This is a genomic window from Nocardioides panacisoli (assembly GCF_039537325.1).
GTDB lineage: Bacteria > Actinomycetota > Actinomycetes > Propionibacteriales > Nocardioidaceae > Nocardioides > Nocardioides panacisoli.
On sequence record NZ_BAABAH010000001.1, the window covers coordinates 484,181 to 578,167 of the forward strand.

Here is a 93,987-nt window from a genome sequence, read left to right on the forward strand (position 1 = left end):
GGGTCCGGGTGCACGGAGACGCGGCCGACCTCCTGGCCGTCGTCGGTGAGCGCGCGGACGGTGCAGGTCGCGTCGACGGGGCCGTCGCCGTACTTGATCCGGAACGAGATCCGCGCCTGGTGCTCGCCCAGCGGCTCCTTGGTGAGCTCCTGGGAGGAGACGGCCGGGTTGGCCGTGCCCCAGATCGCCCAGCCCAGCCAGCCCAGGAACAGCGCGGCCACGATGACGGCGACGCCGAGCACGATCCAGCGGCGGGCGCGCGGCGGGGCGCCGTACCGCTGCTCGAGGGAATGGTCGGTCATGCTCACGGGTTCATGCTCGCATGTCGGCCAGCCCTACCATCGTGCCCATGCCCGACCAGTCACCCGACCGCGCCGGACTGCGGTTGATGCACGTGCACGCGCACCCCGACGACGAGTCGAGCAAGGGTGCGGCGTCCACGGCTCGGTACGTCGCCGAGGGCGTCGACGTGCACGTGGCGACCTGCACCGGCGGCGAGCGCGGCTCGATCCTCAACCCGAAGATGGACCGGCCCGGCATCCTCGAGAACATCCACGAGATCCGCCGGCAGGAGATGGAGCGCGCCCGCGACATCCTCGGCGTGACCCAGGACTGGCTCGGCTTCGTCGACTCCGGCTGGCCGGAGGGCGACCCCAAGCCACCGCTGCCCGAGGGCTGCTTCGGGCTGGTGCCGCTGGAGGAGGCGGCGCGGCCGCTCATCCGGCTGGTCCGGTCCTTCCGGCCGCACGTGATGACGACCTACGACGAGCGCGGCGGCTACCCGCACCCGGACCACATCAAGTGCCACGAGGTGTCGGTCTATGCCTTCGAGAAGGCCGCGGACCCGACCTACGAGCCCGAGCTCGGCGAGGCGTGGCAGACGCTGAAGCTCTACTACCACCACTCGTTCAACCGGCAGCGGATCGAGGCGCTGCACGAGGCGATGCTCGCGCACGGGCTGGAGTCCCCGTGGGAGGAGCGGCTCAAGGACTGGAAGCCGGACCCCGAGTGGGACAACCGGGTGACGACGCGGGTCCCGTGCGCGGACTACTTCGGCGTGCGCGACCAGGCGCTGCTGGCGCACGCCACGCAGATCGACCCGGACGGCTTCTGGTTCGCGATCCCGCGCGAGCTGCAGACCGAGGTGTGGCCCTACGAGGACTACGAGCTGGTGACCAGCCACGTGCCCTCCGAGCTCCCCGAGGACGACCTGTTCGCGGGCATCACGGTGGCAGTGGGAGAATGAGCCCATGCTGGCCGCACTGATCACGCTCGAGGACGCCGTACCCGACGACAACGACGTCGTGGCGGGGTGGACGGCGTTCTGGATCTTTCTCGCGCTGATCGCCGCCACCGCGTTCCTCCTCTGGAACTTCACCAAGCAGCTGCGCAAGACGCGCGCCGCCGCCGACCGCGGCGTCTTCGGTCCGACCGACGAGCCGGAGGCCGAGACCACCGAGCCGGCCACCGACGTCGCGGCCGACACCCCCGACTCCGCCGACGACGAGCACCCGGCCACCAACGGCGGCTGACGTGGGCGTCGGGCTCGACCAGGTCCTCGGCTTCGGCCTGGCCGCGCTCGTCCTGATCGTCATTCCCGGCCCCAGCGTCGTCTTCACCGTGGGTCGCGCGGTGAGCTACGGCCAGCGCGTCGCGCTCGCGACGGTCGCCGGCAACACCACCGGCTTGTTCCTCGTCATGTGCCTGGTCTCGGTCGGGCTCGGCGCCGTCGTCGCCGACTCGATCGCGGTGTTCACCGCGATCAAGCTGGCCGGGGCGGCCTACCTCGTCTGGCTCGGTGTCCAGGCGCTGCGCCACCGCCGGGAGCTCCGGCTCACCGCCGACGCGCGGACCCCGCTCGGCTGGCGCCGGGCGGCGCGGCAGGGCTTCGTCGTCGGCGTCAGCAACCCGAAGGCGTTCATGATCTTCGCGGCGCTGCTGCCGCCGTTCGTCGACCGCGACCACGGTTCGGTGCCGGCGCAGATGTTCGTGCTCGGGTCGATCGCCGTCGTCGTCGGCCTGGTGTGCGACTCGGCGTGGGCGTTCGCCGCCGGCCGGGCCCGGGACTGGTTCGCCGGATCACCCCGGCGCGTGAGCTCGCTCGGCGCGATCGGCGGTACGTCGATGATCGGCCTCGGTGTGGGGATGGCCCTCACCGGGAACCGGTCGTGACCGACGCGCTCAGCAGGTAGCCGCCGACCAGCGCGACGATCTCGTCGAGCAGCTGGTCGCGCGTGACCGCCGGACCGTCGAGCACCCAGCGGGTCGCGAGGTTCTCGATCGCCAGCACGATCACCCAGGCGGCGACCGCCGGCTGGGGGCGGTGCCCCGTCCCGGGACGGGCGGCGAGGTAGGCCGCCACCAGGTCGCGGACCCGCCGCTCCAGGGCCTCGAGCCGGGCGTGGTTCCGGGACAGCGGGAGCTCCCGCGCGACGACGCGGAGCAGCGCCGGGTCGGCCTCGAGCGCGGTGACGAGCGCGTCGGCGGTGTCGCGGACCATGGCCGGGCCGAACTCGGCGATCCGGTCGGCCAGCGAGGCGGCGACCTGCTCGGCCACCTCCTCCCAGTAGCGGTCGACGACCACGTCGACGATCGCCGACTTGTCCGGGAAGTACTGGTAGAGCGAGCCCGGGCTCACGCCGGCGGCGCCGGCGACCCGGTTGGTCGAGAAGGCGTCGTAGCCGTCGCTCACGAGCACCGACCGGCCGGCCGCGACGATCCGCTCGACCATCTGCCGGGACCGCTCCTGGCGGGGCTGCTTCCGCATGACGCGAATTGTATGCGAGCGATGACTCGCGTCAGGATGGGGCATGACCACGGAGCAGGCAGTGCCCGCGTCGACCGGCTCGTTCCCGTCCCGCTACCGCGAGGCCGAGGCGCGCGGCGCCCGCCTCGGGCGGCCGTTGAAGGTGATGGGCCGGGTCTCCGGCGTCGACGAGGCGCTGATGGAGCGGATCGGCCGGGCGTTCGGGGAGCGGGACGAGCTCGGCGCGCGGCTCGCGGACGCGATCCGGATGCGAGCAAGCGATCCCGGACGCGTGTCGATGGCGCAGCTCCGGACCGCGCTGGAGTGCGGCATCGACGCCGTACCGGACCCGCCGCCGGCGCTGGCCGACTTCTTCGCCGCCGTCATGGACACCCCGGACTGGGTCGACTGGGACCTGCTCGACGAGGGCGCAAAGGTGTCCCGGCGGCTTGGTCAGAACGCCGCCGACGTGCTCACCCAGCTGTCGCTGATCGGTGGCTACCGGTTCGGCGGGCCGTCGGACCTGCTCGTCGCCACCGGCGGGCTCGTCGGCGACAGCACCCGGCGGCGGCTCGGCGAGACCCAGAAGTGGACCGTCGAGCTCAGCCGGCCGCAGTCGCTCCGCCCGCCGGTGGGCGGCGGCCCCGGCGGCGAGGCCTGGCGGTTGACGGTGCACGTGCGGGCGATGCACGCGCTGGTGAACGCGGCCTTCGAGCCGCGCTGGGACGCGGCGCGCTGGGGTCTGCCCATCAACATGGCCGACCAGGCGTCCACGCTCTTCCTGTTCGACGGCGTGCTGATCATCGGGTGCCGCGGGCTCGGCGTCCGGGTGACCGGGCGGGAGTCTCGGGCGCTGATGCACCTGTGGAAGTACGTCGGCTGGCTGCTCGGCGTGGACGCGGAGTTCCTGGTCGACGACGAGTGGGAGCGGCACCGGCAGAGCTACCACGTGCTGCTCGCCCAGGCCGACATCTCCGAGGCCGGCCCCCGGCTCGCCCAGGCGATCCTCGAGGCGCAGAAGGGCCGGCGCTACGCCGGCTGGCCGGGATGGCTGCAGGGCGTCCGGGCGCGGTTCGAGCGCGAGCGGCTGCTGAGCATGCTCACCGTGTTCCTCGGGCCGGCCAGCATGCGCGAGCTCGGCCTGCCGCTGCGGCCCCCGTGGGCGCACGCCTACGTGCTGGCGCTGAACACCTGGCGCTACCGCGTCCTGGCCCGGACGTCCTGGGGTCGCGAGCGGCTGCTCGCATGGGGCGACCGGGTCAGCCAGCGGATTCTGGACAGCCACTTCGACGACGAGGAGGCCAAGGTCGGCGAGCTCCCGGTCTGAGTGCCGGTGTCGGCGCGGTCCGGCAGACTCGCGCCGTGGCCGATCGTCCGGACGTGCCGCTCGCATGGGTCGAGCGGCTGCGCGAGATCGTGGCGAGGTTCCCCGAGTGCGAGGAGTACGCCGCCTGGACCGGCGTCGCCTGGCGGGTGCGGCAGGCGACGGTGGCGCACGTCTTCGGCGGTGAGGACCAGCTCTTCCGGATCCGGTTCTTCGCCGAGCCCGACGAGGTCCTCGCGTTCGAGCACCTCGGCGCCCCCTACTACCGCAGCGACTGGGGCGTGAACGCCGTCGGGATCCTGCTCGACGACGGCACCGACTGGGAGGAGCTGGCCGAGCTGCTCACCGACTCCTACTGCCTGCAGGCGCCGCGTTCGCTGGCCGAGCAGGTCCCGCGCCCCGCTCAGGCGTAGGTGTAGAACCCGCGCCCGGTCTTGCGTCCGAGCAGGCCGGCCGACACCATCCGCTGCAGCAGCGGCGGGGGAGCGTAGAGCGGCTCCTTGAACTCCTCGTAGAGCGACTCCGCGACGGCCTTGGTGGTGTCGAGGCCGATGAGGTCGGCCAGCGCGAGCGGACCCTGCGGGTGTGCGGCGCCGAGCACGAGACCGTGGTCGATGTCCTCGGCGGTCGCGAAGCCGGACTCCATCATGCGGATCGCGGAGAGGATGAACGGGATCAGCAGCGCGTTGACCACGAACCCCGCGCGGTCCTGGCAGAGGATCGCCTGCTTCCCGAGGCCCTGCTCGACGAAGGCGCGCGACCGCGCGGTCGTCTCCTCCGAGGTCATCAGGCTCGGCACCAGCTCGACGAGCTTGAGCACCGGGACCGGGTTGAAGAAGTGGATGCCGAGCACCTGCTGCGGCCGCTGCGTCGCGACGGCGAGCTTCATGATCGGGATGGAGGAGGTGTTCGACGCGAGGATCGTGTCGGGACCGACGATCTTGTCGAGCTGGGCGAAGAGCTCGACCTTGGCGTCCTCGGCCTCGATGATCGCCTCGATCACCAGCTCGCGATCGGCAAGGGCGTCCAGGTCGGTGGTCACCCGCACCCGCGCGAGCACCGCGTCCGGGTCGTCGAGCTTGCCGCGCTCGGCGGCCCGCCGTACGGACTTCTCGATCCGCGCCCCCGCCGCGTCGGCGGCCGGCGCGCTCGACTCCACGACGACGACGTCGCGGCCCGCGCGGGCGCACACCTCCGCGATGCCCGAACCCATCAGCCCGCCGCCCACGACGCCGACGCGCCCCATGCCGCCGGCCTGCCCGCTGTCTGCCATCGGTCCTCCCTAGCTCCGTTTCCTGCACGCTATTCGCTACCGGCGGGTACGCCGAACGCGCGCGAGAGCCGTCAGCCGGTGCGCTGGTGCTTGACCCTGCGGCGCAGCTGGAGGATCCGCAGCGCGCCTGCGGTCGCGACCACGAGCGCGCCGCCGGCAGCGGCGATGAGCAGCGTCGCGGCGAGCGGAGCCCGGCCGTTCCAGCCGAGGAGCGAGACCTCCACCCGCTGCGTGTTCTGGAGGATGAAGACCGCGAGCAGGACCAGCACCAGGGACAGCGCGACGGCGGCGATCCAGGTCCCGCTGGTCCGCGATCCCCGCAGCGGGTCGCGCCCGGGTGCGGGCGCCTCGGTGCCGTCCTCGGGCGCGCCGCGGTCATGGGTGGGCTCCGTGGCGTTCGGGTTCCCGGGCTGGTCGGTGCTCACGATGGCTCCTTGTCGAGGGCGGCTTGATCGCCCGGTACCCACAATGACGCAGTTTGCTCCTCGCATCGCGACCCGGTCGCTACGCTGGGAGCAGAACTGTTCTCGCCAGGTCCGCCGGGCACGACCACGACGTGGTCCCCGACCGGTCACGGGCACTGACGACGCAGCCAGCACAGTCGGGAGCAACCGACCATCTCGATCGTGGCCGCCATCGCGGCCGGGCCCAGCATCGACTCCGTCACCGCGTTTCCCGGGGTGCGGGACGTCGTGGCGCGCACGGCCCTCAGCCTGGCGACGGCCGTCCTCGCGCCGGCCCTGCTCTTCGCGTCGACGTTCGCCTGGCTGGGGCTCTCGGCGGCGGTCCTCGTCGCCCTCGCGTGGATGACGGGCGCCATCGGGTGGCGCCGCGCCCGTGGTCACCCGGTCTCCGGTCTGCTCCTCCTGACGCTGGGGATCATGACCGTCCGCTCGACCTTCACGCTGGCGACCGGCAACGCGTTCGTCTACTTCGTCCAGCCGGTCTTCTCCGACGCGTGCGTCGCGGCGATCTTCCTGGGGTCGCTGCTGACGCAACGGCCCCTGGTCGCCCGGCTCGCACCCGACTTCTACCCCATGGACGAGCACCTGGCCGCGCGCCCGGGGATCCAGCTGCTGCTGAGGCGACTGACCCTGATGTGGGGCATCGTGGTCGTCGTCAAGGGCAGCCTGACCCTCTGGCTGCTGGTGTCCCTGTCGACCGTGCACTTCGTCCTCTTCAAGGGTGCCGCGATCTTCGGGCTGACCCTGCTCGCGGCCGCGGCGACGATCACGATCGCGTCGCTGGTGGTGCGTCGCGAGCACCGCGCCCTGGTCGCGGTCAGCAGCCGCTGACGCCGTGCAGGATGTGCAGCACCAGCGACAGGAGTCCGCTGGTGACCGGGTGGCCACGCGTGAGGTCCCACGCGCGGATCCAGTCGGCGCCCGCGTAGGTGTGCCGCATCTCCGAGGTCCCGTCGCCGACCAGTGACAGCCGCAGCGTCAGGGGCACCCCGGGGATGGCGTCGGGACTCCGCAGCGTCCCGATCGGCGTACCGTCGAGGAACCAGGTGATGTGCGTCCCGGTCACCTCGGCGCCGTAGGAGTGCGCCTGCTGCTCGATGGCGACGCCGGTCTTCCGCGCCGCCCACGACCGCCGCCCCGCCGACGCCCCGAAGCCGACCTCGTGGCCGTCGGGCGTGAAGTCGGCGACCGTGATCGCCCGGGCGCACGCGCCCTTCACCTGGTTGGCCGGGACCAGCTCCGCCCGCACGTGGTAGTCGTCGCCGGCGTCCGCGAGGTCCCAGGCCCGCATCCGCACCTCCCACCGGCCGAAGGTCGCCGCGTTGCCGGTCAGGGTCGCCGTCGTCGTGCCGAAGTCGCCGCTGCCCGCGTCGCGCGGTCCCACGGTCCCGAAGCTGGACTCGAAGAACATCCCGCCGTTGTGCCGCCCGACGCGACCCGAGCCGGTCGAGGTCTCGCGCCACGAGCCGCGCTCGCGCTTCCCGCGGAACGGGGCGTCGGTGAGGGACTCGCCCCACTCGTAGCCGAAGTCGAAGAGGGGCTCGCCCCAGGTGAACCGCTGGCCGGCCGAGGTCGCCGTGGAGCCGCGCAGCGCCGGTGCCGGCGCGGCCGGCCTCGCGGAGGGGGTGCGGCCGTCGGCCGCGGCCACCTTGGGACTCGGCCCGTGGCCGGACCGGTCGTGCACGTAGACATAGGTCGGGAAGGACGGGTTCCAGCCGATCCGGCTGCCCGCCTTCCGCCACGCGTCGGCGCGAGCGCGGTAGACGACGACCCCTGCGGTGTCGACGGTCTGCCGGAAAGTCACGAGCCCGTTCGCCCCGACGGTGCCGCTGCCGACGCTCTTCCACGTCTTCGCGCTGACCCGTTGCTGCAGCGCGACGGTGCGACCGGCCAGGACCGGGCCGCCGTCGGGACTCGTGTCCACGGTGACCACGAACGGGTCGCCCGCCACCGCTGGATAGGACCGGAAGTCGACGTACCCCGAGCCGCCGACCTGGGCCGACCAGTGGCCGGAGGCGGGCCGGATGCCGACGGTCATCAGCTCGTCGACCGCGTGGAACAGGTGCCCCGGTGTCGGGCCGGACGGCGAGTTCACGCGCAGGCTGATGTTGTACATGGCCGGCGCGGGGTGGCTGAACGAGAAGTGCCCCGATGCGTCGGTGGTGTGCCTCGTCCCCTCGATCTTCGTCCAGGCGTCACCGGGCCGGTTCATGTTGAACTCGAGCCAGACCGCCTGGCGGCCGGTGCGCCCCAACGAGCCGGAGAACCGCAGTCCCTGGCCGGCGTAGTACTTGTCCAGCGAGACGTTGAGGCTCGCGGTCTGCCGCGCCGAACCCAGGTCCGCAGCGACGAGCGTCGCGGCGGCCCAGGTGGCGACCAGGCAGAGCAGGGTCAGCAGACGGAGGCGACGGTGAGCGGTCACGAAATGTCTAGTCGGCTCGCCGGGCACGGAGCTGCGGAGTAGGCGCGGCCCGGGACCCGAACCGTCCGATCGGCGCGGACGGCCTGGTCGATCCGGGCCATCCGGGCTGCCCGGCTAGCGTGGTCGGGTGGCCAACCGTCTCGCGGACGCGACCTCGCCGTACCTCCTGCAGCACGCGGACAACCCGGTGGACTGGTGGGAGTGGGGACCGGACGCGTTCGCCGAGGCCCGCGAGCGGGACGTCCCGGTGCTGCTGAGCGTGGGGTACGCCGCGTGCCACTGGTGCCACGTGATGGCCCACGAGTCGTTCGAGGACGAGGCGACCGCGGCGTACCTGAACGAGCACTTCGTCAACATCAAGGTCGATCGCGAGGAGCGCCCCGACGTCGACGCGGTCTACATGCAGGCGACCACGGCGATGACCGGGCACGGCGGCTGGCCGATGACGTGCGTGCTCGACCACGACGGCAACCCGTTCTTCGCGGGCACCTACTTCCCGGACCGGCCGCGGCACGGCCAGCCGGCATTCACGCAGGTGCTGCAGGCGCTGAGCGAGGCGTGGCGGGACCGGGGCGACGAGGTGCGGGGTGTTGCCGAGAACGTGCGTCAGCACCTGCAACGTGGTCTCGATACGCCGTCGCTCGTTCCTCGCGACGGCTACTCGACCAGCGGGGGGCCGGCGGTCGGCGCGGACGCGCTGGACCACGCGGTCGAGGTGCTGGCGAACGAGTTCGACGCGGCGGCCGGCGGGTTCGGCGGCGCCCCCAAGTTCCCGCCCAGCATGGTGCTGGAGTTCCTCCGCAGGCACGGGGGAGACCAGGCGCGGCACATGCTGGCGCGGACGACGGCCGCGATGGCGGGCAGCGGGATGTACGACCAGGTCGGCGGGGGATTCGCGCGGTACGCCGTCGACCGCGGTTGGGTGGTGCCGCACTTCGAGAAGATGCTCTACGACAACGCCCAGCTGCTCGGTCTCTACGCGCGGCTGGGCAACGAGCAGGGCCAGCGGGTCGCGCGCGAGACCGCCGATTTCATGCTCCGTGAGCTGCGCACGGCGGAGGGCGGCTTCGCGTCCGCGCTGGACGCCGACAGCGCACCGATCGGCGGCGGCAAGGCGGAGGAGGGGCTCTTCTACGTCTGGACCCCGGCCGAGCTGGTCGAGGCGCTCGGCGCGCAGGACGGCCGGTGGGCGGCGGAGCTGTTCGGCGTCACCGAGGAGGGCACCTTCGAGCACGGCACGTCGACGCTCCAGCTCCGTCACTACCCCTCCGACCCCCACGACCGGGCCCGGCTCGCCGCGGTCCGCGAGCGGCTGCTCGCCGTACGTGAGCAGCGGCCGCGGCCGGCGCGCGACGACAAGGTGGTCGCCGCCTGGAACGGGCTCGCCATCGCCGGGCTCTGCGACGCCGGGCTCCTCCTCGACGCACCAGAGTACGTCGACGCGGCCGTCGCGGCCGGCGAGCTGCTGGCCCGCCTGCACCTCGCCGAGGGCTCGCGCCTGCTGCGGGTGTCGAGGGACGGGGTGGCGGGGAAGCATGCGGGTGTGCTGGAGGACTACGGGTGCGTGGCGTCGGGGTTCCTGGCCCTCGTGCAGGCGACGGGCGACGCCCGCTGGCTGCACCTCGCCACCGGGCTGCTCGACGAGGCGCTCGCCGGCTTCCGGGCCGACGACGGCGGGTTCTTCGACACCCACGCCGACGCCGAGGCCCTGGTGGCGCGGCCGCGCGATCCTTCCGACAACGCCTCGCCCAGCGGGCTCAGCTCGATGGTGCACGCCCTCGTCGCCGCGCACGCGCTGACCGGAGAGGGCCGCTACCGCGACGCGGCGGAGGCTGCGCTCGCGACGGTGACCAACCTCGCCGAGAAGGCGCCGCGGTTCGCCGGGTGGTCGCTCGCAGCGGCGCAGGTGATGCTCGACGGCCCGCTCGAGGTCGCCGTGGTCGGACCGGCCGGCGCAGCGCGGGACGCGCTCGCTGCCCGAGCCCGTCGGCTGCCCGGCGCGGTGGTCGTCGTCGCCGACGAGCCGCGCGACGACGTACCCCTGCTCGCGGGGCGTACCGCCGTCGACGGCGCCGCGGCGGCGTACGTCTGCCGCGGCTTCGTCTGCGACCGCCCGGTCACCTCGCCGGACGACCTGGGCTGAGCCGTGGCGCAGGGGCGGGGGCGATGGCCGTGGGGCCTGCTGCTCATGGTCAGCGGCCTGGTGCTGCTCGGGCTGCTCTTCCACGCCCAGGACGAGCACCTGCTCGGCAGCCCGGCCCACGCGGGCGTCGGCGGCCCGCACGCCTTCCTCCAGCACCAGCCGGGCGACCCGGCCGACCCGGTGGCGTGGGACCCGTGCCGCGAGATCCACTACGAGATCAACCCGGACGGCGGCCCCGACGACGCCGCCGGGTTCGTGGCCGAGGCGATCACCGAGGTCCAGCAGATCAGCGGGCTGCAGCTCCACTACGACGGCACCACCGACCGCCGGCCCGACGAGTCCGGCGAAGCCTCCGCGCTGAGCCGGGCGCCGGTGCTGATCGCCTGGGCCGACGAGGACGAGGTGCCGTCGCTGACCGGTGACGTCGTCGGCGTCGGCGGGGCCGCCGCGCTGCGCTTCGGCAGCTGGTGGCGCTACACCACCGGCGGCGTCACGCTCGACACCGATCTGGGCGAGGACCTCGACTCCGGCGAGGCGCACGCCGTGCTGCTGCACGAGCTCGGGCACCTGGTCGGGCTCGATCACGTCAGCGACCCCAGCCAGCTGATGTTCAGCGAGACGACGTTCCAGGACGACTACGGTCCCGGTGACCGGGAGGGCCTCATCGTGCTGGGCGAGGGGCGCTGCGGATGAACGGCCCGCGGGCGCAGGCGCCGCAACCCCACCGGTTCTACGACGGCGGCTCGGACACCGAGCCGCCCGATCCGGCCCGGCCGTTCCAGATCGTCGTCGAGCGCGAGGTCGAGGGCGGCGCCGAGCGGTTCCGAATGCTGCGGCGGATCGCCTATCTCGACGACGAGTACGGCGAGATCCTCGTGCCCGAGGACCTGGCGACCTTCCGCACCGACTTCGCCTCGGTGCCGGACCTGTTCACCTGGCTGGTGCCCAAGACCGGCAACCACCTTCCGCCGGCGCTGGTCCACGACGGGCTGATCAACCCCGGCGGACCGGCGACGTACATCTCCACCGAGGGTCACGTCATCGACCGCGCCGACGCCGACCGCGTCTTCCGCGCGGGGATGCGCGACGCCCACGTGCCGCTGGTGCGGCGTTGGCTGGTCTGGTCGGCGGTCACCCTCGGCACGATCTGGAGCGGCTCGGCGGACTGGAGCCGCGGGACCCACCTGCGCTACCGCCTCGCGATGCTGGGCACGCTCGGCGTCGTCGTGGTCCTCGGCGTGCTGGCGACGCTCGACCTGCTCGACGTCGTCGACTGGGTGCCGTGGATGGGCGACCGGCCCTTCCTCGTCGAGCTCGCCGGCGGTGCCGCGGGCGCCGTCGTGATCCCGCTGCTGCTCGGGCTGACCTGGGGCCGGTTCCGGATCGCCGGCGTCATCGCCGGGATCGCCCTGGCCCTGCTGCTCCACGTCACGGTGGTCCTGGTCGGGATCACCCTGCTCTACAAGGTCGCCGAGCACCTCGCCGTACGCCGACCGCTGGCCCTCCTGGTGGCGACGGGCACCGTGGTGGCGTCGTGCGCCGTCTTCACCGCACTGCTGGTCGGGACCCGCTGGTAGTCCTCGCCCGCTCCTCGCCGGCCTCGATCTCGGCCAGCAGGTCGACGACGTAGCGGGCGAAGTCGATCTGGATCGTGTGCCGCGGACTGGCGTAGTACTGCGCCAGGTGCTCGGCCTCGTCCTTCGCCATGATCCGGACCTGCTCGTCGACCGGCGGGAGCGCGTACCTGCCCGCCAGCAGCCGCGCGAGCAGCTTGGACTGCTGCTCGGCGAGGTTGACGATCGTGGGTGAGGACTGGGCGAGGCCGAGGAAGTAGAGGTGGTCGACGCCCGGCTTGATCATCCGCTTGAACAGGGGGTAGCGGTGGTCGCTCGTCGGGTGCAGCTCGATCTCGTCCTCGTCGAAGAACGGGAACCGCATGTCGTAGCCCGTCGCGCAGACGATGACGTCGGCCTCGACTGTGCTGCCGTCCACGAGGTGCACCGTGCGGCCGTCCAGGCGCTCGATCGCCGGCAGCATGTGGATGTCGCCGGACCCCGCCCGGGTCAGGAAGTCCGCGCTGACCGACGGGTGCGCGGACAGCGGCTCGTGGTCGGGCTCGGGAAGGCCGTAGCTGCTCATGTTGCCGACCAGCTCGCGGATCAGCTGCCGGCTGGCAGCCAGCGCCTGCTCGCGCGGGATGTCCGGCGGCGCCATCACCTTGTCGGCCGCCTGCCCGTTCCGGTACTTCGGCAGCACCCACACGCCGCGCCGCGCCGAGACGTAGAGCGTCTCCGCCATCCAGCGGCTGGAGAGCTCGGAGGCGATGTCCATGGCGGAGTTGCCCATCCCGACGACGATCACCCGCTTGCCGCGCATCTCGACGGGCTCGAACGGGTTGATGTAGGCGTGGCTGTGGATCACCTCGCCGTCGAACGGGTCGCCCGCCCAGTCCGGAAGCCGCGGGCTCCAGTGGTGGCCGTTGGCCACGACCAGGTCCGTGTAGCGGCGGGTCTCCCCGGTCGAGAGGGTGACCTCCCAGCCGTCGTCCGTGCGCGCGGCGCGGTCGACGCCGGTCTCGAAGGTGATCGCGTCGCGCAGGCCGAAGTGGTCGACGTACGCCCGGAAGTAGTCGTGGATCTGGGTGTGGTGCGGGAAGTCCGGGTAGTCCTCGGGCGCGGGGAAGTCCTCGAACTGCAGCCGCTGCGTCGAGGTGTCGATGTGCAGCGACTCATAGACCGACGAGCGGCCGTTGGGGTTCTTGAAGTACCAGTTGCCGCCCACGTCGTCGGACAGCTCGAACTGGTCGTAGTCGATGCCGAACTCCTTGAGCCGCTTGGCCGTGGTGATCCCCGAGCAGCCGGCGCCGATGATGCAGACCTTCACCTCGCTCACGCGCCCGCCTCCACGCACTCGAACGCGGTCCGGACGTAGCCGTCGGTCCGCGGCGAGGCCCAGTAGTGGTCGTGCATCCGGTTCATCGCGTAGGCCACGGTCACCCGGCGCTCCAGGTCGTTGACGACGACGGAGCCGCCCCAGCCGGTCCACCAGCACACCCGTCCCTCCGGCACCGCCGGCGCCGCCGTCACGGGCAGCGCGTACCCGGTGCCCCAGCGCAGCGACACCGGCAGCACCCGGTCCGGTCCGTCGGCCTGGACGTCGAAGATCCGGTCGAGGGTCTCCTGCCCCAGCAGCCGTACGCCGTCGCGCTCGCCGCCGTGGGACACGACCGACTGGACCTGCGCGATCGAGCGCGCGTTGCCGTGCCCGTTGAGGCCTGCGAGCGAGGTGGACCGCCAGGCCGGCGTGAGGAGGACGGCGGGCACGTCCAGCAGGGGGTTGGTCACCGTGGCGAGGAAGAAGCTGTCCTCCGGCAGCGCCGATGCGACGTCCGCCGTCCGCGGCGGCTCCAGCTCGGCGATCCGGCCGTGCTCGGACTCGGGCACGCCGAGGTGGAAGTCGGCGCCGAGCGGCTCCGCGACGAGAGTCCGGAACTGGTCGGCGAGCGGCACACCGGTCGCGCCCCGGACGATGCCGTCGACCAGGTGGCCGTAGCTCATCATGTGGTAGCCGGACGAAGTCCCCGGCTCCCACCAGGGCTCCTGCTCGGCGAGCATCCGCTCCGAGCGCTCGAGGTCGAGCAGCCCGTCGGTGTCGAGCGGCTCGGTCCAGCCGGCGTAGCCGGAGGTGTGCGAGAGCACGTGGCGGACCAGCACCCGCTCGTCCCGGAAGCCGTCCCAGTACGTCGACACGGGCGCGTCCAGGTCGAGGACTCCCCGGTCGGCGAGCACCAGCGCCGTGAACGCGGCCATCGTCTTCGTCACCGACCAGACCTGGACGATCGTGTCCTCCTGCCAGGGCTCGCCCGGCCGGGCCTCCCCGCCCCACAGGTCGACGACCAGCTCGCCGTCCTGGAGCACCGCCAGCGACGCGCCGAGGTCGCTGCCGTCGGCGAGGTTGCTCGCCAGCAGGTCGCGCAGCGGCTCGAAGGCGGAGGCGCAGGTGCCGTGGACAGTGGCGCGGCCCTCGTGGGCGACGTACGTCATGGCGCCACTTTAGGAACACGTTCTAGTTCTGCGGAACCCCGTTGGTCGAGGAGGTCGCGCAGCGACCGTCACGAGACCCGTTGCGGAACCGGTCACAGGGGTACCGCCTCCGCATGGCAGCTGAGGAGGAGCGGCCCGGCGCCGGAGCGTGGGTCCCCGAGCGCCCGACGCCCGCACGTCTGCAGGAGGCCGTCCAGGCGTGCCGGGGTTGCGAGCTCTACCGGGACGCGACCCAGGGCGTGATGGGCACCGGCAACCGGGACGCGCCCGTCGTGCTGCTCGGCGAGCAGCCCGGCGACCAGGAGGACCGCAGAGGCGAGCCGTTCGTCGGCCCCGCCGGCAAGGTGCTCGACCGGGCGCTCGCCGACGCCGGCATCGATCCCGGCGACGTGTGGACGACGAACGTCGTGAAGCACTTCCGCTGGTCAGGCACCCGCGGCAAGCAGCGGATCCACAAGTCGCCCGCCCGCTACCACGTGGAGGCGTGCAGCCCGTGGCTGCGCGCCGAGCTGGAGATGGTGCGCCCGGCCGGGGTGGTGCTCCTCGGCGGGACGGCCGGCAAGGCGCTCTACGGCTCGTCGTTCCGGGTCGGTGAGTCCCGCGGCCGGCTCCTCGACTGGCCGGAGACGCTCCCGCTCGACGCCCCGCCGGAGTGGGTGCTGCCGACGACGCACCCGTCCGCGGTGCTGCGCACCGAGGGCCGCGACGAGGCGTACGCCGCGCTGGTGGCCGACTTCATGGTGGCCGCTGGGAAGTTGTAGCCCGGCGACGGACTCCCTCGAGGCGAGGTTCGGGCGGCCGCAGCATGACCCCCGGGGGCGGCCTTGCTGAATGTGTCCCTTCCCCGGGTTGGCACACCCAGTTAGGTCGAGCACCACCGGCACCAGGTGCCGGCTCTGCGTGACTTAGGCCAGATCGTGGCCTCCAAGCTGGATCAGTCGGCCGGGCGCGCCTCGTTGAGGACCGAGATCTTCTGCCAGATCTTGCGCGACATGCCGGTCGTCAGGGTCTCGATCGTGGAGACCGTGTCGAGCACGATCGCGTCGCGCGACTCCTCCGCGCACAGGGCGGCGACCTTGCCGACCAGGCTGAGCATCTCCGAGCAGTAGTCGAGGTAGTGCTCCAGCTGCCCGGGCCCCAGGTCCATGGCCGGGCTCACGGGCGTCGGGCGGAACGACGACCGCAGGCGCTCGGGATCCTTGGCGAGCTGGTGCATGTCGATGATGTGCGCCAGCGAGCGCAGCTTGTGGAGCAGGGCGAGGGTGTCGGCACGGCGTACGCGCTCCGGCACGCTGTAGAGGAACCAGATCGCGATCGAGGCGAACACCACGTCGTTGACGCCGCTCTCCAGGAGGGACAGCCACTCGACCTCGTGGTCGGGCCCGTCCACGATCGCCGAGTGGAGGACGAAGGCCAGCGCCGTCACGGTCGCCACCAGCACCAGGAGGACGAGAGTGCGCGAGCCCGCGCGCAACGCGCGCAGCCGGCCGCGGTTCACCGCGGCGCTCGCGCTGACCTCCTGCGTCATGGTCACCAGCTCGGTGGCCACCCGCTCCAGCCCCCGGCCGGGGAACCGCGCCGCGACGCGCTCGCGGAGCCGCTCGACGGTGACCAGGACCGGCTCGGCCTCGAGCCGGTGGAGAGCGGTTGCCACGATGCGCAGCCTAGGGCGCCGCGCACCTAACATTGCGGCCATGCTCGCGGTCGGCCGGTCGGTTCTCGACTGCGCGCACTTCGACGCCGACCGCTGCCGGTCGTGCACCTGGCTCGGACGGCCCTACGACGACCAGGTGCTCGCCAAGGAGCAGGCGGCCCGCGACGTGGTGCGCGCGGTGCTGGACGGGCGCCCCGAGCCGGAGTGGCTGCCGCCGGTGCGCAGCCGGCCGGACGGCTTCCGCAGCAAGGCGAAGATGGTCGTCACCGGCACCGCCGACGCGCCGCGCCTGGGCATCTGGGACCCGCGCCGCGGCGGGGTGGACCTGCGGGACTGCGCGCTGCACACCCCGGGCATCGTCGCGGCGCTGCCGGTCCTCGCCGCCTTCGTGACCCGCGCCGGGCTGGCGCCGTACGACGTCCCGGGCCGCAGCGGCGAGCTCAAGCACGTGCTGGTCACCGAGTCGCCCGGGGGCGAGCTGATGGTGCGCTGGGTGCTGCGCTCGACCGAGGCCGAGGCGCGGATCCGCAAGCACCTGCCGGCGCTGCTGGTCGAGCTGCCGTCGCTGCGTGTGGTCACGCTCAACATCCAGCCGGTCCCGGCCGCGGTCATCGAGGGCGACCGCGAGATCGTGCTCACGGACGAGGCGACGCTCCCGATGCTGCTCAACGGCATCACCCTGCACCTCGGGCCGCGCAGCTTCTTCCAGACCAACACCGACGTCGCGGCGGCGCTCTACCGGACCGCGCGGTCGTGGGCCGGAGGCGTGAGCGCGAGCCGGGTCTGGGACCTCTACTGCGGCGTCGGCGGCTTCGCGCTGCACCTGGCCGCGCCCGGTCGCCGGGTGACCGGCATCGAGCTCAGTGCCGACGCGGTGCGCGCGGCGGCGCGGGGCCGCGACGACGCCGGTCTCGGCCGGGAGCGGGTCGGCTTCGCGGCGGGCGACGCGACGTCCTACGCCGCGACCGCCGGTCCTGAGCACCGCCCGCACCTGGTCGTCGTCAACCCTCCGCGGCGCGGCCTCGGCGCGGAGCTGGCCGGATGGCTCGAGGGCTCGGACGTCCCGCACGTGCTCTACTCCAGCTGCAACCCCGAGACGCTGGCCCGCGACCTCGCGGTGATGCCGTCCTACCGCCCGGTGCGCGCCCAGCTGTTCGACATGTTCCCTCAGACCGCGCACGCGGAGGTCCTGGTGCTGATGTCCCGTGACTGACACCGCCGACCCCCTGGTCGAGGTGGCCGTCCGCCGGCCGGCGCTCGCGATCCTCGCGCTCTCCCTGGGCGGCTTCACGATCGGCACCACCGAGTTCGTGACGATGGGCGTGCTGCCGGACGTGGCCGACGGCGTGCACGTGTCCGTGCCGACCGCCGGCTACGTGATCTCGGCCTACGCGCTGGGCGTGGTGGTCGGCGTGCCGATCCTCGCGTTCTTCGGCGCCGCCGTGCCCCGGCGCGGGATGCTCGTCGGCCTGATGACGGCCTATGCCGCCTTCAACCTGCTGAGCGCGGTGGCGCCGGGCTTCCACGTGCTGCTCGCCGCGCGCTTCCTCGACGGGATGCCGCACGGGGCGTACTTCGGCGTCGCCAGCCTGGTCGCCGCGAGCCTGGTGACCCCCGCGCGCAGGGGGCGCGCCGTCGCGAGCGTGATGCTGGGCCTCTCGGTGGCCAACGTCGTCGGCGTGCCCGCTGCCACCTGGCTGGGCCAGCACGCGGGCTGGCGGTCGGCGTACCTCGTCTGCGCGGTGCTCGCTGCCGTCACCGTCATGGCGGTGCTCGCCGTGGTCCCGTCGGTGCCGGGCGACAGCGAGGCGAGCGGCCGACGCGAGGCCCGCGCGTTCTTCACGAGCCTGCAGGTCTGGCTGACGATGGCGGTCGGCGCTGTCGGCTTCGGCGGGATGTTCGCGGTCTACTCCTACATCGCGAAGACCGTGACCGACGTCGGCGGCCTCGACCGCGACGTGGTCCCGGTGTTCGTGCTCGCGCTCGGCCTCGGGATGGTCGTCGGCACCTGGCTCGCCGGCGAGCTCGCGTCGTGGTCGGTGTTCCGCAGCCTGCTGATCGGCTCGGGCGGCGGGATCGTGGTCATGGTGGCCTACTACTTCGTGGCGCCGGCGGGCTGGGCGCTGCTGCCGGTCGCGTTCCTGGTGACCGCGGCGGGCTCGGTCCTCGTGGTCAACCTGCAGCTGCGGCTGATGGACGTCGCCGGTGAGGCGGTCACCCTCGGGGCCGCGATGAACCACGCCGCGCTCAACATCGCCAACGCCCTCGGCGCCTGGCTCGGCGGCCTGGTGATCGCGGGCGGCTGGAGCTACCGCGCGCCGGCGCTCGTCGGAGCCGTGCTCGGAACGCTGGGCCTCGGGCTGCTGCTGTGGTCGGCGGTCGCCCACCACCGGGCGACGCCCGCCCGGTGACTCAGCCGTAGAGGCCGAGGAAGCCCCGGCTCGCGGCCTCGACGAGGTCCTCGGGGGAGACCTCCACGGCGCCCTCCAGCCACGCGGTGACCAGCTCGGCGATGCCGCCGATGAACAGCAGGCCGGCGACGTCGTCCTCGGCCTCGGTGCGCGTGTTCGCGCCGAAGATCTCCCGCGCCTCGACCGCCGTGCGGTGTGCGAAGTGACGGAGCAGCTCGGCGCGGCGGTGGCGCAGGCCGGGCATCGCCGCGGCCTCGACGAGCGCCACCTTGCACTTGCGCGGGTCGTCGCGGAGCAGCGCCACGAACGCCTCGAGGGTCGCCCGCGTGCGGGCGGCCGGGTCGGTCCCTGCCTCCTCCGCGGCGTGCATCGTCGTCTCCTCGATCTCGGTGGCGATGGCATCCATCACCGCCGTCAGCGCGTCGTCGAGGCCGCTGAAGCTCTCGTAGAAGTAGCGCTCGGTCAGCCCGGCCTCGGCGCAGATCGCCGTCATGGTCGTGCGCCGGTCCGGGTCGGCCCAGACGGCGAGGGTCGCCTCCATCAGCTTCGCGCGCCGCTCCGCGACCCGCTCCTCGGCGGGAACTCCGCGGTAGACGCCTGACTGGACGGCCATGCCCGGAAGCCTCTCACAGACCTGGAGGAAGACAAGGTTGACAGGACGCTCTTCCTGAATCACGCTGAGCAGTGACGGGGCCGTGCCGGACCCGGAGGAGGCCGCGATGGCGCAGACCATGATCGAAGCCGCTGAGGCGCCCCCAGCAGCACCGTTGCTGGAGGTTCCCGAGCAGCGACCGGAGGACCGGGGCCTGCCGCTCGTCGGCCGGCTCTTCGAGTTCATCGCCGACCCGCTCGCGCTGATGCGGCGCCAGTGGGAGGCCTACGGTGCGGTGGCGCCCCTGAAGTCCCGGCTCGACGAGGGCGTGATGCTGCTCGGTCCCGACGCCTGCGAGGAGGCGCTGCGCAACAAGGACAAGGCGTTCGCCAACGAGCCCGCCTGGGGAAAGATCGTCGGCCCGTTCTTCCACCGCGGTCTGATGCTGATGGACTTCGACGAGCACCACGGGCACCGCCGGATCATGCAGGAGGCGTTCACCCGCGACCGGCTGTCGGCGTACACCGAGCGGATGCATCCCGCGATCGCCGAGGGCATGGCGGGCTGGGGCACCGACGCGAAGTTCAAGGCCTATCCCGCGCTCAAGCAGCTCACCCTCGACATCGCCGCCGACATCTTCATGGGCGGCGCGGCCGACACCAGCCGCAAGGAGATGGACCGCGTCAACAAGGCCTTCATCGCCTGCGTGCAGGCCGCCGCCGGCATCGTCCGCGCCGACGTGCCGATGACCCGGTGGGGCAAGGCCTACCGCGGCCGGCACGTGCTCGAGGACTTCCTGCGGCACTACCTGCCGGCGAAGCGGGCGACCGCGACCGACGACATCTTCTCCGTGCTGTGCCACATCGAGACCGAGGACGGCGAGCGGTTCAGCGACGACGACGTCGTCAACCACATGATCTTCCTGATGATGGCCGCCCACGACACCTCGACGATCACGACGTCGACCATGATGCAGTTCCTCGGCCAGCACCCCGAGTGGCAGGAGCGCTGCCGCGAGGAGGCCCTCGCGCTCGGTCCGGAGCCGACCATGGCCGAGCTCGAGGCCCTGCAGTCCCTGGACCTGGTCATGAAGGAGTCGCTGCGGCTGCGCGCGCCGGTGCCGCTGCTGGTCCGGCGGGCGGTCAGGGACACCGCGATCCAGGGCCACCGCATCCCGGCCGGCACCGATGTGATGGTCTGCGTCCAGTTCTCCCACGTGATGGAGGAGTACTGGACCAACCCGATGGTCTTCGACCCCGAGCGCTTCTCGCCGGAGCGTCGCGAGGACCGGTCGCACCGCTATGCGTGGGAGCCGTTCGGCGGCGGCGTGCACAAGTGCATCGGGCTCTACTTCGCGGGCCTGGAGGTCAAGTCGATCGTGCACCGGCTGCTGCGCAACTACCACTGGACCGTCGAGCCCGGCTACCGCGCGCCGCTCGACAACCACTCGCTGCCCTTCCCCAAGGACGGCCAGCCCATCAACCTCGTTCGCTCCGGGAGCAACCGATGACCTCCACCACCGTCCGCCAGCCGGAGACGACCACGCCGGAGCCGCCGGCGGCCGGCACCGCCCGACCCGCCTGGGTCACCGACCGCAAGCTCGAGTCGTGGAGCCGCTGGGTGGCCTGCCCGGCCACCGGCGGCGACGGCACGATGACGGCGACGGCGCCGTACGACGCCAGCCCGACGGCCGCCGTACCCGCCGGCACGCCTGCCGACGTCGCCGCGGCCGCCGAGCTCGCGCGGGCCGCGCAGCCGGCCTGGGCGGAGCTGAGCGTCGAGGCGCGCGCCGCGGTGGTGCTGCGCTTCCACGACATGCTCGTCGAGCGGCAGGACGAGGTCATGGACCTGATCCAGTGGGAGATGGGCAAGGCCCGCTTCCACGCCTGGCAGGAGGTGCTGCAGGTCGCGAACCTGGCCCGGCACTACGCCCGGCAGGGGGCGACGTACCTCGCCGACCGCAAGGTGCGCGCCGCGGTCCCGCTCGCGACGACCGCGCGCGAGGTGCGCGTCCCCAAGGGCGTCGTCGGGATCATCTCGCCGTGGAACTACCCGTTCTACCTGGGCGTCGGCGACGCCATCCCGGCGCTGGTCGCCGGCAACGCGGTCATCGGGAAGGCCGACCCGCAGACCCCGCTGACCCTGCTCTGGACCCGGGCGCTGATGGCCGAGGCGGGCCTGCCCGAGCACGTGTGGCAGGTCGTCACCGGCCCGGGCGCCGCGATCGGTGAGGCGGTGGTCGACAACGTCGACTTCATCAGCTTCACCGGGTCGACCGCCACCGGGCGGCTGGTCGCCGAGCGTGCGGCCCGTCGGCTGATCGGCGCCTCGCTCGAGCTCGGCGGCAAGAACCCGCTGATCGTGCGCGCCGACGCCGACCTCGAGCAGGCGGCGCGCGGCACCGCGCTCGCGGCGTTCGCCAACACCGGCCAGATGTGCATCCACATCGAGCGGGTGGTCGTGCACAACGACGTCTACGACGCCTTCAAGGAGGCGCTGCTCGCGCAGACCAGCGCGCAGAAGCTCGGCCGGGCCTTCGACTTCTCCTGCGACGTCGGCTCGCTCGCCTCGCAGGCCCAGCTGGAGAAGGTCTCGGCGCACGTCGCGGACGCGGTCGCCAAGGGCGCGACCGTGCTCGCCGGCGGCACCGCGCGGCCGGAGATCGGGCCCTACTTCTACTCGCCGACGGTGCTCGAGAACGTCACCGAGGACATGGACCTCTGCCTCGGCGAGACCTTCGGCCCGGTCATCGCGCTCTACCGCGCCTCCGACGACGAGGACGCCCTGCGGATCGCGAACCAGGGCAGCGCCGGCCTCTCCGCGAGCATCTTCAGCAAGGACCTCGCCACCGCCGATGCCCTCGCCCGCCGGGTCCGCGCCGGCTCCGTGAACATCAACGACGGCGCCGCCCTCGCCGCCGGCACGATCGAGGCCGGCATGGGCGGGATGGCGGACAGCGGCCTCGGCCGCCGCCACGGTGGCGAGGGGATCCGGAAGTACACCGAGTCCCAGACGATCGTCGCCTCGCGGATCGGCCCGATCGGCCCGCCTCCCGCCTCGCCGCTGGAGAAGTTCGTCAACATGGGCAACAACCAGCTGAAGATCCTGCGGAAGCTGCGGATGCGGTAGGGCGCGGCCCGCCGGCGGCGGGCCGCCGGCACTTCCTCACGCGTCGAGCGGCAACCCGGCGAGCAGCTGGTCCCGGGCCGACGGCCAGGCGCTGCGGACCGAGCGCTCGCTGGCGACGGCACGCAGCATCCGCAGGCCGCGGATGGTGGCGATCGCGGTCCGCATCACGTCGGCGAACTCGGGGCGCTTGACCAGCTCGGGAGCGACCCGGCGGGCGGCGTCGGCGAGGGTGCTCATCACGGCGTGGTCGAACTGCACGAGGTGGCGGCGCAGGTCGGCGTCGGTGCGGGCGGCGGTGAACAGCTCGAGCTGGGCGAAGGAGACCGGGCCGCTGAAGATCTCCCACAGCCGGTTGAGGAGTACGGCGTACTGGGCCTCCGGTCCGTCGGCGACGTTGAGCGGCTTCGACACGAGGTCTTCGACGAGCTGGTCGGTCAGGTGGCTGAGCGCTTGGACGACGAGCTCCTGCTTGGTCGCGAAGTAGTGCGCCTGCGCGCCGCGGGTCACGCCGGCGCGCTCGCAGACGGCCGTCGTGGTCAGCCCGGCGTAGCCGCTGTCGACGAGGACGTCGATGGTGGCGTCCAGCAGCGCGCGCCGGGTGGCGGCCCGGCGCTCGGCCTGGGTGCGGCGGCGGGGCGTGGACTCGGTGGCGCTGCTTGCCGGCATCGGTTCAACCTATCCAGTCAGATCGCGGACAGGGACGAGACGAGCCAGTCGTCGCCGTCCCGCTCGAGGGTGACGACGACGCGGCTCTGGTCGAGCTGCGGCTGGGTGAGCTTGCTGCTGCTGGAGAGCTGGTCGACGAACAGCAGCACTCGGGCGGAGCTGTCGTCGGACTCCAGCACGGTCGAGGCCTTCACGGTCGCGCTGACCACGGCCTTCAGCCTGGGCGCGGACTTCTGCAGGGGCTGCTGGACGTCCTCGTACTGCGCGAGGGCGTCACCGGTCAGCAGCGGCTCGGTGTCGGCCGTGCCCTGCGCGAGCCGGCGGTAGTCGTAGGACAGGATCTGGGTCACCGCGTGGTCGGCGGCGTCGCGGACCTGCGACTCGCGGTCGTCGTCGGCGCGCTGGCCGTGCAGCCAGAGCTGGCCGGTGACGATCACCGCCACCGAGGCGACGAGCAGGAGGGCGGCGACGGCGAGGGCGACGGTCCGGCGGCGGGTGGTCGGCGTACGCATGTCAGGCCACCGGGCTGATGTCGGAGATCAGCCACTCGTCGTCGACGAGGGTGAGCGTGATCTGTAGGCGGTAGCGGCGCAGCGACGGCTTCTGGGTCTCCTTGTTCGTGATCGTCGCGTCGACTGCCGCGATCACCACCGCGGTGGAGTCGCCGCTGCGGATCAGCCCCATCTGGGTGACCTCGCCCTCGGAGACACCGTGGGCCTTCTTGATCGCGCCGGTCAGCGCGCCGAGCGCCTTGGTGAACTGGTCGCGGAAGTCGCCGGTCGACATGTCGCGGACCCGGTCGAGGTCCTCGTCGATGTGCTCGGCGTCGTACGACGTGAACGCCACTGCGGCCTGCCTCGCCACGGACAGCGCCCGGGCCCGGTCGTCGTCCGCCGCGCGCTCCTGCCGGACCTGCCACCCGGTCCACCCCGCGCCGGCGAGGGCGGCGAGCACGACCACCACCACGAGTGCGGTCCGGAGCAGGTCCCGCGAGCGGGACGGCGTGGGGTTCTCGACCCGGTCCGGTGGGATCTCGGTCATCAACGAAGGTCCTCCTTGAGGAGCATGCCGCGCAGGTCGGTGGGGGGCAGGACCCGGGTCGCCGAGGGCGGCACCGAGGAGCCGTCGGGTGGGGCCGGCTGGTCCGGGCCGGCGAACGAGGAGCCGGGGCCGAACCCGCGCGGGTTGGCCCGGGGCACCACCCGGGCGGTTGGGTCGCCGGGAGGCCGGGGCACGTTGGCCGCGCCGCGGACGTCGATGCCGCTACTCGGGGGCAGCGCGCAGTAGGCGTTCAGGTTCGCGCGCATCGGCGGGTTCCCGGGATCGGGGGAGAGCTGGTCGCCCTCAGTGGGCGGCGTCCCCGAGCTCTCGTAGCCGCGGGTGCAGACGGCCTGGGTCGTGTCGAAGACCGCACCCAGGCGGGCGTAGCCGTCGCCGGGCTGGATGTTGAAGGTGCCCTGGATGATCCGCGGCAGCAGCACCAGCTGGGTGACCAGCCCGTTGAGCCGCAGTGGCTGCGCGACGATCTCGCTCGTCGAGAGCAGGTTGCCGAGCAGCACCGCGACGTTCGTCTGGTTCCGCGCGAGCAGCGTCCGCACCTGGCCGAGCGACTGCGGCCCCTCGGCGAGGATCGACGCGATCTCCGGGTCGCTGTCCGCGATCGTCCGCGTCAGCCGGTCGAGGCCGCTGCTCAGCCGGCGCAGGTCGGGGTCGAGGTCGCGCTGCGTGCTCAGCACGCGCTGGCCGTCGCGCAGCAGCGCCGTCGTGCGCGGCTGGATGCGCGCGAAGCTGTTGCTCAGCCGCCGCGCGCTGACCAGGACCGTCGCCAGGTCCTGCCCGCTGCGGGAGAAGGCGTCGCCGAGCTCGTGCACCACGCGGCGCAGCTTGCTCTTCCCGATGCTGGTGGCGAGCCGGTCGAGGTGCACGAGCAGCGAGGTCACCTGCAGCGGCGTGGTGGCCGCGCTCACCGGAAGCGTGTCCCCGTCGGCGAGGTAGGGCCCGTCGTCGCCCGGCGGGACCAGCTCGACGTACTGCTCGCCGACCGCGGAGAGGTGCGCGACGCGGACCATCGTGTCCTCGGGGATGCGGATGTCCTTGTCCAGCTGGAGGTCGGCCCGGACGCCGTCAGGGGTGAGGGTCAGGCTGCGGACCCGGCCGACGGGCACGCCCCGGAGGGTGACCTCGGCGTTGGGGAAGATCCCCCCCGAGTCGGGCAGCACGGCCGAGATCTCGTAGGACTGGCCGAGGTAGCGCTCGGGGATCCCCACGTAGCGGGTCCCGGCGACGATGACGCAGGTGACCGAGACGGCAGCGAAGAGGGCGATCCGGATCCGGTGGGCGGTGCTCATCCGGCACCTCCCGTCCGGGGCGTCAGGAGGTCGAGGAGGCCGCCGACGACGTCGGGTACGCCGAGCTGCGGCAGCAGGCCCTGCGGGTCCGACCCGTCCGCCGAGCCGTCGTCGGGCGGAGCGCCCGGGTTGTCGGGGTTGAACGGCTGGTCGCTGTCCTGCGGCGTCGGTGCGACGGCGAACAGCAGCTCGTTGAGGTCGATGTCGACCGAGCCCTTCACGGCGCCGTAGGCACCCGAGAAGGCCGGCACCGCGGTGTCCGCGAACGGGTAGGTCACCAGCAGGGTGATGTTCTCCGGGATGAGGTCCGCGACCTTGCCCACCTGCCTCGCGACCGGCTCGAGGGCGGCGAGGTCGTCGACCGTCGCGTCGGTGCTCGCCCGGATCACGTGGGTGGCGCGCCGGTCGAGCGACCGCAGACTGACCAGGGCGTCGTGCAGGCTCGAGACCTGCTGCGCGAGCACGCCGGTCGCGGGGTCGAGGTCGTCGACAGCGGAGGTGAGCACGTCCCGCTGCGCGGCGAGGACGGAGTTGAGCCGCGCGGTGCTGCGCAGCGCCGCCAGCAGCGCCGGACGGCCGCGGTCCAGGCCGCCGACGATCGCGTCGAGGTCCTCCAGCAGCGCCCGGGTGTCCTGCTCGTGCCCGCCGAGGGCCTTGGAGAACTCGTCGGTGATCGTCGCGAGCTGCTGGAGCCCACCGCCGTTGAGCAGGGCGCCGAGCGAGCTGAGCAGCTGCTCGACCTCGACGTCCTGGGTCGTGCGCCCGATCGGGATCGTGCCCTCGCTGCGGAGGCTGCCGCTCCCGTGCGCCGGGGCGATCAGCTCGACGTACTTCTCCCCGAGCAGGCTGGTGCTGCGGATCGTGGCCACGGTGCCGGCGGGCAGGTCGACCGAGTCGTCGATCTCCAGCTCGGCGACGGCGACGTAGCCGTGGTCGTCGCGGCCGACGTCGATGCTCGTCACGCGCCCGACGGGCACGTCGGCGACGCGGACGGTCGAGTTCGGGACCAGGTCGAGGGCGTCGCGGAACCGCGCCTCGACCGGGTAGGTGTGGTCACCGCCCGCGGCGCCGGGGAGCCGCGCCGTGGTGACGTCCGGCAGGGCGCCGACGCCGATGACGGCGGCGACGGCGGCGACCACCGCGACGACGATCGTCGCGACGAGCGCGCGGGCGCGGGAGCTGAGCATCACCGATCGCCCCCGTCGGGCGGGTCGGGGACGCCCGCCGGGCACAGCTGGGGGAGGGCGGCGCCCTCGAGCAGCTGGCAGATCGTGGTGTCGGCGTGCGCGAGCAGCGGGGTCAGGTCGACCCGCGCGTCGAGCACGCCGGTCTGCAGGTTGGCGGCACCGAAGATCCCCTCGGTGCCGATCGGGCCGAGGTCGGCGATCTCCATCAGGTCGCGCTGCCGGTCGGCCAGCGTCTGGCTGAGCTTGCGCAGCTGGCGGGCGTCGGCGGTGATCGTGCCGCGGTTGTGCTCCACGAAGGTCCGCACGTCGTGGACCGCGGCGCCGATGTTGGCGATCGTCGTGCGCAGCTGACCGCGCTGGTCGGCCAGCCCGCTGGTCACGGTCCCGAGGTTGCGCTCGAGGGTGCGGATCGCCCGGTCGCTGCCGGCGAGCGACGCGACGAAGGTCTGCAGCTGGTCGATCGTGGCGACGATGTCTCCGCGGCTCTCGCTCATCGTGTCCAGCGCTTGCGCGAGGTTGCCGAGAGTACGACGAAGGGTGCCTCCGTTGCCGGCCAGCGCCGAGTCGGCGGAGTCGACCAGCGCGGACAGCGCGCCGTTCCTGTTCGCGCCGTGCGGCCCGAGTGCCTTGACGAACCGGTCGAGCTGGGCCGTGACGTCGTCGAGCTCGAGCGGCGACGCCGTGCGCGAGGCGTCGATCGTCGCGCCGTCGCCGAGCCGGGGTCCGCTCAGCCACGGCTCGGTGAGCTGGACGTAACGGCTGCTCAGCACGCCCGGCGGCACGATGACCGCGCGGGTGTCCGCCGCGACCGGCGTGCTCTCGTCGAGCTCCATCACGACGTCGACGCCGCCGCCGTGCGGCTCGATGTCGGTGATCGTGCCCATCGGCACGCCGACGACGCGCACGTCGTCGCCGGCGTAGAGCCCGACGGTGCTCGGGAAGGTCGCGGTCACGGTGATCGTCCCGTTGCCGCGCCCCTGCAGCCACACGGCAGCACCGGCGAGCAGGAGGGCGGCGACCACGAGGTAGGTGGCGAGGCGGCGGGTCACCGGAGGTACCCCCTCAGGTCCACCGGCACCAGACCGGCGAACGTGCCGTCGAACCAGCGGCCGTTGCCGGTGAGGTTGACGAAGTAGCGCAGGTACGGCGCCAGCAGCCGCAGCGACTCGTCGAGGTCGTCCTGGTTGTCCCGGAGCACCCCGAGCACCGAGTGCAGGTCGCGCAGGGCGGGCGTGAGGTGCCCGCTGTTCTCCCGGATGACCGCGTCGATCGTGCCGGCGAGGTCGCCGGTCGAGCGCACCAGCGAGCGGATCATCCGCTCGCGGGTCGCGAGCGTGGAGAAGATCAGGTCGCTGTTGTCGATGAGGGTGCTGATGTCTCGACTGCGGTCCGCGAGGGTGCCGGCGATCTGCGACGTCTGCCGGAAGAGCGCGCGGACCTCCCCCTCGCGGCGGGTCACGACCCGGGACAGGGCCGTGAGCCCGGTCGCGGCGGTCCGGACCTCCGGTGCGGCCGGGTCGATCGCGGCGCTCACGGTCCGGATCGCGTGGGTGAGCTGCTTGGTGTCGATGGGCGCGAGCACCTTGCCCGCCTCGAGCAGCGCGTCGGTGACGCCGAACGGCGTGGTCGTGCGGTCGAGCGGGATCGTGGTCCCGTCAGCCAGCTCGCCCTCGCCGCCGGGCCGCAGCACCAGGCTGCTCTGCCCGAGCAGCGTGTCCAGGTTCAGGGTGGCGGTCGTGCGGTCACCGAGCGGGACGTCGGTGTCGACGGTGATGTCGACCAGGGCGTGGTCGCGCTGGACGTGCACCGCGTCGACCGTGCCGACCGCGATCCCGGCGATCCGCACCGGGTCGCCGGGCGAGATGCCCGCGGCGTCGGTGAACTGGGCGTGCAGGGTCTGCCCGCCTCCGGAGAACAGGTCCTGCAGCGTGGAGAGACGGAAGGACACGGTCAGCAGCAGCGCGCAGCACAGGATCGTGACGATGCCGATCGTCCGGGCGTTCCTCGTGGGCGCGATCATGAGCCGCAGATCTCCGTGGCGGGCCCGCTGGGCGGTACGACGAGGGGCGGGGTCTTGCCGAGCAGGTGCACCTCGAGACCCAGCCCGCAGTTGAAGAACTGGAACCACGAGCCGTACTGCGCCGAGCGCATGATCGCGTTGAGCTTGACCGGCAGAAGGTTCAGCTTCTCCTCGAGCACCCCGCGGTGCTCCTTGAGCCGGTGAGCGGCCTGCTGGAGTCCTTGGATGGTGCCGGCGAGGTGCGGACGGGCGCGGCTGAGCAGGGTGTTGGTCGCGGTCGCCAGGTTGTCGATGCCGTCGAGCGCGGACACGATCAGGTGGCGGTCGCCGGCGAGGCCGCCGGTGAGGTCGCGCAGGTGGGTGACCAGCCGGTTGAACGGCCCCGCGTGCTCGTTGAGCGAGGTCAGCACGGTCGTCAGGTCGTCGACGAGCCTGCCGATCGTCGCGTCGCGCTGGGCGATCGAGTGCCCGAGGGACCCGGTGCCGCTGAGCAGCGAGGCGATCGTCCCGCCCTCGCCCTGCAGCGCCTGCACCAGCGACATCGACAGCTCGTTGATCGCCGAGCTGTCCAGGCCGGCGAAGAGCGGCTTGAAGCCGTTGAACACCGCGGTGAGGTCGAGCGCGGGCCGGGTCTGCGAGACCGGGAGCGTGTCGCCCGGCGCGAGCCGTGGGGCGTCGGAGGCCGGGACGGACAGGGCGACGTACCGGTCACCGATCAGGTTCCGGTAGCGGATCACGGCCGAGCTGTCCGTGGTCAGCTCGACCGACCGGTCGACCGAGAACTCCACCTTCGCCTCGGCGTCGGAGGTCAGGGTGACCGACTTGACCCGCCCGACCGGGACGCCGGCGAGGCGTACGTCGTCGCCGGCCGCGAGCTTGGTCGCGTCGGTGAAGAGTGCGGCATAGGTGCGGGCATCGGAGTCCTGGTAGCCCTGGATGGTGCGGATCAGGAAGCCGGTCAGCAGGACGGTGACGAAGGCGAACGCCGCGAGGCGGAACAGGGAGCGGCCGAAGCTCATCCGAGCGCACCTCCGAGCAGCATCTGCAGCAGGTCCGAGGTGCCCTCGCCGCTGCCGCCGGTCGGTGTCCCGGGGATGCCGTCCAGGCTGTTGAGCGGGCTCGCGTTGCCGATGCCGCGGATCCGGTCGAGCTCCTTGGGGATCGGCGGCCACGGAACGGTGCCCTGCCCGTTGCGCGGCGTGATCGGGCAGTAGGGGCCGTAGGCGCTGAGGTCGAGGTCCTTCGGGGCGTCGATGCCGGGCTCGTAGACGCCCCGGCTGACCGACACGAACAGCCGCGCCTTCAGGTAGGGCCCGTCGGCGAAGACCGCCTCGAGCCGGTCCTTCGCCTTGACGACGCCGCGGATGAAGCAGGCGATCTCGGGGGAGTAGCGCGCGAGCGTCTGGAGCACCGGCCGGCTCACGGTGACGACCTTGACCGCGGTGTCGCCGACCATGTCGACGAAGCCGCGTGCGACGTCGGACAAGCCGCGGACCGAGGTCAGGATGTCGTGCAGGTCCTGCTGCTGCCGGGTCAGCGTCCGCGCGGTGGTGCCGGACTGGGTGAGGCTGCGCAGGATCGGGTCGATCGAGCGGTAGTAGGAGTCGCCGACCGCGGCGAGCAGGCCGGCGTCGTCCACGACCTGGGGCACGACCGGCCGGATGCCCTGGGTGAAGCGGCGGCTGTCGTGGATCGTCCTGCCGAGCAGGGCGCCCCGGCCCTGCACGGCGGTCGCGATGGAGCTCAGCGTGCTGTCGAGGTCGGCGGGGGAGACGGCGTCGAGCAGCGGCTGGAGGTTGTTGAGCACGGTGCTGGTCTCGATCGACACCGACGTGCGGTCCGGCTCCAGCACGTCGCCGTCGGCGAGCCGTGCCGCAGAGGGCTCGGCCGGGAGCCCGAGGTCGACGTACTTCTCCCCGAAGATGGTCTTCGGCAGCACCTTGGCGGTCGTGTTCGCCGGGATGAGGTGCAGGTAGCCGCGGTCGATCGCCAGGTCCAGGGTCGCCCCGTTGCCGCCGGGCGCCGTCTCGATCCGGTCCACCCGGCCGACGACGATGCCCTCGACCTTGACGTCGGCGCCCTTGGACAGCTGGGAGCCGGCGCGCTCGACCTCGAGCCGGACGTGGGCCGGGTCGGAGAAGGCGTGGTTGTAGACCAGCACCGACAGGGCGAGCAGCCCGGCGACGCCCGCGATGGCGACCACGCCGAGCACGTTCAGCCAGGTGCGGGTGTAGAGCCGCGCGAGCAGGCCGCCGCCCGGGGCCTCGTCGGTGTACGGCGACGGCCGGGTCATCCGGCGATCCTGACCGTGTCCGAGGCGCCCCAGAACGCCAGCGAGATGAAGAAGTCGCTCACCGTCACGAGCACGATCGCCGCACGTACCGCGCGCCCCACGGCCACCCCGACGCCACCCGGGCCGCCCTTCGCCGTGAACCCGTAGTAGCAGTGCACCAGGATCACGATCACGGCGAAGATCAGCGCCTTCACCAGGGACAGCACCACGTCGAGGGGTGGCAGGAACAGGTGGAAGTAGTGGTCGTAGGTGCCCGCCGACTGGCTGAAGCTCGCCGTGACGATCAGCCGGGTCGCGAAGTAGGAGGAGAAGAGCCCGGCCAGGTAGAGCGGCACCACCGCGATCATGCCTGCCAGGACCCGGGTGGTGACCAGGTAGGGGATGGGCGGGATCGCCATCGCGGAGAGCGCGTCGATCTCCTCGGCGATCCGCATCGCGCCGAGCTGGCCGGTGAAGCCCGCCCCCAGCGTCGCCGAGAGCGAGATGCCGGCGACGATCGGCGCGATCTCGCGGGTGTTGAAGTAGGCGGAGATGAAGCCGGTGAAGATCGACGCGCCGATGTTGTCGAGACCGGTGAAGCCCTGCAGGCCGACCTCGGTGCCGGTGAAGAACGAGAGCAGCAGGATCACGCCGAAGGTGCCGCCGATGACGGCGAGCGCGCCGGACCCGAAGGACGCCTCGCCCAGGAGGCGCCACACCTCCTTGCGGTGCGCGCGGAACGCGCCGGGGGTCGCCACCACCGCGCGGCCGTAGAACAGCAGCTGGTGGCCGACCCCGGAGAGCCGGTCGCTCATCCGGTAGAGGGCGTCCGTGACGCGCGTCGGCCCGCTCACACGGGCTCCGGGACGAGCTGCAGGTAGACCGACGTGATCACGAAGTTCGTGACGAACAGCGCGGCGAACGCGATCACGACCGATTGGTTGACCGCGTCGCCGACGGCCCGCGGACCGCCCTTGACCGTGAGCCCGCGGTAGCAGGCGATCAGCGCAGCGAGCAGCCCGAAGATCGCCGCCTTGACCTCGCCGAGCACCAGGTCGTGCATGGTCGCCAGGGTGCGGAAGGACGTGACGAACGCGCCGGGGGAGCCGCCTTGGACGAGCACGTTGAAGACGTAGCCGCCGGCGACGCCGACCACGCTGACCAGGCCGTTGAGCAGCATCGCGACCACGACGCAGCCGAGGACGCGCGGGACGACGAGGCGCTGGATCGTGGAGATGCCGAGCACCTCGAGCGCGTCGATCTCCTCGCGGATGGTCCGCGAACCCAGGTCGGCGCAGATCGCCGTACCGGCCGCGCCGGCGAGGAGCAGCGCGGTCACGATCGGCGACGCCTCGCGGATCGTCGCGAGCGCCGACGCCGCGCCGGTGAAGCTCTCCGCGCCGAGCTGCTTGGTCAGGTTGCCGAGCTGCAGCGCGATGACCGCGCCGAACGGGATGGACACCAGCATCGCGGGGAGGACCGAGACGAACGCGATGAACTCGGTCTGCTGGACGAACTCGCGGGTCTGGAACGGCCGCTGGGGCACCAGCCGCAGCGTCTTCCCCGAGAACGCGACGAGCCCGCCGACGCCGTCCACCAGCTCGCCCAGCCTGGTGGCGGCGCTCTTCCGCGGCGGCGCCGGTGCCGGAGGGGCGACGGGCAGTGCTGCGACGACCTCCTGCCAGGAGGGCTGTTCGGTGCCGCCGGCCGATTGCGGCCGCGGTGGGCGGAGACCCATGCTTACCCCCGAAGTAACCTCGGTCACACAGCGCAACGACTATGACTTGGATGCGTTACTGCGCGCAAGTGATGAAGAGAACCTGTTCTCGATTTGGACGTTTGTGCAGGTGAGAGGCCAAACACTTTCCCTCATTTACATGCTTGAGTGCAGATAAGTTCCGTGCGACGCTGACCCTCGACGTGTGACCGCGACTCCCAGGAGGACCGCAGATGGACTTCGACGACACCCCTGAGGAAGCAGCCTGGCGCGCCGAGGTGCGCAGCTTCCTGGAGGCGAACCGCGACCGGCTCGGGGAGCGCGGTGACCGCCGCAGCTTCGACGATGTCGTGGCGCGCGAGCGCCAGGCGCTGCTCTACGACGCCGGCTACGTCGGCGTGACCTGGCCGGTCGAGGCCGGCGGGCGCGGCGGCACGCCCATGCAGCAGGCGATCGTCGACCAGGAGATGGACCGGGCCGGCGTCCCGGGGCTCATCAACCTGATCGGCATCGGCATGTGCGGCCCGACCGTGATCTACCACGGGAGCGACGACCAGAAGGAGCGCTACCTCAAGCGGCTGCTCCGCGCCGAGGACGTCTGGTGCCAGCTGTTCAGCGAGCCCGCGTCCGGCAGCGACCTGGCAGCGCTGCGGACCAAGGCCGTCAGGGACACCGACGGCAACTGGCGCGTCTCCGGGCAGAAGGTCTGGACGACGCTTGCCCACCTGTCCGACTACGGCATCCTGCTCACCCGCACCGATCCCGACGTCGCCAAGCACCGCGGCCTGACGATGTTCGTCGTCGACATGAAGGCGCCCGGCGTGACGGTGCGGCCACTGAAGCAGATGAGCGGCACCGCGGAGTTCAACGAGGTGTTCTTCGACGACGTGGTGATCCCGGACAGCGAGCGGCTCGGCGACGTCGGCGACGGGTGGCGGGTCGCGCTCACCACCCTGATGAGCGAGCGGCTCACCCTGGGCGGCGGCGGCACCGAGATCGGCGTCAGCGTCGGCCAGGTCGCCCGCCACGTCGCGGGCCGGGTCGCCGGGCTCCCCGAGGGCCGGCAGGCGCTCGTGCGTCAGGAGCTCGGCAGGGCCTACGTCGCCTCGCTGGGCATCCGCTACACCGGCTACCGGCTGCTGACCGCCCTCAGCCAGGGCAACCTGCCCGGCCCCGAGGCATCGGCGGGGAAGCTCGCCGGCACCAAGGCGGCGCGCGACCTGGCCGACCTCGCCGTACGCCTGCTCGGCGACGACGCCGTCTACGCGGTCGACGCCGAGGGCTCGACCGGCTGGCAGGACCTGCAGGCGGTGCTGCCCGGGATGGCCATCGCCGGCGGCACCAACGAGGTGCTGCGCAACATCATCGGCGAGCGGGTGCTCGGGCTGCCGCCCGAGCCGCGCGCCGACAAGGACGTCACGTTCAAGGACCTCGTCGCCTCCGGCGCGTGAGCTTAGAAGGGCTGCAGCCATGTACTTCGACCTCGACGACGAGCAGCGCGACCTCGCGTCCGCTGCCCGCGACTTCCTCGCCGGCTCCGCGTCGCCCGCGGCCGCGCGCGCCGCGCTCGACTCGGCCACCGCCGACGTACCTCCTGGGCGCCTGGAGCTCGCCAAGAGCGGGTTCGCGGCGATCACCGTTCCCGAACGGGCCGGTGGCGGGGGCGGCACCGTCCTCGACCTGGCGGTCGTCGCGGAGCAGGCCGGCCGCGTGCTCGCCGGGCCCTCACTGGTGACCTACGCGCGTGCGGCGGTGCTCCTCCAGGACGACGAGCAGCGGCTCGGCGCCCTCGCTGACGGCAGCCTGGCCGTCGCGGTGGTCGACGACGGCCCGGTGCTCGACGCCGTCGGCGCGGACACCTTCCTCTGGCTGCGCGGCGACGAGGTCGTGATCGGCGGCGGCACCGTGACGGCGCGCGAGCCGCTCGACCCCACGCGGGGACTCGCCGACGTCGCGCCGGCCGACGGCGAGACCGTCGCGGGCGGTCGCGAGCGCTGGGACCGCGCCCGCCAGGTCGGGCGGACGATCCTCGCGGCCGAGGGTCTCGGCGCAGCGGCGCGCGCGCTGGAGATCGGCGTGGCCTACACCAAGGAGCGGCACGCGTTCGGCCGCCCGATCGGCTCCTACCAGGCGGTCAAGCACGCGCTGGTCGACGTCTACGTGCAGGTCGAGCAGCTGCGGTCGCTGGTGTGGTGGGCCGCCTGGGCGGTCGACAACGCACCCGACGAGCTCCCGCTCGCCTCGGCCGCAGCGAAGGGAGCGGCGGCGACAGCGCTCGAGCAGGCCGCCGAGACGCTGATCCAGGTGCACGGCGGCATCGGCTTCACCTGGGAGCACGACGCGCACCTCTACTGGCGGCGGGCGAAGGTCGACCGGCTGCTGCTCGGCGACGACGTCGACGCGTTCGACGAGGTCGCCACCCTCGCGCTCGCGGCGGCGGAGGAGGCGCGATGAGCGGCGTCGGGGAGCACCACCTCGCCCTGCTCGCCGAGTCGTGGCTCGACCGGGTCGGCGACTACGACATGCTCCACTTCGAGGGTGCCTGGCACAGCTCGGGCCAGATCCTCGACCGCGCCCGCCGGGTGGCGTCGGGGCTCGCCGCGGCCGGCGTCGAGCCCGGCGACCGGGTGATCGTGCTGACCATGAACACCCCGGAGGTGTTCGTGGCCTACCACGCCATCTGGCGCGCGGGCGCCGTCGTGACGCCGGTGATCTTCCTGCAGACCCCGCCGGAGCTGCGCCACATCCTGGAGGACTCCGGGGCGCGGACCGCGATCGTCAGCCCGGAGCTGCTGCCGCTGGTCCAGGGCTCGGCCGAGGGCCTCGGCCTCCAGCTGGTCGTGATCGGCGAGGTGCCCGACGGCGTGGACGCGACGCCGTTCGGCGCGCTCGAGGAGAGCGAGCCCGGCGAGGTCGTCCCGCGCGGCGACCACGACCTGGCGGCGCTGCTCTACACCGGCGGCACCACGGGTCGCGCCAAGGGCGTGATGCTCAGCCACGACGGGCTGTGGGAGGCCGGCAGCGGAATGGCCGGCGTCGCCGAGTCCATGGACATGACGCGCACCCTGCTGCCGCTGCCGCTCTCGCATGCCTACGGCCTCAACGTGCTGGTCGCCGGCCTGCACTCCGAGCGCCAGAACGTCTCGGTCATGCAGCGCTGGTTCGACCCGCAGGGCTGGCTCGAGCTCGTCCAGGAGCACCGGCTCGAGAACAGTGCCGTCGTCCCTTCGATGATGCAGATGCTGCTCGACCTGCCCTACGCCGACTACGACCTCAGCTCGCTGCAGACCTTCGGCTCCGGCGGCGCGCCGCTGCTGCCGCACCTGCGCGAGAAGGTGGAGAAGGCCTTCGGGGTGACGATCCTCGAGGGCTACGGCTGCACCGAGGCGACCGCGATCGTGACCGCGATGACGCAGAGCGACAACCGCGTGGGCACCGTCGGCAAGCCGGCGCCACACGTGAAGGTCGCGATCCTCGACCCGGCCGGCAAGGAGGTCCCGACGGGCGAGGAGGGCGAGATCTGCGTCGGCGGCCCCGGCGTGATGCTCGGCTACTGGAACGAGCCCGAGCTGACCGCGGAGACCATCGTCGACGGCTGGCTGCACACCGGCGACGTCGGCCGCGTCGACGAGGACGGCTACCTGTACGTCGTCGACCGGCTCAAGGACCTCATCATCCGCGGCGGCTTCAACGTGTTCCCCCGGGACGTCGAGGACGCGCTCATCGAGCACGAGGCGGTGGCGGCAGCCGCGGTCGTCGGCCGGCCGGACGAGAAGAGCGGCGAGGAGGTCGTCGCGGTCGTCGCGCTGCACCCCGGCTCGTCCGCCGACCCCGACGAGCTGATGGAGTTCGCGAAGGCCCGGCTCGCCCGCTACAAGTACCCGCGCGAGGTCCGGATCGTCGACGCGGTGCCGCTGACCAGCGTGGGCAAGACCGACCGCAAGGCGGTCCGGGCGATGGTGCGCGAGGAGGCGTAGGCCTCAGCCCAGGCCGATGAGGCCCTCCTGGGCGGCCTCGGCGACCAGCGTGCCGTCGGTGCCGTAGACCTTGGCGCGGACGAACCCGCGGCCGTCGCCCGCCCAGGGGGACTCGCACTGCCAGAGCAGCCAGTCCTCGACCCGGACCGGCCGGTGGAACCACACCGCGTGGTCGATCGTGGCCGGGCGGACGTCGACGCCGTACATCGCGAGGCCGTGCGGGCGGAGCACCGGGTGCAGGATGCGCATGTCGCTCGCGAACGTGAACAGCGCGGCGTGCAGCAGCGGGTCGTCCGGCACCGCGCCCGCAGCCCGCTTCCAGACCAGCGTCGGCTCGCCGGCGGGCACCTTGCTCTCGAACCAGCCCGGGCCGAGCCCGACGGTGCGGAGGTCGAACGCGTCGGGACTGGTGCCGTAGCGGGTCATCCCGACGGGCAGGTCGCGCAGCACCTCGTGGTCGGGGCGGATCGTCTCCGGGTCCGGCGCTGGCGGGGCGCCGGTCTGGTGGGCGATGCCGGCCCGCGGGATCGCCCACGAGCAGGTGAACTCGGCGATCACCCGCCCGTCCTGCACCGCCGAGACGCGCCGGTGGCTGAACGAGCGGCCGTCGCGGGTGCGGTCCACCTCGACGTGCAGCGGGACCGCCGCGTCGCCCGGCCGCAGGAAGTAGCCGTGCAGCGAGTGGATGGCGCGGTCGGCGGGCACGGTGCGACCGGCCGCCATCACCGCCTGCGCGGCGACCAGGCCGCCGAACACGTGACCGGTCGTCACCGACGCGGTGGAGTGGCCGGCCGCGAACCGGTCCTCGCCGTCGGGCGTCAGGTCGAGCAGCGCGATCAGCTCGGGTAGGAGGGTCGTCCACGCGCCGTCGTCGTCGGCGTTCGGCTGGGTCACCACGGGGACACCCTCGGCCACCGCCCGAGGGCCCGTCAATTTCGGCAGTCCTGCCGATAAGTGCCCGCTCTGCGGGCCGGGACCCTTGACACCCGGAGGGTGCGGTCACAAACTGACAGGAGTTCTTGTCAGACGACCCGAGGATGGCCCAGATGGCGCGTCAGATCTCCGGAATGTCCATCATCGTGACCGGCGGCGCCCGGGGCATCGGCCGCGCGACGGTCGAGCGGTTCGCCCGCCAGGGAGCGTCGGTCGCCATCGGCGACCTCGACCCCGACCTGGCCGAGGAGGTCGCCCGGGCGTACGGCGACCGCGTCGTTGCCGCCCAGCTCGACGTCACCGAGCCGGCGTCCTGGCAGGCCTTCCTCGAGGAGGTCGGTCACCTCGGACCCTGGGACGTCCTGGTCAACAACGCCGGCATCATGCCGCTCGGCCCGGTGCTCAAGGAGCCGGACTCGCTCACGGCCGCGATCTTCAACGTCAACGTGCACGGGCCGATCAACGGCATCAAGGCGGTCGCGCCCGGGATGGCCGAGCGCGGCCACGGCCACATCGTCAACGTCGCGTCCGCCGTGGGACGGCTCGCCGTACCGGACGGGGCGACGTACTCCGCCTCGAAGTTCGCCGTCGTCGGCTTCAGCGAGGCGATCCGCCAGGAGTTCGCGCCGCTCGGCCTCGACGTCTCGCTGATCCTGCCGACCGTCGTCCAGACCGAGCTCGCCGCCGGCGTCCCGGCCGCCAAGGGCATGAAGCCGGTGACCGCCGACGACGTCGCCGCGGCCATCGAGTCGGTCGTCCGCAAGCCGCGCGCCGAGCTGTGGGTGCCCAACTGGGTGCAGGGCCCGACCAAGTTCACCCAGGCGCTGCCGCGCAAGGTGCAGGACGCTCTCGCCAAGACCAACGACGCGAGCCAGGTGCTCACGCACGCCGACCCCGCCGCGCGCGCGGCCTACGAGGAGCGCGCGCGCCGCAACGCGAAGTGAGGATCGCGCGATGACCGACGAGCGCCCGTTCGAGATCAACGGCTTCTGCCACGTCGCCCTGGTCTGCTCTGACATGAAGCGGACCGTCGAGTTCTACAACGGGCTGCTCGGCCTGCCGCTGGTCAAGACGTTGGAGCTGCCCGAGGGCGGCGGCCAGCACTTCTTCTTCGAGGTCGCACCCGGCAGCTACCTGGCGTTCTTCTGGTTCCCCGACGCGCCCGCACCCGCGCCCGGGATCGCCTCCGCCGCCGACATGCCGGGCTTCGGCGAGATCCTCAGCGCCGTCGGCTCGATGAACCACGTCGCGTTCACCATCCCCGAGGACAGGTTCGACGACTACAAGGCGAAGCTCGACGAGGCCGGAGTACGCACCGGCTTCATCCTCAACCACGACGACAGCCCGTTCGGCGTCGCGGCGAAGATGCACCCGGGGGTGTTCATCCGGTCGCTCTACTTCGTCGACCCCGACGGGATCCTGCTGGAGTTCGCCGCCTGGACCCGGGAGATCGGCCCCGACGAGGCGCACCACGAGCCGCGGACGGCGGCCGACCTCCGCGCCCGCGCGGAGGCCTGACGTGCCCCGCTTGCGCCAGGTCCCGCGGGCGGACGACAACGCGCCCATCGTGACGACGATGTACGACTTCCTGTTCGGCGCGGACCGGGACCCGGTCGCCGAGCCCGGCACCGAGACCGGCACACCCGGTGACTGGTGGACGGTCTTCGCCCTGGTGCCCGACGTGCTCGACCACGCGGTGAAGGGCTTCGCGCTCTACCGCTCACCGAAGCGGCTGCTCGACCCGGTGCTGCGCGAGCTCGGCCAGACCCGCGCCGGGTGGGCGCGCGGCAGCCAATTCGTCTTCTCCCAGCACTGCAAGTCGCTGCGGGCGCTCGGTGTGCCCGAGGAGAAGATCGAGGCGGTCCCCGGCTGGCAGGTGTCCGCGCAGTTCGACGAGGTGGAGCGGACCGTGCTCGCCTACACCGACGCGCTGGTCCTCGACGGTGGCCGCGTCGCCGATGCCGTCTTCGACGCGCTCCGCGAGCACCTGAGCGACGAGCAGATCCTCGAGCTCACCTACATCACCGCGCTCTACGACATGCACGCCGTGATGAGCCGCGCTCTCCGCACCGAGTTCGACGACCGCCCCGAGCCGATCGTCGAGGTGCCCGCGCCCGAGGGCGGGGCGATGTCCTACGACGTCGGCGCGGCCACGTCCGCCCCGCAGGGGTGAGCACCTGCCACGACCGGCCCGACCCGGTCGAGCTGCTCGCGGCGGTCCGCGAGTTCCTGGCCGCCCCGCCGGGCGACCGCGAGGCACTGCACCGCCGGGTCGCGGCCAACGTGGTCGCGATCGTGGAGCGTCAGCTCTCGTCCGCGGCGGAGGACGAGGCGACCCATGCCGCCCGGCTCGACGACCTCGGGGTCACCGACGAGCGTGAGCTCGCAGCGCTGGCGGCGACCCTCGGCGAGGATGATCCGAGATACCCCCTGCTGACCGCGCACCTGGCCGCGTGGGCACGTGCCAAGGTCGCGGTCGTGAACCCGCGCTACCTGGAGGACGCCCGCCGATGAGCGACCCGTTCGCCGTACCTCCGCACGTCCGGGAGCTGCGCGCCCGCGTGCGTGCGTTCATGGTCGACCTCGTCGAGCCCGCCGAACTGGTCCTCGACGCCGGCGGCCCCGAGGCCGACGCGCTGATGGCGGATCTGCAGCGGCAGGCGCGCGCGGCCGGGCTCTGGGCGATCGGCCACCCCGAGCACCTCGGCGGCGGCGGCCTGCCGTTCCTGGACTACGTGCACGTGAACGAGGTGCAGGGGCGCAGCGAGTACGGCCAGATCGCCCTCGGCACGTTCACGCTCCAGGACTCGCTGATGCTGGACCGCTACGCCAGCGAGGAGTGGCGCGAGCAATACCTGGCGCCGATCACCCGCGCCGAGTTCTGGCCGAGCTTCGCGATGACCGAGCCGGACGTGGCCGGCTCGGACCCCACCCTGCTCCAGACCAGCGCGGTGGTGGACGGAGACCACTGGGTCATCAACGGCCGGAAGTGGTTCACGACGGGGGCGCAGCGGGCGCGATACACCACGGTGATGGTGCGCACCGAGTCCGACCGGCCGGTGCACGAGTCGTTCTCGCTGGTGATCGTGCCGACCGACGACCCGGGCTACCGGATCGTGCGGGACCTCCCGGTGCTCGGGATGCTGCACGACCACTGCGAGGTCGCGTACGACGACGTGCGCGTGCCGCTCACCAACACGCTCGGGCCGCGCGGCGCGGGGTTCCGGATCGCCCAGGAGCGCCTCGGCCCCGGCCGGATCTTCCACGCGATGCGGTGGCTGGGGCAGGCGCAGCGGGCGTTCGACCTCATGTGCGAGCGGCTGAACTCGCGGTACGCGCACGGGTCGCGGCTGGCCGACAAGCAGCTCATGCAGGAGCTCGTCTTCGACTCGTGGACCGAGATCCAGTCGGCGCGGCTGATGACGCTGGCCGCCGCGCGGAAGATGGACGCGGGTGACCAGGCGCGGGTGGAGATCGGGGCGCTGAAGGTCGCCGGCGCGCGGACGCTCGGGAGGGTCGTCGACCGCGCCCTGCAGGTGTACGGCGCCGCCGGCCTCACCGACGACACCCCGCTCAGCCACATGTACCGCGCCGCTCGCTTCGCCCGGTTCTACGACGGGGCGGACGAGGTGCACGTCGAGTCGGTCGCCCGCCGCGTGCTGCGCGGCTACGAGAAGGGTGACGGCTGGGACTTCGGTGCCAGCTGAGCGCCGAGTCGGCAGAAACTTGGCTGACCTCGGCGCCGAGTCGGCTCAAGCTTGAGCCGACTCGGCGATCAGGCCAGCAGCAGCAGCATCGCGTCGTGCTCGGCTTCGGCGACGCGACGGCCGATGGCGGCGAGCTCGACGGAGCGTTCGGCGCCGGAGAGGTGGCGGCCGACCTGGTGCAGGCAGATGACGCCCCAGCGGAAGCAGCCCATCACCTGCCACCAGCGGAGGCGGGTGGTATCGACCGGTGTGCCGCCGGCGGCCTCGTAGGCGCCGAGCAGGTCGGGGACGTCGCCGCAGCCGGCGACCTCGGGGGCGGCGCCGAAGCGCCAGGCGCGGAGGGTCAGCCAGGCGAGGTCCTCGGCGGGGTCTCCGAGGTGCGCGAGCTCCCAGTCGAGGACGGCCCGGATGCCGTGCGGGTCGACGATGAGGTTGCCGAGACGGAAGTCGCCGTGCACGAGGCGGGGCTCGACCGGAGCGGGGCGGTGGCGGCGGAGCCAGGCGGCGACGTGCTCCAGGATCGGGTGCGGGTCGGGCTCGGCGGCCAGGGTGGCGGTCCAGGCGTCGAGCTGGTCGTCGGCCGGGGTGCCGGCGGCCGCCGCCTGCTCCGGGTCGATCCGGTGGAGGTCGGCGAGGATCCGGCCGCACTCGGCGGCGAAGCCGGCCCGCGCGGCAGCGAGCCGCTCGTCGCGCAGGATCCGCTGCGGCACGGACTCGCCGTCGACGTGGCTCATCAGGACGAAGCCGCCGGCGAGGCGACCGTCGCCCCGGCCGCTCGCGAGCACCTCGGGGCCCGGCACGCCGCCCCGTCCGGCGAGCACCATCAGCGCGGCCTCCCGGAGCAGCGCGTCGCCGTCGAGGGAGCCCGGGGTGTCCAGGCGGAGCACGAGCGGGGGAGCGTCGGCGCGGTCCAGGAGCCAGGTCTCGCGCGACGCGCCCGCGGGTAACCGGCGTCCGCCGACCACGCCCTCCGCGGCCTCCCCGACGGTCGCCCGGAGGGCGGCGACCAGCTCGTGGGCAGGATCGGTGGGGGAGGTCGCCACGGCGTGATTGTATACAGTCATGGCCTCCCCGCGGCGTGTCGAGATCGTCGAGGTCGGCCCGCGCGACGGCCTCCAGAACGAGTCACGGACGCTCACCACCGCGCAGAAGGCGGAGTACGCCGACCGCGCCTTCGCGGCCGGCGTCGGCCGGGTCGAGGTCACCAGCTTCGTCCATCCGCAGGCGGTGCCGGCGATGGCCGACGCCGAGGACGTGGTCGCCGGCGTGCCGCCCGGCGCCGGCCGGATCCGGTCCGCGCTGGTGCTCAACCTGCGAGGGGTCGAGCGGGCCCGCGCCGCCGGCGTGGACGACCTCAACTGCGTGCTGGTCGCCTCGGAGACCTTCTCCCAGCGCAACCAGCGGATGTCGGTCGACGCCACGGTCGCCGAGATCGGACGGATGGTGGCCGCGGCCGACGTACCGCTCGGCGTGACGATCGCCTGCGCGTTCGGGTGCCCCTTCGAGGGGGCGGTGCCCGAGCAGCGGGTCCTCGACCTGGCGGGACGGGTCGCCGGCCTCGGGATCCGGGAGATCTCGCTCGCCGACACCATCGGCGTCGGCACACCCGACCGGGTCAGCCGGCTCGTCGACGGCCTCGCCGGCGTCGCGCCCGGCGTACGGCGTCGCGCGCACTTCCACAACACCCGGAACACCGGCTACGCCAACGCCGTGGCCGCGGTCGAGGCCGGGATCGACGCGCTCGACGCGGCGACCGGCGGCATCGGGGGCTGCCCGTTCGCGCCTCGCGCCACCGGCAACGTCGCGACCGAGGACCTGACCTACCTGCTGCACGGGATGGGTGTGCAGACCGGCCTGGACCTGGCCGCGCTGATCGAGAACGCCGCATGGCTCCAGGACCGGCTCGGCGGTGCGCCGCTTCCCGGACAGCTCTCGAGGGCGGGGGACTGGCCCGGTGACCTGGCGGGGTGACCTAGGCCTGCGCTGACCGCAGGCCCTCGAGCAGCACGTCCCGCCCCTGCAGGATGTGCTCGACCATCAGCGCGCCGGCCCGGGCCGGCTCCCGGGCCGCGACGGCGGCCCGGACCAGCTGGTGGAACTCGTGGGACTGCCGGGTCTGCTCGGGCCGGAAGGCGCGGAAGGAGCGGAAGACCAGCGCGGCGTCGACGGTGCGCGCCAGCAGCTGGTCGAGCTGCCGGTGCCGGGCGGCGGCGACGACGGCCCCGTGGATCCGCCGGTTGGCGGCGTCGAGGGCGCGCGTCTGCTCCACGGTGTCGCCGGGCTCCGCCTCGACGGCCGCCCCGAAGTCCGCGATGCCGGCGTCGATCGCGGCCAGGTCGGCGTCGTCGTGGCGTTCCGCGGCCAGCTCGGCGGCGTACCCCTCCAGCCGGGCGCGCAGCCCGTAGAGGTCGACGACCTCCTCGACGCCGAGGCTGCGCACGGTCGCTCCGCGGTTCGGCTCGATGAGGACCAGGCCCTCGGCCTCGAGGGTGCGCAGCGCCTCGCGGACCGGGGTGCGGGACAGCGCGAACTGCTCGGCGATCCGCTGCTCGACCAGGCGCGCGCCCGGCTCGTAGCGGCCCTCCACGATGGCGCTCCGGATCGCCTCGTACGCTGACACCACATCCCGGATTGTATACAATCGCGGCCATGGGTGGACCTCTCAATGGCGTGCGGGTCCTCGAGCTGGGCAGCTTCATCGCCGGCCCCTTCGCGGGCCAGCTGCTCGCGGACTACGGCGCCGAGGTGATCAAGGTCGAGACACCGGGCCGGGGCGACGCCATGCGTACCTGGGGTCACACGCACGACGGCGAGAGCCTCTGGTGGCCGACGATCGCCCGCGGCAAGCGCTCGGTCGCGCTCGACCTGCACGCGGCGGAGGGCCGCGCGGTCCTCCGCGAGCTCGCGGACGAGGTCGACGTCGTCCTCGAGAACTTCCGGCCCGGCCTGCTCGAGCGCTGGGGCCTCGACCACGCGACGCTCAGCGCCACGAACCCGGGGCTGGTGATGGTGCACGTCAGCGGCTACGGGCAGACCGGGCCGCGCTCGGGTGACGCCGGCTTCGGCAGCATCGGCGAGGCGATGGGCGGGATCCGGCACACGACCGGCGACCCCGACCGGGCGCCGGCGCGGGCCGGGGTCAGCCTCGGTGACTCGCTGGCCGGCCTGTTCGCCGTCGTCGGGACGCTCGCCGCCCTCCACGACCGGTCGCGGACCGGGAAGGGTCAGGAGGTCGACGTCGCGATCTACGAGGCCGTCGCCGCGCTGATGGAGTCGACGCTCGCCGACCACGCGCTCGCCGGCGTCACCCGGGGCCGCTCCGGATCGGTGCTGCCGGGCGTCGCGCCGTCGAACGTCTACCCGACGGCCGACGGCGCCGGCGTCATCCTGGCCGCGAACGCCGACGCCGTCTTCGCCCGGCTCGCGAAGGCGATGGGGCGACCCGAGCTCGCCGACGACCCGCGGTACGCCGACCACCAGGCCCGCGGCCGCAACGCGGCCGAGCTCGACGCGACGATCGGGGAGTGGACCTCGGCGCGCACGGCTCCCGAGCTCCTCGAGGAGCTTGCCGGGGCCGGTGTCCCGGCCGGCCAGATCTACACCGCGGCCGAGATGCTCGAGGACGAGCACTACCGGGCGCGGGACATGGTGCTGCACCTGACCAACGCCGCCGGCCTCGACGTGCCGAGCATCGGGCTGGTCCCGAAGTTCTCGCGGAGCCGGCCCGACGTCCCGCGCCCCGGGCCGCGGCTGGGGGCCGACACGCGCCTGCTCGCGGACGCCGTACGCCGGGCGGGCCTCGACTACGAGGCGCTGGCCGTCGCCGGCACCCTCGCGGAGGCCCGCGAGGACCGGTAATTGGGAGGAAGGCTGTCCCCGCTCCGACTTAACCTCGGGGTGCGATGACGCAGACCACCTACCCGGCCCAGCCCGCCACCGCCGACAACCGTGCCGGCGGGGTCCGGCCTGCCGACGACCCGGCCCGCCACGTCGACTGGCGGCGGCTCCGGCACCCCGTCGCGGCCACGGCGCTCGTCGGGCTCGCGCTCGCGGCCTTGTCGCAGGCGATCGGCACCGTCGTCGCCGGCCGGGTGGCCGCGGGTCCGACCGGCGCGCTCGTCGTCCTGCTCGCCACCTTCGTCGTCGGCGGGGCGCTCCTCGACACCGCGGGCCGGGTCGCCTGGGCGGGCGTCGTCGACCGGGCCGAGGGGACGCTGCGCGGCGACCTCGTCGACGCCGCGCTGCACCAGCCGCTCGCCCACCTCAGCGAGCAGGCCGTCGGAGAGATCCTCGATCGCGTCGATGACGACACCCACGAGGTCGGGACGCTGCTCCGGATGCAGATCTGGGCCGCGCTGCGCACCGCCTTCGGCGCGGTCCCGATGTGGGTCGTGGCCGGCGTGGCCTGGTGGCCGGCGTTCTTCCTGTTCCCCGTGGTCGGGGCGATCGCGGTGGCGGTGATGCGGCCGTACCTTTCCGAGATCGCCCGCCGCAAGGTGATCGAGGAGGCCGCCTGGACCGACCATGCCGCCGCTCTCGAGGAGGGCGTCGCGGCGCGTGACGACCTGCGCACCAGCCTCGGCCAGGCGTTCGCCGTACGCCGGCTCGCGGAGCTGTCCGCGACGGTGCACGACAAGTTCCACCGGGTGCTCCGGGTCGAGGCGCGGCTCGCCCTGCGGGTCGGCCTGGTCCTGCACGCGCTGCTGGTCGGTGTCGCGGTCGCCGGCGTCGCGCTGGTGACCAGCGAGCACCTCGACGTCGCCAGGCTGGTGACGCTGTTCCTCGTCACCACCAGCTTCGTGGGGCAGATCAACCAGCTCTCCCACCACCTGCCGGACATCCAGGCCGGCCTCGGCGCGATCTTCCGGCTCCGGCAGATGCTGGCGGTCGAGGCCGAGCCGGTCGGCGGCGAGCCGGTGCCGGCCGGCGCCCTCGACATCAGGATCCGCGACCTCGCCTTCGCCTACGAGGAGGGCACGTTCGCGCTGCACGACATCGACCTCGACGTCGCGCCGGGGCACACGCTCGCCCTCGTCGGACGCACCGGCTCGGGCAAGTCGACGCTCGCCTCGCTGCTCTCGCGGGCCGTCGATCCGCCGCGCGGCACGATCTTCCTGGGCGGCGCCGACATCACCACGCTCGACCTGCACGAGCTGCGGCGCCGGGTCGGCGTGGTGACCCAGCGCACCGAGATCCTGGCCGGCTCGCTCGCCGACAACATCACGCTGTTCGCCGAGACGCCGCGCGAGGAGGTCGAGGCGGCGGTCGCCGAGCTCGGGCTGACCGAGTGGGTCGGCGGGCTTCCCGACGGCCTCGACACCGTGCTCGGCCCCGGGGGCACGACGCTCTCGGCCGGCGAGGAACAGCTGGTCGCCTTCGCCCGGCTGCTGGTGCGCCACGTCCAGGTGGTCGTGCTGGACGAGGCGACGGCACGGATGGACCCGGTGACCGAGGCCCGCGTCGTCGCCGCCGCGGAGCGGCTGACCAGCGGTCGCACCGGTGTCCTGGTGGCCCACCGGCTGAGCACGATCGAGCGCGCCGAGATGGTCGCCGTGCTCGACCACGGTCGCGTCATCCAGCACGGCATGCGCGACGACCTGGCCCTGGTCGACGGCCCGTTCCGGCGGCTGCTCGACGCCAGCGCGACCGAGGAGTTCGACGACCCGGTCGCGGCCGACGACAGCGGCGAGGTCGGCGTCGGCACCCAGCGCCGCGCCGGTCCGCCGCCGGCGCGGCCGGAGGTCGGCGACGGACCCACACTGACCCGCGGCACCTGGCACGCGTTCTGGGTGCGCCCGTGGTGGGGCGCCTGGTCGGTGATCCTGTTCCTCGGCGGCACCGTGCTGGCGCCGCTCGGCGCCGTGACCGGCTACCTCTGGGGCCGGATCGTCGAGGACCTCGACACCGGCAGCACGCCGGTGCAGCTCACCATGGTGCTCGGCCTGTGCCTGCTCTTCGCGCCGGTGCTGCTGGCCGACGCGTTCCGCCGCTACCCACGCTGGTGGATCGAGGTCATGCTCCGGGTGCGGATGTCCGTGCTGCTCGGTCAGATCCGCCCGCACCGGCTGCCCCGGACGCCCCCGGGCGAGGTCGTCGCCCGGTCGATGGACGCCGACCGGCTGGCGCGCTACTCCGACCGGTGGATCGACTTCGTCAACGGACTGCTGATCGCCCTGATCACGACCATCGCGGGCGGCACCCTGCTCGCCGGTGGCGTCCTGATCGCCGTGATGGTCGCCAGCGCGCTCGCATCGTCCGTCGGGCGGCCGATCGCGGGTCGCTCCGCGGCGCGGTCCTCGGCGGCCCGGGCGCGGTTCGGTCGCGCCCTGGTCTCGGTCGTCGAGTCGGCCCGCACCGTCAAGCTGGCGGGCCGGACGCCGCAGGCGCACGCCCACCTGCGCCGGGTCGACAGCGGCCGCGTGCAGGCCGCCGTCTTCGAGCACCGCGTCCAGGCCGTCCTCGACGCCGTGCCGACCGTCATGGTGCAGATCGGCGTGGTCGCCGCCTGGGCCCTGTTCCTCGGCGACGTCTGGGGCCTGGCCACCGCCCTGCTCGTGGCCAACGCCGTCAACGGCTTCGACTGGTTCGGCCGCGTCGCCGGCGCGGTCGTGACCGAGGCGCCGGGTGTCCGTGCCTGGCAGCGGGCGACCAGCAGGTTCGCCGGTGGCGCCCAGATGATGGCGCTGCCGCCCGGCCTCGATCTGGTCGCCGGGACGGCGCCGCCGCCTCCGGAGCCCGCCGTCGACCGCCTCGAGCGGCTCTCCCTCCGTGGGTTCGGCGCGGTCCACGACGACGGGACGATCGGCGTCGCCGGCGTGGACCTGACCGTGGAGCGCGGCGAGCTGGTGCTGCTGCTCGGCCAGGTCGGCTCGGGCAAGTCGAGCCTGCTGGCGTCGCTTGCCGGTCTGATGGACCACACCGGGTCGCTGCGCTGGAACGGCAACGAGGTCACGGACCCCGAGACGTTCCTGCGGCCCGGCCGGGTCGCCCACGTCGCCCAGGTGCCGCGGGTCCTGTCGGGCACATTCGCCGACAACGTGCGGCTCGGGTTCGACCGCGACGTCGACACCCCGATCGCCGACGCCCGGCTGACGGAGGACGTGGCGGAGGCGGGCGGGCCCACCGCCGTCGTCGGCCACCGCGGCGTACGCCTCTCCGGGGGTCAGGTGCAACGGCTCGCGCTGGCGCGCGCGCTCGCGGCCGACGCCGAGCTGCTGCTCGCCGACGACGTCTCGAGCGCGCTCGACGCGGCCACCGAGATCGAGCTGTGGTCTGCCCTGCGGGCCCGCCGTGCGACGGTCGTCGGCGCCACCTCCAAGCGCGCCGCGCTCGCCCAGGCCGACCGCGTCGTGGTGCTCGTCGACGGGACCGTCGCCGAGGTCGGGCCGTGGGCCGAGCTCGCCGCGCGCTGGGGGCACCTGGCGGGCTGAGCCCGGGCAGCTCCTGAGACAATCGCGCCATGTCGGCGACGTTCGAGCAGAGCAGGGCGGCGGAGGCTCAGCCGCAGGCGGGGCAGCCGGAGGCGCCCTCGGGAGGGGCCCGGCCCCGGGTCCTCTCCGGGATCCAGCCGACGGCGGACTCGTTCCACTTCGGCAACTACCTCGGCGCGCTGCGGCAGTGGGTGGACCTCCAGCGCGACCACCAGCCGTTCTTCTTCATCGCCGACCTGCACGCGATCACCGTCGAGTGGGACCCCAAGGTGCTGCGCGAGCGCACCTTGCGGGCGGCCGCCCAGCTGATCGCGATGGGCATCGACCCCGAGAAGTCGGCGATCTTCGTGCAGAGCCAGATCCCGGCCCACGCGCAGCTGGCCTGGGTGCTCAACGGTCTGACCGGCCTCGGCGAGGCCCGCCGGATGACCCAGTTCAAGGACAAGTCGGCCAAGGGTGGCGAGGGATCGGCGAGCGTCGGCCTGCTGACCTACCCGATCCTGCAGGCGGCCGACATCCTGCTCTACCGGCCGCACTACGTGCCGGTCGGCGAGGACCAGCGCCAGCACCTGGAGCTGACCAGGGACCTCGCCCAGCGGTTCAACAGCCGGTTCAAGAAGACCTTCCGGCTGCCGGAGCCCTACATCCTCAAGGCGACCGCCAAGATCTACGACCTGCAGGACCCGGCCGCGAAGATGTCGAAGTCGGGGTCCTCGCCCAACGGCATCGTCGAGATGCTGGACGACCCGGCTCGGAGCGCGAAGAAGATCCGCTCCGCCGTCACCGACTCCGGCAGCGAGATCCGGTTCGACCCCGAGGACAAGCCCGGTGTCAGCAACCTGCTCACGATCTTCTCCGCGCTCAGCGGCGAGTCGGTGAACGCGCTCGTCGACCAGTACGCCGGCAAGGGGTACGGCGACCTGAAGGCCGACCTCGCCGATCTCGTGGTCTCGTTCGTGACCCCGTTCCGCGAGCGCACCCTCGAGCTGCTCGACGACCAGGCCTATCTCACGTCGGTGCTCCAGAAGGGCGCGGAGACGGCCCACGGGGTCGCGGACGCGACCCTGCGCGACGTCTACCAGCGGGTCGGTTTCGCCGCTCCGAGCGGCCGCTGAGCCGATGTCGACCATCGGGGTGGCGATCGCGGTGCCGGAGCCGTGGGCGTCCGAGCTCAAGGACTACCGCCGCGAGATCGGCGACCCGACCGCCGTCGGTGTCCCGACGCACGTGACGCTGGTGCCGCCGACCGAGGTCGGCGCCGACCTCACCGAGATCGAGGAGCACCTCGGCGAGGCCGCCACCGCGGTCCCGCCGTTCCGTGTGCACCTGCGGGGAACGGGTACCTTCCGGCCCGTGTCCCCCGTGGTGTTCATCGGACTCGCTGAGGGGATCTCCCAGTGCGAGCAGCTCGCCGACGCCGTACGACGAGGACCGCTCGCCATGGACCTCTCCTTCCCCTACCACCCGCACGTGACCGTCGCCCACCACCTTCCCGACGAGGGCCTGGACCGCGCGTTCGACGACCTCGCGGGCTTCGACTGCGCCTTCGACGTCACCCGGTTCCACCTCTACGTCCACGAGGACCGGGCGGGGTGGAAGGTGAGCCGGACCTTCGACCTCGGCGGAGGCTGACCCCGACGTGTCGCTGGTGAGCCGGGTCAAGGAGCGGATCGCGCGAGCGCGCGAGCGGCGGCCCTTGCTCGATCACGTCGTGCGGACCGTCAGCCACTTCGGGGAGGTCAACGGCAGCCAGCAGGCCGGCGGGGTGACCTACTTCGGGTTCCTGTCCGTCTTCCCGATCCTGGCGCTGGCGTTCTTCGTCGTGGGCTACGTCGCGAGGGTCTATCCCGGCGCGCGCGAGGCACTGATCAACGCGCTCGACCAGGTCCTGCCGCACCTGATCGGTGGTGGCGACGGCGAGATCCCGCTCTCCGACTTCGAGAACTACGCCGGCGCCGTCGGGCTGATCGGTCTCGCGGGCGTGCTGTACACGGGCCTCGGCTGGCTCTCCGCCCTGCGCAACGCACTGATCGCCGTGTTCGAGGAGCCGAAGGCGCTGCGCCCGAACTTCGTGATGGGGCTGGTCCGCGACCTGGTGACCCTGGTCGTCCTCGGGGTGGTGCTGATGACGAGCGTCGGCCTGTCCGGCGTCGTGACCCGCGCCTCCGGGTGGGTCGTCGACCATCTCGGCCTCGGCAGCGAGCTCGGCTGGCTGGTGTGGGTGATCGGCGTGCTGCTCGGCGTCGCCGCCGGCACGGTCCTGTTCTTCCTGATGTTCCGGCTGCTCGCCGACCCGCCGACGCCTGCCCGGGCCCTGTGGGCGGGGGCGGTGCTCGGCGCGGTCGCGTTCGAGCTGCTCAAGCAGCTCTCCGGCGAGCTCCTCGCGGGGACGCGAGGCCAGCCCGCCTTCCAGGCGTTCGGGATCGCCCTGATCCTCGTCGTCTGGATCAACTACTTCTCGCGGGTGGTGCTGTACGCCGCCTCGTGGGCGCACACCAGCCGGGCCGCGCGCGCCCTGCGCGGCGGGGACCCCGAGCTCGTCCAGGGGCCGCAGTCGCCCCCGGTCGACGTGACGCAGGTCCCAGAGCGCACCGCGCCGGGGTGGGCGGCTCCGTTCGCTGCCGGAGCGGGTGTCATGCTGACGGCGGTCGCCCTCCTGAGGAAGCGGAAGAAGGTCTCATGAAGTTCGAGCGCAAGCACGCCGTACTGCTCCTGGTGGTCGCGGCCTGGAACGTCATCACGTTCGGCAACTTCGCCAAGAACCTCTACTCGGCCTACGAGTCGGGAGAGGACCGCGCCGCGGGCTACTGGATCGCGCACACGGTGCTGATCGTCGTGAACTTCGCCATCGCCGGCGTCCTGGGCTCGCTCGGCGTCAAGGCGCTGCGCGGCTCGAAGGGCTGACCGAGCCGCTCACTGCCGGGTGATCGTGAACTCCTGGCAGCCGACGTTGCTCACCGTGCCGGTCAGCTCGTCGGGCTGGGCGTCGGTGACCTTCGCGTTGAGGCCGACCATCACGTAGCCCTGCGGCCGGTCGATCCACGCCAGCCTGCGCAGCCGCAGCTTGCCGTCCTCGAGGGTGCCCGTCATCTTGTAGCTGCCCTCGGGGACGTCGGGGTTCTCCGGGATCTTCCGGAAGTGGAAGATCGCGGTCAGCTGGCTGTCGCTCGTGGCGATCACGTCGAGGCTCAGCCCGGTGTCACCCTGCGCGCAGGTGTAGGTGCCCCGCCAGTGGCCGGCCAACGCCGACGCGGAGACCGGCGCAGCGGTCGGTGACGTGGCGGCCGAGGACGCCGCGGAGGACGCCGGGGTCGAGGGGGAGTCGTCGGCGGTCGCTTCGTCGTCGCCGTTCAGCAGCACCACCGCGAGGACCGCGCCCACGACCAGGACCAGGACGATCACCACGCCGGCGACGATCCACCCCCACGGCGTACGCCGCCCGCTCGGCGGCGGGCCCGGGCTCCACCCCGGCGGCGGCGCCGACGGCGGTGGTCCTGGCGGTGCTGGTGGTGGCGCGCTGCTCATCGGCCCTCCCGAGATCGTGGACGGCCAGACAGTACAGGTCGAGTGGGCCCCGACGCTCGGTCGAGTGGGCCCCGACGCTCGGTCGAGTGGGCCCCGACACTCGGCTCAGTGGCCGTGCGTCAGCGCGGTGCGCAGGTCCCGGTTCATCTGGCTGATCACGTCCATCGGGATCTCCTTCGGGCAGGCCGCGGAGCACTCGCCGATGTTGGTGCAGCCACCGAAGCCCTCGGCGTCGTGCTGGCTCACCATGTCGACGACCCGGCTCCACCGCTCGGGCTGACCCTGGGGCAGCTCACCGAGGTGGGTGATCTTCGCGCCGACGAACAGCGAGGCGGAGCCGTTCGGGCAGGCCGCGACGCAGGCGCCGCACCCGATGCAGGTCGCGACGTTGAACGCGCGCATCGCGTCGTCGCGGGGCACCGGCACCGAGTTGGCCTCCGGCGCCGAGCCGGTGTTCGCGGAGATGTAGCCGCCGGACTGGATGATCCGGTCGAGGGCCGACCGGTCCACGATCAGGTCCTTGATCACCGGGAACGCCGCCGAGCGCCACGGCTCGATGGTGATGGTGTCGCCGTCCTTGAACGAGCGCATGTGCAGCTGGCAGGTCGTGGTGACCTCCGGGCCGTGCGCGTCGCCGTTGATCATCAGCGAGCAGGTGCCGCAGATGCCCTCGCGGCAGTCGGAGTCGAACGCGACCGGCTCCTCGCCGGCCTCGTTCAGCTGCTCGTTGAGGACGTCGAGCATCTCCAGGAAGCTCATGTCCGAGGACACGCCCTCGACCTGGTAGGTGTGGATCCCGCCCTTGTCCTCCGGGCCGGTCTGACGCCAGATCTTCAGAGTCAGGTTCATGCCGGCGGTGCCATCCTGGCTCACTTGTAGGACCTCTGCTTCATCTCGATGGCCGTGTAGGTCAGCTCCTCCTTGTGGAGGATCGGGAGGGTGTCGGGCGTGCCGTACTCGCCCGCCCACTCCCATGCGGCGACGTAGGCGAACTCGTCGTCGTGGCGCAGCGCCTCGCCGTCCTCGGTCTGCGACTCGGCCCGGAAGTGGCCGCCGCAGGACTCGCGCCGGTTGAGCGCGTCGATGCACATCAGCTCGCCGAGCTCGAGGAAGTCGGCCACCCGGCCGGCCTTCTCCAGGCTCTGGTTGAGCGACGTCGAGCTGCCGAGCACCTTGACGTTGGTCCAGAAGTCCGCGCGCAGCTCGCGGATCATGTCGATGGCCTTGCGCAGGCCCTCGGCGGACCGCTCCATGCCGCAGTACTCCCACATGATGTTGCCGAGCTCGCGGTGGTAGCTGTCGACCGAGCGGGTGCCCTGGATCGAGAGCAGCTTCTCGACCCGGTCCTCCACCAACTGCTTCGCCTCGACGACCGCGGGGTGCGTCTCGTCGATCTTCTCGAACGGGCCGTCCGCGAGGTAGTCGCGGATGGTGTGCGGGAGGACGAAGTAGCCGTCGGCCAGGCCCTGCATCAGCGCCGAGGCGCCGAGCCGGTTGGCGCCGTGGTCGGAGAAGTTGGCCTCCCCGGTCACGAACAGGCCGGGGATGGTCGACTGCAGGTCGTAGTCGACCCACAGGCCGCCCATGACGTAGTGCACCGCCGGGTAGATGCGCATCGGGACCTGGTAGGGGTTCTCGCCGGTGATGCGCTCGTACATGTCGAAGAGGTTGTCGTACTTCTCGCGGATCGCGTCCTCGCCCAGACGCTCGATGGCCTCGGCGAAGTCGAGGTAGACGCCGCGGCGGAAGTCGCCGACCATCGGGCCGACGCCGCGGCCCTCGTCGCAGACGTACTTCGCGGCGCGGGACGCGATGTCGCGGGGGACCAGGTTGCCGAAGGACGGGTAGATCCGCTCCAGGTAGTAGTCGCGGTCCTCTTCGGGGATCTCCCGCGGGTCCTTGGTGCAGTCCTCCTTGTTCTTCGGCACCCAGATCCGGCCGTCGTTGCGGAGCGACTCGCTCATCAGCGTCAGCTTGGACTGGTGCTCGCCGGAGACCGGGATGCACGTCGGGTGGATCTGGGTGTAGCAGGGGTTGGCCATGTAGGCGCCCTTGCGATGCGCGCGCCACGCGGCGGTGACGTTGGAGCCCATCGCGTTCGTCGACAGGTAGAAGACGTTGCCGTAGCCGCCGGACGCCAGCACGACGACGTCGGCCAGGTGGGTCTCGATCTCGCCGGTCACCATGTTGCGCGCGATGATGCCTCGCGCCCGCGGGCCGTTGCCGTCGTCGACGATGACCAGCTCGAGCATCTCGTGCCGGGTGTACGCCGTGACGGTCCCGAGCTTCACCTGGCGCTCCATGGCCTGGTAGGCGCCGATCAGCAGCTGCTGACCCGTCTGGCCGCGGGCGTAGAAGGTGCGGGACACCTGCACACCGCCGAACGAGCGGTTGTCGAGCAGGCCGCCGTACTCGCGCGCGAACGGGACGCCCTGCGCGACGCACTGGTCGATGATGTTGGTGCTGACCTCGGCCAGGCGGTAGACGTTCGACTCGCGCGAGCGGTAGTCGCCGCCCTTGACGGTGTCGTAGAAGAGCCGGTGGACGGAGTCGCCGTCCTCCTTGTAATTCTTGGCCGCGTTGATGCCGCCCTGGGCCGCGATCGAGTGCGCCCGGCGCGGGGAGTCCTGGTAGCAGAAGGACTTCACGTTGTAGCCGGCCTCGCCGAGGGTGGCAGCCGCTGCGCCGCCGGCCAGGCCGGTGCCGACGATGATCACGTCGAGCTTGCGGCGGTTGGCCGGGTTGACCAGTCGCGCCTCGAACTTGCGGGTCTGCCAGCGGTCCGCGATCGGGCCGTCAGGGGCCTTGGTGTCCTCGATCGGCTCCCCGAGCGTGTAGTAGCCCGAGGCGTCGTCGTACTGCCCGGCGGACGGCTCGTCGTGCGCGCCGTGGTGGGTCAGGGTGGTGTCCGGCATGTCGGTCATGAGTCGATCCCTCTGGGTAGGCCGGTCAGTCGATGATGCCGACGAGGACGGCGATCGGGACGAGCGAGAACCCGCCGGCGATGACGATCGCCACTGCCAGCGCGAACGTCTGGGCCCGGGCGCGCGCCCGCGCCGAGCTGGTCCAGCCCATCGTCTGCAGGGCGCTCCAGGTCCCGTGGTGCAGGTGCGCTCCGAGGAAGGCCATCGAGACCAGGTAGATGATCGTGTTCCACCAGGTCTTGAAGTCGTCGACGAGGAGGTTGTAGGGGTCGTTCGTGGGGCCGCCGGCCGGGTTGACCTTGCCGATCGTGAAGTTGATCAGGTGCCAGACCAGGAAGCCGAAGATCCAGACTCCGGCGATCCGCATGATCCGGGCCGCGGGGATCGCCCCGGTGTCCTTCTTGACCACGTACTTGACCGGGCGCGCCTTCGCCGCCCGCCGCCAGAGCGCCACGCTGGTCACGACGTGGACCACGAGGGCCAGGATCAGCAGGCCGCGCAGCAGCCAGAGGAAGCCCTCGTGCGGGAGGAACGGCTCGCCGATGGTCCGGATGTGGGCGGCGTACTCGTTGAACGAGTCGTGCCCGGCGAACGCCTTGAGGTTGCCGTACATGTGGACGAGCACGAAGCCGATGAACAGCGCGCCGCTGGCGGCGATGAGGAACTTCAGCGCGATCGTGGTCCGGGATGCCCGAGCGTGCTCGACGAGCCTCGGTTGCTGGGAGAGAGGGACTGCCACGACCGGCCACGGTACAGCGCCCGGAACGAAGAACGGACCGCAGGGGTTTCCGGTGTGGTCCCTTTCACAATCGGGAATCTGTGGGCAGACTCTCTCCCGCTCCGTCTCCTAACCGCGTGAGGACATGCGATGACGACAGGCACCACCGGCGTCCACGGGCCCACCCGGGCCTCGATCGAGGAGAAGACGCTCCGGACCGATCGCTGGTGGCTGTCGCCGCTGACCACGTTCGTGGTCTTCGGGGCCTTCGTGGTCTACGCGACCTTCCGGGCGTTCCAGGGCAGCGACTACTACGCGCCGCCGTACCTCTCGCCGTTCTACTCGCCGTGCCTCGGCGACTGCGTGAAGGGGTCCTCGGACTTCGGCCAGCCCTTCGACTGGTGGCCGCTGTCCGCGGCGCTGATCGTCCTGATCTTCCCGCTCGGCTTCCGGATGACCTGCTACTACTACCGGAAGGCCTACTACCGGGCCTTCTGGCTCAGCCCGCCGGCGTGCGCGGTGGCCGAGCCGCACTCGGCCTATAGCGGTGAGACCCGGTTCCCGCTGATCCTGCAGAACGCCCACCGCTGGTTCTGGTACGTCGCCGTGCTGTTCGCGGTGCTGCTGACCTACGACGCGATCCTGGGCTTCCGCGACGAGAACGCCGAGTGGAACGGCATCCACATGGGGCTCGGCACCCTGCTGATGCTCGTCAACGCGGCGCTGATCTGGCTCTACACCCTCTCCTGCCACTCGTGCCGGCACATCGTCGGCGGCCGGCTCCGGCACTTCTCCAAGCACCCCGTCCGCTACCGGATGTGGACGCTCGTCTCGAAGCTGAACGGGAGCCACCCGCGGTACGCGTGGTACTCGCTGTTCTCGATCGCGATCGTCGACCTCTACATCTTCCTGATCGCCAACGGCACCATCGACGACCTGAGGTTCTTCTGACCCATGACTTCCACGAGCGAACGCCACCCCATGACCGGGAACGAGATGTCACCGGACGCGGCCGGGGGCATCGAGCGGCACGGCTACGACGTGATCGTGATCGGCGCCGGCGGCTCCGGCCTGCGCGCGGCGATCGCCGCGCACGAGTCCGGCGCCAAGGTCGCCGTGGTCTGCAAGTCGTTGCTCGGCAAGGCGCACACGGTGATGGCCGAGGGCGGCTGCGCGGCGGCGATGGGCAACCTCTACCCCGACGACAACTGGCAGGTCCACTTCCGCGACACCATGCGCGGCGGGAAGATGCTCAACAACTGGCGGATGGCGCAGCTGCACGCCCAGGAGGCCCCCGAGCGGGTGATGGAGCTCGAGGACTGGGGCGCGCTGTTCGACCGCACCGACGACGGGCTGATCAGCCAGCGCGACTTCGGCGGCCACCGCTACGCGCGGCTCGCCCACATCGGCGACCGCACCGGCCTGGAGATCATCCGCACGCTCCAGCAGCGGCTGGTGGCGCTCGGCATCGACGTGTTCATGGAGTGCACGGTCACCGACCTGTTCAAGTCCGGCGACCAGATCAGCGGCGCCTTCGCCTATTGGCGGGAGACGGGCCGGTTCGTGGTCTTCGAAGCACCCTCGGTGGTGCTCGCGACCGGCGGCATCGGCAAGTCGTTCAAGGTGACGTCGAACTCGTGGGAGTACACCGGCGACGGCCACGCCCTGGCCCTGCGCGCCGGCGCGACGCTCATCAACATGGAGTTCGTCCAGTTCCACCCGACCGGGATGGTGTGGCCGCCCTCGGTGAAGGGCCTGCTCGTCACCGAGTCGGTGCGCGGTGACGGCGGCATCCTCAGGAACTCCGAGGGCAAGCGGTTCATGTTCGACTACATCCCGGACTTCTTCAAGAAGGAGACGGCCGACACCGAGGAGGAGGCCGACCGGTGGTACGAGGACAAGAAGAACAACCGCCGGCCACCGGAGCTCCTGCCCCGTGACGAGGTCGCTCGAGCGATCAACTCCGAGATCAAGGCGGGCCGAGGCAGCCCGCACGGCGGGATCTTCCTCGACATCGCCTCGCGGCGGTCGCCCGAGTTCATCAAGCGCCGGCTCCCGTCGATGTACCACCAGTTCAAGGAGCTGGCCGACGTCGACATCACCGCCGAGCCGATGGAGATCGGGCCGACCTGCCACTACGTGATGGGTGGGGTCGAGGTCGACCCGGAGACGGAGGTCTCGGTCGTCGCCGGCCTGTACGCCGTCGGCGAGTGCTCGGGTGGCATGCACGGGTCCAACCGACTCGGCGGCAACTCGCTGTCCGACCTGATCGTCTTCGGCAAGCGCGCCGGCGACGCGGCCGCGGCCCACGCCGGCGGACTCGGGTCGTCGCGGCCGGGAGTGTCCGACGAGGAGGTCGCGGCGGCGCAGAGGTCGGCGCTGGCGCCGTTCGAGGTGCAGGGCGGGGAGAACCCGTACACGATCCAGCAGGACCTGCAGCAGACGATGAACGACCTGGTCGGCATCATCCGCGTCGCCGCGGAGCTGGAGTCGGCGCTCGGGGAGATCCAGAAGCTCAAGGAGCGGGCCGCGCACATGACCGTCGAGGGCCACCGGCAGTACAACCCGGGCTGGCACCTCTCGATCGACCTGCGGAACATGCTGCTGGTCAGCGAGTGCATCGCCAAGGCCGCGCTCGCGCGGCAGGAGTCCCGCGGCGGCCACACCCGCGACGACTTCCCGGGTCCCGACCCGGAGTGGGGCGGCAAGAACCTCGTGCTCCGCCTCGACTCCACCGGCACCGGTGTGGACCTGTCCGAGCAACCACTGCCCGTCATGCCCGACGAGCTCAAGAAGTTCTTCGAGGAGGAGTAGAGCGACGATGGGTTACGAGCTGAAGATGCGGGTCTGGCGCGGCGACCAGTCCGGAGGCGACCTGGGCGACTACACGGTCGAGGTGTCCGAGGGCGAGGTCGTGCTGGACGCGATCCACCGCCTCCAGGCCACGCAGGCCGGCGACCTCGCCGTACGTTGGAACTGCAAGGCGGGCAAGTGCGGCTCCTGCAGCGCCGAGGTCAACGGCCGGCCCCGGCTGATGTGCATGACCCGGCTCTCCGACTACGACCCGGCCGAGACGATCACGGTCACGCCGATGCGCTCCTTCCCGGTGATCCGCGACCTGGTCACGGACGTCTCGTTCAACTACGAGAAGGCCAAGCAGGTCCCGTCGTTCGCGCCGCCGCCGCGGGACGCGGACGGCAAGCGGCGGATGGCCCAGATCGACGTCGAGCGCGGCCAGGAGTTCCGGAAGTGCATCGAGTGCTTCCTGTGCCAGAACACCTGCCACGTCGTCCGTGACCATGACGAGAACAAGCCGGCGTTCGCCGGACCGCGCTTCTTCCTGCGCTACGCCGAGCTGGACATGCACCCGCTCGACACCCACGACCGGCGCGAGCTGGCTCAGGGCGCTGCGGGCATCGGCATGTGCAACATCACCAAGTGCTGCACGGAGGTCTGCCCCGAGGGCATCAAGATCACCGACAACGCGATCATCCCGATGAAGGAGCGCGTGGTCGACAAGAAGTACGACCCGCTGGTGTGGCTCGGCAACAAGATCGGGATCCGGAACAAGGACTACGACGGCCGGGACTGAGCCCTCACGCAACCAGGGGCGCAGGCGCCGGGTAGTGCGTCAGCAGCTCGTCGACGGCGTCGGCCCAGGTGCGCTCGGCGACGAGCTCGCGGCCGGCGGCGCCGAGGAGGCGGCGGTGCTTGTCCGTGGCGACCGCCGCGACCGCCCGGCGCAGGTCGTGCCTGTCCGCGGGGTCGAACAGCAGGCCGGACTCGAGGTGGCGCACCACGTCGGGGGCGCCGCCGGCGCGCGCCGCGACCACCGGCACACCGGACGCGGCGGCCTCGCGCAGCGCGTGGCAGTCCGTCTCGTGCTCCCCGGGGTGGACCAGGACGTCCAGGGTCGGTACGGCGATCGTCAGGTCGCCGGTCTCGAGCGGCCCGGTGAAGCGCGCGTCGGGAAGCCTCCTCTCCAGCCAGGCGCGCTCGGGGCCGTCGCCGATCACGACGAGGCGGATGTCCCGGAGGTCGGCGAGCTCGGCCAGCCGACGTACGCCGTGCCTCTTCTCGAGGCTGCCGACGTAGCCCACGACAACCCGCGGGCCGTGCTGGGACTTGGCCTTCGACCACGACTCGTGCAGCCACGGGTCGCGGAGCCGCGGGTGGAACGCGAGCGGGTCGACGCCGGGCGCCCACACCTCCGCCTCCACGCCGAGCTCCCGGGCGCGGGCGACCATCCAGCGCGAGGTCACCAGGAGGGTGGACGCGCGGGCGGCGACCTTGGCCTTCCAGTAGTCGGCGGCGAGATCGAGCACGGGGGACTGCTCGACGACCACGGTCGGGATGCCGGCGCGGACGGCGTGCTTGAGCGCCTTGCGGCCGACGAGCCGCGGTGACGCGGCGTGCACCACGTCGGGCGCGAAGTCGGCGATCGCCTCCCGGACCTGGCCGCTGGCCGGCTCGAGCGGGCGCACCCGCACCACGTCGCAGCCCCGGTAGCTCGCGAGGCCAGGACCCGGAGCAATGATCCGCACGGTGTGGCCGGCGTCGACGAGCCGGTCGGCCGTCGCCTTCAGCGTCCTGGTCGTGCTGTCGACGGCCGGGTAGAACGTCTCCGCCACCAGTGCGATCCTCATGCGGCCACGGTGGTCCAGCGACCTTTCGGGATCCCCATCTCCGGGTGGATGTCGGGTGAACCGCCGGTGCTCACACCGCCCGGCGCATCAGGCCGGTGATGCCGGCTGCGACCGTCCAGAGGCCGATCAGCCCGGCGACGGGGAAGAGCGCGTCGAACGTGTCGGTGAAAGCGATGGTGGCGTTCGCGAGGGCGAACGCCAGCCCGCCGACGAGGCCGATCGGCAGCAGGACACGGTTGCCGATGGTGCGGCTGAGCCCCCCGACCACGGCCAGCACCGCGATGCCGAGCGACCACGCCGGGTTGACGACGGTCTCGACGCCCATGAACGCCTTGACCAGCGGGGTGGTGCTTCCGTCCGAGATCGCCGAGGCCTGGGTCGCTGCGAACGTGTGCACGAGCTGGCCGAGGACCATGACCACGCCGATGACCCCGACCACGCGCGTCGTGCGGGCGGCCGGAGCCGGCAGAACCGGGTCCCTGGCGATGGCCAGCAGCCCGGCGGCGATCGAGCTGAACGCGAGGAGACCGATCGCGTGGGACGGGTACCACCACGAGTCGACGAGCATGGAGTGGAGCTGTTCGGTCTTGTCGCCTGCGTCGTCGCCCACCGGGTGCAGCGGGCCGTAGGCGAAGAACGCGACGCCGCCGAGGGTGAGGAGGACCGAGCCGAGCCGGTCCAGGCGCGGGGGAGCGGCCGTGGCCGCGCGGGTCTGGGTGGTGGTCATGAGGCAACGGTCGCCCTGCTCCGCTCCTGGCACATCCGGGCTGTCCCGGCGGCCGACGAGGGTCAACCCTCGTACGCGACGGCGCGCGCTGTGCCAGCATCCGAGCATGTCCCCGGTGGTCGTCGAGCCGGACCCGTTCGACGAGGTCCCGTCGGCGGCGCGCGAGGCCGCGGTCGCCGCCGTCGGCGTGCTCGTCCTGGGGCTGGTCGGCTACGGGGCGTCGCTCGGCTTCCAGGTGTCCAACGTGCACAACGGCCTGCTCGCGCTGACCTTCACCGCCGTGGGCCTCTACGTGCTCCGGATGCGCCCCGGCCACCTGGTGGGGTTCCTGTTCGTCGCGTCGGGCCTGCAGTCGGCGGCGATGTACTTCGGGCGCCAGTACGGCCTCGACCAGCGGGACCTCCCGGCCGCGTCCTGGCTGGCGTGGTTCTCGATCTGGCAGGTGCCGCTGGGCATGGCGCTGACCGGGACCACGATCATGCTCTTCCCGGACGGCCGGCTGCCGTCTCGTCGGTGGCGGCCGGTCGTCGTCGCGATGGTCGCGGTCGCCGCGCTGATCGCGCTGGCCTCGGCACTGTGGCCGATCGAGGACGACTGGCGCTCCTCGCGCCTCGACTTCCCGTTCGCCGTCCCCGGTCGCGGGCCCGCAGTCGACGTGGGCTATCCCGTGATGGCCGCCTGCTACCAGGTGTTCCTGCTCGTCTGGGTGGCCGCCGTCGTGGTCCGTGTCCGCCGGGCCACGGGTGACGAGACCCGCCAGATGCGGTGGTTCGTGTACGCCGTCGCGGTGGCCGCCGCGGTGCTGATCGGGGGCGTGGCGACCGTCGGTTCGCCGGTGCCCGGGCTGGTCGCGACGTCCCTCGTGCCGCTGGCGGCAGGCGTCGCGATCCTCAAGTACCGGCTCTACGACATCGACCCGGTCATCAACAAGACGCTGGTCGTCGGCGCGATGGCGCTGGTCATCACCATGGGGTACGTGTCCGTCGTGCTCGGTGTCGGCGCGATCGTCCCGGCCTCCGACAACGTGCTCGCCCTCGTGGCCACGGCCCTCGTCGCGGTGGCCTTCGAACCGGTCCGACGACGCGCCCAGCGGCTGGCCGACCGGCTGGCCTACGGCCACCGCGCCACCCCCTACGAGTCGCTCGCCCGGCTCTCCGCCCAGCTCCAGGAGGCACCCGAGGAGCTGCTCGAGGGGGTGGCCGCGACCGTGGCCGGCGCCGTCGGCGCGACCGAGGTGGTCGTCTGGGTCGGTGCCGAGCACGGGTTGGTCCCTGCCGCCGCGTGGCCGGACGCGCCACCGGCGGATGCCCGCACCCGAGCGCTCGGCGACCTCGCCGGCCCTCGCTGGCACGTGCGACCGGTGCTCCACGACGGCGACGTGCGCGGTGCGCTCACGTTCCGCAAGCCGGTCGGTGAGCCCCTCAGCCACGGCGAGCGCCGGCTGCTCGACGACCTGGTCGCGCAGACCGGGCTGGTGATCGACCACCGTGAGAAGGAGCAGGAGATGCGGGCGGCGGCCCGTCGGATCGTGACCGCCGGCGACGCGGCCCGTCGGCGGGTCGAGCGAGACCTCCACGACGGCGCCCAGCAGCGGCTCGTTGCGCTGAGCGTCGAGCTCGCGATGCTGGGCAAGCTCGCGGAGCGGTCCGACGCACGGGAGGTCGCCGAGCACGCGGCCGCGGCCCGCTCCCACCTCCTCGAGGCGACCGCCGAGCTGCGCGAGCTCGCCCGCGGACTGCACCCGCCCGCGCTCACCCGCGAAGGCCTGGCCGTCGCGGTCGAGGGCCTCGTCGACCGCTGCCCGGTGCCGGTCCGGCTCGAGGTCGACCTCCCGAGCCGACCGCCCGCGGAGGTCGAGGCGACGGCGTACTTCCTCGTCGCCGAGGGGCTGACCAACGTGGCGCGCTACGCCGGCGCGCGGTCCGCGGACGTCCGGATCACCCGGACCGACCGTGGTCTCGAGGTCCGGGTGTCCGACGACGGGGCCGGCGGCGCGGACGCCGGGCGGGGGACCGGGCTCCAGGGCCTCGCCGACCGTCTCGCAGCGCTCGGTGCACGCCTCGAGGTCGACAGCCCGCCCGGCGGCGGTACCAAGATCGGCGCGGTCCTGCCGTGCGCGTGATGCTCGCCGACGACGCGGTGCTGTTCCGGGAGGGCATGGCGCGGATCCTGGACGACGCCGGCTTCGAGGTCGCCGCCCAGGCTGCGACGGGTCCCGAGCTGCTCGCGGCCGTGCGCGCCGAGCCGCCGGACGTGGCCGTCGTGGACCTTCGGATGCCGCCCGGCTTCGACGACGAGGGGATCGAGGTAGCAACGGAGATCCGCGCGTTAGCGCCCGAGGTGGGTGTGCTGATCCTGTCCCAGTACGTCGAGGCGCACCACGCGCTGCGCCTGATGACCGACTTCGACCGCGGCGTCGGCTACCTGCTCAAGGAGCGGGTCTCCGACCTGGGCGTCTTCGCGGTCGACGTACGCCGGGTCGCCGGCGGGGAGGTCGTGATCGACCCTGAGCTGGTCGCCCGCCTGGTCGCCCGCCCGCGCCGCGACGACCCGGTCGACCGGTTGACCGACCGCGAACGGCGGGTCCTCGAGCTGATGGCCCAGGGCCTGTCCAACCAGGCGCTCGCCGAGGAGCTGCACCTGAGCCCGAAGACGGTCGAGGGCCACGTACGCAACATCTTCACCAAGCTGGACCTGCACCCCGACGACCGGGAGAACCGGCGCGTGCTCGCTGTACTCCGGTTCCTTCGGCAGGCGTGACGAGCTCAGGCGGGCTCGTAGTAGAGGTCGAGCTCGAGCTTGATCGGCGAGGTGTGGCGTCGCTCGACGTAACGGAGGTTGTCAGGTGCGACCCGGACCAGGGGCGGAGCCTGGGAGAGGTAGGTGTGCCCGGTCGGTGTCGTGGTGGCGACCGTGTGCGAGTGGGCGTCGAAGACCTCGGCGCTCCAGCCGGGTGCCTGTTTGGCGTGGTTGCAGGACTCGCAGAGACCCTGGCCGTTCTCGGCCGAGGTGGCCCCGTCTTCGTGGTGTGGTCGCACATGGTCGGTGTGCTTGATCCGGCTGTTGCACCACGGGTTCCGGCAGTACTGGTCGCGCAGCGTGATCATCTTGGCGAGCAGGGCTGGGAAGAGCCGCTGGCGGGAGTCCATCGACACCAGCTCACCGCTGCTGGGGGCGGTGTAGAGGCGGCGGATCCAGGTCCTGAGGCCCGCGTCGACGTTGCCGGCGACGATCGCGCGGGCGAGGTCGGCGGGGATCGGGCCGTTCTCGTCGAGGTAGGCAGTGTCGTCGGACCCGTCGAGGAGCGCGTTGTCGGTCATCACGAGGTCGATCGTCACCGGGACGCCGCTGCCCGGTGCGCGGCCGGTCACCCGCTCGACGAGGACATCGGCCATCGCCTGGCTGATCGAGGTCATCTCGCCGGCACTGACCTTCTGCTGCGCAGCCGCACGGAGCGAGGCGAGAGCCGCAACTCCGTCCTTCACCGGGAGCAGCCCGGTCAGGTAGGTCATCGTGTCCGGCGCCGGCCGGAGCGTGACCCGGCGGTTGTTCTCGGCCTTGGCGCGAGCCTCGGCGGCTGCCTTGGCGTCGAGCTCGGCTGCGAGTGCGCGGGCCCTGCCGAGCAGCTGCCGGTCGCCGGTGCGCTCCAGCTCGTCGGCGTCGGCGCAGAGTCGCTGGTCGACCTCCTGCCGGTGCTCGAGGGTCAGGCACGCGGTCTCCTTGAGCAGCTGCGTCACCCGCCACTCCGTCACCCGACCCTCGGCGAACGCTGCCGCGAGGTGCGGCATCTCGGGCAGCACCTTGGCCAGCCCGAGCAGCCGCATCCCGCGGTTGGGGGAGACGCGGCGGGCGAACGCGACCTGATGGGCGACCCCGCGACCCTGGCGGTCGGCGGGCACGCCCTGGTCGGCCGCTCGGCGGCGCTGCGAGGCGTCGAAGGCGCTGGCGATGCGTGCCTGCCGCGCCTCGGCCGCGCACTTGAGCTGCTCGAGCAGGCGGATCTCGTCGATCCGGGCGGTGTCATCGGCCGGAACGCCGTCGTGGACCAGGCGCTCGCGGACCTCGTCGAGGTCGAGCGGCTGACCTTCCACGACATCTCCCGAGAATCGAACTGTTCTTCGATTGTACTCCGAACGCCTGTTCGACACCACCACCAGTCCGGACGATTTTCCGCCGGGTCGGTGCGACCATCACGGCGTGGACCTCGTCGCCCTGATGCCTGCCTTCGTGCTCGCGGTGCTGCTGATCTCGGCGTCGCCAGGGCCGGCGATGGCGCTGATCCTCCAGCGTGCGGCGGTCACCGGCTGGCGCGGAGCCGTGCCGACGGTGCTCGGTCTCGAGCTGGGCCTCTATGTCTGGGCGCTGGCCGCCGCGGCCGGCTTCGCGGCGCTCGTCGCGGTCTCCGAGGTCGCCTTCGTCGTCTTGAAGGTGGTCGGCGCCGCCGTGCTCGTCCTCCTCGGCGTCCGGGCGTGGCACTCGGCCTGGCGCGGCGGTCACGCAGCCGGGAACGACGCGGTCGCGCTGCGCAGCGCCCGGGCCCGGTTCGGCGAGGGCATGCTGGTCCAGCTGGCCAACCCGAAGGCGGCGATCTTCGTGGTCGCGTTCTACCCCCAGTTCGTCCCGGCCGGACGACCGCTGTTCGCGACGACCGCCGGCCTCGCGCTGGTCCAGGTGACCCTGGAGACCGGGTTCTACCTGTCCCTGGCCTACGGCGTCGGCCGCGCCGGTGCCTTCTTCCGACGCTCCCGCGTGCGCCGTCGACTCGACGCCGTCGCCGGCACCGTGCTGGTCGCGCTCGGCGTACGGGTGGCGCTCACCCAGCGCTGACCCGTCACGCCTCGCCGAGGTTCGGCGCGAGGGTGTCGCCGCGGCGCAGCAGGCCCGCGAGGTCGTGGATCTTCAACCCGCTGGCCTGCCAGTCGCCGGCCTCGACCTCGTAGACCGGCTTGAAGCCACGGCGGACCTCGACGTGCCAGTGCCGGCCGAACATCATCCGGGCGAGCACGGCGAACGGGAAGACGAGCAGGACCAGCAGCAGCTCGAGGCTCGCAAGCAACGCGAGCAGCAGGAACGGCAGCAGGATGATCAGGAAGATGATCCCGACGATCGCGCTGATCGGGTCGTCGCCGAGGCTGCCGACGGGAAGGTCGGGCGCCAGGTCCAGCGAGCTCTTGAGCCGGCGGCGCCAGGGGACCCAGCGCCGCGTGACGCGCCAGGTCTGCCCGGCGGGATCGGTCACCTTCATGGCCGGACAACATACGAGCTGCCGGCCACGGCCGCGAGCGCGCCGACCAGCTCGTCGACGTGCCTCTCGCCGAACACGAGCGGCGGCCGGATCTTCAGCGTGGCGCGCGAGCGTCCCGTGCGGCCGATCAGCACCCCCTGCTTCCGCATGCCTTCGACGACCAGCCGGGCAAGCGCGGGATCGGGCTCCCCGGTCGTGGGGTCCACGACGTCCACGGCCAGCGACAGCCCCCACCCCCGCACCGCGGCGAGCTGGTCGCGGTCGGACGCGACCTCGCGCAGGCCGGCCAGCAGGCGGGCGCCCACGGTGCGCGCGTTCTCGACCAGGCCCTCCTCCTCGATCGTCCGCAGTACGGCGATCGCCGCGGCACAGGCCGCCGTGCTCCCGCCGAAGGTGCTGAAGTAGTCGGTGCCCTCGACGAAGGGGTCCACCAGGTCCGCGGGGCCGACCACCGCGGCGACGGGGTAGCCGTTGCCCATCGGCTTGCCGAGCGTGACCAGGTCGGCGGGAACGTCGCCGGCGACGAAGCTCCACAGGTGGTCGCCCGTGCGGCCGTGGCCGGCCTGGACCTCGTCGGCGACATAGACGCCGCCTGCGTCGTGGACCGCCGCGGCGGCGGCACGTGTCCACTCGTGAGCCGGGCCGCGCACCCCGTCGCTGGTGAACACGCCGTCGACGAGCATCGCCGCCACGGCCGGCCCCGACGACGCCAGAGCGCGGGCGGCGTCGGCCACGGCGACCGGGTCCGCGGGAGGAGGCGGCACCAGCCGGATGTGTGCCGGGGGATCGGCTGAGCGCCAGCTCTCGGGCGAGAACGCCCACGTCGCGTCGGTGACCCCGTGGTAGGCCCACTCGGTGGCGATGCCGCCTCGGGCGCCGGTGGCGTGGCACGCGATCCGCCACGCCAGGTCGTTGGCCTCGCTCCCGGAGTTGACCAGCAGCACCCGGTCGAAGCGGTCGGGCAGCGTGCCGAGCAAGCGCTCCGCCAGCTCGACCGGGGCGTCCTGCAGGTAGCGGCTGTTGGTGTTGAGCGTCCTCAGCTGGTCGCTGACGGCTGCCGCCACGGCGGGGTGCGAGTGCCCGAGCACCGGGACGTTGTTGTAGGCGTCGAGGTAGCGCGCTCCGTCGGCGGCGCGGAGCACGACGCCCGCACCGCTGCGGAGGTGGAGCGGCTCCTCATAGCTGAGCTCCTGCTCGCCGAAGGTCCTCCGCCGGGCCTCGACCAGGGCTTCCGTGGAACGGCGGGGACGGGCCCCGGAGGCCCGCTGCGCCGCGAGGCCGTCGAGGCCCGCCGCCAGCATCGCCTCGAGCTGGGCGTTCGCCTTCTCGTCGACCGGCGGCGCCCACCCGTGCTCGCGGGTGCGCCACGCCGTGATGAGGACGCTGGCGGCGTACCTCGCCGCGACCAGGTCCATCACGAGTGCGCGCTCCTCCTCCTCCAGCGGCGTCACGTCCTCATAACCGGCGACGACCTCCGGCACCATCTCGATGCCGCCCGCGAGCTCGCCGACCAGGTCGGCCGCGGCCACGGCGAGGTCGCAGACCAGCGCGGTGTGCGTCGTGTCGCCGAAGTCGGTGATGCCGGTGACCGCCAGGTCCGCGCCGACCAGCACGTTGGTCGGCGCGAGGTCGTTGTGGACGAATTGCGCGCGCAGCCGCGGGAGAACCGGGGCCACCCGCTCGTCGAAGTGGTCGAGGACCACTTCGATCGCCGACCGCTGCGCAGCCGGGACCGCGGACAACCACGGCCGGAGCCTCGGCAGCTGTTTGATGTCCCAGAGCATCGGCTGCCCGGCGCCGGGGTGACCGAACCCGCGCAGCGCCCGGCCGAGCCGGGCGCTGGTCCGGCCCCACTCCCGGAGGTGGGTGGTGCGCATCTCCGCGGGATCCGGGTGCCGGCCCTCCAGCCAGGTCTGCACCCAAGCCAGCGACCGGCGTCCGTCCTGCCCGGTCAGCTGCACCCAGGGTCGCCCGTCACGGGTCGGCACGGCGGCCGGGACTGGGAGGTCCGGCGCGACCGACCGCAGGTGGCGCAGCACCGAGACCTGCAGGTCCACCACCGCCTCCGTGTCGGCCGGGTTGTGCACCTTCAGCAGGTGTCGCCGGGACCCCGACTCCACGCGGAAGTTCCGGTCCCGCTCGCCGTGCAGGGGGACGAGGTCCCCGTCCAGCCCCCAGTGCCTCTCCACCGACGTGCGCAGGCCCTCGAGGTCGAGGTCGGGGTTCGGCTCGGACAGCGGGTCCTGCGGCGTCAAGCTCACCCGGGCATTCTGGCCCGACGTCATACGATCGCGGCATGTCCGACGGAGAACGGCTCGCGAAGCTGGCAGAGGAGTACTGGGACCGGGCGATGCAGGCGGCGCCGAGCACGGCGACGATCCTGGGCGACCACCGGTTCGACGACCAGCTGGAGCGCCTCGACCCACAGAGCCTCGAGGACGTCCGCGCCGGCCTGGTCGCGACGGCGGACGAGGCCGAGCGCCTCGAGCTCGACGACCCCGCCGACCGGCTGACCCGCGAGCTCCTGGTGCACGAGGCGCGCACGGGGGTCGCCCACCTCGACATCGAGATCGAGACCGGAGCGATCGACCCGTTCCTCGGCCTGCACGGCGAGCTGCTCTCGTGCGCCTCGCAGACCGGTGCCGCGACCGCGGAGCAGGCCGAGCAGCTGCTGGCTCGCTATGCCCAGGTGCCGCGTCTCTTCGACGAGGTGGCGGCGCTCAACCGGGACCGCCTGGCCCGCGGGCTGACGCCGGCCGCGATCTGCGTGCAGCGGGTGATGGGCCAGATCGAGGGCTACCTCGCGGGGCCGGTCGACGAGGACCCGTTCGTCGGGATCTCGGTGCCCGACGGGACCGCCGCCGACTGGCGGGACCGGATGGCCACCCTCGTCTCGGAGGTCGTGCGTCCGGCGTACGCCGACCACCTCGAGTTCATCCGCGACGTGGTCCTGCCCGCGGCTCGTGACGACGAGCACGCGGGTCTCGCGCACCTCCCCGGCGGCGACCGGATCTACAAGACGCTCGCCGACCTGCACACCAGCCTGGACGTCGATCCCGAGGAAATCCACGAGATCGGCGTCGCGAACGCGGAGCGCGAGCTGCCGGCCGAGTGGGCCACGATCGGGCAGTCCGCGCTCGGCCTGTCCGAGCTCGACGAGATCTTCCACCGGCTGCGGACGGATCCGGAGCTCCGCTACGGCAGCGCCGAGGAGATGGTGTCGCACGCCGAGGAGATCGTCGCCCGCTCGTGGGAGGCGATCGACGGCTGGTTCAACGCCCGCCCCGAGGCGCCCTGCCAGGTGCAGGCTGTGCCCGCGGCGCTCGCGCCGGCGATGCCGCCGGCGTACTACTACCCGGCGGCCGAGGACGGGTCCCGTCCCGGCACCTACTTCATCAACACCCACGAGGCGACCGAGCGGGGCCGCTACAGCTACGAGGCGATCGCCTTCCACGAGGCGATCCCCGGCCACCACTTCGACCGCACCCTCGCGCAGGAGCTGACCGACGTGCCGACCTTCCGGCGCTACGGGATCAGCACCGCCCACGCGGAGGGCTGGGGCCTCTACACCGAGCGGCTCGGCGACGAGATGGGCCTCTACTCCTCCGACCTCGACCGGCTCGGCATGCTGTCGGCCGACGCCTGGCGGGCCGGGCGGCTGGTCGTGGACACCGGCCTGCACGCCAAGGGCTGGACCCGCCAGCAGGCGATCGACTGGTTCGTGAAGTGGACGCCGGTTCCCGAGATCGTCGTCGAGCAGGAGATCGACCGCTACATCGGCATGGCCGGGCAGGCGCTGTCCTACAAGGTCGGGCAGCGGCACATCATGGGCCTGCGTGCCGAGGCGGAGGCAGCGCTCGGCGACCGGTTCGACATCGCGGCGTTCCACGACGCGGTCCTGGTGCGCGGCGGGATGCCGCTGGCGGTGCTGACCGGCTCCGTGCGCGACCAGCTCGGCCTGTCCTGACGCCGAGTCGGCTCAAGCTTGTGCCGACTCGGCACGACCTGACGCCGAGTCGGCTCAAGCTTGAGCCGACTCGGCGTGACGTATGCCACGACCCGGCGCGGGTCGTGGCGCAATAGCATGACCCCCTATGACGGCTGCGAATGACGCGACGCCGCTGGCCCTGGCCCAGCCGGAGGACCAGCACACCCAGGGGGAGTGGGAAGCGGCGACCGCAGCGGTCCTCCGCAAGTCCCGCAGGCTCACGGACGAGGACGCGGACGCGGCGGTCTGGGAGAAGCTGACCCGCACCACCCTCGACGGCATCGCGATCACGCCGCTCGGCGTACCGGCCGACCTCGACGACCTGCGGACCGCCGGCCGCCCGACCCGAGCAGGTGCGTGGGACGTCCGCGCGCGCCTCGCCGGCGACGACGCCAAGCTCCTCAACGAGCACGCGCTGGTCGACCTCGACGGCGGCGTCACCTCGCTGTGGGTCGAGGCCGGCCCCGACACCGACCTGGCCACGCTGCTCGACGGCGTGCTGCTCGACCTCGCGCCCGTCGTCCTCGACTCCACCACCCCCCAGACCTCGGCCGAGGCGCTGCTCGAGCTCGCCGACGACCGCGGTGTGGACCTGCATCCCGACACCAACTTCGGCGCAGATCCCATCGGTCAAGAGGTCCGCGGGTTTCGAGGCTCGGCCCCGGGGGGCCTCGCACCTCAACCAGCGGATCTCGTCGCCGTCGCAGAACTTGCCCAGGCGCACGGCGTGCGCGCGGTCGTCGTCGACGCGACGGTCGTCCACGACCTCGGCGCGTCCGACGCGCAGGAGCTCGGCTACTCGATGGCCGCGGGCGCGTCCTACCTCCGCGCGCTGACCGACGCCGGCCTGGGTGTCGCGACGGCCGCCGGGCTGATCGAGTTCCGGTACGCCGCCACCGACGAGCAGTTCCCGACGATCGCCAAGCTGCGGGCTGCCCGGCGGCTGTGGGCTCGCGTTCTGGAGCTCAGCGAGGTCGAGGAGACCGTCGACCAGCGCCAGCACGCGGTGACCAGCCGGCCGATGCTCAGCAAGTACGACCCCTACGTGAACATGCTCCGCACCACCGTCGCCGCCTTCGCGGCGGGCGTCGGGGGAGCGGACGCGGTCACCGTGCTGCCGTTCGACACCCCGCTGGGCCAGCCGGACGCGTTCGGGCGGCGGATCGCCCGCAACGTCTCGCACCTGCTGATGGACGAGTCGCACGTGCACGAGGTCGCCGACCCCGCCGGCGGCGCCTACGCGGTCGAGCGGCTCACCGACGACCTCGCCGTCGCGGGCTGGGCCGAGCTCGACCGGATCGAGGCGGCGGGCGGCATCGAGGCGGCGCTCGCCGACGGCTCCCTCCAGAGCCGGATCGACGAGGTGGTGGCTCGCCGCGAGTCGGACATCGCCAAGCGCAAGCGGCCGATCACCGGCCTCTCCGAGTTCCCCAACCTCGCCGAGACGCTGCCGGAGCGCGCGCCGGCCACGGACGACGTACGCCGCTACGGCGCGTCCTTCGAGGCGCTCCGCGACGAGCCGGCGGGCGCACCGGTCTTCCTCGCCACGCTCGGGAGCATCGCGCAGCACACCGCTCGCGCCACGTTCGCGACCAACCTGCTCGCGGCCGGCGGCATCGCCGTCGAGGTCGCCGGTCCGACGGACGGCGTCGACTCACTGGCCGCCGCCTACGACGGCCAGGCCGTCGTGTGCCTGGCCGGCACCGACGAGGCGTACGCCGAGTGGGGCGCCGACGCCGCCGCCGCGCTCCGGGAGCGTGGGGCGAAGCACGTGATCGTCGCCGGCAAGCCCGCCGACTACGCGGATGACTCCTGTGCGATGGGCGTCGACGCGCTGGCCTTCCTGAACCGGACCCGGGAGGTCCTCCGATGAGCGTTCCGAAGAGCTTCGCCGGGCTCTCCCTCGACGGGTCTCGTGACGGCCGCAGAGCGACCTCCTCGACCACCGGTGCAGCGAGCACCGGGCGCCTCCACGGCGACCTGGAGTCGTGGCACAGCCCCGAGGGCATCGACATCAAGCCGTCCTACGACGCGGCCGACCTCGAGGGTCTCGACGCGCTCGACACCTACCCCGGCCTGAGCCCGTTCCTGCGTGGCCCCTACCCGACGATGTACACGACCCAGCCGTGGACGATCCGGCAGTACGCCGGGTTCTCCACCGCCGAGGAGTCCAACGCCTTCTACCGTCGCAACCTCGCGGCCGGGCAGAAGGGCCTGTCGGTCGCGTTCGACCTGGCGACCCACCGCGGCTACGACTCCGACCACCCGCGGGTGCGCGGCGACGTGGGCATGGCGGGCGTGGCGATCGACTCGATCTACGACACCCGCACGCTGTTCGACGGCATCCCGCTGGACCAGATGTCGGTGTCGATGACGATGAACGGCGCCGTGCTGCCGGTGCTCGCCCTCTACATCGCCGCGGCCGAGGAGCAGGGGGTGAAGCCGGCCCAGCTCTCGGGGACCATCCAGAACGACATCCTCAAGGAGTTCATGGTCCGCAACACCTACATCTACCCGCCGGCGCCGTCGATGCGGATCATCTCCGACATCTTCGCCTTCACCAGCCAGGAGATGCCGCGGTTCAACTCGATCTCCATCTCGGGCTACCACATGCAGGAGGCCGGGGCGACCGCCGACCTCGAGCTGGCCTACACGCTCGCGGACGGTGTCGAGTACATCCGCGCGGGCCTCGACTCGGGGCTGACCATCGACCAGTTCGCGCCGCGGCTGTCCTTCTTCTGGGCGATCGGCATGAACTTCTACATGGAGGTCGCCAAGATGCGCGCGGCCCGGGCGCTGTGGTCGCGGCTGGTCCGTCAGTTCGACCCGCAGAACCCGAAGTCGCTCTCGCTGCGCACCCACAGCCAGACCTCCGGATGGTCGCTCACCGCGCAGGACGTGTTCAACAACGTCGGCCGCACCTGCATCGAGGCGATGGCGGCGACGCAGGGGCACACCCAGTCGCTGCACACCAACGCGCTGGACGAGGCGATCGCGCTGCCGACCGACTTCTCCGCGCGGATCGCCCGCAACACCCAGCTGCTGCTCCAGCAGGAGAGCGGTACGACGTTCACCATCGACCCGTGGGCCGGCTCCTACTACGTCGAGAAGCTCACCCACGACCTCGCCGAGCGTGCCTGGGCGCACATCGAGGAGGCCGAGGCCGCCGGTGGCATGGCGGCGGCGATCGAGCAGGGCATCCCGAAGATGCGCATCGAGGAGGCCGCCGCCCGCACCCAGGCGCGCATCGACTCCGGCGCGCAGAAGGTGATCGGTGTCAACACCTACCGGCTCGCGGCCGAGGACCGGCTCGACGTGCTCCGTGTCGACAACGACGAGGTCTACCGGCAGCAGGTCGCCAAGCTCGAGCGTCTGCGCGCCGAGCGCAACGGCGCCGACGTCGAGGCCGCGCTGCACGCCCTGACCCGGTCGGCGGAGACGGGCGACGGCAACCTGCTCGCGCTGGCCGTCGACGCCGCTCGCAGCAAGGCGACGGTGGGCGAGATCTCCGAGGCGCTGGAGAAGGTCTACGGCCGGCACCAGGCCGTGATCCGTACCATCTCCGGCGTGTACCGCGACGAGGCCGCCGAATCGGGCGACACGCTGCTCGCGCAGGTGCGGGCCGCCACCGACGAGTTCGCCGAGGCCGAGGGCCGCCGGCCCCGCATCCTGGTCGCCAAGATGGGCCAGGACGGCCACGACCGCGGCCAGAAGGTCGTCGTCTCGGCCTTCGCCGACATGGGCTTCGACGTGGACGTGGGCCCGCTGTTCTCCACGCCCGAGGAGGTCGCGCAGCAGGCGATCGACTCCGACGTGCACATCGTCGGGGTCTCGTCGCTCGCGGCGGGCCACCTCGCGCTGCTCCCCGCGCTGAAGAAGGCGCTCGCCGAGCAGGGCCGGGACGACATCATGGTGGTCATCGGCGGCGTGATCCCGCCCGACGACGTGCCCACCCTGAAGGAGATGGGCGCGGCCTCGGTGTTCCTGCCGGGCACGGTCATCGCGGAGTCGGCGCTCGACCTGCTCGCCAAGCTGCGCGACCAGCTCGACCACTGATGGATCCGGACCAGCTGCTCGAGGGCATCCGCGCGGGCCGCAGGGCCCAGGTGTCGCAGGCGATCACGCTGGTCGAGTCCACCTCGTCGAGGCACCGCGAGCGGGCGCGCGAGCTGCTCGCCGCGCTCACGACCGGCGGCCCCGACCGGGAGCCGGCGGTCCGCGTCGGCATCAGCGGCGTGCCCGGTGTCGGGAAGTCGACCTTCATCGAGGCGCTCGGCACCCGGCTGACCGCGGCCGGGCACCGGGTCGGCGTACTGGCCGTCGACCCGTCGAGCGTCCGCACCGGCGGCTCGGTGCTCGGTGACAAGACCCGGATGGCCCGCCTGTCCACCGACCCGAACGCCTTCATCCGGCCGTCCCCGTCGGCGGGCACGCTCGGAGGCGTCGCTCGAGCGACCGTGCAGGCGATGACGGTGCTGGAGGCGGCGGGGTACGACGTCGTGCTCGTCGAGACGGTCGGCGTCGGGCAGTCCGAGGTCACCGTCGCCGGCATGGTCGACACGTTCCTGTTCCTCACCCTGGCCCGCACCGGCGACCAGCTGCAGGGCATCAAGAAGGGCATCCTCGAGCTCGCGGACGTCATCGCGGTCAACAAGGCCGACGGCGATCGCGAGGGCGAGGCCCGGGTCGCCGCGCGCGACCTCGCCGGGGCGCTCCGCCTGGTCCGCGGGCACGCCCGCGAGGGGGAGTGGGTCCCTCCGGTCGTGACCGCGTCGGGGCTCAACGACGTCGGCGTCGACGACGTGTGGCAGCGGGTGCTCGACCACCGCGCGCACCTCACGCCCGAGGGCCTGCTGCGCAAGCGGGCCGAGCAGCAGCTCGACTTCACCTGGGCCCTGGTCCGCGACGAGCTGGACCAGCGGCTGCGCCACTCGCCGTCGGTGCGGGCGATCCGCGACGAGGTCCGCGCCGCCGTCCTCGCCGGCGAGCTGGCCGCGCCGCTCGCCGCCGACCGGCTGCTGGCGGCGTTCGACCAGGACCCGGACCGGGCCACCGGCGACAGCTGACCCGAAAGCAAAATTTCGTTCGCAAGAACGACGCGCCCCACGGGTCGGCGCACGCATGATGGGCGGACGGCCCTGGGGCAGTCCGCTCGGGAGGTAGGGATAGCACACCCGCACAGACGGGTGGTGACACCGCAGACCCACGGCCGTGGCAGCAGCACGATGAAAGCCACCGACTCCCGACCTCCGAGGTAGCCATGTCCACATCCCCCCGTTCTCGTCTTCTCGCCGCCGCGGCGTTCGCCGCGCTCGCCGGCACCGCGCTCGCGGCGCCCGGGAGCCCCGCCGGGGCCGCCGAGTCCCCGACGGTGCTTGCGAAGCACCTGCCCGGGCCGCTGTCGCTCGCGATCAACGACGACAACGTCATCTACTTCAACGGCAGCATCGGCGCCGACGGCAGCAAGGGCGCCCTGTTCCGGATGGCGCCCGGCAAGGACCCGAAGGTCGTCTACTCCGGCAAGAAGGTGCACGAGGTGGAGGGCGTGTCGACCAAGGGCAAGACGACGTACTTCCTCGCGAACACCGACCTGATGAAGCGCTCGCCCAACGGCGACGTCATGAAGGTCGCCAACCTCGGCGCCTACGAGAAGAACGTCAATCCCGACGCGCAGGTCCACTACGGCATCGCCGACCCGCCGGCCGAGTGCGCCGACGGCTGGCCCGAGCCCAACCCGAACGACCCCGAGAACAGCGCGCCCCCGGTCTCCTACACCGGCATCGTGGACAGCCACCCCTACGGCTCGGCCGTGGACGGCGGCACGGTGTACGTCGCCGACGCCGCCGGGAACTCGATCCTGAAGGTCGAGGGCGGGGAGATCAGCACGGTCGCGGTCCTCGAGCCCGTCTCCGTCGAGATCACCCAGGAGCTCGCCGACGCGATCGGGGCACCGGCGGCGTGCGTGGGCCTGACCTACGCGTTCGAGGGAGTCCCCACCGATGTCGAGGTCGGCGGCGACGGGATGCTCTACGTCTCCAGCCTGCCCGGCGGAGAGGGTGGTGCGGGCTCGGTGCTCCGGATCGACCCGGCCACCGGCGAGGGCGACACGGTGCTCGGCGGCCTGGTGGGCGGCACCGGCGTCGCGGTCGCCGACGACGGTGACATCTACGCGACGAACCTCTTCTCCGGCGACATCACCGTGCTGCCGAGCGACGAGGGCGCCGAGCCGCTGGCGTTCGCGCACACCAGCAACCCGGCCGCGGTCGAGGTGAAGGGCAACAAGCTCTACGTCACCAGCGGCGTGTTCGGCCCGAACGGCAAGATCCTGCGCTACGCGCGCTGAGCCGACCGGAGGTCACGGACCGGGGTGGGGTGGGGCCCGCCCCGGTCCGTTGCCGTCTCAACTACCCTCGTAGGGATGCCCGCGACCAACGAACCTCGACCAGCCGGAGCCTCCGACGAGGTCCTCGGCGAGATCGGCCACGTGGTCGACAAGCACGAGGAGGACCTGGTCGAGCTGCGGCGCGACCTGCACCGCCATCCCGAGCTGTCCTGGCACGAGCGGCGCACCACCGACCGGGTGATCGAGGCGGTGACCCGGGCCGGGTGGCGGGTCCAGCCGGCCACCCGCAGCGGCGCGGTCGCCGAGATCGGTGACGGCGACGGCCTGGTCGCGCTGCGCGCCGACCTCGACGCGCTCCCCGTCCAGGACCGCACCGACGACCCCTGGGCCAGCCGGGTGCCCGGCGTGGCCCATGCCTGCGGCCACGACGTGCACACGGCCTCGCTCGTCGGCGCGGCGTACGCGCTCGGTGAGCTGCACCAGCGGGGCGCGCTCCCCGGACGCGTACGGCTGCTGTTCCAGCCCGCCGAGGAGGTCATGCCCGGCGGTGCGCAGCACCTGATCACCGAGGGTGCCCTGGACGGCGTCGAGCGGATCTTCGCGCTGCACTGCGAGCCGTCGGTCGACGTCGGCCGGATCGGCATCCGGTCCGGTGCGATCACCAGCGCCGCCGACCGGATCGAGGTCCGGCTCGAGGGCACCGGCGGCCACACGTCGCGTCCGCACCTGACCGGCGACCTCACCTTCGCGCTCGCGAAGGTGACCAGCGAGCTCCCCGCGGTGCTCAGCCGCCGGATGGACCCGCGCAGCGGTGTCAGCATGGTCTGGGGACTGCTGCGTGCCGGCTCCGCGCCGAACGTGATTCCCGGCCAGGGCATCGCGGCCGGCACCGTCCGCATCCTCGACACGGTCGCCTGGGAGAGCTGCGAGGCCGTCGTCCGCGAGGCGGTGCTCGACATCGTCCGGCCCTACGGCGTCACGGCCTCCATCGACTACCTCCAGGGCGTGCCGCCGGTGGTCAACGACCCGACCGCGACCGGCGTGATCACCGACGTCGGGACCGTGATGCTCGGCGAGCACCGGCTGGTCGAGGTGCCGCAGAGCCTGGGTGGCGAGGACTTCGGCTGGTACGTCGACCAGATCCCCGGCGCCATGTTCCGGCTCGGCACGCGCACGCCCGGTGGGCCGACGTACGACCTCCACCAGGGCGACCTGCGCGTCGACGAGCAGGCCATAGCCGTCGGCGCGCGGATCCTCGCCGGCGTGGCGCTCCGCTCGCTCGCCGCGCGCTGAACGCGGCCGGCTCAGCCCGTCCGGTAGGGGATCCCGTCCGCGGCGGGTGGCCGCGAGTTGCCCACCAGGCCGGCGACCGCGAACACCGTCACGGCGTACGGCAGCATCAGCATGAACTCGCTGGGCACCGGCGCGCCGAGCACCGACAGCACGTTCTGCAGGTTGGTCGCGAAGCCGAACAGCAGCGCGGCGAGCGTGGCCTTGATCGGGTCCCACTTGCCGAAGATGACGGCTGCGAGCGCGATGTAGCCGCCGCCACCGGTCATCTCGCGGTTGAACTGCCCGACCGACACCAGCGTGTACGTCGCGCCACCGGCACCCGCGATCAGCCCGGCGAGCAGGATCGTCCGGTAGCGCGTGCGGTTGACCTTGATGCCGACCGTGTCTGCGGCTTTCGGGTGCTCCCCGACGGCACGGACCCGGAGTCCCCACTTCGTGCGGTAGAGCGCCCAGGTGACGGCCGCGACCGCGACGTAGAGCAGGTAGACGAGGACGGTCTGCCGGAACAGGATCGGCCCGACCAGCGGGATGTCGCCGAGCACGGGGATGGCGACCGCGCTGAGGTGGGGCGGGCTGTTGAGGCTGTCGGCGTTGGGCGCCAGGACCTGGGTGTACATGAAGCTCGTGAAGCCGACGACCAGCACGTTGAGCACCACCCCGACGATCACCTGGTCGACGAAGTAGCTGATCGCGAACACGCCGAGGATGAGGGCCACGAGGGCGCCCGCGAGCATCGCCGCGGCCAGGGCGAGGACCGGCGAGCCGGTCATCGACCCCACGAGCGCGGCGCCGAAGGCGCCGAAGAGCAGCTGGCCGTCGATCGCGATGTTCACCACGCCCGACCGCTCCCCGAGGACGCCGCCGAGGGCACCGAAGACCAGGGGCACCGCGAGCGCGAGCGCTCCCGCGAGGAGCCCGACCACGGGGAGCGACTCCCCGGCAGCGGCCCACGCCAGGAAGCCGGTCAGGGCGAGCACGACGTACGCCGACACGAGCCACACCGGAGTCCGCAGCCGCCGGGCGGCGTAGGACGCGGAGGCCGCCGTCGCGACGAGCAGGAGGACCACGACGACCCAGCCGGTGCCGTTCGCGGGCACCGTGACCTCGGGAAGCTGCACGAAGTCGGTGCGGCTGGCCAGGCGGAAGGTGGTGTCGCCGGCCGCCGACTTGAACACCAGGACGAGGGCGATCAGCGCTGCGAAGAGCGCGAAGATCGTCGGCGCCTTCAAGACGCCGTGCGCTGCGACGATCGGGCGGCCTGCCTCGTCGGTCTCGACGTCGGCCTCGACGGTGCTCACGCGGCCTCCTTCACGGGGATCCGGAAGATCGCCTTCACCAGGGGAGGTGCGGCGATGAACAGCACGATCAGCGACTGGATGACCAGCACGATGTCGACGGGGATGTTCTCCGACGCCTGCATCGCGAACCCGCCGGCCTTGAACGCGCCGAACAGCAGGCCGGCGGCGAGGATGCCCAGAGGACGGGAGCGGCCGAGCAGGGCGACCGTGATCGCGTCGAAGCCGATGCCCGCGTCGAGGTCGACGGAGACCCCGCTGGTCACGGTGCCGAGGACCTGGTTCACGCCGGCGAGGCCGACCAGGCCTCCGGCGATCAGCATCACCGTCGTGTAGGTGCGGCCGACGTCGATGCCGGCGGCCCGTGCCGCGCTGGGGTTCGCTCCCACCGCACGGAAGCGGTAGCCCCAGGCCGACCGGTTCAGCAGCCACCAGGTGACGGCGACCGCGACGAGGGCCAGGATGATCCCGGCGTGCAGGTTGAACCGCACCCCGAGCAGCTTCGGGAGCACGGCCGAGTCCGGCATCGGTGCCGACTTCGGGTTGATCGAGCCCTTCTGCTGCAGGATGTTCTGCTCGGAGAGCGCGAAGAACACCAGGTAGTAGCCGACGTAGTTGAGCATGATCGTGACGATCACCTCGTGCGCGCCGGTGCGAGCCTTGAGAAGACCGGCGAGGCCGCCCCAGAGCCCCCCGACGACCATGCCGGCGATGATCGCGAGGGGCAGGTGGATCGCGGTCGGCGCGTCGACGTTGATCGCGACCCACCCGGCTCCGGCGCCCGCCAGCAGCATCTGACCGCGCCCGCCGATGTTGAACAGGCCCGCGCGGAAGGCCAGCCCGACGCCGAGACCGGCCATGATCAGGGGCGCGGCGAAGTTGAGCGTCTCGGTGATCGGTCGGATCCTCGCCTGGAAGTCGAGACCCTCGGAGTTGTAGATGGCGCCGCGGAACATCGCCTCGTAGGCGCCGGAGATCGAGGTCCAGACCGCGTCGAAGAAGTCGCTGGGCCGCGCGCCGATGTACCCGGCGGTGGAGCGCACGTGCTCGTCGGTGAACAGGATCATCACCGAGCCGACGACCATCGCGAGCACCAGCGAGAGGAACGCGGTCATCACCGGACCGGTGGTGATCTCGCGCAGCAGCTCGCGAGTGGTCGCCAACCGGGCGACGACGATTTTCTGCTGCTCCTCCTCGGGCGGGCGCTCCGCCTCGGGCGCCGGTGGCTTGGTGTCCTCGCTCACGCCGCGCTCCCTTCCGGCTGCTCGCCGGCCATCATCAGGCCGAGCGTCTCCCGCGGCGTGCCGGCGGGCACGATGCCGACGACGCGGCCGCGGTAGAGGACCATGATCCGGTCCGAGAGGGCCACGATCTCGTCCAGCTCGGTGGAGACGAGGAGGACCGGCACGCCGCTGTCGCGGGTGGCGACGATCTGCTTGTGGATGAACTCGATGGACCCGACGTCCACGCCGCGCGTGGGCTGCGCCGCGACCAGCAGGCGGAGGTCCCGGGAGAGCTCGCGCGCGACGATGACCTTCTGCTGGTTCCCGCCCGAGAGCTGGGCGGCGTGCTGGTCGATGCCGGAGGCGCGGATGTCGTACTGGTCGAGCCGCTCCTGCGCGAAGGCGTTCAGCGCGCGCTGCTGGACGGTCCCGAGGGAGACGAAGGGCTTCCCGTGGCTGCGGTTGAGCATCATGTTCTCGGCGATGGAGAACTCGCCCACGAGGCCCTCTCCCTGGCGGTCCTCGGGGATGAACCCGACGCCGGCGTCGAGGACGCGCCGCACGGAACGTCCGCGCAGCTCGACGTCGTCGAGCACCATCGACCCCTCGACGTGGGCCTGCAGGCCGAGCAGCGCCTCGGTCAGCTCGGTCTGCCCGTTGCCCTGCACGCCCGCGACCCCTAGCACCTCGCCGCGGCGGATCTCGAAGCTCACGCCGTCGACGTGGACGTGCCCGTCGTCGTCGGTGACGCGCAGGTCGCGGACGGTGAGCGCGGCCGGGCCGGGCTGTGCCGGGTCCTTGTGCACCGTCAGCTCGACCGGCCGGCCGACCATCATCGCCGCGAGCTCGGCGTTGCTGGCGCTCGGCGGCGGCTCGCCGACGACGGCGCCGCGACGGATCACCGTGATGCGGTCCGCCGCCTCGCGGATCTCGCGCAGCTTGTGGGTGATGAAGATGATGGCGGTGCCGGACTCCTTGAGCTGGCGCATGATCTGCATCAGGTCGTCGGTCTCCTGCGGCGTCAGCACGGCCGTCGGCTCGTCGAGGACGAGGACCCGGGCGTCGCGCGAGAGGGCCTTCACGATCTCGACCCGCTGCTGGATGCCGACCGGGAGGTTCTCGACGAGCGCGTCGGGATCGAGGTGGAAGCCGAACCGGTCGGAGATCTCGCGGACCCGCTTGCGGGCGGCGTCGATGTCGAGGATCCCGAACCGGCCGGTCGCCTCGTGGCCCAGCATCACGTTCTCGGCGACGGTGAAGACCGGGACCAGCATGAAGTGCTGGTGCACCATGCCGATGCCGGCGGCGATCGCGTCACCGGGATCACGGAAGTGGACCGGCTTGTCGTCGAGCAGGATCTCGCCCTCGTCGGCCTGGTAGAGGCCGTAGAGGACGTTCATCAGCGTCGACTTGCCGGCGCCGTTCTCGCCGAGCAGACCGTGGATCTCGCCCGACTCGACGGTCAGGGAGATCCGGTCGTTGGCGACCAGGGTGCCGAAGCGCTTGGTGACGTCACGCAGAGCCAGCTTCACAGAAGTGCCGTCCTCGGGGTCCGGGTGGGCTTCCGCTCGAGAGGGGGCCGGCCGGAGGCCGACCCCCTCTCGTCACACGGTGTCGATGTCGGGAGACGTGGTCAGTCGAGGTAGGACTTGACCGGGATCGAGCCGTCGATGATCCCCTGCTTGACGTCGTCGAGCTTGCCCTGCAGGTCCGGCGAGACCTTGTCCTCGAAGTTGTGGAACGGGGCGATGCCGACGCCGTCGTTCTCGAGCGTGCCGACGTAGGCGGTCGGGTCGAAGTCACCCTTGCCGGCGGCGAGGATGGTCTCGTAGACCGACTGCTTCATGTTCTTCAGGACCGACGTCAGGACGTAGGGCTGGGTGTCGGGGTCGGTCTCGTAGAAGTCCGCGTCCACGCCGATCAGGGCGATGTCCTTGCCGGAGTCCTTGATCGCGGTGAGCGCACCCTGGTAGATCGGGCCGCCGACCGGCATGATCACGTCGGCGTCCTGGTCGAGGATGCTCTTCGCGGTGGTGGTGGCCTTCTCGTTGGCCTCGAAGCCACCGGTGAACGCGCCCTTGTCCCCGCCCTCGAAGCCGACGACCTTGACGTTCGCGTCGTTCTCCTGGTCGTAGTAGTCCACGCCCTGCTTGTAGCCGTCCATGAAGATCGTGACGGTCGGGTAGGGCTGGCCGCCGTAGGTGCCGACGACTCCGGTCTTGCTGTAGTCGGCCGCGGCGTAGCCGGCGAGGAAGGCCGCCTGCGCGGTGTTGTAGAGCAGCGGCTTGATGTTCGGGGCGTCGACCTTGCCGTTGAAGTCGTTGTCGGCCGCGTCGTCGATCAGGACGAAGTCGATGTCGGGGTTCGCCTTGGCGGCCTCGACGGTCGCTGCGGAGAGGGCGAAGCCGACCGTGACGATGGTGTTGCAGCCGGCCGCGACCAGGCTGTCGATGTTGGGCTTGTAGTCGTTCTCGCTGTTGGACTCGACGGTCTTCCAGTCCGCGCCGAGCTCGTCCTTGGCCTGCTCGAGGCCCTCGTAGCCGAGCTGGTTGAACGAGTGGTCGTCGAAGCCGCCGGCGTCGGAGACCATGCAGGGCAGGTAGTCGGTCGTGGGCTCGTCGGAGCCCGACGACGAGCCCTTGTCGGGCGCAGAGCCGCATGCAGCCAGCGTCGCGGCGGCAAGGAGCAGGGCGGTGCCGCCGGTCGTGGCCTTGATGAATTGCTTCTTCTTCACGAAAAGAGCCCTCTCAACGTTCTGGTGTCCCACGGAGGCAGGACAACTACCTGTCGGTGCGCAGTTTGGTCGGCGCGCCGCGGGGTGCCTAGGCGATTGCCGTAACAGTTACCAACTTGCGACCCTGGCCGGGCAGCGTAGCCCTACTTTCGGCGTGGCGTCTGCCGATCCTGTTGCCTCGCGCCTGCTTTGCTTGAAAGGCTGCGCACCTTATGGACATCGACTGGGACGAATTGCGGTCGTCGGCGACCGAGGTCGCACAACGGGCGTACGCGCCGTACTCCCGCTTCCACGTCGGCGCGGCGGCGCTCGCGGACGACGGCCGGCTGCTGGTCGGCTGCAACGTCGAGAACGCCGCGTACGGCGTCACGCTGTGCGCCGAGTGCGGGCTGGTGTCCCAGCTGCACGCCACCGGAGGGGGCCGGCTGACGCACTTCGTGTGCGTGAACGGGTCGGGGACGGTGATCATGCCCTGCGGCCGGTGCCGGCAGCTGCTCTGGGAGGCCGGCGGCGCCGCGCTCGAGGTGATGACGCCCGAGGGCGTGCTGTCCATGGACCAAGTGCTGCCTCAGGCGTTCGGACCGGAGGACCTGCGATGACGGAGACGCACGACGCGGTCGAGGTGATCTCGGCCAAGCGTGACGGCGGGACGCTCACCCGGAGCCAGATCGACTGGGTGGTCGACGCCTACACCCGCGGTGTGGTCGCCGACGAGCAGATGTCGGCGCTCGCGATGGCGATCCTGCTCAACGGGATGGATCGCCGGGAGATCGCCGAGTGGACCGCCGCGATGATCGCGTCGGGGGAGCGGATGGACTTCTCCGGCCTGTCCCGGCCGACGGCCGACAAGCACTCGACCGGCGGCGTCGGCGACAAGATCACGCTGCCGCTGGCTCCGCTGGTGGCGGCGTGCGGGGTCGCCGTACCGCAGCTGTCCGGACGGGGGCTCGGGCACACGGGCGGCACGCTGGACAAGCTCGAGTCGATCCCCGGCTGGCGGGCGAACCTCGCCAACGAGGAGCTGATGGAGCAGCTGGAGTCGGTCGGCGCCGTCGTGTGCGCGGCCGGCGACGGGCTGGCTCCCGCGGACCGGAAGCTCTACGCGCTGCGCGACGTCACCGGAACCGTCGAGGCGATCCCGCTCATCGCGTCGTCGATCATGAGCAAGAAGATCGCCGAGGGCACCGGCGCACTGGTGCTCGATGTCAAGGTCGGGACCGGGGCGTTCATGAAGGATGCCGCCCGGGCGCGCGAGCTCGCCGAGGTGATGGTCGCGCTCGGCACCGACGCCGGCGTGAAGACCGTCGCGCTCCTCACCGACATGTCCACGCCGCTGGGGAACACCGCAGGCAACGCGATCGAGGTGGCCGAGTCGGTCGAGGTGCTGGCCGGAGGCGGACCCGCGGACGTCGTCGAGCTGACCCTGGCGCTGGCGCGGGAGATGCTCGCCGCCGCGGGACGCGAGGACGTCGACCCGGCCGACAGGCTCGCCGACGGGTCGGCGATGGACTCCTGGAAGGCGATGATCCGCGCCCAGGGCGGCGACCCCGAGGCGAGCCTTCCCGTCGCGCGGGAGTCGCACGTGGTGACCGCGGAGTCCGACGGCGTGCTCACCCGGCTCGACGCGCTCGCCGTCGGAGTCGCGGCCTGGCGGCTCGGCGCGGGCCGCGAGCGCAAGGAGGACCCGGTGCAGGCCGGTGCCGGCGTGGTCTGGCACGCCCGACCCGGCGAAGCCGTGACCGCCGGTCAGCCGCTCCTCACGCTGCTGACCGACACGCCCGAGCGCTTCGACCGGGCACTCGCCGCGCTGGACGGCGGGTACGACGTCGCGGCGCCGGGCACGACGCACGACCCGACGCCCCTGGTCATCGACAAGGTGAGTTGACGCAGATCGCTACTGCGGCAGGAGGAGGACGACTGTCTCGGCGACGCAGGCGGGCTTGTCGTCGCCCTCGATCTCGATCGTGTGCTGGACGGTCAGCTGCTTGCCCTTGGGGATGTCGGTGACGGTCGCGATCTTGACGTGGCAGCGGATGCGCGAGCCGACCTTGACCGGGTTGGGGAAGCGGACCTTGTTCACGCCGTAGTTGAGCTTCGCGCCGGGGGTGGCGAGCTTGAACACCTGGCTGCCGAGCCACGGCACGAGCGACAGGGTGAGGTAGCCGTGGGCGATGGTGCCGCCGAAGGGGCCCGCCTTCGCGCGCTCGACGTCGACGTGGATCCACTGGTGGTCGCCGGTCGCGTCCGCGAACTGGTTGACCCGGCGCTGGTCGATGGTGACCCACTCGCTTGAACCGAGGTCGTCCCCGGTCGCCTGCTCGAGCTCCTCGAACGTCGTGAACACCCGCATCCCATGGTCTCCTTCGGTCTGCCGCAGCAGTGGAACAATGCCGGCATGGAACCTACACGCGGTCCGGCCCCCGACGTGCTGAAGTCCGCGCCGAAGGTGTTGCTGCACGACCACCTCGACGGCGGCCTGCGCCCGGGCACCGTGGTCGACCTCGCCGCCGACTGCGGGCACGAGCTCCCGGCCGACGACGCTGAGTCGATGGGCCGGTGGTTCAGGGAGGCCGCCGACTCCGGGTCGCTGGTGCGCTACCTGGAGACCTTCGAGCACACCGTCGGCGTCATGCAGACCGGGCCGGCGCTCACCCGGGTCGCGCGGGAGTGTGCGGAGGACCTCGCCGCCGACGGTGTCGTCTACGCGGAGGTCCGCTACGCCCCCGAGCTGCACGTCCGGCAGGGCCTGACCCTCGCCGAGGTCGTCGACGCGGTGCAGGAGGGTTTCCAGGAGGGAGCCGCGAACAGCGGCGGGCGGATCGTCGTACGTCACCTGCTGACGTCGATGCGGCAGGCCGCCCCGTCCCGCGAGATCGCCGAGCTCGCCATCGCGCGGCGCGACCGCGGGGTCGTCGGCTTCGACATCGCGGGCCCGGAGGACGGCTACCCGCCGACCCGGTTCCTCGACGCGTTCGAGTACATGCGCCGCGAGAACGGCCACATCACCATCCACGCGGGCGAGGCGTTCGGGCTGCCGTCGATCTGGGAGGCCGTCCAGGTGTGCGGCGCCGACCGGCTCGGGCACGGGGTGCGGATCGTCGACGACGTCTTCGACGCCGTCGTGGCGGACGACGGCTCGGTGACGTCGGCGAAGCTGGGCCGGCTGGCGGCGTACGTCCGCGACCGCCGGATCCCGCTCGAGATGTGCCCGACCTCCAACCTGCAGACCGGCGCCGCCACATCGATCGCCGAGCACCCGATCGGGCTGCTCGCGGACCTGCAGTTCCGGGTCACCGTCAACACCGACAACCGGCTGATGAGCGCCACCTCGATGTCGAACGAGTTCGCGCAGCTCTGCGGCGCTTTCGGCTGGGGCCTCGACCGGGTCGAGTGGCTGACCGTCAACGCGATGAAGTCGTCCTTCCTGCCCTACGACGAGCGGTACCGGATGATCATGGACGTGATCAAGCCCTGGTACGCCGACCAGCGGTCCTAGACGACGAACCAGAGGTGGTCCCAGCCGGCGACACCGACGGCGTGGCGCTGCCAGTGCTCACGCGGGACAGTGACCAGCTCGCCGCCGGCGGGGTCGAAGACCCGGATCGCGTCGCCCACCGACGCGAAGGCGAGCACGACGTGGCGGGGGAGCCACCGGCTCCCGATGTAGACGGCCAGCGGACGGTCGACCACGTTCTCCCACAGGACCTCGTAGGCGATCGCCGGCCGTGGCCGGGCGACCAGGGTGGCGATGTGCCGGTCGGTGAGGACGCGCAGCGTGTTGGCGATCGCCCACGGCGGCGTGCCGAGGGCCTGGGGCCACGGCATCTGGAACCTCTCGCGCGCACTGGTCGCCGAGCAGAGCATCTGGTGCTCCTCGGCGATCTCGGTGCCCGGGTGCGTCGGCCGCCAGGGCGTGAGCAGGGCGCGGGCGGCCAGGGCCGCGGCGGCGCCGCAGGACGTGCCGTCCGGCTGCTCGAGAGAGGCAGGGTCGAGGTCAGCCGGCCAGTCCACGGGACCTCGCGCGATCGTGGTCCTGGTCGGGCACCAGCTCGGCGTACGCCCGGTCGCCCGTGGCGACCCGGCAACCGACGCGCACGGCGCGTCGCACGATCTCGCGTTGCGCCCGGGCGAGCGCGAGCCCGCGCCAGAGCAGGACGGGTGGTGGCTTGCGGTGCTCGCGCAGGTCGCGGGTCAGCCGCCGCCAAAAGGTGATGGCCGGGTGCTGCGTGATGCAGTACGCCGAGCGCAGCACGCCGGCCTGGCGGCAGGCATCGACCACGTCCGAGGCGAAGATGCCCTCGGCGCAGAAGGCGGTCGCGCCGTCCAGCGTGAGCCGCTCGGTGCCGACGTGCCGGCTCTCGGAGATCGAGTAGACCGGGATCTGCACCGAGCCGGTCCGGCAGAGCTCCAGCAGCGCCGCGACGGCGTCGTCGCGGCGCCAGGTCCCCGGGTCGTCCCAGTCGACGAGGCCCCTGTTGCGTCCGCTGTCGATCCGCGGCAGCGTCGGGTCGTCGGCGTCCTTGTAGAAGTCGTCGAGCCGAAGCGTGGGCCAGCCCCGATCGGCCGCCAGCCGCCCCGCGAGCCGTGACTTCCCCGCACCGGACGGTCCGGCGAGGACGATCACCTGGGCTGGCACCCGGCCAGCCTAGTAGTGCCCGCGCCGGTGCTCCTCACGCCGTCTTCGGCGTCCAGTTGCCCGGGTCGTTCAGGACGTCGCTGTTGGCCTCCTCGACCATCGGCCACTTGTTCTGCGGCAGGCCGCGGGCGCCGCTGGCCAGCTGCTGCCAGGACGTCGACGCCGTGGTCGCCTGGTTCACCAGGAACTCGACGAGGATGTCGGCGATGTCGGCGATGTTGTTCCAGATCGCTTTCGCCAGGTCGAACGCGGCCGGGAGCTCGAAGCTGAGGATGGAGTCGGCCTCGGTCGCCTTCTCGAAGCAGCCGATGAAGTCGCCGACCCAGCTGAGGAACTCGCGCGCGAGCTTCCGCCACAGGGTCAGGATCTGATTCGCCGCGGCCGCGGTGAGGGTGGCGCCGGCGTCCATCGCCATGCTCAGGTTGAGGAAGCCGGTGTCCTCCGTCGTCGCGACCGACTTGTAGTTGTCGGCGGCGTAGCCGGTCCAGTCGTGGTTGAAGATCGCCATCTTCTGGTTGAGGTCGCCCGGCTGGTAGATCTTCGCCTTCACGTCGGAGTAGTAGCCCGCGTAGGCGATCAGGTCCATCGGGCGCCCGGCCAGGTCGCCGACGGCGTCGCGGACGTTGGTGAAGATCTCGTCGGCTGTCTTGATGATCCAGGGGTGGATCTCGTTGTTCCAGCGGTCGATCGCGTCGTCGACGGTGTCGCTGAAGATGTCGGCGATGAACCCGCCGATCCCGGAGGCCGCGTCGTTGAGCATGTCGGCGATCCGCTTGATCTGCTCGTTGAGGTCGTCGATGAACGTCCCCAGGTCGTCCTCGATGCCGTTGGTGAGGTCCTCGAAGTAGGAGATCGTGCTCATGGCCCCTCAGATCATCGCGTCGAGCGTGGCCATGTCCGTGGCCACGGTCTTGTCGCTGTCGTCGTAGTCGTTGGCGGTCGAGCTGAGCGCGGCGCTGAGGTAGTGGCAGCACTTCTCGGCGTCGTCCAGCGCGCCGCCCATGGCGTTGCTCCAGGTGTCGTAGTGGCCGGACACGCCGTTGAGGCCGGCGAGCCACCCGAAGGCGTCCCCGTCACCGATCGCGGGGTCGATGGTCGTGCGGGCGGTCGACGCGTCGGTGGCGTGGCCCTCCCAGAGGTGCGCGTGGGCGCGCAGGGTCTCGCACTGGACTTGGAAAGACATCAACGGTCCCTTTCGGCGTAGGCGGCCGCGAAGGCCTCGGTCACTGCTCGGGAGATGGCGGAGGAGGTGGCGGTCCGCAGCCAACCGGGGTCGGCGTCGACCCGGCCGGCGGCGGAAGCCGGGCCGAGGGTGACGGTCACGCAGTCGTTCGTGCTGCGGCCGGACACCTCGCCGGGCGTGCCGCGACGCGAGGCACGCTCGGCCTTGGAGGCCTCCCGCACCCGGTGCCGGTCGTAGCTTCCCGGTGTCCGCGGAGGAAGCGTCACGGGGGTCGCCAGGGCGACGGGGCGCTCCCGCCGCGACCGCCCGTCCGGCGTACGGCGCTGCGCTGCGAGCGCAGCGCGGTAGGCCGCGGTCACTGCCGCGTCGAGTGCCTCCGGCGTGCCGACCGCCTCGGTGCGCAGCACCTGGACGTGGGCAACCCGGCGGGGAGGGTCGAGGGTGACCTGCACGCTGTCGCCGAGATCGATCGTGGTCATGGGTCCTCCGAGATGGGATTCACGTTCCCAGATGGGGTTTCCGCCGACGGCCCGGCTGAAACCTGGTTTGTTCTCGGCGCGGGGCGGGAAGGTCGAGCAGCATGCGTGCGCAGATTCTCGGGCTCGGCGTGGTGCTGCTGGCCGTCCAGGCGTGCTCGGAGGGCCCCCGCGCCTCCGGGTCGGACGCCTCCCCGGACGGCTCGGCCGACACCGGCCTCGACTGCGGTTCGCTGATCACGACAGAGGCCGTCGACGCCCTCGGCTGGCCGGTGGCCGAGCCCGAGGAGCACGCCGGCCGGTGCCAGCTCATCACCTCGCGCGGTCAGGTGACGGTGGGGACCCGCGCCGTCCCGGCCTCGTCGGAGCGTGCCGATGCCGTGCAGCAGGAGCTCGAGACGCAGTGCGACCGGCTCCGTGCGGACGGCCCGCACTTCGTCGGGCGGCCGGACTGGCTCGCCGACGACACCGACGGCTGCCTGGCGCAGGTGGACCCGCAGACGCGCACGGGTGTTGCCGAGCTGCTGTTCCTGAACAGGCGGGACGAGGTGGTCCAGATCCGGATCGCCTCGGCGCATCCGGTTGCCGTGGGCCGGGTCGGGGAGGCGTTCCGCAGGCTCGCAGGGAGCGCTCTCGATCTGTGTGACGCGAGCTGCGCCTGAGGATTCACACGCCGATCGGGTGCCAGACCGTCTTCAGCTCGAGCACGTCGGTCATCCGGTCCAGCCCCGGGTCCGCGAGCCAGTCCGGCTCGGTGGCCGGCGCACGGCGTACGCGCTTGAGGTTGTCGGCGGCCGCCACCTCGAGCGCCGTCGCCGTCTCGGCCCCGTCAGCAAGGCCGGCCAGGCCGGTGAGGTCGATCGCGTTGACGTCCATGTGCGCCGCCAACCACGGGCCGAGCGCGAGCGCGTCGCCGGTCAGGATGTTGACCACGCCGGCCGGCACGTCGCTGGTCGCGAGGACCTCGGCGAAGGTCACCGCCGGCAGCGGCCGCGCGTAGGACGACACGGCCACCGCGACGTTGCCGGTGGCGACCACCGGCGCGACCACGCTGACCAGTCCGAGCAGCGAGGACTCCTGGGGCGCGAGCAGCCCGACGACGCCGGTCGGCTCGGGGGAGGAGAGGTTGAAGTAGGGCCCGGCCACAGGGTTCTGGCTGCCGACGACCTGGGTGATCTTGTCGGCCCAGCCGGCGTACCAGACCAGCCGGTCGATCGCGGCGTCCACCTGGCGGCCGGCCTGCGCGGCGGTCCCGCCCTCGGACTGCCGCACGGCGTCGACGAACTGCGGCCGCCGGTCCTCCATCACCTCGGCGATCCGGTAGACCACCTGCCCGCGGTTGTACGCCGTCCGGCCGGCCCACCCGCCGAACGCCTTGCGCGCCGCGACCACCGCGTCGCGGACGTCCTTGCGGGAGGCGAGGGCGGCGTTGGCCACGAACCGCCCCCTGCTGTCCTGGACCTCGTAGGAGTGGCCCGACTCCGAGCGCGGGAAGGCGCCGCCGATGTAGAGCTTGTAGGTCTTGCGCACGTCGACCCGTGCCATCAGAGCTCGGCTCCCTTCAGGTAGGCGGCGAGCCCCTGCCGGCCGCCCTCACGGCCGTAGCCGGACTCCTTGTAGCCACCGAAGGGGCTGGTCGGGTCGAACTTGTTGAACGTGTTCGCCCACACGACGCCGGCGCGGAGCTTGTCGGCCATGTGCAGGATCCGGGAGCCCTTGTCGGTCCAGACGCCGGCGGACAGGCCGAACGGCGTGTTGTTCGCCTTCTCGACGGCCTCGGCGGGGGTGCGGAAGGTCAGGACCGAGAGGACCGGGCCGAAGATCTCCTCGCGCGCGATCCGGTGCGCCTGGGTGACCCCGGTGAAGATCGTCGGCGGGAACCAGTAGCCCGAGCTCGGCAGGTCGCAGGCGGGCGCCCAGCGCTCGCCGCCCTCCTCGTCTCCGATGGCCGTGAGCTCGCGGATCTTGCCGAGCTGCTCGGCGGAGTTGATCGCGCCGATGTCGGTGTTCTTGTCGAGCGGGTCACCGACCCGCAGCGTGCCCATCCGCCGCTTGAGGCTGGCCATCAGCTCGTCCGCGACCGACTCCTGCACGAGCAGGCGCGAGCCGGCGCAGCAGACGTGGCCCTGGTTGAAGAAGATGCCGCTCACGATGCCCTCGACGGCCTGGTCGATCGGCGCGTCGTCGAAGACGATGTTGGCGGCCTTGCCGCCGAGCTCGAGGGTGACCTTCTTGTGGCTGCCGGCGACCGCCCGGGCGATGGCCTTGCCGACCTCGGTCGAGCCCGTGAACGCCACCTTGTCGACGTCCGGGTGGCCGACGACGGCCTGTCCGGTGCGGCCGGCGCCGGTGACGATGTTGACCACGCCCGGGGGCAGGTCCGCCTGCTGGCAGATCTCCGCGAACAGCAGCGCGGTCAGCGGCGTCGTCTCGGCCGGCTTGAGCACGACCGTGTTGCCGCACGCCAGCGCCGGCGCCACCTTCCACGCGAGCATCAGCAGCGGGAAGTTCCACGGGATGACCTGACCCGCGACGCCGAGGGGCTGCGGGTCGGGCCCGAGGCCGGCGTAGGACAGCTTGTCGGCCCAGCCGGCGTAGTAGAAGAAGTGTGCGGCGACCAGAGGTACGTCGACGTCGCGGCTCTCCTTGATCGGCTTGCCGTTGTCGATCGACTCGAGGACGGCGAGCTCGCGAGCTCGCTCCTGGAGGATCCGTGCGATCCGGTAGATGTACTTCGACCGCTCGGCCCCGGGCATCCGCGACCAGCCCCGGAACGCCCGCCGCGCAGCCTTGACGGCGAGGTCGACGTCGCGCTCGTCGGCCTCCGCGATCTCCGCGAGGGTCTCCTCGGTGGCGGGGTTCAGCGTCTTGAACGACGCGCCGTGCCCGTCGACGAACTCGCCGTCGATGAACAGGCCGTAGGACGCCTTGATGTCGACGATGCTGCGCGACTCCGGAGCGGGTGCGTACTCGAATCGGCCGGTGGTTGAGCCTGTCGGAACCATTCTCAGTCCAAGGTGAAGTAGTCGGGACCGCTGTAGCGGCCGGTGGCGAGCTTGGTGCGCTGCATGAGGAGGTCGTTGAGCAGGGTGGAGGCGCCGAACCGGAACCACTCGGGGGTGAGCCAGTCCGGTCCGGCGACCTCGTTGACCATCACGAGGTACTTGATGGCGTCCTTGGCGGTGCGGATGCCGCCGGCCGGCTTCACGCCGATCTGGGTGCCGGTGGTCTCCCGGAAGTCCCGGACGGCCTCGAGCATCACCAGCGTCACGGGCAGCGTCGCTGCGGGCTGGACCTTGCCGGTCGAGGTCTTGATGAAGTCGGCGCCGGCGATCATCGCCAGCCAGGACGCGCGGCGGACGTTGTCGAGGGTCTGCAGCTCGCCGGTCTCGAAGATGACCTTGAGGTGGGCGTGGCTGCCGTCCGGACGGGCGCACGCCTCGCGCGTCGCGACGATCTCGTCGAAGACCTGCTGGTAGCGGCCGGCGAGGAACGCGCCCCGGTCGATCACCATGTCGATCTCGTCGGCACCCGCCGCCACCGCGTCCCTGGTGTCGGCCAGCTTGACCTCCAGCGACGCCCGGCCGCTCGGGAAGGCGGTCGCCACGGCGGCGACGTTGACCCTGTCGGCACCGTCGCCGACGACGCTGCGGGCCTCGGCCACCAGGTCGCCGTACACGCAGACGGCGGCGACGCGCGGGCAGCTCGGGTCGGCCGGGTCGGGCCGCAGCGCCTTGGCGGAGAGCGCCTTGACCTTGCCGGGCGTGTCCTGCCCCTCGAGCGTCGTGAGGTCGACCATCGAGATGGCGAGGTCGAGGGCGTAGGCCTTGGCGGTGGTCTTGATGGAGCGGGTCCCGAGTCCCGCTGCGCGCGCCTCCGCACCCACCTGGTCGACCCCTGGTAGGCCGTGGAGGAAGCGCTTGAGCGACGCCTCGCTCGACGTCACGTCGGCGAAGGTGGGGGCGCTGACTGGCATTGGACCAGCATAGGGTTGTCGGCCATGGCGGACGAAGGCGACGAGATCGAGAAGTTCAAGGCCACGAACGGTCGGGTCATGGGACTGATCGGGCTCGCGGTCGCTCTGCTCGTCGCCGTGCTCGCGGTCGTGAGCGGAGTCTCGGCCGCCACGGTCGCCGTCGTGGTCGGCTGCGTCCTCGCCGGGGTCGTCGTGTGGGTGGTGCTGCTGCGGCCCGCGGCCCGGGTCGAGGGCCCCGACCTCGTGCTGCGCGGCCCCCTCGACACCCGGTGGATCCCGCTCGCCGCGATCGACCGGGTGGCCGTCGGCTCGATCCTCGTCGTCCTGGTCGGCGGGAGGCGCTACTCGAACACGGCCGTCCACCGGTCCCGCCGCGATTCGCGGCGGGACGACAAGCTCGGGGCCGATGTCGTCCAGCGCTCCTATGGCGCGTACGTCGAGAGCCGGATCGAGCGGCTCGTCGCCGACGCCCGCGCCGCCGGCCGGCCGGCCGGCGACGTACGGCGCGAGTGGGCCTGGCCCGAGATCGCCGCCCTCGTCGTCCTGGGCGTCGCCTTCGTCGTCGCTCTCGTCGTGTGAGCCTCGCCGAGTCGGCTC

General features: G+C 72.2%; 91 protein-coding genes (1 of these 91 running past the window's edge). 46 read left to right on the forward strand and 45 right to left on the reverse strand.

Annotation, left to right across the window (positions count from 1 at the left end):
• On the reverse strand, positions 1 to 302 hold the 5' portion of the coding sequence (locus ABD709_RS02500; RefSeq protein ID WP_344772306.1) for a DUF4307 domain-containing protein. It extends 103 nt beyond the left edge of the window; only the first 302 of its 405 coding nucleotides appear in the window; the start codon lies at positions 300 to 302; its stop codon lies off the left edge, out of view.
• 47 nt (positions 303 to 349) lie between these two features.
• On the opposite strand from ABD709_RS02500, the gene mca reads away from it, so the two are divergent.
• From mca to ABD709_RS02515, 3 genes are read left to right on the forward strand one after another with little or no spacing between them, the layout of a single operon-like run.
• Positions 350 to 1,246 carry a mycothiol conjugate amidase Mca gene (mca, locus tag ABD709_RS02505; RefSeq protein ID WP_344772212.1) on the forward strand — a complete coding sequence of 299 codons (897 nt, stop codon included), beginning with the start codon at positions 350 to 352 and terminating at the stop codon, positions 1,244 to 1,246.
• A 4-nt stretch (positions 1,247 to 1,250) separates the two neighbouring features.
• Positions 1,251 to 1,532, forward strand: a complete 282-nt coding sequence (locus ABD709_RS02510; RefSeq protein WP_344772213.1) for a hypothetical protein — start codon at positions 1,251 to 1,253, stop codon at positions 1,530 to 1,532.
• Position 1,533: 1 nt separating this feature from the next.
• Positions 1,534 to 2,172, forward strand: a complete 639-nt coding sequence (locus ABD709_RS02515; protein ID WP_344772214.1) for a LysE family translocator — start codon at positions 1,534 to 1,536, stop codon at positions 2,170 to 2,172.
• Here ABD709_RS02515 and ABD709_RS02520 read toward each other — a convergent pair.
• The gene (locus ABD709_RS02520; RefSeq protein WP_344772215.1) at positions 2,153 to 2,767 is read right to left on the reverse strand and encodes a TetR/AcrR family transcriptional regulator; all 615 of its coding nucleotides are present in this window, start codon (positions 2,765 to 2,767) and stop codon (positions 2,153 to 2,155) included. The two genes, ABD709_RS02515 and ABD709_RS02520, sit on opposite strands and share 20 nt — an antisense overlap.
• A 43-nt stretch (positions 2,768 to 2,810) precedes the next feature.
• Between ABD709_RS02520 and ABD709_RS02525 the strand changes: the two genes are divergently transcribed.
• Together ABD709_RS02525 and ABD709_RS02530 are read left to right on the forward strand one after the other, a co-directional pair.
• Positions 2,811 to 4,073, forward strand: coding sequence for an oxygenase MpaB family protein (locus ABD709_RS02525; RefSeq protein WP_344772216.1), 1,263 nt, complete (start codon positions 2,811 to 2,813; stop codon positions 4,071 to 4,073).
• Between the two features lie 35 nt (positions 4,074 to 4,108).
• Positions 4,109 to 4,483: an MmcQ/YjbR family DNA-binding protein gene (locus ABD709_RS02530; RefSeq protein WP_344772217.1), complete on the forward strand. Its 375-nt coding sequence runs from the start codon at positions 4,109 to 4,111 to the stop codon at positions 4,481 to 4,483.
• Here the strand turns inward: ABD709_RS02530 and ABD709_RS02535 are convergent.
• Together ABD709_RS02535 and ABD709_RS02540 are read right to left on the reverse strand one after the other, a co-directional pair.
• Positions 4,474 to 5,316, reverse strand: coding sequence for a 3-hydroxybutyryl-CoA dehydrogenase (locus tag ABD709_RS02535; protein ID WP_344772307.1), 843 nt, complete (start codon positions 5,314 to 5,316; stop codon positions 4,474 to 4,476). The genes ABD709_RS02530 and ABD709_RS02535 overlap by 10 nt on opposite strands.
• A gap of 98 nt (positions 5,317 to 5,414) precedes the next feature.
• The gene (locus ABD709_RS02540) at positions 5,415 to 5,768 is read right to left on the reverse strand and encodes a lipopolysaccharide assembly protein LapA domain-containing protein (protein ID WP_344772218.1); all 354 of its coding nucleotides are present in this window, start codon (positions 5,766 to 5,768) and stop codon (positions 5,415 to 5,417) included.
• Positions 5,769 to 5,969: 201 nt separating this feature from the next.
• On the opposite strand from ABD709_RS02540, the gene ABD709_RS02545 reads away from it, so the two are divergent.
• Positions 5,970 to 6,638, forward strand: coding sequence for a VC0807 family protein (locus ABD709_RS02545; protein WP_344772219.1), 669 nt, complete (start codon positions 5,970 to 5,972; stop codon positions 6,636 to 6,638).
• Here ABD709_RS02545 and ABD709_RS02550 read toward each other — a convergent pair.
• On the reverse strand, positions 6,625 to 8,229 hold the full coding sequence (locus ABD709_RS02550) for a LamG domain-containing protein (RefSeq protein WP_344772220.1): 1,605 nt from the start codon (positions 8,227 to 8,229) through the stop codon (positions 6,625 to 6,627). The two genes, ABD709_RS02545 and ABD709_RS02550, sit on opposite strands and share 14 nt — an antisense overlap.
• A 127-nt stretch (positions 8,230 to 8,356) precedes the next feature.
• Between ABD709_RS02550 and ABD709_RS02555 the strand changes: the two genes are divergently transcribed.
• From ABD709_RS02555 to ABD709_RS02565, 3 genes are read left to right on the forward strand one after another with little or no spacing between them, the layout of a single operon-like run.
• A complete protein-coding gene (locus ABD709_RS02555; RefSeq protein ID WP_344772221.1) occupies positions 8,357 to 10,372 on the forward strand; it encodes a thioredoxin domain-containing protein in 2,016 nt (671 codons plus the stop codon).
• A 3-nt stretch (positions 10,373 to 10,375) separates the two neighbouring features.
• A complete protein-coding gene (locus tag ABD709_RS02560; protein WP_344772222.1) occupies positions 10,376 to 11,065 on the forward strand; it encodes a matrixin family metalloprotease in 690 nt (229 codons plus the stop codon).
• Entirely contained in the window at positions 11,062 to 11,949 is an 888-nt protein-coding gene (locus ABD709_RS02565) for a DUF1353 domain-containing protein (RefSeq protein WP_344772223.1), read from the forward strand. Before ABD709_RS02560 ends, ABD709_RS02565 begins: the two co-directional genes overlap by 4 nt.
• Here the strand turns inward: ABD709_RS02565 and ABD709_RS02570 are convergent.
• Complete coding sequence (locus ABD709_RS02570) at positions 11,918 to 13,264, reverse strand: flavin-containing monooxygenase (protein ID WP_344772224.1); 1,347 nt, start codon at positions 13,262 to 13,264, stop codon at positions 11,918 to 11,920. The two genes, ABD709_RS02565 and ABD709_RS02570, sit on opposite strands and share 32 nt — an antisense overlap.
• The gene (locus ABD709_RS02575) at positions 13,261 to 14,415 is read right to left on the reverse strand and encodes a serine hydrolase domain-containing protein (protein ID WP_344772225.1); all 1,155 of its coding nucleotides are present in this window, start codon (positions 14,413 to 14,415) and stop codon (positions 13,261 to 13,263) included. Before ABD709_RS02575 ends, ABD709_RS02570 begins: the two co-directional genes overlap by 4 nt.
• 113 nt (positions 14,416 to 14,528) lie before the next feature.
• Between ABD709_RS02575 and ABD709_RS02580 the strand changes: the two genes are divergently transcribed.
• Complete coding sequence (locus tag ABD709_RS02580; protein ID WP_344772226.1) at positions 14,529 to 15,176, forward strand: UdgX family uracil-DNA binding protein; 648 nt, start codon at positions 14,529 to 14,531, stop codon at positions 15,174 to 15,176.
• A 173-nt stretch (positions 15,177 to 15,349) separates the two neighbouring features.
• On the opposite strand, the gene ABD709_RS02585 is transcribed toward ABD709_RS02580, so the two are convergent.
• Positions 15,350 to 16,069: a hypothetical protein gene (locus ABD709_RS02585; protein WP_344772227.1), complete on the reverse strand. Its 720-nt coding sequence runs from the start codon at positions 16,067 to 16,069 to the stop codon at positions 15,350 to 15,352.
• A 40-nt stretch (positions 16,070 to 16,109) separates the two neighbouring features.
• On the opposite strand from ABD709_RS02585, the gene rlmC reads away from it, so the two are divergent.
• Positions 16,110 to 17,282 (forward strand): 23S rRNA (uracil(747)-C(5))-methyltransferase RlmC, encoded by a 1,173-nt coding sequence (rlmC, locus tag ABD709_RS02590; protein ID WP_344772228.1) that lies wholly within the window; start codon positions 16,110 to 16,112, stop codon positions 17,280 to 17,282.
• Positions 17,275 to 18,480, forward strand: a complete 1,206-nt coding sequence (locus tag ABD709_RS02595) for an MFS transporter (protein WP_344772229.1) — start codon at positions 17,275 to 17,277, stop codon at positions 18,478 to 18,480. The genes rlmC and ABD709_RS02595 overlap by 8 nt, the downstream gene beginning before the upstream one ends.
• Before the next feature lies 1 nt (position 18,481).
• Here the strand turns inward: ABD709_RS02595 and ABD709_RS02600 are convergent, their stop codons facing one another.
• The gene (locus tag ABD709_RS02600) at positions 18,482 to 19,093 is read right to left on the reverse strand and encodes a TetR/AcrR family transcriptional regulator (protein ID WP_344772230.1); all 612 of its coding nucleotides are present in this window, start codon (positions 19,091 to 19,093) and stop codon (positions 18,482 to 18,484) included.
• A gap of 106 nt (positions 19,094 to 19,199) precedes the next feature.
• Between ABD709_RS02600 and ABD709_RS02605 the strand changes: the two genes are divergently transcribed.
• Both ABD709_RS02605 and ABD709_RS02610 read left to right on the forward strand, forming a co-directional pair.
• Positions 19,200 to 20,582, forward strand: coding sequence for a cytochrome P450 (locus ABD709_RS02605; protein WP_344772231.1), 1,383 nt, complete (start codon positions 19,200 to 19,202; stop codon positions 20,580 to 20,582).
• Positions 20,579 to 22,201, forward strand: coding sequence for a succinic semialdehyde dehydrogenase (locus ABD709_RS02610; RefSeq protein ID WP_344772232.1), 1,623 nt, complete (start codon positions 20,579 to 20,581; stop codon positions 22,199 to 22,201). The genes ABD709_RS02605 and ABD709_RS02610 overlap by 4 nt, the downstream gene beginning before the upstream one ends.
• Before the next feature lie 36 nt (positions 22,202 to 22,237).
• Here the strand turns inward: ABD709_RS02610 and ABD709_RS02615 are convergent, their stop codons facing one another.
• The 11 genes from ABD709_RS02615 to ABD709_RS02665 are packed head-to-tail and all read right to left on the reverse strand — an operon-like array spanning position 22,238 to position 32,432.
• Entirely contained in the window at positions 22,238 to 22,867 is a 630-nt protein-coding gene (locus tag ABD709_RS02615; RefSeq protein WP_344772233.1) for a TetR/AcrR family transcriptional regulator, read from the reverse strand.
• A 17-nt stretch (positions 22,868 to 22,884) separates the two neighbouring features.
• Entirely contained in the window at positions 22,885 to 23,379 is a 495-nt protein-coding gene (locus ABD709_RS02620) for a hypothetical protein (protein WP_344772234.1), read from the reverse strand.
• Between the two features lies 1 nt (position 23,380).
• Positions 23,381 to 23,908 carry a hypothetical protein gene (locus ABD709_RS02625; RefSeq protein WP_344772235.1) on the reverse strand — a complete coding sequence of 176 codons (528 nt, stop codon included), beginning with the start codon at positions 23,906 to 23,908 and terminating at the stop codon, positions 23,381 to 23,383.
• Positions 23,908 to 25,215, reverse strand: coding sequence for an MCE family protein (locus tag ABD709_RS02630; protein WP_344772236.1), 1,308 nt, complete (start codon positions 25,213 to 25,215; stop codon positions 23,908 to 23,910). Before ABD709_RS02630 ends, ABD709_RS02625 begins: the two co-directional genes overlap by 1 nt.
• Positions 25,212 to 26,402, reverse strand: coding sequence for an MCE family protein (locus tag ABD709_RS02635; RefSeq protein ID WP_344772308.1), 1,191 nt, complete (start codon positions 26,400 to 26,402; stop codon positions 25,212 to 25,214). The genes ABD709_RS02630 and ABD709_RS02635 overlap by 4 nt, the downstream gene beginning before the upstream one ends.
• Positions 26,402 to 27,451, reverse strand: a complete 1,050-nt coding sequence (locus ABD709_RS02640; protein WP_344772237.1) for an MCE family protein — start codon at positions 27,449 to 27,451, stop codon at positions 26,402 to 26,404. The genes ABD709_RS02635 and ABD709_RS02640 overlap by 1 nt, the downstream gene beginning before the upstream one ends.
• A complete protein-coding gene (locus ABD709_RS02645; protein WP_344772238.1) occupies positions 27,448 to 28,422 on the reverse strand; it encodes an MCE family protein in 975 nt (324 codons plus the stop codon). The genes ABD709_RS02640 and ABD709_RS02645 overlap by 4 nt, the downstream gene beginning before the upstream one ends.
• Positions 28,419 to 29,441, reverse strand: coding sequence for an MCE family protein (locus ABD709_RS02650; protein WP_344772239.1), 1,023 nt, complete (start codon positions 29,439 to 29,441; stop codon positions 28,419 to 28,421). Before ABD709_RS02650 ends, ABD709_RS02645 begins: the two co-directional genes overlap by 4 nt.
• A complete protein-coding gene (locus ABD709_RS02655) occupies positions 29,438 to 30,715 on the reverse strand; it encodes an MCE family protein (protein ID WP_344772240.1) in 1,278 nt (425 codons plus the stop codon). The genes ABD709_RS02650 and ABD709_RS02655 overlap by 4 nt, the downstream gene beginning before the upstream one ends.
• Complete coding sequence (locus tag ABD709_RS02660; RefSeq protein WP_344772309.1) at positions 30,712 to 31,509, reverse strand: MlaE family ABC transporter permease; 798 nt, start codon at positions 31,507 to 31,509, stop codon at positions 30,712 to 30,714. The genes ABD709_RS02655 and ABD709_RS02660 overlap by 4 nt, the downstream gene beginning before the upstream one ends.
• A gap of 35 nt (positions 31,510 to 31,544) precedes the next feature.
• Complete coding sequence (locus ABD709_RS02665) at positions 31,545 to 32,432, reverse strand: MlaE family ABC transporter permease (RefSeq protein WP_344772241.1); 888 nt, start codon at positions 32,430 to 32,432, stop codon at positions 31,545 to 31,547.
• 212 nt (positions 32,433 to 32,644) lie between these two features.
• On the opposite strand from ABD709_RS02665, the gene ABD709_RS02670 reads away from it, so the two are divergent.
• From ABD709_RS02670 to ABD709_RS02680, 3 genes are read left to right on the forward strand one after another with little or no spacing between them, the layout of a single operon-like run.
• Positions 32,645 to 33,862, forward strand: a complete 1,218-nt coding sequence (locus tag ABD709_RS02670; protein WP_344772242.1) for an acyl-CoA dehydrogenase family protein — start codon at positions 32,645 to 32,647, stop codon at positions 33,860 to 33,862.
• A 19-nt stretch (positions 33,863 to 33,881) separates the two neighbouring features.
• Positions 33,882 to 34,865, forward strand: coding sequence for an acyl-CoA dehydrogenase family protein (locus ABD709_RS02675; protein WP_344772243.1), 984 nt, complete (start codon positions 33,882 to 33,884; stop codon positions 34,863 to 34,865).
• Positions 34,862 to 36,388 carry a class I adenylate-forming enzyme family protein gene (locus ABD709_RS02680; RefSeq protein ID WP_344772244.1) on the forward strand — a complete coding sequence of 509 codons (1,527 nt, stop codon included), beginning with the start codon at positions 34,862 to 34,864 and terminating at the stop codon, positions 36,386 to 36,388. Before ABD709_RS02675 ends, ABD709_RS02680 begins: the two co-directional genes overlap by 4 nt.
• 3 nt (positions 36,389 to 36,391) lie before the next feature.
• Here ABD709_RS02680 and ABD709_RS02685 read toward each other — a convergent pair whose 3' ends face one another.
• Positions 36,392 to 37,285, reverse strand: a complete 894-nt coding sequence (locus ABD709_RS02685; RefSeq protein WP_344772245.1) for an acyl-CoA thioesterase — start codon at positions 37,283 to 37,285, stop codon at positions 36,392 to 36,394.
• A 149-nt stretch (positions 37,286 to 37,434) separates the two neighbouring features.
• Between ABD709_RS02685 and ABD709_RS02690 the strand changes: the two genes are divergently transcribed.
• From ABD709_RS02690 to ABD709_RS02710, 5 genes are read left to right on the forward strand one after another with little or no spacing between them, the layout of a single operon-like run.
• Positions 37,435 to 38,265: an SDR family oxidoreductase gene (locus ABD709_RS02690; protein WP_344772246.1), complete on the forward strand. Its 831-nt coding sequence runs from the start codon at positions 37,435 to 37,437 to the stop codon at positions 38,263 to 38,265.
• Positions 38,266 to 38,275: 10 nt separating this feature from the next.
• Positions 38,276 to 38,839 carry a VOC family protein gene (locus ABD709_RS02695; RefSeq protein WP_344772247.1) on the forward strand — a complete coding sequence of 188 codons (564 nt, stop codon included), beginning with the start codon at positions 38,276 to 38,278 and terminating at the stop codon, positions 38,837 to 38,839.
• A 1-nt stretch (position 38,840) separates the two neighbouring features.
• A complete protein-coding gene (locus ABD709_RS02700; RefSeq protein WP_344772248.1) occupies positions 38,841 to 39,494 on the forward strand; it encodes a carboxymuconolactone decarboxylase family protein in 654 nt (217 codons plus the stop codon).
• On the forward strand, positions 39,491 to 39,835 hold the full coding sequence (locus ABD709_RS02705; protein WP_344772249.1) for a DUF6285 domain-containing protein: 345 nt from the start codon (positions 39,491 to 39,493) through the stop codon (positions 39,833 to 39,835). The genes ABD709_RS02700 and ABD709_RS02705 overlap by 4 nt, the downstream gene beginning before the upstream one ends.
• The gene (locus tag ABD709_RS02710) at positions 39,832 to 41,028 is read left to right on the forward strand and encodes an acyl-CoA dehydrogenase family protein (protein WP_344772250.1); all 1,197 of its coding nucleotides are present in this window, start codon (positions 39,832 to 39,834) and stop codon (positions 41,026 to 41,028) included. The genes ABD709_RS02705 and ABD709_RS02710 overlap by 4 nt, the downstream gene beginning before the upstream one ends.
• 68 nt (positions 41,029 to 41,096) lie before the next feature.
• On the opposite strand, the gene ABD709_RS02715 is transcribed toward ABD709_RS02710, so the two are convergent.
• The gene (locus tag ABD709_RS02715; RefSeq protein WP_344772251.1) at positions 41,097 to 42,071 is read right to left on the reverse strand and encodes a phosphotransferase family protein; all 975 of its coding nucleotides are present in this window, start codon (positions 42,069 to 42,071) and stop codon (positions 41,097 to 41,099) included.
• A 19-nt stretch (positions 42,072 to 42,090) separates the two neighbouring features.
• Between ABD709_RS02715 and ABD709_RS02720 the strand changes: the two genes are divergently transcribed.
• Positions 42,091 to 42,999 (forward strand): hydroxymethylglutaryl-CoA lyase, encoded by a 909-nt coding sequence (locus ABD709_RS02720; RefSeq protein ID WP_344772252.1) that lies wholly within the window; start codon positions 42,091 to 42,093, stop codon positions 42,997 to 42,999.
• A 1-nt stretch (position 43,000) separates the two neighbouring features.
• Here the strand turns inward: ABD709_RS02720 and ABD709_RS02725 are convergent, their stop codons facing one another.
• Positions 43,001 to 43,648 (reverse strand): GntR family transcriptional regulator, encoded by a 648-nt coding sequence (locus ABD709_RS02725; RefSeq protein WP_344772253.1) that lies wholly within the window; start codon positions 43,646 to 43,648, stop codon positions 43,001 to 43,003.
• 29 nt (positions 43,649 to 43,677) lie between these two features.
• Here ABD709_RS02725 and ABD709_RS02730 point away from each other — a divergent pair, with 29 nt between their 5' ends.
• Genes ABD709_RS02730 through ABD709_RS02755 form a run of 6 tightly spaced genes read left to right on the forward strand, consistent with a single transcriptional unit; the run spans position 43,678 to position 51,362 of the window.
• Positions 43,678 to 44,886: a CaiB/BaiF CoA transferase family protein gene (locus ABD709_RS02730; RefSeq protein ID WP_344772254.1), complete on the forward strand. Its 1,209-nt coding sequence runs from the start codon at positions 43,678 to 43,680 to the stop codon at positions 44,884 to 44,886.
• Between the two features lie 44 nt (positions 44,887 to 44,930).
• On the forward strand, positions 44,931 to 48,458 hold the full coding sequence (locus tag ABD709_RS02735) for an ATP-binding cassette domain-containing protein (protein ID WP_344772255.1): 3,528 nt from the start codon (positions 44,931 to 44,933) through the stop codon (positions 48,456 to 48,458).
• Positions 48,459 to 48,487: 29 nt separating this feature from the next.
• Complete coding sequence (gene trpS / locus ABD709_RS02740; RefSeq protein WP_344772256.1) at positions 48,488 to 49,573, forward strand: tryptophan--tRNA ligase; 1,086 nt, start codon at positions 48,488 to 48,490, stop codon at positions 49,571 to 49,573.
• A 4-nt stretch (positions 49,574 to 49,577) separates the two neighbouring features.
• Complete coding sequence (locus ABD709_RS02745; protein ID WP_344772257.1) at positions 49,578 to 50,090, forward strand: 2'-5' RNA ligase family protein; 513 nt, start codon at positions 49,578 to 49,580, stop codon at positions 50,088 to 50,090.
• 7 nt (positions 50,091 to 50,097) lie between these two features.
• Positions 50,098 to 51,141 (forward strand): YihY/virulence factor BrkB family protein, encoded by a 1,044-nt coding sequence (locus ABD709_RS02750; RefSeq protein ID WP_344772258.1) that lies wholly within the window; start codon positions 50,098 to 50,100, stop codon positions 51,139 to 51,141.
• A complete protein-coding gene (locus tag ABD709_RS02755; RefSeq protein WP_344772259.1) occupies positions 51,138 to 51,362 on the forward strand; it encodes an SCO4848 family membrane protein in 225 nt (74 codons plus the stop codon). Before ABD709_RS02750 ends, ABD709_RS02755 begins: the two co-directional genes overlap by 4 nt.
• Positions 51,363 to 51,371: 9 nt before the next feature.
• Here the strand turns inward: ABD709_RS02755 and ABD709_RS02760 are convergent, their stop codons facing one another.
• The 4 genes from ABD709_RS02760 to ABD709_RS02775 all read right to left on the reverse strand — a co-directional run bounded on the left by ABD709_RS02760 (position 51,372) and on the right by ABD709_RS02775 (position 55,646).
• Positions 51,372 to 51,983: a hypothetical protein gene (locus tag ABD709_RS02760; protein ID WP_344772260.1), complete on the reverse strand. Its 612-nt coding sequence runs from the start codon at positions 51,981 to 51,983 to the stop codon at positions 51,372 to 51,374.
• 105 nt (positions 51,984 to 52,088) lie between these two features.
• Positions 52,089 to 52,832: a succinate dehydrogenase/fumarate reductase iron-sulfur subunit gene (locus ABD709_RS02765; RefSeq protein ID WP_344772261.1), complete on the reverse strand. Its 744-nt coding sequence runs from the start codon at positions 52,830 to 52,832 to the stop codon at positions 52,089 to 52,091.
• Between the two features lie 20 nt (positions 52,833 to 52,852).
• Positions 52,853 to 54,898: a fumarate reductase/succinate dehydrogenase flavoprotein subunit gene (locus ABD709_RS02770; RefSeq protein ID WP_344772310.1), complete on the reverse strand. Its 2,046-nt coding sequence runs from the start codon at positions 54,896 to 54,898 to the stop codon at positions 52,853 to 52,855.
• Between the two features lie 34 nt (positions 54,899 to 54,932).
• Positions 54,933 to 55,646, reverse strand: a complete 714-nt coding sequence (locus tag ABD709_RS02775; protein WP_344772262.1) for a succinate dehydrogenase cytochrome b subunit — start codon at positions 55,644 to 55,646, stop codon at positions 54,933 to 54,935.
• Positions 55,647 to 55,775: 129 nt separating this feature from the next.
• On the opposite strand from ABD709_RS02775, the gene ABD709_RS02780 reads away from it, so the two are divergent.
• Genes ABD709_RS02780 through ABD709_RS02790 form a run of 3 tightly spaced genes read left to right on the forward strand, consistent with a single transcriptional unit; the run spans position 55,776 to position 59,217 of the window.
• On the forward strand, positions 55,776 to 56,576 hold the full coding sequence (locus tag ABD709_RS02780; RefSeq protein ID WP_344772263.1) for a hypothetical protein: 801 nt from the start codon (positions 55,776 to 55,778) through the stop codon (positions 56,574 to 56,576).
• Positions 56,577 to 56,606: 30 nt separating this feature from the next.
• The gene (locus ABD709_RS02785) at positions 56,607 to 58,439 is read left to right on the forward strand and encodes a fumarate reductase/succinate dehydrogenase flavoprotein subunit (protein WP_344772264.1); all 1,833 of its coding nucleotides are present in this window, start codon (positions 56,607 to 56,609) and stop codon (positions 58,437 to 58,439) included.
• A 7-nt stretch (positions 58,440 to 58,446) separates the two neighbouring features.
• Positions 58,447 to 59,217: a succinate dehydrogenase/fumarate reductase iron-sulfur subunit gene (locus ABD709_RS02790; RefSeq protein WP_344772265.1), complete on the forward strand. Its 771-nt coding sequence runs from the start codon at positions 58,447 to 58,449 to the stop codon at positions 59,215 to 59,217.
• Between the two features lie 4 nt (positions 59,218 to 59,221).
• Here ABD709_RS02790 and ABD709_RS02795 read toward each other — a convergent pair whose 3' ends face one another.
• Positions 59,222 to 60,271 (reverse strand): glycosyltransferase, encoded by a 1,050-nt coding sequence (locus ABD709_RS02795; RefSeq protein ID WP_344772266.1) that lies wholly within the window; start codon positions 60,269 to 60,271, stop codon positions 59,222 to 59,224.
• Between the two features lie 70 nt (positions 60,272 to 60,341).
• Positions 60,342 to 60,998 (reverse strand): hypothetical protein, encoded by a 657-nt coding sequence (locus ABD709_RS02800; RefSeq protein ID WP_344772267.1) that lies wholly within the window; start codon positions 60,996 to 60,998, stop codon positions 60,342 to 60,344.
• A gap of 106 nt (positions 60,999 to 61,104) precedes the next feature.
• Between ABD709_RS02800 and ABD709_RS02805 the strand changes: the two genes are divergently transcribed.
• Both ABD709_RS02805 and ABD709_RS02810 read left to right on the forward strand, forming a co-directional pair.
• Entirely contained in the window at positions 61,105 to 63,120 is a 2,016-nt protein-coding gene (locus tag ABD709_RS02805) for an ATP-binding protein (protein ID WP_344772268.1), read from the forward strand.
• Positions 63,120 to 63,758, forward strand: a complete 639-nt coding sequence (locus ABD709_RS02810) for a response regulator transcription factor (RefSeq protein WP_425575012.1) — start codon at positions 63,120 to 63,122, stop codon at positions 63,756 to 63,758. Before ABD709_RS02805 ends, ABD709_RS02810 begins: the two co-directional genes overlap by 1 nt.
• Before the next feature lie 5 nt (positions 63,759 to 63,763).
• Here ABD709_RS02810 and ABD709_RS02815 read toward each other — a convergent pair whose 3' ends face one another.
• Positions 63,764 to 65,089, reverse strand: a complete 1,326-nt coding sequence (locus ABD709_RS02815) for an HNH endonuclease (RefSeq protein ID WP_344772270.1) — start codon at positions 65,087 to 65,089, stop codon at positions 63,764 to 63,766.
• Positions 65,090 to 65,195: 106 nt separating this feature from the next.
• Between ABD709_RS02815 and ABD709_RS02820 the strand changes: the two genes are divergently transcribed.
• Entirely contained in the window at positions 65,196 to 65,825 is a 630-nt protein-coding gene (locus ABD709_RS02820; RefSeq protein WP_344772271.1) for a LysE family translocator, read from the forward strand.
• Between the two features lie 4 nt (positions 65,826 to 65,829).
• On the opposite strand, the gene ABD709_RS02825 is transcribed toward ABD709_RS02820, so the two are convergent.
• Both ABD709_RS02825 and ABD709_RS02830 read right to left on the reverse strand, forming a co-directional pair.
• Positions 65,830 to 66,243, reverse strand: a complete 414-nt coding sequence (locus ABD709_RS02825; RefSeq protein WP_344772272.1) for a hypothetical protein — start codon at positions 66,241 to 66,243, stop codon at positions 65,830 to 65,832.
• Complete coding sequence (locus ABD709_RS02830; protein WP_344772273.1) at positions 66,240 to 68,504, reverse strand: aminotransferase class III-fold pyridoxal phosphate-dependent enzyme; 2,265 nt, start codon at positions 68,502 to 68,504, stop codon at positions 66,240 to 66,242. Before ABD709_RS02830 ends, ABD709_RS02825 begins: the two co-directional genes overlap by 4 nt.
• Positions 68,505 to 68,539: 35 nt before the next feature.
• Here ABD709_RS02830 and ABD709_RS02835 point away from each other — a divergent pair, with 35 nt between their 5' ends.
• From ABD709_RS02835 to ABD709_RS02860, 6 genes are all read left to right on the forward strand, one after another.
• Entirely contained in the window at positions 68,540 to 70,210 is a 1,671-nt protein-coding gene (locus ABD709_RS02835; protein WP_344772274.1) for a DUF885 domain-containing protein, read from the forward strand.
• 127 nt (positions 70,211 to 70,337) lie between these two features.
• The gene (locus tag ABD709_RS02840; protein ID WP_344772275.1) at positions 70,338 to 72,104 is read left to right on the forward strand and encodes a methylmalonyl-CoA mutase family protein; all 1,767 of its coding nucleotides are present in this window, start codon (positions 70,338 to 70,340) and stop codon (positions 72,102 to 72,104) included.
• Positions 72,101 to 74,287: a methylmalonyl-CoA mutase gene (scpA, locus tag ABD709_RS02845; protein ID WP_344772276.1), complete on the forward strand. Its 2,187-nt coding sequence runs from the start codon at positions 72,101 to 72,103 to the stop codon at positions 74,285 to 74,287. The genes ABD709_RS02840 and scpA overlap by 4 nt, the downstream gene beginning before the upstream one ends.
• The gene (gene meaB / locus ABD709_RS02850; RefSeq protein ID WP_344772277.1) at positions 74,287 to 75,297 is read left to right on the forward strand and encodes a methylmalonyl Co-A mutase-associated GTPase MeaB; all 1,011 of its coding nucleotides are present in this window, start codon (positions 74,287 to 74,289) and stop codon (positions 75,295 to 75,297) included. The genes scpA and meaB overlap by 1 nt, the downstream gene beginning before the upstream one ends.
• Positions 75,298 to 75,491: 194 nt before the next feature.
• Positions 75,492 to 76,574, forward strand: coding sequence for a ScyD/ScyE family protein (locus tag ABD709_RS02855; RefSeq protein ID WP_344772278.1), 1,083 nt, complete (start codon positions 75,492 to 75,494; stop codon positions 76,572 to 76,574).
• A gap of 75 nt (positions 76,575 to 76,649) precedes the next feature.
• A complete protein-coding gene (locus tag ABD709_RS02860; protein WP_344772279.1) occupies positions 76,650 to 77,867 on the forward strand; it encodes an amidohydrolase in 1,218 nt (405 codons plus the stop codon).
• Positions 77,868 to 77,878: 11 nt separating this feature from the next.
• Here the strand turns inward: ABD709_RS02860 and ABD709_RS02865 are convergent, their stop codons facing one another.
• The 4 genes from ABD709_RS02865 to ABD709_RS02880 form a co-directional block, all read right to left on the reverse strand.
• The gene (locus tag ABD709_RS02865; RefSeq protein WP_344772280.1) at positions 77,879 to 79,165 is read right to left on the reverse strand and encodes an ABC transporter permease; all 1,287 of its coding nucleotides are present in this window, start codon (positions 79,163 to 79,165) and stop codon (positions 77,879 to 77,881) included.
• On the reverse strand, positions 79,162 to 80,406 hold the full coding sequence (locus ABD709_RS02870) for an ABC transporter permease (RefSeq protein WP_344772281.1): 1,245 nt from the start codon (positions 80,404 to 80,406) through the stop codon (positions 79,162 to 79,164). Before ABD709_RS02870 ends, ABD709_RS02865 begins: the two co-directional genes overlap by 4 nt.
• Positions 80,403 to 81,917, reverse strand: coding sequence for an ABC transporter ATP-binding protein (locus tag ABD709_RS02875; protein ID WP_344772282.1), 1,515 nt, complete (start codon positions 81,915 to 81,917; stop codon positions 80,403 to 80,405). Before ABD709_RS02875 ends, ABD709_RS02870 begins: the two co-directional genes overlap by 4 nt.
• Before the next feature lie 101 nt (positions 81,918 to 82,018).
• Positions 82,019 to 83,119, reverse strand: a complete 1,101-nt coding sequence (locus ABD709_RS02880; protein ID WP_344772283.1) for a BMP family lipoprotein — start codon at positions 83,117 to 83,119, stop codon at positions 82,019 to 82,021.
• A 212-nt stretch (positions 83,120 to 83,331) separates the two neighbouring features.
• On the opposite strand from ABD709_RS02880, the gene ABD709_RS02885 reads away from it, so the two are divergent.
• Both ABD709_RS02885 and ABD709_RS02890 read left to right on the forward strand, forming a co-directional pair.
• Positions 83,332 to 83,718 carry a cytidine deaminase gene (locus tag ABD709_RS02885; protein WP_344772284.1) on the forward strand — a complete coding sequence of 129 codons (387 nt, stop codon included), beginning with the start codon at positions 83,332 to 83,334 and terminating at the stop codon, positions 83,716 to 83,718.
• Entirely contained in the window at positions 83,715 to 85,004 is a 1,290-nt protein-coding gene (locus ABD709_RS02890) for a thymidine phosphorylase (RefSeq protein ID WP_344772285.1), read from the forward strand. The genes ABD709_RS02885 and ABD709_RS02890 overlap by 4 nt, the downstream gene beginning before the upstream one ends.
• 9 nt (positions 85,005 to 85,013) lie before the next feature.
• On the opposite strand, the gene ABD709_RS02895 is transcribed toward ABD709_RS02890, so the two are convergent.
• Positions 85,014 to 85,469, reverse strand: coding sequence for a MaoC family dehydratase (locus ABD709_RS02895; RefSeq protein WP_344772286.1), 456 nt, complete (start codon positions 85,467 to 85,469; stop codon positions 85,014 to 85,016).
• 45 nt (positions 85,470 to 85,514) lie between these two features.
• Between ABD709_RS02895 and ABD709_RS02900 the strand changes: the two genes are divergently transcribed.
• Entirely contained in the window at positions 85,515 to 86,615 is a 1,101-nt protein-coding gene (locus ABD709_RS02900) for an adenosine deaminase (RefSeq protein WP_344772287.1), read from the forward strand.
• Here the strand turns inward: ABD709_RS02900 and ABD709_RS02905 are convergent.
• Genes ABD709_RS02905 through ABD709_RS02925 form a run of 5 tightly spaced genes read right to left on the reverse strand, consistent with a single transcriptional unit; the run spans position 86,612 to position 89,417 of the window.
• Positions 86,612 to 87,130: a hypothetical protein gene (locus ABD709_RS02905; protein ID WP_344772288.1), complete on the reverse strand. Its 519-nt coding sequence runs from the start codon at positions 87,128 to 87,130 to the stop codon at positions 86,612 to 86,614. The two genes, ABD709_RS02900 and ABD709_RS02905, sit on opposite strands and share 4 nt — an antisense overlap.
• Positions 87,114 to 87,755: an ATP-binding protein gene (locus tag ABD709_RS02910; protein ID WP_344772289.1), complete on the reverse strand. Its 642-nt coding sequence runs from the start codon at positions 87,753 to 87,755 to the stop codon at positions 87,114 to 87,116. Before ABD709_RS02910 ends, ABD709_RS02905 begins: the two co-directional genes overlap by 17 nt.
• 34 nt (positions 87,756 to 87,789) lie before the next feature.
• Complete coding sequence (locus ABD709_RS02915) at positions 87,790 to 88,617, reverse strand: hypothetical protein (protein WP_344772290.1); 828 nt, start codon at positions 88,615 to 88,617, stop codon at positions 87,790 to 87,792.
• A gap of 6 nt (positions 88,618 to 88,623) precedes the next feature.
• Positions 88,624 to 88,938, reverse strand: coding sequence for a hypothetical protein (locus ABD709_RS02920; protein WP_344772291.1), 315 nt, complete (start codon positions 88,936 to 88,938; stop codon positions 88,624 to 88,626).
• Positions 88,938 to 89,417: a hypothetical protein gene (locus ABD709_RS02925; RefSeq protein WP_344772292.1), complete on the reverse strand. Its 480-nt coding sequence runs from the start codon at positions 89,415 to 89,417 to the stop codon at positions 88,938 to 88,940. The genes ABD709_RS02920 and ABD709_RS02925 overlap by 1 nt, the downstream gene beginning before the upstream one ends.
• Before the next feature lie 101 nt (positions 89,418 to 89,518).
• On the opposite strand from ABD709_RS02925, the gene ABD709_RS02930 reads away from it, so the two are divergent.
• Positions 89,519 to 90,076 carry a hypothetical protein gene (locus ABD709_RS02930; protein WP_344772293.1) on the forward strand — a complete coding sequence of 186 codons (558 nt, stop codon included), beginning with the start codon at positions 89,519 to 89,521 and terminating at the stop codon, positions 90,074 to 90,076.
• Positions 90,077 to 90,080: 4 nt separating this feature from the next.
• Here the strand turns inward: ABD709_RS02930 and ABD709_RS02935 are convergent, their stop codons facing one another.
• From ABD709_RS02935 to deoC, 3 genes are read right to left on the reverse strand one after another with little or no spacing between them, the layout of a single operon-like run.
• Entirely contained in the window at positions 90,081 to 90,959 is an 879-nt protein-coding gene (locus tag ABD709_RS02935; RefSeq protein WP_344772294.1) for an aldehyde dehydrogenase family protein, read from the reverse strand.
• The gene (locus ABD709_RS02940; protein ID WP_344772295.1) at positions 90,959 to 92,419 is read right to left on the reverse strand and encodes an aldehyde dehydrogenase family protein; all 1,461 of its coding nucleotides are present in this window, start codon (positions 92,417 to 92,419) and stop codon (positions 90,959 to 90,961) included. The genes ABD709_RS02935 and ABD709_RS02940 overlap by 1 nt, the downstream gene beginning before the upstream one ends.
• Positions 92,420 to 92,421: 2 nt before the next feature.
• Positions 92,422 to 93,390, reverse strand: a complete 969-nt coding sequence (gene deoC / locus ABD709_RS02945; RefSeq protein WP_344772296.1) for a deoxyribose-phosphate aldolase — start codon at positions 93,388 to 93,390, stop codon at positions 92,422 to 92,424.
• Positions 93,391 to 93,414: 24 nt separating this feature from the next.
• Between deoC and ABD709_RS02950 the strand changes: the two genes are divergently transcribed.
• Entirely contained in the window at positions 93,415 to 93,969 is a 555-nt protein-coding gene (locus ABD709_RS02950; RefSeq protein WP_344772297.1) for a hypothetical protein, read from the forward strand.
• Positions 93,970 to 93,987 lie beyond the last annotated feature (18 nt).

Excerpts from the sequence above, each read along its gene's own strand:
- mca (WP_344772212.1), top strand. The coding sequence starts at position 350 with ATGCCCGACCAGTCACCCGACCGCGCCGGACTGCGGTTGATGCACGTG.
- ABD709_RS02510 (WP_344772213.1), top strand. The coding sequence starts at position 1,251 with ATGCTGGCCGCACTGATCACGCTCGAGGACGCCGTACCCGACGACAAC.
- ABD709_RS02520 (WP_344772215.1), bottom strand. The coding sequence starts at position 2,767 with ATGCGGAAGCAGCCCCGCCAGGAGCGGTCCCGGCAGATGGTCGAGCGG.
- ABD709_RS02525 (WP_344772216.1), top strand. The coding sequence starts at position 2,811 with ATGACCACGGAGCAGGCAGTGCCCGCGTCGACCGGCTCGTTCCCGTCC.
- ABD709_RS02535 (WP_344772307.1), bottom strand. The coding sequence starts at position 5,316 with ATGGGGCGCGTCGGCGTCGTGGGCGGCGGGCTGATGGGTTCGGGCATC.
- ABD709_RS02565 (WP_344772223.1), top strand. The coding sequence starts at position 11,062 with ATGAACGGCCCGCGGGCGCAGGCGCCGCAACCCCACCGGTTCTACGAC.
- ABD709_RS02575 (WP_344772225.1), bottom strand. The coding sequence starts at position 14,415 with ATGACGTACGTCGCCCACGAGGGCCGCGCCACTGTCCACGGCACCTGC.
- ABD709_RS02580 (WP_344772226.1), top strand. The coding sequence starts at position 14,529 with ATGGCAGCTGAGGAGGAGCGGCCCGGCGCCGGAGCGTGGGTCCCCGAG.
- rlmC (WP_344772228.1), top strand. The coding sequence starts at position 16,110 with ATGCTCGCGGTCGGCCGGTCGGTTCTCGACTGCGCGCACTTCGACGCC.
- ABD709_RS02600 (WP_344772230.1), bottom strand. The coding sequence starts at position 19,093 with ATGGCCGTCCAGTCAGGCGTCTACCGCGGAGTTCCCGCCGAGGAGCGG.
- ABD709_RS02605 (WP_344772231.1), top strand. The coding sequence starts at position 19,200 with ATGGCGCAGACCATGATCGAAGCCGCTGAGGCGCCCCCAGCAGCACCG.
- ABD709_RS02610 (WP_344772232.1), top strand. The coding sequence starts at position 20,579 with ATGACCTCCACCACCGTCCGCCAGCCGGAGACGACCACGCCGGAGCCG.
- ABD709_RS02615 (WP_344772233.1), bottom strand. The coding sequence starts at position 22,867 with ATGCCGGCAAGCAGCGCCACCGAGTCCACGCCCCGCCGCCGCACCCAG.
- ABD709_RS02620 (WP_344772234.1), bottom strand. The coding sequence starts at position 23,379 with ATGCGTACGCCGACCACCCGCCGCCGGACCGTCGCCCTCGCCGTCGCC.
- ABD709_RS02625 (WP_344772235.1), bottom strand. The coding sequence starts at position 23,908 with ATGACCGAGATCCCACCGGACCGGGTCGAGAACCCCACGCCGTCCCGC.
- ABD709_RS02630 (WP_344772236.1), bottom strand. The coding sequence starts at position 25,215 with ATGAGCACCGCCCACCGGATCCGGATCGCCCTCTTCGCTGCCGTCTCG.
- ABD709_RS02635 (WP_344772308.1), bottom strand. The coding sequence starts at position 26,402 with ATGCTCAGCTCCCGCGCCCGCGCGCTCGTCGCGACGATCGTCGTCGCG.
- ABD709_RS02645 (WP_344772238.1), bottom strand. The coding sequence starts at position 28,422 with ATGATCGCGCCCACGAGGAACGCCCGGACGATCGGCATCGTCACGATC.
- ABD709_RS02650 (WP_344772239.1), bottom strand. The coding sequence starts at position 29,441 with ATGAGCTTCGGCCGCTCCCTGTTCCGCCTCGCGGCGTTCGCCTTCGTC.
- ABD709_RS02655 (WP_344772240.1), bottom strand. The coding sequence starts at position 30,715 with ATGACCCGGCCGTCGCCGTACACCGACGAGGCCCCGGGCGGCGGCCTG.
- ABD709_RS02660 (WP_344772309.1), bottom strand. The coding sequence starts at position 31,509 with ATGAGCGACCGGCTCTCCGGGGTCGGCCACCAGCTGCTGTTCTACGGC.
- ABD709_RS02665 (WP_344772241.1), bottom strand. The coding sequence starts at position 32,432 with ATGGGTCTCCGCCCACCGCGGCCGCAATCGGCCGGCGGCACCGAACAG.
- ABD709_RS02670 (WP_344772242.1), top strand. The coding sequence starts at position 32,645 with ATGGACTTCGACGACACCCCTGAGGAAGCAGCCTGGCGCGCCGAGGTG.
- ABD709_RS02675 (WP_344772243.1), top strand. The coding sequence starts at position 33,882 with ATGTACTTCGACCTCGACGACGAGCAGCGCGACCTCGCGTCCGCTGCC.
- ABD709_RS02680 (WP_344772244.1), top strand. The coding sequence starts at position 34,862 with ATGAGCGGCGTCGGGGAGCACCACCTCGCCCTGCTCGCCGAGTCGTGG.
- ABD709_RS02690 (WP_344772246.1), top strand. The coding sequence starts at position 37,435 with ATGGCGCGTCAGATCTCCGGAATGTCCATCATCGTGACCGGCGGCGCC.
- ABD709_RS02695 (WP_344772247.1), top strand. The coding sequence starts at position 38,276 with ATGACCGACGAGCGCCCGTTCGAGATCAACGGCTTCTGCCACGTCGCC.
- ABD709_RS02710 (WP_344772250.1), top strand. The coding sequence starts at position 39,832 with ATGAGCGACCCGTTCGCCGTACCTCCGCACGTCCGGGAGCTGCGCGCC.
- ABD709_RS02720 (WP_344772252.1), top strand. The coding sequence starts at position 42,091 with ATGGCCTCCCCGCGGCGTGTCGAGATCGTCGAGGTCGGCCCGCGCGAC.
- ABD709_RS02730 (WP_344772254.1), top strand. The coding sequence starts at position 43,678 with ATGGGTGGACCTCTCAATGGCGTGCGGGTCCTCGAGCTGGGCAGCTTC.
- ABD709_RS02735 (WP_344772255.1), top strand. The coding sequence starts at position 44,931 with ATGACGCAGACCACCTACCCGGCCCAGCCCGCCACCGCCGACAACCGT.
- trpS (WP_344772256.1), top strand. The coding sequence starts at position 48,488 with ATGTCGGCGACGTTCGAGCAGAGCAGGGCGGCGGAGGCTCAGCCGCAG.
- ABD709_RS02745 (WP_344772257.1), top strand. The coding sequence starts at position 49,578 with ATGTCGACCATCGGGGTGGCGATCGCGGTGCCGGAGCCGTGGGCGTCC.
- ABD709_RS02755 (WP_344772259.1), top strand. The coding sequence starts at position 51,138 with ATGAAGTTCGAGCGCAAGCACGCCGTACTGCTCCTGGTGGTCGCGGCC.
- ABD709_RS02760 (WP_344772260.1), bottom strand. The coding sequence starts at position 51,983 with ATGAGCAGCGCGCCACCACCAGCACCGCCAGGACCACCGCCGTCGGCG.
- ABD709_RS02765 (WP_344772261.1), bottom strand. The coding sequence starts at position 52,832 with ATGAACCTGACTCTGAAGATCTGGCGTCAGACCGGCCCGGAGGACAAG.
- ABD709_RS02770 (WP_344772310.1), bottom strand. The coding sequence starts at position 54,898 with ATGCCGGACACCACCCTGACCCACCACGGCGCGCACGACGAGCCGTCC.
- ABD709_RS02780 (WP_344772263.1), top strand. The coding sequence starts at position 55,776 with ATGACGACAGGCACCACCGGCGTCCACGGGCCCACCCGGGCCTCGATC.
- ABD709_RS02785 (WP_344772264.1), top strand. The coding sequence starts at position 56,607 with ATGACCGGGAACGAGATGTCACCGGACGCGGCCGGGGGCATCGAGCGG.
- ABD709_RS02790 (WP_344772265.1), top strand. The coding sequence starts at position 58,447 with ATGGGTTACGAGCTGAAGATGCGGGTCTGGCGCGGCGACCAGTCCGGA.
- ABD709_RS02795 (WP_344772266.1), bottom strand. The coding sequence starts at position 60,271 with ATGAGGATCGCACTGGTGGCGGAGACGTTCTACCCGGCCGTCGACAGC.
- ABD709_RS02800 (WP_344772267.1), bottom strand. The coding sequence starts at position 60,998 with ATGACCACCACCCAGACCCGCGCGGCCACGGCCGCTCCCCCGCGCCTG.
- ABD709_RS02805 (WP_344772268.1), top strand. The coding sequence starts at position 61,105 with ATGTCCCCGGTGGTCGTCGAGCCGGACCCGTTCGACGAGGTCCCGTCG.
- ABD709_RS02810 (WP_425575012.1), top strand. The coding sequence starts at position 63,120 with ATGCTCGCCGACGACGCGGTGCTGTTCCGGGAGGGCATGGCGCGGATC.
- ABD709_RS02825 (WP_344772272.1), bottom strand. The coding sequence starts at position 66,243 with ATGAAGGTGACCGATCCCGCCGGGCAGACCTGGCGCGTCACGCGGCGC.
- ABD709_RS02835 (WP_344772274.1), top strand. The coding sequence starts at position 68,540 with ATGTCCGACGGAGAACGGCTCGCGAAGCTGGCAGAGGAGTACTGGGAC.
- ABD709_RS02840 (WP_344772275.1), top strand. The coding sequence starts at position 70,338 with ATGACGGCTGCGAATGACGCGACGCCGCTGGCCCTGGCCCAGCCGGAG.
- scpA (WP_344772276.1), top strand. The coding sequence starts at position 72,101 with ATGAGCGTTCCGAAGAGCTTCGCCGGGCTCTCCCTCGACGGGTCTCGT.
- meaB (WP_344772277.1), top strand. The coding sequence starts at position 74,287 with ATGGATCCGGACCAGCTGCTCGAGGGCATCCGCGCGGGCCGCAGGGCC.
- ABD709_RS02855 (WP_344772278.1), top strand. The coding sequence starts at position 75,492 with ATGTCCACATCCCCCCGTTCTCGTCTTCTCGCCGCCGCGGCGTTCGCC.
- ABD709_RS02860 (WP_344772279.1), top strand. The coding sequence starts at position 76,650 with ATGCCCGCGACCAACGAACCTCGACCAGCCGGAGCCTCCGACGAGGTC.
- ABD709_RS02885 (WP_344772284.1), top strand. The coding sequence starts at position 83,332 with ATGGACATCGACTGGGACGAATTGCGGTCGTCGGCGACCGAGGTCGCA.
- ABD709_RS02890 (WP_344772285.1), top strand. The coding sequence starts at position 83,715 with ATGACGGAGACGCACGACGCGGTCGAGGTGATCTCGGCCAAGCGTGAC.
- ABD709_RS02895 (WP_344772286.1), bottom strand. The coding sequence starts at position 85,469 with ATGCGGGTGTTCACGACGTTCGAGGAGCTCGAGCAGGCGACCGGGGAC.
- ABD709_RS02900 (WP_344772287.1), top strand. The coding sequence starts at position 85,515 with ATGGAACCTACACGCGGTCCGGCCCCCGACGTGCTGAAGTCCGCGCCG.
- ABD709_RS02915 (WP_344772290.1), bottom strand. The coding sequence starts at position 88,617 with ATGAGCACGATCTCCTACTTCGAGGACCTCACCAACGGCATCGAGGAC.
- ABD709_RS02920 (WP_344772291.1), bottom strand. The coding sequence starts at position 88,938 with ATGTCTTTCCAAGTCCAGTGCGAGACCCTGCGCGCCCACGCGCACCTC.
- ABD709_RS02925 (WP_344772292.1), bottom strand. The coding sequence starts at position 89,417 with ATGACCACGATCGATCTCGGCGACAGCGTGCAGGTCACCCTCGACCCT.
- ABD709_RS02930 (WP_344772293.1), top strand. The coding sequence starts at position 89,519 with ATGCGTGCGCAGATTCTCGGGCTCGGCGTGGTGCTGCTGGCCGTCCAG.
- ABD709_RS02935 (WP_344772294.1), bottom strand. The coding sequence starts at position 90,959 with ATGGCACGGGTCGACGTGCGCAAGACCTACAAGCTCTACATCGGCGGC.
- ABD709_RS02940 (WP_344772295.1), bottom strand. The coding sequence starts at position 92,419 with ATGGTTCCGACAGGCTCAACCACCGGCCGATTCGAGTACGCACCCGCT.
- deoC (WP_344772296.1), bottom strand. The coding sequence starts at position 93,390 with ATGCCAGTCAGCGCCCCCACCTTCGCCGACGTGACGTCGAGCGAGGCG.
- ABD709_RS02950 (WP_344772297.1), top strand. The coding sequence starts at position 93,415 with ATGGCGGACGAAGGCGACGAGATCGAGAAGTTCAAGGCCACGAACGGT.